The organism is Thioalkalivibrio sp. ALR17-21, from assembly GCF_000420185.1.
Taxonomy (GTDB): Bacteria; Pseudomonadota; Gammaproteobacteria; order Ectothiorhodospirales; family Ectothiorhodospiraceae; genus Thioalkalivibrio; species Thioalkalivibrio halophilus.
In genome coordinates, this window is sequence record NZ_ATUL01000006.1 from 57,672 (window position 1) to 148,541 (window position 90,870).

The window sequence follows — 90,870 nt, forward strand, 5'->3', positions numbered from 1 at the left end:
GGCCGGCAGACCTTCGATATCGTCCGGATGAAACAGAGCAAGGTCTTCAACCGTACCGAGCACACCGGGGGTGCGCCCGGTAGCGCGGCGAAACGCCGGATTGGTCCAGAGCAACCGTGTACCCCGCACCACCAGCGTGGCATCTTCCAGGTTGCTGACCAGTGCGTGATATTGCGCCAGAAGGCGACGACGGTCGCGGACGTATCCCGTCACGCGCCAGCTGAGACCGCCCAGGGCCAGCGTACCGACGATCCCGAAGGCCCACCAGGCCGGTGGCCGGGCGGTGGGAATGGCATCCTCCGCCGGGCGCGCCAGCAGCACCCATTCGCCACCGGCAAAACTGACCGTCTGGCGCCATTCAATGGGACCGGCCGCGATCTCCTGCGGATCATGGAACACCTCACCACGCGCGCCAGTCCCGTCCCTGCCCTTTATGGCAAGCTGCACGAGACCGCTGCCCTGCCCGAAACCCGCCCGCTCCAGAATCGCCTCGAAATCGAGGGCAACGCTGGACATCGTGAACAAGGGGGCAGGCGGCGAACCGTTCGTCACCCCGTCAACGGAGCCCGGTACTCCAACCGGGCTGCGTACCAGCAGGCCGACCCCGCCCTGCTCCAGTTCCCAGGGCCCGGCCACCACCGTCTGTCCGGAATCCATGACCCGACGGAACGAGTCTCCCTGTTCGGGGTGCTCCGCAACGTCGAGGCCGAGGGCTTCACGATTGCCCTCCAGCGGATACACGAAATGGATGCGGGAACCTGCCAGCAGCGTCAATGAGCGGAAGACTTCCGGATCCCGGCGATACAGCCGTTCGGCCACGCGTTCGAATTCCTCGACATCCAGACCGGGCCGGGCCTCGGCATAGGCCGAAAGACCGATGGTGGCGTGAACCAGACTGTTGATCACGCTTTCCAGGCGCGTACGCTTGCTGGCTACCTCGCTGGCGAGGTTGGAGTGATGGCGCTCCGTGAGCTGCCGCTCCCAGGCGCGATCCGCCAACAGGAACATGCCGGCAAACAGCAGCATTGCCACGAAGCCGACGGCCAGTGGCAGGGAACGCGGACTCCCGTGAAGGACCATCCCGCCAACGTCGTGGGCCCCGGGGTTTCGACCAGAATCTTCTTCGGACGGCTGGCTCATTTCCCCTGTCCCCGCAAACGGGGTCCCTTGAATCCACAATGCATCGGGAGCGGCACGAAAACCATTGCCTGTTGTCCTTCCGCCGGAAGAGCGCAGATTCCCGGCAGAAAAGCTGGTGGGGACGGCCGGACTCGAACCGGCACGGCCTTGTGGCCGGCAGATTTTAAGTCTGCTGCGTCTACCTGTTTCGCCACGCCCCCGCAGACACGGCGGATGATACCGCGTCAATCGGCGGAGGACATTCCCTCCTCGCCGGCGTCGAATTCCGCCAGAGGCAGCGGGACGTGCATCGACGCCGCCATGGCCCGCAGCAGTTCCACTTCGGCGGTCCGTACCTGCCCCCCGTGCGTCACGGTCGTCAGCATGGCCCGCACCAGGCGTTCCTTGTCCGCCATGCGCAGCGCATCGAGGGTATCCAGCACCTGGTCGAGGACTCCCGCCCATGCCCGGCTCCCCTCGGATTCGGTCCAGGCTTCGGGGAAATCCACCGCCGCCGGCGCCTGTCCCTCGATGCGCTCGATCCCCGCCGTCAGTGCGGCGCGTCCGGCGTCCGGGTCCCCGGGGTGGCCATGACGCGCGAGCACGGCCAGCAGGAACCGGGCCTCTTCGTGGTGCCGATCGAGTCGCCCATGTCCACCGGCACCGTCGTCACCGGGCTTTCCGGCATCCATCAGATGCCGGTTGAGCAGACGGCCCAGGGCATATTCAAATGCCGAAACCCGGCCATCCGCATGGATCAGGCTTTCCACCAGCTCCTGCAACTGCTCGCGTTCCTCGCGCGGGTGGCGGCGCAACACGGGGAAGGCCATCTCCAGCAGCGGAATCCGCAGGTCGTCACGCAGTTGCGGCACCATGTCGAGCAGCTGTCCGACCCTGCGCTCGCTGTCCCCGCCGCGTTTCTCCGCGACCATCAGGCGTTGTTGCTCACGCACATCGGGGTCGGCATTCATCAGGAGATACAGCACCACTTCCGCTGCCCAGCCATCGCTGTGGGCGGCCTGTTCCAGCGGCCCCGGCATCGAGGCCATCAGGAGCCCGGCACCGAGTATCTGCGCCAGTCCCGGATCGGCAATGCCGTCCACCAGCCGGTCGGCATCCAGGGGCAGCCCCCCGGGGCCCCGCCGGTCTTCCTTTTCCTCCTGCTCGGCGGCCGCCTCGGCCGCGGCCTGCCCCGATTCGGCTTCTTCACGCATTCGCCGGGCGACCTGCTCGAACTCGGACGGATCGAAACCCGGCTCGATCGCCCGAATCCGTTCCTCCAGTGGGGGGTGCGTCGCGAACATGCGCCCGAGGCCTCCACTGGCGAACAGCATGTGCCCCACCTCTTCGGAGTCCGCATCGAGGCGGGCATGACGTGCGCCGATCTTCTTCAGGGCCCCGGCGATGCCATCGGGCTGACGGGTAAACTGCACGGCCGAGGCGTCCGCCAGATACTCGCGCTGGCGCGAAACCGAAGCCCGGATCCAGCGGCCGAAGAACAGGCCGATGTAGCCCACCACCAGCAGTGCCAGGCCCGCGGCCATCAGACCGGCGGCGTTGCGGCTGTCACGCGAGAAACGCATGGCGATCAGCACCCGCTGCCCCACCAGCGCAAGCACCAGGATCCCGTACAGGATTCCGATCAGACGAATGTTCAGGCGCATGTCGCCATTGAGGATATGCCCGAATTCGTGGGCGACGACGCCCTGCAGCTCGTTGCGGTTGAGGGTTTCCAGGGTCCCCCGGGTCACCGCGATGGCTGCGTCGCCCGGCGCATGCCCCGCAGCAAAGGCATTGATGCCGCTTTCCTCCTCCAGCACGTAGATCTCCGGTACCGGCACCCCGGAGGCGATCGCAATTTCCTCGACCACGTTGACCAGGCGTCGGCGCAGCGGGTCCCGGGTGTCCGGCTCGACCCGCGTGCCGCCCAGCTCCCGGGCGACCTGGCCACCCCCGCCTCGCAGTGACGACGCCCGGTAAAGGCTCGCGCCACCGATCAGGACGATCGTGAACAGGGTCACCCAGAACAGGAGATCGAGATTGTTCCGGACCAGCTTGTCCAGCTGCAGGGCCTCGCCCGGCTGTGCCGATGGATCATGGCCCAGGAACAGCAGGGCGATCGCGTTCATCGCCACCACGATGGCAAGGACGGCCAGGGAAAACAGGACCAGCAGGAACCGGGTGCGGCGATGCGCCCGGTCCTGGTGTTCGAAAAAGTTCATGGTCGGGCTCGCTTACTGGAAGTTGACCTCGACCGCCTCCCGGCGCTGCGGATCCTCGATTTCCAGCAGCTCGGCGCGACGGAAACCGAAGTTGTTCGCGATCAGGCTGTTGGGGAACATTTCGCGCAGGATGTTGTAACTCATCACCGCGTCGTTGAATGCCTGCCGCGCGTAGGCGATGCGGTTCTCGGTGCTGCTGAGCTCTTCGGAGAGCTGCATCATGTTTTCGTTCGCCTTGAGGTCAGGATAGGCCTCGGACAGCGCGAACAGACGCCCGAGCGCGCCGGACAGCCCCTGTTCGGACTGCGACAGCTCACGCATGGCCTCGGGGTTGGAAGGATCGGCCGCCGCCTTCTGCAAGCTGCTCTGAGCCTGGTTCCGGGCCTGGATGACCGCCTCCAGCGTATCTTTCTCGTGCGCCATGTAGCGATCCGCGACCTTCACCAGATTGGGGATCAGGTCATACCGGCGGTTGAGCTGAACATCGATCTGCGCGAACGCGTTCTGATAGCGATTGCGCGACGTCACCAGGCGGTTGTACGTCCAGACCCCCCAGATCACCAGAAGGATCACGATCCCGAGCAGGACCCATTCCATGTCTCTTCTCCCATGCTTGCAACGAGGTCTTGGCAGTGTACGCCTTCCACCGGCGGCTCGCGAGCGCGACGCGCGGGCGCGGGATGTTTATCCTTGGGACATATGTCCATCCAATCCCGGCCACTGCTCCCATGAATGTTTCATCCCTGCTGGGCATGATCGGCGGGCTGGCGCTGTTCATCAGCATCATCGCCTTCACCAGCCAGGACCTGCTGGTATTCCTCAACCTCCCCGGTCTGGGCATCGTGGTGGGCGGGACCCTCGCTGCCACCCTGCTCAGCTACCCCCTGCATGAGCTGGTGCGGGTGTTCCGTCTCGCGGCCACGGTCATCCGCGACGAGCGCTACGACGTCACCCAGGACATGGAGGAGATCGTCGAAGTCTCGCGGCTGTGGTTCGCCCAGAACCTGCCCCGAGTCCAGGAGCGCCTGGAGAGCCTGCGCAACCCGTTCCTCAAGACCGGGGTCCAGCTGGTCATCGACGACACGCCCATGGAGGACGTTTCGGATCTGCTGCACTGGCGTCTCGCGCGTCTGCGGGCCCGCGAACTCGCCGAGGCCCAGGTGTACCGCACCATGGCCACCTATGCGCCCGCCTTCGGCATGCTGGGGACGCTGCTCGGCCTGATCAACCTGCTGCTGACCACCGAGACGGACGATTTCGCGGTAATCGCCGTGAACCTGGGCATTGCCCTGATCACCACCTTCTACGGCATCCTGCTGGCCAACCTTGTGTTCCGCCCCATTGCCATCAAGCTGGAACGCCGTACCGAGGAACGCGTGGTCGTGATGACCATGGTGCTGGAAGGCATCATGCTGATGCGCAAGGGGCGTACCCCGGGCTACATCCGCGAGACCCTGCGTTCGTTCGCCGAGAACCACCACGATGAAATCCGTCAGGTTCCGCCGACCGAGGAAGACGAACCAGGAGCGGGCGGGCGCTGAACCATGGCCACGAACGGCGAACCGGAACCGGCCGCATCCGCTCGGGACCAGGCCCGGTCCCGCGACGGGGATCATGTCCTCGCGCGCGATGCGCTGGCGCCGGAAACCGGGCGCAGCCCCGACAGCCTGCGCGAGGACGAACACGCCTGGATCCTGACCTACCTCGACGTACTGACTCTGGTGATCGTGGTCTTCGTGATCATGCTGACCTTCGCCGAACCGCGGGACGAAAGCATCCGCGCCGCCGATGACGACCCGGTGGAGCTGGTCTATCGCGACCTCTCCAATCTGGTCGATCCGCGGCTGTTCCGGCTGTCACCCGAGGCCCCGGAAGTGCCCCCCGGGCCGGTCGAAGATCCGCCGCTGGCCGCCGATCCGCCCTCGCCCGTGGCGACCCCGGCCGACGACCCGCCGCCGGAGGCCGATCCCGAGGCAGTGCGCGACATGCGCGACCGCGCACCGGAGGGCGTCGAGGTCATCGAACAGCCCGGCAGCATCGAGCTGCGGATCCAGGACGACATCCTGTTCGCCACCGCGCAGGCCGATCTGGCCGCCGACGGGCAGGCGTTGCTGGACGACCTCCTTCCGCTGCTGGAAGAACACGAGGGTCGCGTGACCATCGAGGGCCATACGGACAACGTGCCCATCGCGACCCCGCGCTTCCCGTCGAACTGGGAACTCTCCTCGACGCGCGCCAGCGGTGTAGTGCGCTATCTCGTCGACCGCGGCATCAACCCCGGCATCCTGCAGGCGGTCGGCCACGCGGACACCCGTCCGGTGGCCGACAACGACACCCCCGAAGGGCGTGCGGAGAACCGCCGCGTATCCATCGTGCTCGAAACCCCCGCCGACTCCTGAGGCCGTGATCAGACGGCCTCGCCGGCGGCGTGACCGGAGGCCCAGGCCCACTGAAAATTGTGGCCCCCGAGATGCCCGGTGACATCCACCACCTCGCCGATGAAATAGAGCCCCGGGTATCCCTTTGCCTCGCAGGTGCGCGACGACAGCGCGCGGGTGTCCACGCCCCCGGCCATGACCTCCGCACGGGCATAGCCCTCGGTCCCCGACGGCGTGAACACCCAGGGCTGGAGACGACCGGCCAGCGCGGCCAGGTCGGCGTCGGAGAACCGCTCCAGCGGCCGCTCCGCCACCTCCGGATCCAGCCAGTGCCGGGCGACCCGCCGGGTGAGCCATTCGCCCAGCACCCGGAGCAGCTGGCGCTTCGGCGTGTCTTCGCGCGCTGCGCGAAGCCCCTGTTCCAGAGACTCACCGGGGAAGAAATCCACCGTCACCGATTGCCCCGGCTGCCAGTACGAGGAGACCTGCAGGATCGCCGGACCACTCACGCCCCGGTGGGTGAACAGCACATTCTCGCGAAAGCCCGCATCGCCCGCCTCGGCCACCGCGTCCAGCGCAATGCCGGACAGCCCCTCCACCGCCGTACGTGCGTCACCGTCCAGGGTCAGCGGAACCAGCGCGGGCCGCGTCGGCTCCAGCGGGATATCCAGGCGTTGTGCCAGATCCAGGCCGAAGCCCGTCGCGCCCATCCGCGGGATCGGGTAGCCGCCGGTCGCGATCACCAGGGATTCGGCCTCGATGACCGCGGACGGCGTGCGCAGGCGCCACGGCGCTTGATCGGTGACAACCTCCACGGGCGTGGACGTCCGCAGGGTCACCCCGGCCGTGGCGCATTCGTCCAGCAGCATGCGCACGATGTCCTTCGACGAACGATCGCAGAACAGCTGACCGAGCTTCTTTTCGTGATACGGGATCCCGTGCGCCGCCACCAGGGCCACAAAATCCCGGGGCGTGTAACGCGCCAGGGCCGATTTCACGAAATGCGGATTCGCGGACAGGAAGTTGTCCGGCCCGCATTCCATGTTGGTGAAGTTGCAGCGGCCGCCCCCGGACATCAGGATCTTCTTGCCGGCCCGGTCCGCGTGATCCAGAAGGACCACGCGGCGCCCGCGCGCTCCCGCCACCGCCGCGCACATCATGCCCGCGGCCCCGGCCCCGATCACCGCAACATCGAAGATTTCCGTCGATTCGTTCATTGGCGGGGATTCTACCCGAACAGGCCGCGCGGGCGGATCCATGCCGCCGGACAGGCACCAACTTGCCGGCATGGAACCCGTTCCCTGTACTATACTTGTATCCGGAAAGGCCTCGGGGGGCTTGCAAGCTGGTTTCGTGCGTCTCTCCCGCACCTTTCCGGGCATACCCCCTGCGTGGCCCTGCCGACAGCGAACCTGAACAGGAGCGACCCATGATCAACGGGATCGGACCCAATCCGGCCGCCATGGCCAGCCAGACCGCCGCCATGAACGCCAACCAGAATCCGGCCCAGAATCGTGCCGAGGGGGCTCAGCAGCCCGGATCGGCCCAGGCCCCGCAGGCCAGCTCCGGAGCACAACCGGCCCAGCCGGGTCAGGCCACGTCCGTCGGCGCCAGCCAGGGCGCCACCGCCCCGTCGCCCCAGGCGGCCGACACCCCCTCGGCCGCGCGCGGCATCGAGCAGGCCAGCGGCACCCAGGAAGCAAACGCCACGGGCGGGGCCACGGCCGCCGGTGCCATCAACGGGCCGGAGGGCGGTAACGCCGTCAGCGCCACCGACGAGGCGAGCAGCGTCGACGGGGCCGGCAACAACGGTGACGACCGATCCGTCCAGCTGGCCGCCCGCGAAGAGGAACAGGTGGCCGAAGACAATCTGGCCGCTACCCTGATGCCCGACGGCACCATGGACAACCGTGGCATCAACACCGCGGGCTCCACCCTCGACATCCAGGTCTGACACCGCGGCTGCCCGCCGACCGGCCCGGCGGGCAGCGCACGGTCTCGACCGACCGGACCTGCCGCGACCCCCACCTGCACCATTCCGGCGGACGGCCACCCTTACACGCGGAAGCGCTGGGTCATCTCCTGCAGTTCGCGCGCCAGGCGCATCAGTTCCGCTGCCGAATCACTGGCCTGGCTCGCCCCCTCGGCGTTCTGCTCGGCCTCTTCGGTCACCGTCGCCACATTGCGGTTGATGGTCTCCGCGACCTGGCTCTGCTCCTCGGCCGCGCTGGCGATCTGGTCAATCATCTCGGTGATCGACTGCACCGCCTCGCGGATATCATCCAGCGCCGAACCCGCCTCGCCGGCCTGATCCACGGTCGCGCGTGCCCGCTCCTCGCCGGCCTGCATCACCTCCACCGCGTTGCGCGTGCCCCCCTGCAGGGTCTCGACCGTGCGCCGGATCTCCTCGGTGGATTCATGCGTACGCGACGCGAGGGCCCGCACTTCGTCGGCCACCACCGCGAAGCCACGTCCCGCCTCTCCGGCACGTGCGGCCTCGATCGCGGCGTTCAGCGCCAGCAGATTGGTCTGTTCGGCAATCTCCTGGATCACCTGCAGGACCTTGCCGATGCTCTCCGAGTCCTGCTCGACCCGCTGGATTGCCTCCGCGGCACGATGCACTTCCGAGGCCAGCTGCTCGATCCCGGTTACGGTCCGCTGCACCACCTCCTGGCCACTGCGCGAAGATTCCAGAGAGCGGTGTGCCGCCTCGGTCGCCGATTGCGAGTTACGGGCCACATCCTGGGCCGTGGCGGTCATCTCGTTCATCGAGGTCGCCACCTGCTCGATCTCCCGACGCTGACGATCCCCGCCTTCGCGCGTGCGATCGGACACGTTCGAGACCTCTTCCGCGGCCGAAGTCAGCTGCCCGCTGGAACCGACCACCGCACCGATCAGGGAGCGGAACTGTTCCATCACGTCGTTGAACGCGCTGGCCGCGCGCCCGACCTCGTCATCGCCGTGCACGTCCAGCCGCCGGGTCAGATCGCCCCCGCCCCCGGCGATGTCACGCAGCCCTTCCGTCATCTCGGCGAGGGGGCGCGTAACGAAACGGCGGATGAACAGAAAGATCGCACCCAGCAGCGGCAGGCTGACCAGGATCGCGAAGCCGAACAGCTGGATCCCGAAATTCGTCGCCCCCTCGTGCACCTCGGTCATGTCGAGACGCATGGACGTGGCCCCGAGAACCTCGCCTTCCTCCGCGACCCCGTGACAGGTCATGCAGTTGCGCCCCAGGTAGTCGCGCTCATTGCGGATCGGCATGACCACGCGGAGCTCGTCCGTCTCGCGGTCCACGCTGACGAACGATTCGCCACCGGCGAGGACCTCGCGCTCGATTTCATCACGGGGGGCGCTTTCTTCCGTCCCCTCACCCCACTGTTCGATCACGCCGTCGCCGCGCACGGCACGGAGATCCCGCACATTGCCCATTTCCTGGATCTGTTCCATGAACTCGTGACGCTGGTCCATGGTGCCGGTGATCATCAGGGTCGTCAGTCCGGCCCAGGTCATCTCGTGCAGGCTGCCGGCAAAATGCCCGGCCTGCTCCTGTGCGGTGTCACGCTGCTCCAGCACCGCCCATCCGATCATGCCGGACCAGACGAAGACCAGGATCAGCCAGATGACGCCGAGCAGCCTCAGCCAGATGGGAAGATCGTACAGGCGACGCAGCATGCGGTTACCCCGAGGTCATGGATTGCGGGCGCCCGGACTCACCGGCGCCTCCATCCGGGTTTTCGGCCGTTCGGCCCCAACCTTGAATGGCCGAAGGGACCTGCGAAGACCCGGCAGGCACCCCGCAAACGAAAAGGCCCGCCGGCATAAAGCCGGCGGGCCTGCAATCGAAGATGGAGGCTGGGCCCGGAATCGAACCGAGGTACGCGGATTTGCAGTCCGCTGCATCACCACTCTGCCACCCAGCCGGGGCAAGGCTTGTTCGACGGTCATGGATGCCGCCGAAACAGAAAGCCCCGGCGGTGCCGGGGCTTCGGGAAATCGTTTGGAGCGGGAAACGAGATTCGAACTCGCGACCCCAACCTTGGCAAGGTTGTGCTCTACCAGCTGAGCTATTCCCGCCCGTCGACAGATGCGTATTCTACAGACAGCGCCGGCGTCGTCAACACCGGATACAAAAAATTCGTTCAGGCGTCCCGGGCCGCGGCCAGCATGTACTGCACCATGGACACCAGCGTCAGCACCGCCGCCAGGTACAGCAGCCATTCCCCGATCAGGAACAGCGACAACCCCGCCACCGGCTCGGCCCACAGCAGCAGGAAGATGGCCACCATCTGGGCGCTGGTCTTGAACTTGCCGATCCAGGACACGGCCACCTTCGCGCTCGTTCCGACCTCGGCCATCCATTCACGCAGCGCCGAGATCGCGATCTCGCGGCCGATGATCACGATCGCGGCCAGCGCCAGCCCCAGGCCGGGGTTGTGGTCCACCACCAGCACCAGCGCGGCGGCGACGATCAGCTTGTCCGCCACCGGGTCGAGAAAGGCACCGAAGCGGCTGGTCACCGACCAGCGCCGGGCCAGATAACCGTCCAGCCAGTCGGTCACCGCGGCCAGCGCAAAGATGATGGCCGCCACGATCCCCGCCACCGGCATCGGCAACGCATAGAAGGCCCCGATCATCAGCGGGATCATCACGATGCGCGACCAGGTCAGCCAGGTGGGGAGTCGTGGAAACATATCGGATCAGGCCTCGTGGAACTGGTCGTAGATCGCCTGCGCCAGGCGGCGATTGATGCCGGGCACCTTGGCCAGCTCGTCGACCCCCGCGCGGGAGACCCCGCGCAGCCCGCCAAAGTGCTTGAGCAATGCAGTGCGACGCTTGGGCCCCAGCCCGCGGACCGACTCCAGGGTGGACTCCTTGCGCGCCTTCGCCCGCCGCGCCCGATGACCGCTGATCGCGAAACGATGGGCCTCGTCACGGATCTGCTGAATCAGGTGCAGTGCACTCGAATGGGGCGGCAGTATAGAAGGCGCCTCCACCCCGCTCAACACCAGGGTTTCCATGCCGGGCCGGCGCTCTTCGCCCTTGGCCACCCCGACCACCCGGATGTGATCCAGCCCCAGATCGGCCAGCACGTTCAGCGCCTGGGTCACCTGTCCCTTGCCGCCGTCGATGAACAGGATGTCCGGTTCCCGGCCCTCGCCCTTTTTCAGCCGCGCGAAGCGACGGCTCAGCGCCTGGTGCATCGCGGCATAGTCATCGCCCGGCTCGATCCCTTCGATGTTGAAGCGCCGGTAATCGGATTTGATCGGCCCCTCCGGCCCGAACACCACACAGGACGCCACGGTGCCCTCGCCGCGGGTGTGCGAGATGTCGAAACATTCCATGCGCTGCGGCGGTGCCTCAAGTTCCAGCTCCGCGGTGAGCGCATCCAGGCGTGCGGTCTGCCCGGCCTGACTGGCCAGCCGGGTCTTCAGGGCCTGCTCGGCGTTGCGCTGCGCCATGTCGACCCAGCGGGCGCGTTCGCCCCGCAGCGACCAAGCAAGCCGCACGCGTGCCCCGCGGCGTTCGCCCAGCAGGGTCTCCAGGGCCTCGGCCCCTTCCGGCGCGTGCGACAGCAGCACCTGCGGCGGTGGCTCACGTTCGGCGTAGTACTGAGCGAGGACCGCAGCCATGATCTCGTCGTGGCCCGCCGCCTCGGGGACGTCCGGGAACAGTTCACTGTTGCCCAGATTCTGGCCATTGCGAACGAAGAACACCTCCACCGCAAAACTCCCGCCCGACTGCGCCAGGGCGATCACATCGGCATTGCCCTCGCCGCCGGCTACAAACTGCTGCTGCGAGATCTCGCGCAGCCGGCCGATCTGATCGCGCAGGCGCGCCGCCTTCTCGAACTCGAGTGCGGCCGAGGCGGACTCCATGCGTTCCATCAGATCACCGATCACCGCCTCGCTGTCACCCTCCAGGAAACGCACGCTGGCCTCGACGTCGCGGGCGTACTCCTCCGGTGAAATATAGTCCACGCAGGGGGCGGTACAGCGACCGATCTGGTACTGCAGACACGGCCGACTGCGATGCGCGAACACGCTGTCCTCGCACTGGCGCACCTGAAACAGCTTCTGCAGCAGTGCAAGGCTTTCGCGCACCGCCCCGGCCGACGGATAGGGCCCGAAATAGCGGACCCCCTTTTTCTTCGCCCCGCGATGAAACCCCAGACGCGGATATTCGTGTCCGGAAACAAAGATATAGGGGTAGCTCTTGTCATCGCGCAGCAGCACGTTGTAGCGCGGCCGGTGCTGCTTGATGAGATTGGCCTCCAGCAGCAGCGCTTCGGATTCGGTGTGCGTGACCGCGATGCGGATGTCCGCGATCTGCCGCACCATCGAACGGATGCGCGGACCGCGGTCATCCCCGCCGCGGAAATAACTGGTGACGCGGCTGCGGAGGTTGCGGGCCTTGCCCACATAGAGCACCTTCCCGTCCACGTCCAGCATCTGGTACACGCCGGGCGAACGGGTCAGGTTCTCGAGGAAGGGTTCGGGGTCGAATCCGGTCTCTGGCGCGCTCATGGCGCTTTCAGGATACCTGTTCACGGATGCGGGCGAACAGCCTCCGGAACATCGCCGGGGTCAGGCGCCCGGTCTGGGTGTTGTAGCGCGAGCAGTGATAGGAGTCCACCAGCACGGTGTCGTCATCCAGCCGGTGCTCCGCGGCGTGGGCAAACGGGTGTCGGGCGAGTGCCAGCCCGCGCGTGCGTAGCACCGCGTCGTGGGCGACCTTGCCCAGCGCCAGGATCACGCGCGGACGGACCCCGGCGATCTCCGCCGCCAGGTAGCCGTTGCATTCGCGGATCTCGGCGGTGGTCGGACGGTTCTGCGGCGGCAGACATTTCACCGCATTGGTGATGCGGCAGTCGTGCAGCATCAGACCGTCATCGGCCCGCTCGCTGTCGGGCGCGCTGGCAAAACCGTATTCGTGCAGGGTGGCGTACAGCAGGATGCCGGCATAATCGCCGGTGAACGGCCGCCCCGTCGCGTTGGCCCCGTGCATTCCGGGGGCGAGACCAACGATCAGCAGCCGTGCATCGACCGGTCCGAACGACGGTACCGGAGCCGCATGGTAGCGGGGGTGCTCCGCACGTACCTCGTCGAGGAACTGCGCGAGGCGGGAACAGCGCCGACAGTCGGGGGCAAACCCTCCGGACGGTTCCGGAGGCGGCGCCCCCTCCGCCGGGTTACTCACCCCGCTCCCACTCGCTGTAGGGGTGGCGCGCCAGTTCGGTGTTGTAATAGCGCGGATCGTGCGAGACCTCGTCGCCGAGCCATTCCGGACGCGGAAATTCGGCGTCCGCATCGTCGAGTTCCAGCTCGGCGACGATCAGCCCCGCATTCGCCCCGTGGAATTCGTCCACCTCGAACACCCAGCCGTGGTGATCGACCCAGTGCCGGGTCTTCTCCACCTGCGCTCCGGCAAGGGTATCCAGCATTGCGTGTGCTTCAGCTTCCGGAACCGGGTACTGGTATTCGTCGCGCTCCACGCCCAGGGTCGCGCTCTTGATGTTGAGGTTGGCGGCCCCCGACTCCACCCGCACCCGGATGGAGGCCCGCTCGTTGCCGCACAGGTAGCCCTGGCGCATGTAACAGGACCGGCGCGCCTGCTCGCGCCAGCCGTCCCCTGCCAGCAGGAACTTGCGTTCGATTTCGCGTCCCATGTCGGTGTTTCCCCTACATGCGGATCAGGGCCGAGCCCCAGGTGAAGCCGCCGCCGAAGGCCTCGGTCAGGATCAGGTCCCCGCGCTTGATGCGTCCGTCGCGTACCGCCGTGTCCAGCGCCAGCGGCACCGAGGCCGCCGAGGTGTTTCCGTGTCGATCCACGGTGACCACCACGTCATCCATGGACATGTTCAGCTTCTTCGCGGTGGCCTGGATGATGCGGATGTTGGCCTGATGCGGGACCAGCCAGTCCAGTTCCGACTTGTCGATCCCGTTGTGCTCCAGGGTTTCGTCGACGATCTGGTCCAGGGTATTGACCGCCACGCGGAACACCGCCCGGCCCTCCATGCGGATGAAGTCCAGATCGGGGTTGTCACCGGGCTGCGAGATGCCCCCCGGGACTTCCAGCAGGGACCGGTGCTGGCCGTCGGCATGCAGGTGGGTGGAGATGATGCCGGGATCAGTGGACCGCGAGAGCACCACCGCGCCGGCACCATCGCCCCACAGGATGCAGTTCGAGCGGTCGGTGTAATCGGTGATGCGCGACAGCGTCTCGGCCCCCACCACCAGCACGTGCCGTGGCCCACCATTGCGCATGAAACGGTCGGCGGTCGCCAGGGCGTACACGAAGCCGCTGCACACCGCCTGGATATCGAACGCCGGGCAGCCACCGATGCCCAGCTTGGCCTGCAGGATACAGGCGGTGCTGGGGAAGATCTGGTCGGGCGTCGTGGTCGCCACCAGGATCAGGTCCAGGTCGGAGGCCTTCAGGCCGGCTGCATCCAGAGCACGCTGCGACGCCTGCAGCGCCAGATCCGAGGTCAGCTCCTCTTCCGCGGCGATGTGCCGCTCGCGGATCCCCGTGCGCTCGCGGATCCAGGCGTCGGAGGTCTCGACCATGGATTCCAGTTCCTCGTTGGTGAGGATGCGCTCGGGGAGGTAGCTCCCGGTTCCGGCAATACGGGCGTGGTTCACTCCGGCGTCTCCTGCCGCAGCAGCCGCTCCAGCTGCTTGTCGATGCGGGTCGCGATATTGGCCTCGGCCTCGATCCGCGCGATGCGGATGGCATTGGCGAAGGCCAGCGAATCCGCGCTCCCATGACTCTTGATGACGATGCCCTGCAGCCCCAGCAGCGAGGCGCCGTTATAGCGCCGGTGATCGAACCGCTGGCGCAGTCGGCGCAGCACCGGCAGGGCCATCAACCCGGCCAGACGCGAGTACAGCGAGCTGCGGAACTCGGCCTTCATGTTGCTGGTGATCATCTTCGCCACGCCTTCGCTGGTCTTCAGCGCGACGTTGCCGACGAAGCCGTCGCACACCACCACGTCGACGTCACCGCAGTAGACATCGTTGCCCTCGACAAAACCGACGTAGTTCAGTGAGGACTCCTCGAGCATGCGCCCAGCTTCGCGCACGCGGTCGTTGCCCTTGATCGCCTCCGAGCCGATGTTCAGCAGACCGACCCGCGGGCTGTCCAGGCCGTCCACGGCCTTCGCCAGCACCGAGCCCATCACCGCGAACTGATACAGGTGCTCGGCCTCGACATCGACGTTGGCGCCCAGATCCAGCATGTGGGTATGGGTGTTCATCGACGGCAGGGCGGTGGCGATTGCCGGCCGGTCGATCCCGGGCAGGGTCTTGAGCACGTAACGCGCGGTGGCCATCAGTCCACCGGTGTTGCCGGCGCTCACGCAGGCCTGGGCCTCGCCCTTGCGCACCTGGTCGATGGCGACCCGCATGGAGGAGTCCCGCTTGGTACGCAGGGCGACCGCGGGCAGTTCCTCCATGCCCACTACCTGGGACGCATGGACGATCTCCACCCGCTCACGCTCCGCAGCGTTCCAGTCCTCCAGCTCCGGCTCGATCACCGCCTGATCGCCGACCAGCTGCAGCCGGAAGTCACCCTTGCCCTTCAGGGCCTGACGCGCCGCCGGAAGCACCACGGGCACGCCGTAATCGCCGCCCATCACGTCAAGGGCGATGGTGTAGCTGCTGCTCATGCCGAGTACCGTTGTGGCTGCCGGAACCGGGGCTCCCCGGAAACAACGGGGCCACGAGGCCCGTTACCCCATGGCCCCCGCATGTCCTGCAATTCAGTCTTCGTCGTCGTCGACTTCGACCGGCTGCTGCACGACCTGACGGCCGCGGTAGAAACCATCCGGCGTCACGTGATGCCGGCGATGGATCTCGCCCGTGGTCGGATCGGTGGACAGGGTCGCGCCCTTGAGCCCGTCGTGGGAACGGCGCATGTCGCGCTTGGAACGGGTCTTGCGGCGTTGCTGAACGGCCATGATGAATCTCCAGATTGAAGCCAGTTGGTACGGATAGCCCGTAAAACGGGCGGCAGTATAGCGTTTCACCGCGGCGAATGCCCGCCCCGGTACCTGCGGTCGGGTCAGGAGTCGTCCCCGCGGCCGGCGAGGTCGTCCTTCAGCCCGGCCAGCACCGCAAATGGATTCTCGCGTCCCTCGCCCTCGGCGAATTCGTCCGTCCGACCGGTGTTGCAGTCTTCGTGGCGCGGCACCAGCGGCCAGGCCAGCAGGACCTCTTCCTCCACCCAGTCGCGCGGGCGCAGCAGGCCCTCGACATCCAGCTCGACGAAGTCGTCACCGGCATCGAGGCCCTCGATGGATCCCTCCAGCGGCACCAGCACCGCATCCGGCGTCAGGCGGAAATGCCAGGCCATCGGCTGCAGACAGCGCTGGCACTCGTGCCACAGCTCGCCCTCGATGGTCCCGGAGAGCCTCAGCTCGCCCAGCGCCCCCCGCCGGATCTCGAACCGCGCCGCCACATGCAGCGGATGGCCCTCCAGCGACTCGGCACGCAGACGCGGCAGATCGCCGGCCACGAGCGCGTCCATGACGAACTCGCGCTGCTGGACGCGGGGCTGCTGCGGATCAAGTGAGGCGGGGACGCGGCTCATACAAACAGGACCGTGTACAAGGGCGCGGATTATGCGCGCGCGCGAACGGGGCGTCAAACCGAAACAGAAACTTGCGAGCACCCCCCGGGCGTGTCGATACTGCGGTTTCCAGGGTCGCCCGGAGAGCGATGTTGATCCGCAAACTCCTGATCGCCAACCGCGGCGAGATCGCCGTCCGGATCATCCGCGCCTGCCACGAGCTGGGCGTCACGCCGGTGGCCGTGCATACGGACGCCGACCGCCACGCCCTGCATGTCCATCGCGCGACGGAAGCGGTCGACCTCGGCCCCGACACCGAGTCCGGTTACCTCGATATCGCCCGACTGGTGGAAGCCGCCCGGACGCGGGGTTGCGACGCCGTGCATCCGGGCTACGGCTTCCTGTCGGAAAACGCCGATTTTGCCGAGGCCGTCACGCAGGCCGGCCTGATCTGGGTGGGTCCGCCGGCCGAGGTCATCCGCCGCATGGGCGACAAGGTCGCCGCGCGGGCGACCATGCAGGCGGCCGGTGTCCCGGTTACGCCCGGGTCCGAAGGCAACGTCGCCGACGCCGCCGATGCACGCGCGGTCGCCGACGCAATCGGTTATCCGGTAATGCTCAAGGCGACCAGCGGTGGTGGCGGCCGCGGGATCCGCCTGTGCGAGGACCCCGAGGCGGTGGAACAGCAGTTCGAGCGCGTGCGGTCGGAGGCAACCCGTGCCTTCGGTAACACCGAGATCTTCCTCGAAAAGGCGGTGGTCAATCCGCGCCACATCGAGGTCCAGATCCTCGCCGATACCGAGGGGCGCGCCGTCCACCTCTACGAGCGCGACTGCTCCATCCAGCGGCGTCACCAGAAGCTCCTGGAGATCGCCCCCTCGCCGGCCCTGACGAGCGACCAGCGGGAACACCTCGGCGCCCTGGCGGTGCGCGCCGCCGAGGCGGCGGGCTACCGCAATGCCGGGACGGTCGAGTTCCTCCTGGATCACGACGGATCCTTTCATTTCATGGAGATGAATACACGACTTCAGGTGGAACATCCGGTCACCGAGATGATTACCGGTGTCGATCTGGTGCAGGCACAGCTGCGCGTGGCGGCCGGTGAACCGCCGGGTTTCACCCAGGCCGACATCCGTCCACAGGGGATGGCGATCGAATTCCGCATCAACGCCGAAGACCCGGCGAACGATTTCCTCCCCGACATGGGCCGGATCACCCGTTTCGTTCCGCCCGGGGGCCCGGGCGTGCGTACCGACAGCGCCCTGTACGATGGCTACGTGATCCCGCCGAATTTCGACTCCATGTGCGCCAAGCTGATCGTTCACGCCAGCGGCTGGGCATCCCTTCTGCCACGCTGCGAACGTGCGCTGAACGATCTGGAACTGCGCGGCGTACGCAGTACCGTGCCCTACCATCTGGCCATCCTGAATGACACGGACTTTCGCCGGGGGGTGTTCGATACCGGGTTCATCGCCGCCCGACCGCACCTGGCACGGGCTCAACCGCCACCCGACCCGCGTCACCGCGCCGCGGTGGTGGCAGCCGCCATCGCTGCTCACCACGGACTTTAGCAGGCTCACATGTCCGGACCGTTCACTTGTTCCCAGCCAATGGATCGCCCATGGACCGCGTTCGCCTGACCGACGTGACCCTCCGCGACGGGCACCAGTGCCTGATCGCGACCCGCCTGAGGACCGAGGACATGCTGCCGGCCTGTGCGCAGCTGGATGCCATCGGCTTTCATTCCCTCGAGGTCTGGGGCGGTGCCACCTTCGATGCCTGCCTGCGCTACCTGGGCGAGGATCCGTGGGAGCGTCTGCATCGCCTGAAGGCGGCCCTGCCCCGCACCCCGCTACAAATGCTTCTGCGTGGCCAGAACCTGCTGGGCTATCGCCATTACGCCGACGACGTGGTGCGCGCCTTCGTGGAGCGCGCGGTGGCCGGCGGGATCGACATCATCCGCATCTTCGACGCGATGAACGATGCGCGAAACCTGAGGGTGGCGATCGAGGCGACCCGCGAGACCGGGGCGCACGCCCAGGGTACGCTCTGCTACACCACCGGGCCGGTGCATGACAGCGGCCAGTTCGTGGCGCTGGCGCGCGAACTCACGGCCATGGGGGCGCAGAGCATCGCGATCAAGGACATGGCCGGCCTGCTGACACCTTCGGCCACGCGCGAACTGGTCACCGAACTGGTCGACGCCCTGGACGTACCCGTGCATCTGCATGCCCACGCGACCTCGGGCCTGTCCGAGCTGTGCCACTGGGAGGCGATCCGTGCCGGCTGCCGGCACATCGAAACCGCACTGACACCGTTTGCGGGCGGCACCAGCCATCCGCCCACGGAAAGCATGGTGGCCGCGCTGGCCGGCACCGAACACGACACCGGCCTGGATCTGGAGGCCCTGCAGACCGTCGCCCGCCATTTCCACGACGTGCGGCCGAAATACCGCCGCTTCGAGAGCCGCTTCACCGGGGTGGACACCCGGGTTCAGGTCAACCAGGTGCCCGGCGGCATGGTCTCCAATCTCGCCAGCCAGCTGCGCGAACAGGGTGCCCTGGACCATTTCGACGCGGTGCTGGAGGAAGTGCCGCGGGTCCGCGAGGACCTAGGATACCCGCCGCTGGTCACCCCGACTTCGCAGATCGTGGGCACCCAGGCCGTGCTGAACGTGCTGAGCGGAGAACGCTACGCCCGCATCACCAACGAGGTGAAACGCTATCTCGGCGGCCACTACGGCCGGGCCCCGGGGCCGGTGAACGAAGCCGTCCGTCGTCAGGCCATCGCCGACGGGCCGGTCCTGGAAGAACGCCCCGCCGACCGGCTGGAGCCGGAAATGGAACGGCTGACCGCCGACGCCGGCGACCTCGCCGAATCCCCCGAGGACGTCCTGACCTGCGCGCTGTTCCCCGAGATCGGACAGCGCTTCCTCGAGGACCGACGCGCCGGGACCCTCGCCCCGGAACCCCTGGACCTGCCCGGCGATGACCGTCCCGGCTGCCCCGCCCCGCGGCGTTTCACGGTGCAGCTCGACGGCGAAGCGCACGAGGTGGAAATCCGCGGCAGCGGGCCGCGCGACGATGGGACCCGGAACCTGTTTCTGAGCGTGGACGGCGTTCCCGAAGAGATCGGCCTGGTCACCCACGACAGCATCGAGCTGGCCCCGTGGGGCAGCAGCGCGACGGCGCCGCCGGCGTCGTCGCCGGTCGCAAAAAGCAAGCCGGGCCCGAGCGCCGGTCCGGGCGATGTCACCACCACCATGCCCGGAACCGTGGTGGACATCCTGGTGGCCCCGGGAGATCCGGTGGAGGCCGGGCAGGCGGTGGTGGTGGTCGAGGCGATGAAGATGGAATCCGAACTCGTCGCCCCCGCCGGAGGCACCGTGACCGCAGTACATGTGGAACGCGGCGCCGCGGTGACCGCCGGGTGCGTGCTGGTGACGGTCGAAACCGCCGTCGCCACGGGAGACTGAGCCATGCCATCGCCGGAACGCAGCGTCATCCTCGCCTCGACCTCGCCCTATCGCGCACAGCTGCTGCAGCGTCTGGCGCTGCCGTTCGGCACCGATGCCCCCACCGTTGACGAAGGGCCGTACGCTGGCGAAGCACCGGCGGATCTGGTCCGCCGCCTGGCCGAAGCCAAGGCACGCGCGGTCAGCGGGCGCCACGGCGACGCGCTGATCATCGGTTCCGACCAGAACGCCGCCCATGCCGGGCGCATCCTGGGCAAACCCGGAGACGAAACAAGCGCCCGCGAGCAACTGGCGATGCTGTCGGGGGGCACGGTCACCTTCCACACCGGGCTTTGCCTGCTGGACACCGCAACCGGCGAGGCGCGAGTGGAAGAGGTCCCCTGCCGGGTGACCTTCCGCGATCTGGACGCCGCCGAGATCGCCGCGTACGTACGCCAGGACCAGCCGCTGGACTGCGCCGGCAGTTTCCGTTCGGAAGGCCTGGGCATCAGCCTGTTCGAGCGCATGGACACCGAGGACCCCACCGCACTGGTCGGCCTGCCCCTGATCCGCCTGGCCGCCCTGCTGCGCGCGGCGGGCGTGAGCGTTCCCCCGCGTACCTGAATCCGGGACATTGGTCCCGCAGCGGTTTGCGAGTATGATTCGCGCGACTGACTGCAGCCATTGCCCGGTGATCCCCTGATGAATTCGTCGCAGGAGCTGCTCGACCATCTGAGCCGCAACAGCGCGCCCTACGAGGATCCGCTCCTGCGAGTGGAATGGGAGACGTTATCCCTGGACGATTTCTGGATCCCGGAACAGGCCATCTCGCTCTACGGGACACCCGAATACGAGCAGCTGCCCGAGGCGCTCAAACGGCGCCTGTCGCAATACGAATTCATCTACTTCATCAGCGGGGCCCTGTGGCTGGAGGGGCTGTTCATGGAGCGCATCGCGCGCATCTCGATGCACTCCGCCGACCGCCTCGACCGGCTCAATTACCGTCTGCACGAACTGCGCGAAGAAGCCGGTCACAGCCTGATGTTCATCGAGTTCATGCGGCGCAGCGGTCTGGAACTGCCGATCCGGCGGTTCCCCAAGCCGCGCATGGCCACGCTGGTCGGACGCTTCGCCCCGTTCGAATCGGCGATTTTCTGGATCGCGGTGATGATCGGCGAGGAGGTCCCCGACCGCATGAACCGGCTGATCCGCCGCCACCGCGAGGACATCAGCCCCGCCGTGCATGACGTGGTCACCACGCACATGATCGACGAGGCCCGGCACATGGCCCACGCCCGGGATACGCTGGAACAGCACATGGAAACCCTGCCGAACTGGCAGAAGATGCTGTACCGCCCCCTGATGCGCCGGGTGTTCCGCCAGTTCGTGCACGCCTTCTATTACCCCACGCCGGACATCTACCACCTTGCGGGACTGCCCGAAGGCCCCGATTACCGCCGGATCGCGCGGAACAACCCGCAGCGGGCCGCGTTCATCGACGACTGCGTGGACCCCGCTCTGCAGATCCTGCGCCAGCAGGGTCTCGTACTCCACTGGCGCTGACCCGAACCGGCCGCTGATCCGAATCACGGATCCGGAGCGGCACGATGCGCTACCCTTCGGCCCATGCGCCCGACCCGCCGCCTCCGCCCCGCACTCTCCACGCGCCACCAGATCGAACTGGGCGTGTTCATCGTGGTGCTGGTCGCGCTCGCCCTGCGGGTGTGGCTGCAGCCCGCGCCGGTCACCGAGCAGATCCAGTTCCGCGAGGAACTGCGGGTGGCCTTCGTGGAACACGCCCTGGGCCGCTCCGACCTGGCGGACTACGGCGGGCGCGAACAACTGGAACTGGAGCTCCTCGACCGCCTCGCCGAACGTCTGGGCGTTTCCCTGGAGGTCCGGCGCGTGGAACGCCCCGCGGATGTCCACGCCCTGCTGCGGGCCGGTCGCGTCGATCTTGGAGCCGGTCTTCTGGTACCGCCGGGCGACGATTCCGGACTACGACGGGGCCCCGAGATTCTCGAGGTTCAGCGTATCCTGGCCTACTGGCGGGGTTCCGCGAACGGCGGCCCCCTGCTGTCGCCCATGGACATCCCCGCAGGCAGCCGGATCGGCGTCCCCGCGGGGGCATCGCTGCCGCCCATGCTGCATCGCCCGCACCGGGAGGATGGCCAGGATGACGTCGCCACCACGGACCCGCACGAGATCCTGCCCCTGCCCGGGCCGCAGCTCATGCGCGACGCCCTGGAGCGCGGCGAGATCGATTTTGCCCTGATGACATCGCTGGAATACCGGCGCCTGCAGCGGCTGCATCCCGAACTGCGCGCCGGGTACGAACTGTCCGGAAACACCCCGGTAGTCTGGCTGTTGCCCGACCGTGGCGACACCAGCCTGGAGCGCGAGGCACGGGCACTCCTGGATGAACTGCGGGGGCACGGTGCGCTGGAGCGGCTCATCGATCAGTATCTGGGTCACCTGGAAACCCACGACCTGGTCGATACCCTGACCTTCGAACGACGCGTCCATGACCGTCTGGAACGCTTTCGCGATCTGTTCGAGGCCGCCGGCGAGAAATACAACCTCGACTGGCGCTTCATTGCCGCCGTGGCCTACCAGGAATCGCACTGGAACCCCGACGCGGTCTCGCCCACGGGGGTGCGGGGCCTGATGATGCTGACCCGAGCCACCGCGCAGGATCTCGGGATCCCCGACCGCACCGATCCACAGGCTTCGGTGGACGGAGGCACGCGCTACCTCCTGCAGATGCGCGAACGCCTCCCCGAAAGCATCCCCGAACCGGATCGCACCTGGATGACCCTGGCCGCCTACAACGTGGGCCTGGGGCATGTGAACGACGCACGTGCGCTGGCCGCCAACAACGGCGACGATCCGGACCGCTGGGTCGACGTGAAGGAATGGCTGCCGCGACTGGCCGAATCCCGCTGGTACGAACAGACCCGGCACGGCTACGCCCGCGGCTGGGAGCCGGTCAGCTACACCCGCAATATCCGCAGTTACTACGACAAGCTGATGCAGCGCTTCCCCGAACCCGGCGATCGCGTGCAGCCCCCCGCCCCCGGTTACCGCAACACCCCCCTGGCACTGTAGCCGGGTTATTCGGCACGCCCGCCCGACGATCCGGCACAGTAGCGTGCCAGCAGGGACACGTCGGCGTCACCGCGCCCGTCCGCGCAGGCGGCGTCCACGGCAGCGCCGATCCGCCGGACCCCGTCCAGTTCCAGACCCGTGCGCCGGGCCAGCTCGGCCACAATCCCGGCGTCCTTCTGGTAGAGTCCCAGCTGGAACCCGGGCTCGAAGTCGCCGTCCAGCAGCCGCTGGCCGTGCACCTCGAGGATCCGCGATCCGGCAAAACCGCCCAGCAGCGCCTCGCGGATGCGTGCGGGATCCACGCCCTGCCCCTCGGCCAGCGCAAAGGCCTCGCCGATCGCCGCCAGGGTTTCGCCGACCACCAGCTGGTTGCAGGCCTTGGCGATCTGCCCGGCACCGCTGTCACCGACATGGGTGAGCGTGGAGCCCACGGCCTCCAGCAGGGGCCGGATCTGCTCGACCGCGTCCGCGGGCCCGCCGATCATCAGGCTCAGGGTACCGGCGCGGGCACCGGGCTCGCCCCCCGAAACCGGGGCGTCGATGAACACCATGTCACGCTCCGCCGCGGCGCGTGCGAGCTCGCGGGAACGTACCGGCTCGATGGTGCTGTGGTCGATGATGATCAGGCCCGGACGACCGTGTTCGAGCACCCCGCCGGGCCCCTCCATCAGGGCCGCGACGTCGGGCGTATCCGAAACGTTGAGCACCAGGACACGGACCTGCGCGAGCAGCCCGGCCAGATCCCCGTGCACCCGGGCACCCTCCGGTTCGAAGGCCCGCGCCTGTTCCGGACGTCGGGCCCAGACATGCACCTCGGCCCCCGCAGCAAGCAGGTTGCGGGTCATGGGCGCGCCCATGATGCCCAGGCCCACGCAGCCGACCGGCTGCAACGCGGCGGGGATCGTCGCTGACGACATGGGAAACTCCTCGGACTGGAAATCCGGCCAACGTAGCAGAAAAGGAGCCCGCATTGATTCGCAACCTCAGTCCGCACGCCACCGGTGCCCTGTTCGCGTTCATCGGAGTCATGGCGATCAGCTTCGACGGCCTGCTGGTACGCCTCGCCGATGCCAGCGCGCCGGACATCCTGTTCTGGCGCGGCCTGTTCATGGCGATCACCCTCACCGTCGTGCTGCGACTGATGAACGGGCGCTGGACCTGGGCCTGCATGCAGCGCGGCGGCATGGACGCATGGTGGACCGCGACCGGATTCGCTGCCACCAACTATCTGTTCGTCCTCGCGGTTTTGCATACTACCGTCGCGAACGCCGTGGTCATCCTCGCCGCCTCGCCGCTGTTCGCGGCCCTGTTTTCAGGCCTGATCCTGCACGAATGGATCCCGCTGCGGACCTGGGTCGCGATCCTGCTCAGCCTGGCCGGCATCGTCGGCGTGTTCGCCGGCTCGCTGGAAACCGGCGGCTGGCTGGGGGACCTGTTCGCGCTGGGCGCGGCCATGGTGGTCGGCCTCAAGCTGACCCTGCTGCGCCGTTCGCCGCAGATCGACCGGCTCGCGGTGATCGCCACCGGCGGCCTGCTGGGCGCGGTGATTGCGCTCTTCTTCGCCGCGCCGCTGGCGGTGTCGGCCACCAGCCTGGCCACACTGCTGCTGATGGGCGCGGTGCAGCTGCCACTGGCGCTGGTGATGATCGCCCTGGCCACCCGCCACCTCCCGGCCGGGGAAGTCGCCCTGTTCCTGGTCCTGGAAGCGGTGTTCGGTACCCTGTGGGTCTGGCTGTTCCTGGCCGAGGCGCCGCCGCTGATGACGCTCGTCGCGGGGACGGCCGTTCTGGTAACCCTGGCTCTGCACGCGCTGGCCAGCTGGCGCGACGACGAGGCACGCTGAAAGCCGGTTATACTCGGCGACAGGGAACAGTACGGGGAGCCCCATGCCGGGAAGGCACGATCCACCCGCGAAGAGTCACGGACATCCGGCACGGAGGTACGCGTTACTGGCCTGGATATTGATGGGCTTCCTGCTGCTGTCGCTCGCCGGCGGCACCGCCCAGGCCCAGACCCCGGGTGGCGAACCCGACGACGCCGACGGGGCCTCCCCTGCCATCACCCTGCATTTCTTCTGGACCCGCGAGTGCCCCCGCTGCCTCGACGCACTGCCCGTGGTCCATCAGCTGGCGCAGGACTACCCCTGGCTGGACGTGCGCAGCTACGACCTGACCGCACACCCGCAACTGGGCTCGCTCTACCGCCAGATGGCCGCCGAACGCGGCGAACAGGCCCGGGCGGTGCCCGGTTTCCTGTTCTGCGGCGCGATGCTCGAGGGGTTCGACACGCGCGGACGCCAGGAGGCCCGGCTGCGCGAACTGCTGGAGACCTGTCACCGGCGGGTTCAGGCCGGCGAACCACCCGAGCTGGAACGCGCGCTGTGGACCGAGGCCGAACCGCTGCGCCTGCCCCTGTTCGGCGAGCTGCACCCCGACCGGCTGTCCCTGCCGGCGCTGACGCTGATCCTCGCGGGCTTCGACGCGTTCAATCCCTGCGCCTTCTTCGTCCTGCTGTTCCTGTTGAGCGTGGTGGTGCACAGCCGCAGCCGGGGCCGCATCCTGCTGATCGGCGGGGTCTTCGTGGCCATCTCCGGGGTCATCTATTTCACCTTCATGACCGCCTGGCTGAACGCCTTCCTGGTGCTCGGCGAGATGCCCCTGATCACGCGCATCGCCGGGGCCGTGGCGCTGGCGATGGCGCTGATCAATATCAAGGACTACTTCCTGTTCAAGCGCGGGGTATCGCTGAGCATCCCGGACTCGGCCCGGCCCGGACTGTTCCGCCGCATGCGGGAGCTGACCCAGGCCGACAGTCTGCCCTGGGTGCTGGGCGCCACCGTGGTCCTGGCGGTGGTGGTCAACCTCTACGAGATCCTGTGCACCCTGGGCTTCCCGATGATCTACACCCGGATCCTGACCACCCACGACCCCGGCGCGGCAGGCTATTACGGCTATCTGTTCGCGTACAACCTGATCTACGTACTGCCGATGCTGGCGATCGTCGCACTGTTCGCCTTCACCCTGGGCAACCGCAAGCTGCAGGAACACGAGGGGCGCCTGCTCAAACTGCTGTCCGGGATGATGATGCTGGCGCTGGGCCTGTTACTGCTGCTGCGCCCGGACCTGCTCTCCAGCCCCGCGTTCGCGATCGGGGCGATCGGCGTGGCCGTCCTGCTGACGCTGATCATCCGCCGGTTCACCCGAGCGCGCGCCTCGAGCTGAGGAGGTTCCTGTCACACCCGGGCCGTCGGCTCGAACGGGACGACCAGAGCCTGCTCCTCCTCCTGCATCCGCTCGCGTTCTTCCTCGGCCGCATCCTGCAGCCCGAAGAACCACACCACGAACAGCAGCGTGAACACGATGAAGAACGTCATCCCCGCCCAGGACAGTACATGCATGACCGGACCCGGGCGGTCCTTCTCCGCCACCTCGGGGCGCTGGATGGCGCGGTAATTGAGCCAGGCGAACACCGGGGAAGTCAGGAACGACACCACCATCGCGAACTGCAGCATCGCCAGCAGATCGGTCAGCAGAAACTGAATAATCACGATGCAGACCACCACCGTGAACAGCAGCCATGCGACCAGCGCGCGCCGCAGCCCCGCCTCCGGGCGGTCGAACAGCAGCAGTGTGCTCATCGCCAGCGAGCGCGGCCAGCCGTCCATGCAGGTCAGGGTGGTACTGAACATCGCGGAAAACGCCGCCAGCACGATCAGCCAGTGCGCCCAGTCGCCGATGGTCGAGGTGTACATCTCGATGAACCGGCCGGAGAACTCGCCGGCGGTCATGTCGGCCAGCCCGATGCCGGTCCCGGAGTGGTACATCACCAGCGCCCCCAGGGCGAGGAAGAACACCGCCAGGACCACGGTCACGATGTAGCCGATGTGGAAATCGGTGGTCGACTCGCCCACCGTGGCGCGGTGGCCGGTCTCGATCTCGCGCGAAGTCCGCCACAGCGACGGCCACGCCGCGATGTCGATGGGCGCCGGCATCCAGCCCATGAACATGATGATGAAGCCGATGGAGGCAAGGTCCCAGGGGTCGCGTCCGACGAACCCCTCGGGGATCTCCGCGCTCTGCCAGATCGCCACGATCACCGCGGTCAGGGTGGACACCGCCAGCAGGAAAACCACGACCTTGGCGATCTTGTCCAGCAGCTGATAATGCCCGGCGATGATGATGGCGGCACACAGCAACAGGATGCCGATGGCGATCCCGGTTACATGCTCGGCCGCATCCACGAACGGGAACGCCAGAAACAGACTGGCGGAGATGAACGCGACCCCCGCGGTATTGAGGAAGGCATTGACCAGATTCAGGCCAAAGAAGGCCGCGAGGAAGCCCTTCCCCATGCGCCGGTAGCCATGCAGGATCGTGTCGCCGGTGGCCGCGCGGTACGTCACCGCGTACAGGAAGAACGGGTACTTGAACAGGTTGGCCAGCAGCAACAATCCCAGCAGGGACCAGCCGTAAAGTGCACCGGCCTGGGTCGAGGACACCAGATGGGAACCGCCGATCGCGGCGCCGGCCATCAGGATGCCTGGCCCGATGGCCTTGCCCAGATCCGTCCGGGGTTGCCAGAACAGCTGCATCGATCACCTCGCGTTGGCCGGAACAGTCTGCCGCAGAGCTGCTGCCTTTACAGGAGCGCGCTTGCGCGCGAACGCGGCGAAGGGTAGCGCATTGCCCCGGCGACGACCATGGGCACCGGAAATCCCCGTGCTGTCCTGCCCCCTTCGCGGCACCCGGCGGGAACACCTTACACTGTGCGGGATCCCGACTACTCGTTTTGCGAAAAGGACACCCCTTGACCGCCATCCGCATCCAGGACCTGCGCAAGTGGTACGACGGCACGCCGGTGGTGGACGGCGTGAATCTGGAGATCCCGGAGGGCGAGTTCTTCGGCCTGCTGGGTCCCAACGGCGCGGGCAAGACCACTACCCTGCGCATGCTGCTGGGCCTCACGCCCATTGATGCCGGTCACATCGAGGTTTTCGGCCGGAGCATGCCCGAGGGCGAGCGGGCGGTACGCCACCAGCTGGGCGTGGTGCCGCAGTTCGACACCCTGGATCCGGATTTCACCGTCAGCGAGAACATGACCACCTATGCCTCGTATTTCGGCCTCTCCGGCCCCTCGCTGCACACGCACATCGACCGGCTGCTGGAACGGGTGAACCTGAGCGACAAGCGCGACGCGCCGATCCAGTCACTGTCCGGGGGCATGAAGCGCCGCCTGACCCTCGCCCGCGCGCTGATCAACGACCCGGCCGCGGTCATCCTCGACGAACCCACCACCGGCCTCGATCCCCAGGCCCGCCATCACCTCTGGCGACAGCTGCGCGAACTGCGTGCCTCGGGTGTCACCCTGGTGCTGACCACGCATTACATGGAGGAGGCCGAGGAGCTGTGCGATCGCATCGCGATCATCGACCATGGCCGCATCATCGCCTGTGACTCCCCCGCCCGGCTGATCCGCGAACACGTCGAGCCCTGGGTGGCCACGGTCGCCGGCCGCGGCGCCGCCGCATCCATCGAAAACGAACTGGGGCCGCATGACCGCGCCCACCAGGTGGCCGACACCTGGCTGATCTACACCCCCGACCCGGAAGGCCTGCGCGGCCGGCTGGAGGCGCGCGGAGAACGCATGGGCCTGCGCGAGGCCAACCTCGAAGACGTCTTCCTCAAGCTCACCGGCCACGACCTGCGGGACTGAATGCCCATGCGCCAGCGCACCCACCCCCTGCTGCCCCGCCCCGGCCCGCGCCTGTTCACGGTGTGGCGCCGCAATCTGCGGGTGTGGCGCAAACTGATGCTGCCGGCGGTGGTCGGCAATTTCGGCGAACCGATCCTCTACCTGCTCGCGTTCGGGGTCGGCTTTGGCGCCATGGTGGGCGAGGTCGACGGCATGCGCTACATGGTGTTCATCGCCTCCGGCATCGTCGCCTCCAGCGCGATGATGACCGCCAGCTTCGAGGGCATGTACTCGGCCTATACGCGCATGGCGGAACAGAACACCTGGCTCGGCATGCTTGCGACCCCGCTGACCCTGGACGACATCGTCTTCGGCGAGGCGATCTGGGCGGCCACCAAGGGCCTGGTCAGCGCCATCACCGTGCTGATCGTCGCCAGCCTGCTGGGCCTGGTGACCGACGCGCGCGCCCTGCTCGCACTGCCGGTGATCTTCCTCGCCGCCTTCACCTTCGGCGCGCTGGCGCTGGTCATCACCTCGCTGGCACGCAGCTACGACTTCTTCCTCTACTACTTCACCCTGGCGGTCACCCCCATGCTGCTGCTGTCCGGGGTATTCTTCCCCCTGGAACAGCTCCCGGGCTGGGTGCAGACCCTCGCCTGGTTGCTGCCGCTGGCCCACGTGATCGAACTGGTACGGCCGTTGATGACCGGCGACTGGCCGGTCCGGTGGCTGCCCCATCTCGCGGTCATCATTGGCTACGGTGTACTGGCCATCAGCGTGGCCAGCTACCGCATCCGTCGCCGCCTTCTTCGCTGACCCCGAAAAATCAATTGACAGCGTTAACAAAAGGGATTTAGCTTCAGTTCCGCCCGCAGCCGCCGTAAGCCTGCAAGAGACCCGGCAACACGGCCTTTCCCGAGGGGGAAACATGAAGAAGAATCTTCCGGTCACCCAACGTGAGGTGGACTACCCCGAGAGCGCCAATATTCTTTCCACTACCAACCTCAAGGCCGCCATCACCTACGTGAACCCGGATTTCCTCCGGATCAGCGGTTTCGAGCACGAAGAGCTGATTGGCAAGAACCACAACGTCATCCGCCACCCGGACATGCCGCCGGCCGCCTTCGCCGATCTCTGGAACACCATCAAGAGCGGACGCTCGTGGATGGGCATGGTCAAGAACCGCTGCAAGAAGGGGACCACTACTGGGTCAGCGCCTATGTCACTCCGGTCATGCGGGATGGTCAAGTAGTTGAATACCAGTCCGTACGCACCAAACCCCGGCGCGAACACGTAGAAGCGGCCGAACGCGTCTATGCCGATCTGATGCAGGAGCGCACGCCACTGGCCCTGCGCCTGCCCCGGATGGGCATCAAGACCCGGGCCCTTGCTTCCATCGCCGGCGGGCTGGCGGCCGGGCTGGGCGTGGCCGCCGCCTTTACCGGCCTGACAGCCCCCAGTGCCGCAGTGATCGCCGCTTCGGGACTGGTGGTGGGTGGCGGACTGGCGTGGAACGGTCTTTCTCCGTTATGCAACGCGGTCGCCCGGGCGCGCCGACTCACCGGCAACCCGATCAGCCAGTACATCTATACCGGCCGCATGGACGAAGCCGGGGAACTGGAATTCGCCATGCGGATGCTGGAAGCCGAAGCCGGCGCGGTGGTCGGCCGCATGGGCGACGCGGCGGAACAGCTCGGCGAGACTGCCGAAGGCCTGACGGCCGCGGTCAATGAAAGCCGCTCCGCCTGCGACCGGCAGCAGCAGGAGACCGAGGAGGTCGCCAGTGCGACCAACCAGATGGTCAACAGTGTGCAGGACGTTGCCCGCAGCGCACAGAGCACCGCGGACGCCGCCGATCAGACCGATTCCGAGGCCCGCGAAGGCCAGGAAATCGTCCAGAAAAGTACCCGCTCGATCGAAACCCTGGGTGAAGAAGTTGCGCGCGGAGCCGCGGTCATGAGCGAACTGGGGGAAGAAAGCGAGAAAATCAGCAGCGTTCTGGACGTCATCCGGGGTATCGCGGAGCAGACCAACCTGCTCGCCCTGAATGCGGCCATCGAGGCCGCCCGCGCCGGCGAACAGGGTCGCGGGTTCGCCGTGGTCGCCGACGAGGTCCGCACCCTCGCCAGCCGGACCCAGAACTCCACCTCCGAAATCCAGGCGATGATCGAAAGGCTTCAGGACCGGGCCCGGGCCGCCTCGGAAGTCATGAACCAGAGCCATGAACAGGCCCGTGCGAGTGTCGACCAGGCCCGCCGAGCCGCCGAATCCCTGACTCATATCACCGAAGGGATCGCGCGCATACGCGACATGAGCAATCAGATCGCCGCCGCCGTGGAAGAACAAGGGACCGCCGGAGGCGAGATTAACCGCGGCGTGGAAACCATTCGCAGTGCGGCCGACACGACGGCCACGCGCGCCGGGGACAGCCATGGTGCCGCCCGTTCCGTCAGCGAACTGGCGGCCGGTCTGCAGAATCTCTCCCGACAATTCTGGGAGCAGCGGCGTCAGGGTTGAAGAGACACGGATTCATGCGCGCACTCACCGGGCCCGGTCTGGTAGGTTATTCCTCCTGCCAACTGGTTCCGGAGGGCTCATGAAGGCCTGGTTGTTTGCAATCTTCATCACTCTGATCCTGCCCGCCACCGCGCTGGCGGAAAACGTCCAGATCCGCGACCTCGAAAAAGGCGAAGGCCCCGAGGTCGTGCGTCATGACACCGTGACCGTACATTACACCGGCTGGGTGTACGAGGATGGCGAGGACCAGGGCGAACCTTTCGACTCCAGTCGCGACCGCGGCCAGCCGTTTACCCTGACCCTGGGCGCCGGCGAGGTCATTCCGGGCTGGGAGAAGGGCCTGGAAGGCATGCGCGAGGGCGGGAAGCGCGAGATCATCATCCCGCCGGAACTGGGCTACGGGTCACGCGGCGCCGGTGACGTGATCCCGCCGAACGCCACTCTGCGCTTCGAAGTGGAGATCCTGGAAGTGGAGCGGGCGCCCTTCGGCGGCCTGAACAATAACGAGCTGGCCGGGATGCTCGAACGCGACGACGTCACGATCATCGACATCCGCCGCCCCGACGAATGGGCCGAGACGGGGGTGGTGAAAGGAAGTCTGCGCATGACCGCCTTCGACGAACGCGGCCAGTTCATTCCGCAATTCGGTCAGGCGTTCACCGATGCGGTAGACCCGGATGACACCGTGGTCCTGATCTGCCGCACCGGCAGCCGCACCGGCGTACTGGCCCGCGCGCTGGCCGACGGTCTCGGGTACGAGGACGTCCATAACGTCACCGACGGCATCAAGCACTGGCTGGAAGAAGACCGCGTGGTGCAGCACGACTGCCCCGACACCGAGGAGACGGCGGTTTGCTGATGCGGCGACATGGCGGCCCCGGTGCCCTGGGTCTGGTCCTGCTGCTGCTCGCCGCCCCGGCACCGGGCGAAGAAGACAATCGCGAGGACCTTCCGGCGGTGCTCCCCGAGCCGGTGACCAGCACGCATTCGCTGGAAACGGTGGACGGCGAACGGCTGGAGTACCGCGCGACGGTCGGCTACACCCCGCTGGGCGAGGATCGCGAACACCCCGAGGCGCGGGTCTTCAGCGTAGCCTATACGATGGGCGACGAAGAAGCCGACCGCCCGGTGACCTTCCTGTTCAACGGCGGACCGGGGGCGGCCTCGGCCTATCTCAACGTCGGCGGACTCGGACCGCGGGTGCTGGAGACCGACGAGCGTGGCCTGTCGGCCACCACCCCGCCGCGCCTGGTGGACAACCCGAAGACCTGGCTGGCATTTACCGACCTGGTCTTCGTGGATCCACCGGGCACCGGCTTCAGCCGGGTCATGGAGGCCGGCGATCCCGAAGATTTCTTCGAGCCGGAGGGCGACCTGGCCGCGCTGGAAGAAACCCTGGAACGCTGGCTGGACGACCACGGACGGCGCGGCGACCCGGTGTACCTCGGCGGGGAAAGCTATGGCGGCTATCGCGCCGGTGCCCTGCCGGCGCGGCTGATGCGCAACTCCGGCATCAGCGTCTCGGGCACGGTGCTGGTCTCCCCCGCGCTGGATTTCGGCATGCTCGAGGGCGGCACCGGCCGCCCGCTCCCGCACGCACTGATGCTGCCGGCGCTGACCGCCTCGGCCCGCGCGCATGACCGCCTGGGCGATGACCCGCCGAGCCTCGAGCAGGCGGAGGCATTCGCGCTGGGGGACTATCTCGAAGGCCTGCTGCATCCGGAGCGGATCGACGCGGACTGGATCGATGAAGTGGCCCGATTCACCGGGATCGACCGCGACCACCTGCGCGCGACCGGCGGCCGCGTCACCCTGAACATGGCGCAGCGTGGCCTGCTGCGGGACGAGGGCCGGCTGGTCAGCCTGTACGACGGCGGGATCGATTCGCCCGATCCGGTCCCGACCCGCACGCGGCCGCGGGCCGATGCCATCCTCGACGGTCTGGTGGCCCCGCTGTCCACCGCCATGCTGGACCACCTGCGCAACACCCTGGACTGGTCACACGGGCATCAGTATCGCCTGCTCAGCCGCGAAGTCTTCGGTGCCTGGGACTGGGACAGCTCGCAGCGGACCGGCCCGGCCTCGGCGATGGACGACCTGGCCACCGCGCTGGCACTGGATCCCCGCTTTCGCATCTTCAGCGTGCACGGCGAGGCCGACCTGATCACCCCCTACTTCGCCACCGAATGGCTGCTGGGGCAGATCGCGCATGCCGCGGACCCGGGCGACGACGAGCGCATCGTCACCGGCCGCTATCCCGGCGGGCACATGCTGTACATGCGTGCCGACACCAACGCCGAGCTGTTCGACGACGCCCGGCGCTTCTACACCGGACACGCAGCAGACGAAGACGGGACCGCAGCGGACCCCGACTGACGGCTTGCCGACCCGGGCGCCCTCCGGTTACTGTAATTATGAACAGTATCCGGAGCTGCCCTCGTGTCGTCCGACCCCTCGCTTACCCCGCGCCAGCAGGCCATCCTCGACTACATCACCGAGGTGGTCACCACCCAGGGCACCGCGCCCACGCGCAACGAGATCGCCACGGCCTTCGGCTTTCGCTCGCCCCATGCGGCGGAATGCCACCTCAAGGCCCTGGCGCGCAAGGGCGCGATCGAACTGGTCGGCGGAGCGGCCCGCGGGATCCGCCTGCCTCCCGACACGCGCCCCTCGCCCGCCACGCCCTCGGGAGCGGAGGGCATCCCCCTGATCGGCCGGGTTGCGGCCGGCTCGCCGCTGCTGGCCACCGAACACATCGAGGGGCACTACCAACTCGGCGACGCACTGTTCCGGGCCCGTCCCGACTACCTGCTGCGGGTGCACGGCGAAAGCATGCGTGATGCCGGCATCCTCGACGGCGACCTGCTGGCCGTGCGCCGCACCCCGGAGGCCCGGGAGGGCCAGATCGTGGTCGCGCGCATCGAGGACGAGGTCACGGTCAAGCGCTTCCGGCGCGATGGTTCGCGGATCCGTCTGCTGCCCGAAAACCCCGATTTCAGCCCCATCGAGGTCGATCCCGAACGCCGCGAACTCGCGATCGAGGGGATCGGCGTAGGGGTACTGCGAAATCTGGAAGGCGAATGACCCGCGCCCTGGACTCGCTGCTGGAACACCCGGCCCTGTGGCGCGGCCGCCAGGGCGCCCCCGTCAGTGGCGACGCGGTCTGGCCGGCGGGCACGCCCGAACTGGAAAAGGCCCTGGGCGGCGGCTGGCCGCGCGGCCAGCTGGTGGAACTGCTGGGCGCGCCCTTCGGCAGCGGCGAGACCCGCCTGCTGGTGCCCATGCTCGCCGCCTGCGGACGCGCCCGGCTGTGGACCGCCCTGATCGGCCCGCCCGCGACCCCCTGGCTGCCCGGCTGGCAGCAGCTGGGTATCCCTCCGGAGCGGGTCCTGCTGGTGCAGGCCGAACAGGACCCCGAACGCCTGTGGAGCGCGGAACAGTGCCTGCGTGACCCGGCCTTTGGCGCACTGCTGGTCTGGATCCACGGCCCTGCGGAAACCGCGCGCCTGCGCCGTCTGCGCCTGGCGGCCGGCGAAAGCCGCGCCTGTGCCGTGCTCTACCGTCCGCCGCAGGCGGCCGAACAGCCCTCGCCAGCGCATCAGCGCCTGCAGTGGCAACCACATGGCCGAGGCCTGCGCCTGCACTTTCTCAAGGGTAACGGCGCACAGTACCGACGCGGTCGGCCGCTGGATATCTCCGTTGCACACCCGCCCCCCGCGGAGGACGCCCCGTGATCCCGGACGCGCACCCGTCGCAACCGGCGCCCGCCCGCGACCGCGGCCCTTCGGGCCCCGCCCTGCAGCTGCTTCCGGGGCTCCCGGAGCTGCCCCGCGATTCTGCACCTGCCCCGTCCCCGAACGCCGCGCCGGGGGCCCCGGAGTGCTGGCTGGCCATCCAGCTCCCGCATCTGGCCCTGGACCTCCAGGCCCGCCGCCACGCGGATGCCGACCGTCTCGCGCAGCATCCCCTGCTGATCGTGGAACGCGGGGAACGACCCCGGGTGCATGCCGCCAACCGTGCCGCGCGCCGCGCCGGCGCCCGCCCGGGCATGCCCCTGGGCGATGCCCTGGCCCTGCTGGACACCCCGGAACTGATCGAGGACGATCCGGTGGCCCGCGCGCGCGAGATTCACCAGCTCGCCGCCGCCCTGCTGCAGTTCAGCGACCACGTGCATCCCGAACCCGGAGCACAGCGCATCCTGCTCGAGGTCGGGCGCAGCCGGCGCCTGTTCGGCGGGCTGCCGGCCCTGCGCGAACGGGCAGAGGCGGTGCTGCGCGAACTGGGTTTCCAGCCGCGCACCGGCATGGCCCGCAGCCCGGCCGCTGCGCGGCTGCTCGCCGCGCACCGGCACCCGGAGATTCCCGAGGACCGTGATGCCCTGCGTCGCAGCCTGGCTCGCTTCCCGCTGGGCACCCTGCCTCTGCCCGCAACCACCCGCGAGGCCCTGCAGGCCACCGGGCTGCGGGTGTTCGGCGAGCTGCTGCGCCTGCCCCGCGCGGAGCTGGCCCGGCGCCACGGGCCGGACCTGCTGCAGACCATCGACCGTCTGCTGGGCGATGCCTGCGAAACCCTGCCGCGTTTCGTCCCGCCGGCGACCCTGGAACTCACCCTGCGTCTGGATCACGAGATCCGTGCGAGTACGGCCCTGGTCTTCCCCTTGCGGCGCCTGCTGCAGCAGGCCGAGCAGCAACTGCGCGGCCGGGCCCTGAGCCTGCAGGGCATGCAGCTGGATCTGCAGCATCGGGAGGACACCACCCGCCTGAATCTGGAGCGCGGGCAGCCGGGCATCCGTGCGGCGGACTGGCTGAGCCTGTGGCAGACGCGGCTGGAGCGCGAGACCCTGCAGGCCCCGGTTATCGGCCTGCGCCTGCACTCGGCCGAACTGCTCGAGCCGCCCGCCACCGATGACGGGCTACTGACCGGAGACCCCGCCGGGGACCACGACGATGCCGGGCACGGCGCCGGCCACCCCAGGCACCTGCCCGCCGTGCTCGCACGCCTGCGCGCGCGTCTGGGGGCGCAACAGGTCGGACGCCTGGTCAACCGCGGCACCCCGGCCCCGGAAGATGCGCAGGAACCCGTGTTCGCCGCCATGCGGCCGGGGCCGGACACCGCCACACATCCCCCCAGCCCCGCGCAGCGGGCTTGCGGTACGGCCCTGTGGGTGCATGCCCCGGAGCCGGTGCCGGCACCCCGAAGCGGCGACACCCAGCCACTGGGGCGGTTGGAAAACGGCTGGTGGGACCGGGAGAACGACCGACGCCGCGACTATGCCCTGACCCGCGATGTCCGCGGCCGCTGGATCTGGCTGTTTCGCTGCCTGCGCAATGGGGGCTGGTTTCGCCAGGGGTACTGGGGATAAGGCCCGCTCCTTGTGTGCGGCACCGAACAGAACCCACACCGACACAAATGCATTCTCGTCCCGGCACGGGGAAGCGAGTCGTGATCATCGGCCCTGCCCCTGCCCAGGAAATATCCCGAACCCACCCCGCACAGGGACACACGACGAGGCATGCATTATGAAAAAAAAACCTTTCACGCTCATGCTCGGCTATGCCGGGACCATCCCGTTCGCCGCCCGCGTCCAGATGGTGCCGGCGGCCGGCCTGGCCCCCTCCTCGAAGGGCCTGGCTGGATATTCATGCCCGCCCCCCCGTCCGCAAACCCCGAATCAGCACGCTGAGGTAAACCCATGGATCTGATGATCAACGAACCCTTCCCCGGGTTTAACCGTCCTCTGGAGGTCCTGCGTACCTGTCACCGCCGCCTGCTGGCCTGTCTGGAGCGGCTGGAACACCTGCATGCTCACGTCCCGGAACACGGAGCGGATGCCACGGCCCAGGCCGCCGCCCAGCGCCTGCTGCATTATTTTTATTCGGCCGCTCCGCACCATCATGCCGACGAGTACGAGGACCTGTTCCCGAGGCTCAAGCGCCTGGGCGACCATCCGGCGTCTCACCCTCAGCTCCCCGCCTGGCTGGACAGCCTGACCGCGGATCACGAGGCCCTCGAAAGGGTCTGGGCCCGGCTGGAGCCGGACCTGCTGGACATCGCCGAAGGCCGCCCCGCTTCCCTCGCGGGAGCCCCGGAATGGGTCGCCCGCTATCGCCGGCACCTGAGCCTCAAGGAACAGGCCGTGCTGCCCCTGGCCGAGCACCTGCTGGACGCCGATCAGTGCCGCGCCATCGGCGAAGCCATGGCTCGCCGGCGTGACATCGAAATTGAATGCCGTGCCTGACCCCTCCGGAACGGGAGCGGGTTAAACCAACCTTTCTTTAACCCTTCCCCGACTCCGGCGGGTTCTGCGGCCCGCCGGAGTCGGCGGCATCTTCGGATTCGTCGCCGGGGACGACGAGCATGTGTCGGGCCTTGTCGAAGAGCTCGCGGGATACGTCGGGTTGTTCCTTCAGGCGCCTGCTCCAGTGCGGGAACAGGTTCTGTTCCTCGCGCCCTTCGTGCTTGGCCAGTCCGCCCGAGATCAGGGCGAAGAAGGGCGCGATGACCCAGGGTTCGTCGACCCCCTCGGAGAATTCGTGTTCCAGCATCGCGGTCTGATCCAGCAGTTCGTCATGTTCGCGCAGCATGATGGACGTCGGGTCGTCTCCGCCCGGATGGCGCGGCAGATCAAGCAGCGGAACGATCAGTTCATTCTCCACGTGAACATGGCGTCGCAGTCCGGCCACATAGGCGTGGAATGCCGGAGCGGCACCCTCGGCATCGCCGGCATTGACCCGGTGAAGGGCGCTGGCGAACAGGCGGTCGATGCGCAGGTGGTCACGAGTGAGGAGGTCGACCAGGTCGACGGGTTCGGTGTCGTCGCGCCGGCGCACGCGCAGGGTCCACAGCGGTGGCCCGGCTTTTACGGTTTCCCAGTGGATGGCGTGGCGCAGCTGCTGCGCGACGGCGGCCATCAGCAGTTCGGGCTCTTCCTCTACCAGTACGTCGAAGGTCTGGCCGGGGCCGAGTTCGCGCAGGGTGTAGTAGGCGCGGGTATGGGCATGGTCGCCCAGTCCGCGCAGGTCCAGGGTGAAATCAGTCATGGGGTTCGGGGTCCAGGTCGCGCCGGCGAGCCATGGCTTCGCCGATGGCGCGGCACTGATCGGCGTCCAGCAGGTGTTCGGCCAGGGGCAGCACGGCCTCGTCCTCGAGGGACAGATGGCGGCGATATTGTTCGATCCATTCCGCGGCCCCCTCCAGCGGGGCATCGCGTCCTTCGGCGATGTCGAGCAGGTCCGGCTCCAGGCGGGACCAGCCATTTTCCAGCGTTTCGTGCTCCGCGGTAAGACGGTCCAGCCAGTCGGGCAGCTGGGGATGGCAGTCGGGCTGATCGCCCAGGCTCCTGAGCCGCGGGAACAGGTCCTCGTCCTCGTCGGCGTGATGATGCGGCGCGGAGGCATGGAAATATTTCAGCAGCCGCTGGGCCGCGGCCTGGGCCTCGGCATCCGCGCCGTGTTCCGGGACGTGCGCATGCAAGCGTTCGAGCGTCTCCAGGCAGCCCCTGAGGCGTCGATGGCAGGCGCGCAGGACCTCGACGGGACGGTCGAAACCGGGTAATGGCTCGTTCATCTGGAGATTCATGCAAGGGCTCCCGGGTACAGAACGTCTTCCCCTGTGTAGCAGTTCGACGGCCGTGTGGCCTTGATACGGATCACATCGTGCTTCCGGGTTTGTCTTTTGCGTCATTCGACCCCAGAATCGGTCGTCAGAGGCACCGCATCCGCGTGTCCCGCCGGGCCGCCAGCGTCCCCGGTATGTGGTGTCCGTCGGCTTCCCGGCGGCCTTTTCCCTGCATGCTTTACCGGTCACCGCAGTGGCGTTGACCGGCCTCGAGAGGTGGAGTTGTGGACAAGCCCGAGATCGTTGTTTCGGCAACCGACATGGAGCGGCTGGACCAGTTGCTGGAATCCGTGTCCGCGGAGGAGTGGCCCGGCAGAACGGAGCTGGAAGCCGAACTGGATCGTGCGCGGGTGGTGGACTCGCACGAGATGCCGGCGTCGGTCGTAACCATGAACTCCAGCGTGCGCTTCCGGGTGGTGGAATCCGGGGAGGAATTCACCATGACCCTGGTCTACCCGCGTGACATGGATGACAGCGGGCAGACGCTGTCGATCATGGCGCCGGTGGGCAGTGCCCTGCTCGGACTCTCGGAAGGCGAGGAGATCGAGTGGCCGCGTCCGGGCGGGGGCGTGATGCACGTGCGCATCGACAAGGTGCTGTTTCAGCCGGAGCGGGCGGGCGAACACCATCGTTAGATTACCACGGACGCACTGCACCCACGACGCTCACCCCGAAGCGGCGGGCTCCTGACCGGACGCGTCAGGGCCCCCCGTGCCGGGCGTCAGGGTCTCCAGCCGGCCATCCGGATACAGGCCGACCACCCCGGCCCGCCCGACACCGCGCACCCGCACCCCGTCCGGGGTATATGCCTCGTAGTCCTGGTGATGGTGCCCGTGAACGATCAGTACGGCCCCCAGCAGCTCGGCCAGGCCATCAATGGTATCGAAGCCGCTCGCATGCGGCGACGGCGCCTCGTGGGTGATCAGGATATCGGCCCGCAGCCCGCGCAGGCGTTCGATGTCTTCGGGATAGATGGAGGTTCGATGGCGCCGGGGCAGACCCGGCTCGCGATCCCCGGCACCCTGCCAGCGATCGCGTTCGGGGAGCTGCGCCACATGTTCGTTTCGGGTGAAGAAGACCGGCGCCTTGCAGCGCGGGCCCCGCGGGTACCAGACGCGTCCACGGAACACCCCGCCGAGACCCGCTACCGGCCGGCCGGCCACTTCCGCGACACGCGCGTGCAAATTGCCCGCCACATAGGAACTGCCGAACACATGCGCCCAGGCCGCATCGGTATCACTCTCGTGATTGCCGGGGATCCAGTAGATCTCCGGCATCGTGGCGCCCGCCGCCACGGCTTCGCGCAACGGCGCCAGTACGGTATCCAGCGACTGTTCGCGCAGCTCCATGTCCCCCAGCAGAATCACCGCCCGTGGACGATGGCGGGCCACCGCCTCGATCAGGGGATCGAAGAGGCCATGGGGATCGCCATAGAACAGAATATCGGGTGCCACGCCGCTCCCGGGGGTTCGCGAATGCCCTACCCTAACGCATCCCCGCCCCCGGAGGCGCGCCGCCCGCGATCAGCGAAGGTAACGCCCGCGCAGCATGTTGTAGTACAGCGGCTTGATCATGTGCACCTTCAATCGCCACCACATCCAGCTCGGCTGCCCCTGGTCGATGAAGCCGAAGGTCGGGACCTCTTCCAGGGTGTAGTCAAACTCGACCAGCGACGCCTTGCCGACCTCGGTGATCAGCGGGCAGGAGGTGTAGCCGTCGAAACGCTGTTGCGGTTCGCGATCCTGCAGCACCGACACCAGGTTGTCCGGGGTCACCGACCCGTGGGCCCGGACCGTGGAGGCCGTCTTGCCGATCGCCGTGTCCACCACGTCGCCGGCGCCGAACACGTTCGGGTAGCGGGCATGCTGCAGCGTCTGGTCGTCCACGGCCAGCCAGCCGCCTTCCGCCAGACTGCCGTCTTCCACCGCCAGACCGGCCTCGCGCACCCAGTCGTGGGCGCGCATGGGCGGCACCACGTGCAGGTAGTCGTAGTCCACCGTCTCGCGATTGCCGTCGCCATCCACGAAGGTCGCACGGCGCAGCTCGGGCTCCACGCCCTGCAGCACGGATCCGGATTCGATCCCCACTCCGCGCTCGCCATAGATGTCGCGCACCATCCCGTCGAAACGTTCGACACTGAACAGCGCCCCTTCACGGACGTGATAGTGGAAATCCACCCGGTCCCGGTGACCGGCCGTGCGCAGCAGGTCTTCCGCGATCAGGGTCGCCTTGATCGGTGCACCCGCGCACTTGATCGGCGTATTCGGAATGGTGAAGCGTGCCACACCACCCTGCTCGCCCAGGCGCTGCGTCTGTTCGTACGCATGCCGCGCCTGCTCGGGGCCGGCATAGATACTGGTCAGGCCGTTCTGCCCGATATCCGCGCGCTCCAGGCCTTCGATCGCCTCGTAATCCAGATGGATCCCGGTGGCAACGACCAGGAAATCGTAATCCAGACGATCCCCGCCGGCGGTCTCGACCACCTGACTCTCCGGATCCACCGCGGCCACGTAGTCCTTCTTCCAGTCGACGCCGCGCGGGATGTAATGCTCGTTGCGCGCGGTCACGTCGCTGACCGAATAGGTCCCGGCCGCGACCAGGGTCCAGCCGGGCTGGTAGTGATGGGTCTCGCTCGGTTCCACCACGGTGATGCGCGCCCCGTCCAGCAGGTCGCGCAACCGCGCCGCCACGGTCAGCCCGGCGGCGCCGCCGCCCAGCACAACGATCCGCGCGCGGGTCTGCACACCGGCCTGCGCCGCCGCCGGCGCAGACCCAACGGCTGCCGCCGCAGTCAGCCCGCCGGTCAGTTTCAGGAAATCCCGCCGCGAAAGTCCGTCCCGCAATACCAGCGGTGCCTTTGACGAACCTGCCTTATTGCGATCTGTCATGTGTATGCCTCCTCGCGACCCCGTCATCCCGCGGGGCGTCTTTTTTCGGAGCGGTCGCCGGTGGCGCCGCGCTTCAGCCGTTCTGACATACAGATTTCGTGCCAGTGCCACAAAACCCGCAAAAACCGCATTCCGCGCCCCTCGCCCCCCCGACTCCGGAGGCTTTGTCTGCCGTGAGTGTCACTTCAATGTTCTAGACTGTCATGTGCGGCATGTACAACACCCCGGGGACTCCCTGTTCCCCGCGGGGTGCAGCCGCAAACCGCGTCGCAGCGCGAACACGCACCCCAAAGCGAGAACTGGCACGCAACTTGATTGTCATCCGGGCGGAACGCACAGCGCGTCCTCTCTCAATCGTTCACGGAGGCAATGCCATGGAGCTTGACCCCTTACTCCTGTCACGACTGCAGTTCGCATTCGTCGTGTCATTTCACGCACTGTTCCCGGTATTCACCATCGGGCTCGCCTCGTTCATCGCCTTCCTGGAATTCCGGGCCTGGCAGACCGGCGACGCCCTGTACACCCGGATCTCGAAGTTCTGGATCAAGATCTTCGCGGTCGTGTTCGGCATGGGGGTGGTCTCCGGGATCGTGATGTCCTTCCAGTTCGGCACAAACTGGAGCGTGTTCTCCTATGCCACGGCCAATTTCCTCGGGCCGGTGCTGTCCTACGAGGTGATCACCGCATTCTTCCTGGAGGCGGCATTCCTCGGCGTACTGCTGTTCGGGCGTGACCGTGTCCCGCAGGGCGTGCATGTGTTCGCCGCGCTGATGGTGGCGCTGGGTACCTTCATCTCCTCGTTCTGGATCCTGGTGGCCAACAGCTGGATGCAGACCCCGGCCGGCCTCGAACTGGTTGACGGCGTGTTCCAGGTCACCTCGTGGGCCGAGGCGATCTTCAACCCCAGCTTCTGGCCGCGTTTCTTCCACATGGGCCTGGCCTCGCTGCTGACCGCCGGCTTCGTGGTGGCGGGCGTCTCCGCCTACTACCTGCTGCGCAACAAGCACGTCGAGATGAACCGCAAGGCGCTGGGGACCACCATGTGGATCCTGCTGTTCGCCGCCCCGGCGCAGCTGGTGGTGGGTGACATCCACGGCCTCAACACCTTCGAGCACCAGCCGACCAAGGTGGCGGCAATGGAAGGGGTCTGGGAGACCGAACGCGGGGCACCGTTCCTGCTGTTCGCCATCCCGGATTCGGCCAACGAGACCAACCACTTCGAGATCGGCCTGCCCAACATGGCTTCGCTGGTGCTGACCCACGAGCTGGACGGCGAGGTGCCCGGGCTGAACGAAGTGCCCGCGGAGGAACGTCCCCCGGTCGGCATCACCTTCTGGTCGTTCCGCATCATGCTGGCCATCGGCTTCGTGATGATCGCGTTCGCCCTGTGGAGTGCCTGGCTGCGCTTCCGTGGTGACCTGTTCGGCTCGGAGCGTTTCCTCAAGGGCCTCACCTGGATGATCCCGACGCCGTTTGTCGCGGTGCTGGCCGGCTGGTTCGTGACCGAAACGGGCCGCGCGCCCTGGCTGGTGTACGAAATCATGGACCACGCGACCGGCCTCACGCCGTCGCTGACCGGTGGTATGGCGCTGTTCAGTCTGCTGGGTTACATCGCGGTGTATGCCGTGGTCTTCACCGCCGGCGTCTATTACATCGTGCGCATCGTGCGCAAGGGTCCGGAGCCGGACCACCCGGTGCAGGAGCCGCAGCACGCCAAGCGCCCGCTGTCGGCGGCCGATACGCCGTTCAACGACAACCCTGCCGCTGACGCAAGGAGCTGAAACCATGGTCGATATCACACTGGTATGGGTCGTGATCATCGCCGTCGGACTGGTCGGCTACGTCCTGATGGACGGGTTTGACCTGGGCGTGGGGATCCTCTTCCCCTTCGCCCCCGGCGAGCAGTCGCGCGACATCATGATGAACACGGTCGCCCCGGTCTGGGACGGCAACGAGACCTGGCTGATCCTCGGGGGGGCCGGCCTGCTGGCGGCCTTCCCGCTGGTCTACTCGGTGTTCCTGCCGGCGCTGTACATCGGGGTGTTCCTGATGCTGGCCGGGCTGATCTTCCGCGGCGTGGCCTTCGAGTTCCGCTTCAAGGCGAGTTCGGCGAAGTCGCGACGCGGCTGGAACGCCTCCTTCGCGATCGGCTCGATGGTCGCGGCCTTCGCGCAGGGCGCGGTGGTCGGGGCCTACATCCAGGGCTTCCAGATGGACGGGCTGAACTACGCCGGCACCGCGCTGGACTGGCTGACCCCGTTCACGGTGCTCACCGGCCTGGGACTGATGGCCGGCTACGCCCTGCTGGGCGCGACCTGGATGATCCTCAAGACCGAGGGTGAAACCCAGGCGTTCGCCTACCGCGTGACCCCGTGGCTGCTGGGTGCCGTGCTGGTGGTGTTCGCCCTGGTCAGTGCGATCACGCCGTTCATCGATGCCAAGGTCATGGAACGCTGGATGGGCACCTTCGAGATCCTGTGGGTCCTTCCGGCCCTGGCGCTGCTGGCGGCCTGGCAGATCCTGCGCTCGGTGCGCCGGCGCCACGAGGGGCTGCCCTTCGTGTCCACGATCGCCCTGTTCATCTTCACCTTCCTGGGACTGATCGTGAGCAAGTGGCCGTACGTGGTTCCGCCGGACTACACCTTCTGGGACGCCGCATCCTCCCCGGATGCGCAGCTGTTCATCCTGATCGGGGCGCTGTTCATCATCCCGATCATCCTCGGCTACACCGCGTGGACCTACTGGGTCTTCCGCGGCAAGGTCACGGCGGACGCGGGTTACCACTAGCGCCGTCGCCTGACCGTTCAGGGTTTGCGACCGGGTCTTTCTCTCTCTCTCCGGACCCGACTCGCAGGCAACCGCCCGCTGCGGGGCGGACACGAGGCGCCGCGAACCTTCGGGTTCGCGGCGTTTTTTGTTTGCGGAGCACCGGAACACGATGCGGGAACATGACTCCAACCGGGAACACGGGAGATACTGCCACACGCAGGGACCCATTCCCGGACACCGGAGCCGTCAGCATCGTGAACGAAAAGTTGCCCACAGAAGCCGTGCCTCAATGGACACGCGGCCTGGACCGCGACGAGGTGGTCAGCATCCTCGACGTGTTTCAGGAGCCCGCCATCCTGCTGTCGCCGGACTACGACATCCTGGGCGCCAATCAGGCCTATCGGCTTCTGTACGAGGTAGATGCCGGGGGCAACGGGCAACGCTGCTACGAAGCTTCGCACGACTTCCGGCGGCCCTGTGACGAAGCGGGCGAGACCTGCCCTCTGCGTGACACCCTGGCCACCGGCAAGCCCAACCGCACGCTGCACGTCCACCACACGGCTCGCGGCAAGGAACACGTGGACGTCGAGATGTTCCCGATCCACGGTTCCGACGGCAAGCTGCGCTACCTGATCGAGGTCCTGCACCATCTGCCGGTCTCGTCTCCGCAGGCCGGGGAACAGGGGCTGGTCGGACAGTCCGCCGCCTTCAACGAGATGCTGGGGCTGGTCAGCCGGGTCGCGCCCAGCGAGGCATCGGTGCTGCTGCAGGGCGAGTCGGGCACCGGCAAGGAGCTGGTGGCCCGTGCCGTGCACGACCAGAGCCGCCGCGCGGAAGGCCCGTTCGTGCCGGTGGAATGCTCCGGCCTGACCGAGACCCTGTTCGAAAGCGAGCTCTTCGGCCATGAACGCGGCGCCTTCACCGGGGCCACCCATGCCAAGGCCGGGCTGGTGGAGTCCGCCGCCGGTGGCACGCTGTTCCTCGACGAGATCGGCGACGTGCCCCACGGGCTGCAGGTCAAGCTGCTGCGCCTGCTGGAGACCCGGACCTTCCGGCGGGTGGGCAGCACCGAACCGCGGCGCGCCGATTTCCGCCTGGTCTGTGCCTCGCACCGTGATCTCCGCCAGCTGGTCCGCGAAGGGGAGTTTCGCGAGGACCTCTATTACCGGCTGAGCACCTTTCCCATTCGCGTACCGCCGCTGCGCGAACGCAAGGCCGACATCCCGATCCTTTCCCAGGCCCTGTTCGAGCGCCTCCAACTGCCGGCCAGCCCGTATCTCAGTCCGGGGGCACGCGAGGTGCTGGAACGCTATCCCTTCCCCGGCAACATCCGCGAGCTGCGCAATATCCTGGAACGCGCCGCGCTGCTCAGCGACGGCGAAGAGATCCGTGCGGAACACCTGGGCACCGAGGTGACCGAAGGCGTCGACGACCGCGATCTGCCGCCGCCGCGCGCGCTGGCCGACGGCGAGATCCGCCCGCTGGAGGAGGTGGAACGCGAATACCTGCGCTACGCGGCCACCGTGCATCGGGGCGACCGGCGCTCGCTGGCGGCGCGTCTGGGGCTCAGCGAGCGCAGCCTGTACCGGCACCTGCAGCGGCTGGATGACGCCCTCTGAGCCGCACCCGCCGGTGCCGCTCCGCGTGGCGCATCAGCCCGTGACAACCCCGTAACAGCGATCCCCCAGCGGACAGCCGTCGCACAGCGGGCGTGGCCGGCAGCGCTGTTTGCCGTGTTCCACGATCAGTGCATGCAGTTCGTTGAACGCCACGGTATCCGTACCCAGCTCGGCCTCCACCGAAGCCCGCAGCGTCTCGTAGCCGTCCCGCGCATGCGGTCGCCCGAGGCGTTCGAACAGGCGCCGGGTGTAGGCATCCACGACAAACACCGGACGGTGGAAGGCGTACAGCACGATGTCATCGGCCGTTTCCGGACCGATGCCCTTCACCTCCAGCAGGGCCTCGCGCAGTGGCCCGGTCTCCAGCGCAGACAGCGCCTCGATCCCGCCCGTCCGCTCGAGGAACGCCAGCAGGTGCCGCAGGCGCCCGGCCTTGACGTTGTAATACCCCGACGGGCGGATCCGCTCGGCCAGTTCCTCCGGCTCCAGGGCCGCCATCCCCGCCGGCGTCAGCGCATCCGCCTCGCGCAGGGCCGCAAGTGCGCGCTCCACGTTGCTCCAGGCCGTGTTCTGCGTCAGCACCGCCCCGACCATGACCTCGAACGCGGTCTCGGCCGGCCACCAGTGCAGCGGACCGTAATGCGCATGCAGCCGTTCCAGCACCGTGCCACAATCCGGCGCCGCGGTGTCAGCCCCGTCGGTCATGGCTCAGCGCCCCGGCCGGCCGCGTCCGCCGCGCGCTCCCCTGCCCTGGCGCGCGCCGGACTTGCCGGGCTTACCGGATTTGGCGGTCTTCGCCCCGGCACCCGGACGTGACGAACTCCAGCCCTCGCCCTTGTCGCGGCCCCTGGCTGCCCCGCCCTTCTTCTTTTTCGGCCGGGTGCCGCGACGTTTCTGCGGCGGCTGCAGGTTCTCCGGCACATTCAGCCCCGCCTCGCGATACAGCGCGGCCACTTCGCCCACCTCGAGGTCACGCGCAGCGCCCGATTTCAGCCCGCGCCCCAGGACCACCGGCCCGTAGCGCACCCGGATCAGGCGGCTGACCGTCACCCCGACCGCATCCCACAGCCGCCGCACCAGCCGATTGCGGCCCTCGGTCACGATCACGTGATACCACTGGTTGGCGCCATCGCCACCCCCGGCCTCCAGGGCATCAAATCGGGCCGGTCCGTCCTCCAGCTCCACGCCCTCCAGCAGCATGCGCTGCGTCTCCTCCGGCACCTGGCCCAGCACACGCACCGCGTATTCGCGCTCCATGGCGCCGCCCGGATGCATCAGCGCATTGGCCAGTTCGCCGTCGGTGGTGAACAGCAGCAGCCCGGAGGTATTGAGGTCCAGACGGCCCACCGCCACCCAGCGCTGGCCCTTGAGCTTCGGCAGGCTGGCGAACACCGGCCGCCGGCCCTCCGGATCGGAGCGCGAGCAGATCTCGCCGACCGGCTTGTGATAGGCGATCCAGCGGTGCGGATATTCCGGTCGCGTGACCACGCGGCCGCGCACCCGGATCACGTCATCCGGCCCCACGCGATCGCCCAGTCCGGCGGTGCTCTGGTTGATCTGCACCTCGCCGCGTTCGATCCAGCCCTCGATCTCGCGCCGCGATCCCAGACCGCGCGCCGCGAGGACCTTCTGTACCCGTTCCTGCATCGGCTCCTGCCACTGTTTATGATGGGCGCCCACGATACACCAACGGGAACCCGCCATGAGCCCCAATGCGCCCGAAACCGGTGACGCCGTCACCACACCGCTGAATATCGCCGTCCTCACGGTCTCCGACAGCCGTTCGGCGGCCGAGGATCGCTCCGGCGATGCCCTGGTCCAACGCCTGGAAGCCGCCGGCCATCAACTGGCCGAGCGCGACCTGCAGCCGGACGACATCTACGCCCTGCGCGCGGTGGTCTCGCGCTGGATCGCCGATCCGCGGATCGACGCCATCCTCACCACCGGTGGAACGGGTATCACCGGCCGCGACGGCACCCCCGAGGCGGTGTCGGTGCTGCTGGACAAGACCATTGAGGGCTTTGGCGAACTGTTCCGCGCGCTGTCGTACGAAGAGATCGGCACCTCCAGCCTGCAGTCGCGGGCCCTGTCAGGCGTGGCCAACGGCACTTACGTGTTCGTGCTGCCGGGCTCCACCGGGGCCTGCCGGACGGCCTGGGACCAGCTGATCCGCGCCCAGCTCGACGACCGCACCATGCCCTGCAACCTGACCATGCTGATGCCGCGCCTGAAGGAAATCTGAGACGCGCAGGAGGTCAGCCCCCTGACCGATCCCCTGACCGCTCCGGCACGGCATTCAGCCATCCACGTGGACCTGCAGCCAGTACTCCAGCAGTGCCGCGTGCCACAGCTTGGAGCCCTGGATGCGGGTAAAATACTGGTCCGGGGCGTCCAGCAGTTTGTCGATGTAGGCCGGCTGATACAGCCCGCGCTCGCGCGCCGCACGCGAATTGAGGATGTCGCGCATGAACTCGAGGAACTCGCCGCGCACGTATTTCAGCGCCGGCACCGGGAAGTAGCCCTTGGGCCGGTCCAGCACCGCGTCCGGCAGACGGCCGCGGGCGATGCGCCGCAGCACGTCCTTGCCGCCGTCGCCCAGCTTCAGATGCGGCGGCATCGCCGCGGCGGTCTCCACCAGTTCGTGGTCCAGAAACGGGACCCGCGCCTCCAGGCCGAAGGCCATGGTCATGTTGTCCACCCGCTTGACCGGGTCGTCGACGATCAGCGTGGTCACGTCCAGCGCCAGCACCGCATCAATGAACGAGTCCGCGCGGTCGGACTCCAGACGATGGAACTGTTCGCGCAGCCACTCCCCGGTCACGTCATTCGGCGGCGGATGGCGCAGCATCTCGGCCATCTCGGGGTGGTCGCGATCGAAATAGTGCCGGCGGAAGCGTTCCACCCAGTCGCCGTGACGATCCTCCGCCATCTGCGGGTACCAGAAATAGCCGCCGAAGACCTCGTCCGCCCCCTGGCCCGACTGCACCACCTTCACGTGCTGCGAGACCTGTTCGGAGAGCAGGTAGAATGCGACCGCGTCCTGCCCGAACATCGGTTCGGCCATGGCCTCCACGGCCTCCGGCAGCCGTGCGAGCACCTGGTCGTTGGGGATCAGCGTGGCCTGGTGATCGGTGGCGTAACGCTCCGCCACCGGATCGGAATACTCGAACTCGGAGCCCTTTTCTTCGGGCTGATCCTCGAACCCCACGGTAAAGGTGCGCAGATCCTGCGCACCTTCTTCCATGGCCAGCGCCACCAGCAGGCTGGAATCCAGGCCGCCCGACAGCAGCACCCCCACCGGTACATCCGCCACTTCCAGGCGCCGGCGCACCGCGCGGCGCAGGCCCGCCTCGATGCGTTCCTGCCATTCGGCGTCACTCACCGCCTCCGCAGGACGTCGGGCGTTCAGTTGCCAGTAGCACTGCTGGCGCTCCTGGCCGTGCGCATCGATGGTGATGTAATGACCGGGTTCCAGCTTGCGCACGCCCCGCAACACGGTGCGCGGCGCCGGCACCACCGCATGCAGCGAGAACAGCATGTGCAGGCCCTCGGGATCCAGCTCGGTATCCACACCGCCGCCGGCCAGCAGGGCCGCGGTATTGGAGGCAAACCGGACCCCGTCGCCGGTGCGCGCGAGATACAGGGGCTTGATGCCCATGCGATCGCGCGCCAGCAGCAGGCGCTGGTGTTCCCCGTCGAACAGTGCGAAGGCAAACATGCCGTGCAGCCGCGCCACCACGCCCTCGCCCCATTCGGCATACCCGCGCAGGATCACCTCCGTATCACCGCTGGAGAAGAACCGGTGACCGCGCCCCTCCAGTTCGCTGCGCAGCGAGCGGAAGTTATAGATCGCCCCGTTGAACACCAGCGACAACCCGGTTTCGGGGTCGAACATCGGCTGGTGCGCCCGCTGCGACAGGTCCAGGATGGACAGCCGCCGGTGTCCCAGCGCCACCCGGCCCGAGGCCCACAAGCCATCGGCATCCGGGCCGCGGCGTTCCAGACAGGGCAGCATGCGCGCGACCGCATCCGCGTTCGCGCGTCGCTCGCCCCAGACGAATTCTCCGGCGATTCCGCACATGGGTTATGGATCCATCCCGGTCGAAGTTGGCAAAGATTGAAAGGCCGTGCGCAGCGCGTCGGCCAGCGTCCGCCCGGCCACCCCGGCCGCGTCACCGTCGGCCAGCGTGAGATAGAACGGCACCCGCATACGCCCGCCGGCCTCCAGCACCAGTTCCGCCAGGCGGCCGGAAGCCAGATCATCCGCCACACGGTCCAGCGGCACCCAGGCGAACCCGACTCCGGAACGCAGCACTTCCAGCACCGTGGACACATGCCCCACGGTCCAGCGCTGATCGGCATCCAGCCAGCCGCCCTCGCCGCTGCCCTGTTCCCCGGAATCGCGCAGCACGACCTGGCGATGAGGCCGCAGGTCACGCCGGGTGAGCACCGCACCCGACCTCGCCAGCGGGTGCCCCGGATGGGCGACACACACCATGGTCTGTTCCCCGATTTCCTGCGCCAGGAAATCCGAGGGCACCTGGGGCGCCAGCAGCATGTCCACTCGCCCCTGCTCCAGACGCTGGGGACCGTCCTCCAGCACCACCTCGTGCAGCTGGATGCGGGTCGCCGGCTGTTCGCGCGAAAACGCCTCCAGGGCATGGATGACCCGCGCGGCGGGGATGATCTGCTCCACCGCCAGGTGCAGTTCCGATTCCACGCCGGTGGCCAGCGCGCCGGCCAGGGCCTCGATGTCCGCGGCCTCCTCGAGCAGGTGTTCCGCGCGCCGCAGCAGCGCATGGCCCGCCGGCGTCAGTTCCGCCTTGCGGCCCTGCAGCTGGAAAACCTCGACCCCCAGCTGTTCCTCCAGCTTCTGCACCGCGTGGTTCACGCTGGAGGCGCTCTTGTGCACCCGCTCGGCGGCGCGGGCGAAACCACCCGCATCCACCACCGCCTTGAGCATGCGCCACTGCTCGAGGGTTACCCGGGACATCCGCAGTCCGGGCTGTGCGTGCGCGCATGCCATTCCGCACGCATGCGCTCCACCGCCCGCGTCCCCAGCAGGACCACGTGCACGGTCGACGGATAGATGGTGCCGCCCGCCCGCCATTGCTCGGCAAGCTCGGGCTCCTCGCCCCGTCGGATCAGGAAGAAGTCACGCCCCTCTTCCAGTTCACCCTCGCGGGCCCGAAACATGCGGAACGCCGTGCCCTTGGGCTGGCCGTTCCATTCGTCGACCTGACGCAGCGTCAGCACCGGAACATCGCGGTAGACCACCGGCTCGGGCTCCGCCCCCCCGGCATCCTCGCAACCATGAAAACGACCCGGAGCGCGCGGGTCCCAAGCGTCGGAAGCAATCATGGTGGCATTATGGCACGCACAGACGATGCGTCGACCACCCGCCGACCCCGAGGAATCGCATGGAACTGCTGCAGGATTTCGGATTGTTCTTCGCCAAGGTCGTCACCGCCGTCATGGCGGTGCTGATCCTGATGAGCGCCTTTATCGGGCTGATTGCCCGCAGCCGCGAGCGCCGCCCCGACCAGCTCAACGTCAAACGCCTGAACGACCGCTACGCCCGCATGGAAAAAACCGTGCGCCGCGCAGTGGAAGGGCCGCGCACCCGACTGCAGCGCCTGCGTGACCGCCTGCGCCGGCGCCGCCAGCCCGGACACCCCTTTGATGGCAACGGCCAGGGCAACGGGACCCCCGATGGATCGACGCAATCCGCCGGGGTAAGCGACGCCGACACCGCCGAATCGCCGGCCGACCCGTCCGGTTCTTCCGCGCCCGGGGGAAACCCGGTCAGCGAATCACCAACCGTGGTCGAACTCGAACAGGAAGAGGCCCCAGCGCCGCGGGTGTTCGTGCTGCGCTTTCAGGGCGACATTCGGGCGTCGGCGGTGGACAACCTTCGCGAAGAAATCACCGCCGTGCTCACCCAGGCCGAGCCCGGCCGCGATCAGGCCGTCGTGTGCCTCGAGAGCCCCGGGGGAATGGTCCCCTCCTACGGCCTCGCGGCCTCCCAGCTCGTCCGCCTGCGCGAGGCCGGGCTGGATCTCACCGTGGTGGTCGACCGCGTAGCCGCCAGTGGCGGCTACATGATGGCCGCGGTCGGTCATCGCATCGTCGCCGCCCCGTTCGCCATCCTCGGCTCCATCGGGGTGGTGGCGCAGATACCCAATCTGCATCGCTGGCTCGACCGCCACGACATCGACTTCGAACTGCTGACCGCCGGGGACTACAAGCGCACCCTGACCGTATTCGGCGAAAACACCGACGCCGCCCGGCGCAAGTTCCAGGATCACCTCGACGAAACCCACGAACTGTTCAAGCAGTTCCTGCAGCGATACCGCCCGCAGCTGGAACTGGACCGGGTCGCCACCGGCGAACACTGGTACGGGGAGCAGGCCCGCGCCCTGGGGCTGGCCGACGAGATCGGCACCAGCGACGACCTGTTGATGAAACTGGCGCGCGAGGCCGAGGTCTTCGAGGTCTCCTATACCCGCGCGCAACCGCTTGGTCGACGGGTCGGCATGGCCGCCGAACAACTGCTGGAACGCGTGCTGCACGCCCGCAGCCCCGAAGAACACGCCCGCGGGCCGGGCGAGCCGCCACGCTGACGGAATGGATCCGGCCCGTCCATGCGTCTTGTTGGTATCGCCAGCCCACATTGCAAGGGAGAACGTGATGTCCGCACATGCAAGCCGTATCGGTCCCCTCGCCAGCCTGGTCGCCGGGGCACTCTTGCTGGGCGCCCCGCTGACCGCCCCGGCACAGGACGACATGCCCTGGGGCTCCGCCGAGGTCAACCAGAAGGAGTACGAACCGGCCCGCGTGGTGTATGACGTGGCCGTGGATACCGCGGACGAGATGGATTTCGTCCTCGACCGCGTCAGCATGCTCAACAACGTGTACGAGGCCGATCCGTTCGACTCGCATATCGTGCTGGTGCTGCACGGCCGCGAAGTGCCCTTCTTCACCCGCGATCAGTTCGATGAACATCGTGACCTGATGCGCCGCGCCGAGTCCCTGACCCGTGCCGGCAACATCGACATCCGCATGTGCGAGGCCTCCGCCGCCCTGCGCGGCATCGAGCCCGAGGACGTGCACGGGTTCGTGGAGATCGTCCCCATGGCGGACTCCGAAATCATCCATCTGCAGCAGGAAGGCTATTCCTACATGCAGTAAACCGATCCCGGCCGACGCCGAACCCGTTCGGCGCGCACAAAAAAGGCCGCCGGGGACTCCCCCGGCGGCCTTTTTACTGTCCTGTTTGGTCGGGACGGCAGGATTTGAACCTGCGACCCTCTGCACCCCATGAATACGCGCAAACGCATCGGAAGTCTCTGAATTTCCTCTGTAAACAGGGCGTCAGGCGGGCTGCGTGTGGCGGCGTTTCGGTGCATTTGAAATCAAATAGATGCGTGACGGTTTTGCAATCGCCGCGGCCGGTGTTGGCAGGTCGACTGGCAGGATGCTCTCGCGCCGGGTAGCCTGAAACCCTCATTCTATTCAGGGCATGGACATGGCGGAAAAGCAGGAGGCGACGCCGGCGCAGACGGCGGTGGCGGCGGTGGTCGTGGTGATCGGTGCGGGCGTTCTGATGGCCTGGTGCTCAGGCGGTGGCGAGGATCGTCAGGCGCACCGGGGCGATGCGCGGGTGCTCTGCATGGATCACGTCCGTGATCAGCTGCGGGATCCGGGTTCGGCGGAATTCTCCGGCTGGGGGGACTCGGAGACGGCCGTGGATGAAGACAATGGGACGTTCGAGGTGCGGGGCTGGGTTGATGCAGACAACGCCCTGGGCGGGACCGAGCGGCACTACTACACCTGCGTGGCGGATCACCAAGACGATGGGGAATACACCCTGGAGATCACGCGTTTCGATTGATCAGGTGGAAACCACTGCCGCCTTGCATCTCATCCTTTCACCGGCCTCGAGAATTGCATCTCGGGGCCGTCCACAGATCGGTGCAGTAAACCCCACCCTCGGAGCATTGGATGAATTCTATCTCACCTGAGGATACATACGCCTCTCTTATTTTCTCTCTCCCTGAATCCGAGCGAGCACTCGATATACTGGAGATAAAAAATTTTCGTGAAATGCCCAAGAGGTTATATCGATTTCGTTCCGAATCGTGTCCCCGACAAAATCCATCCACACCTTATGCTGTGGACGAAATAAGACGAGGGTATGTTTATGCTAGCCCGGCGAACCAACAAAACGATGTTTTTGATTCCTGCTTAAGAGTTAACGCTGACGACCTCGCAGAAAAGGCGATGGGATCACCGAACGATTGGATTGAGTACCTCAGGGGGCAAGGGAAAACAATTAGCAAGCAGCAAGAACGTGACGTCTTGCAATTTAATTCGGTCTATGAGGCTGCGGCATATTTTATTGAAAACGAAGGGTGGTCAAAAGAGAAGTCCAAGGAGGCTGCATTAGCCTTGAAGAAGGCAATTAAAGACGTAAGCTTCAAGCCATTGAGCCAACAATTCTCGAAACTAATTCAAGATTCGAATCCATTGTGCTCGTTTACCGACACTCCGCTCGCTGAACAAATGTGGGGATATTACAATGATAAGCCGTTCCAGGGTGCCTGCATTGAGTATAACCCGAGGAGCCAAATTGCGCCGCGAGCTTTTCAAAGGCTTACCTTGCCGGTTCAGTATCTCGAAGGCGGCATGGACGCAACAAACCACATGCTGGAATCTTTAAAACCTGATGGAAACATTCAACGGTTATCTCTGGTGGCCGCCCTAGTAAAGGATAAGAAGTGGGAGCATGAGCGTGAATGGCGTTACTGCGTGCCTTTCGGCATTGGCCCAAGAGAGTGCGGCGCCCCCGAAATAACAAAAGTTATACTTGGATACCAAGCCGGTGAAACTTTTTCAGAACAGATAAAAGAAGTATGCCAATCCAATGGAATTCCAGTCGAAGTCGCCACCCCAGACCATGGATCTAGGAAGGTTGTGCTTAGACCTATTGATGAGTAACTCATAGCTGCTCGACATTATAAAAGCGTAACCGACTATTAAACGGTGATGCTGTCCTGCGGCAGGTCGGGGGCTTCGTCTTCGATGCGGCCGGCGCGGACGTAGACGCTGGTGCCGGCGGGCTGGTCGCCGCGGACGCGCTGTTCGCCGCCGCCGACCAGTTCGACGGTCACTACGACAGCTTCCACAGCGTGTCCCCGTCGTAGTAGAACCATCCGGCAGTTTCCGGCGAAACGTCGAAACTGTCATCACCGGCGACGACAGTAATGGAGTAGGTATCGCTGGGGTTGAGGATCACGAACGGGCGCCGCACATCGGGGACGCCGAATGTCGCGTCCTCCGTCAGTTCCTCGTCAGGCTTCCATGCGAAGTGCATACGGAACGAATCCTCGTCGGGGCCGCCTTCGCCGACGTCCCATTCACCGAGACCCGTCAGCGCGCGATCCAGCGCATCGAACGCTTCGTTCGCGGTCACTTCCTTCTGGTCCTGGTTCGCGGCGATGTGGCTGATGTTCAAGTTCGGGCTGCTCATTGCGGGGCCTCCGCGACGATGTTGTTGGATTCTGCTTCGGCTTCGCCTTGGCCGTAGGGGTTCTTTGCGATCACACGGACTGAGACCTCATGGCCGGCGTCTGCCGAAGTCAAGGTATACTCCGCGTCGGTCGCGCCCTCGATCGTCTCGCCGTCGCGCAGCCACTGATAACCGAACTCCTGCGGGTCGCGCGTCCATTCTCCGTGGTCCGTCACGGTCAGCACATCGCCGACGTCATAAACGTCCCGCGAAAGCAATGCGTAGCCGACCGCGCGATGGGATCCGACCACGCCGGGCGGCGAAAGCAGGGCATAGCCGACGGCCCTTTTCGATGCCATGACCTCTGGAAAAGCCAGCAAGGCATAGCCGACGGCCCTGTGACTCTGGATCTCAGACATCGCGCGTCACCAGCCCCAGCTCTGCGTTGTCGATCTCGTCGTTGGTCCAAGCCTGCCCGGTTTCCGGGTTTGTCTCCCATACGAACTGATGGTTGTCCCAGGTCGATTCAGGGGCCGCCTGCCCGGTCTCGTAGTTCTCGCCGTCTACACGGACCACGCCGGCCACCTCATCCGGTCCGCCTTCGCGCTGGATCGAGGCTTTCAGGATCAAGGCCTGCACATCAAGGTCCTCGAAGTCGGCCTCCGCGATTCGTTTCAGGGTAAACGTGGACACTTCGCCCGCGGTGTCGCTTGAGATTATATCGCTTTCGGGGGTGTCGCATGCGTTAATATCTTCGACGGAGCCGTCCCAGTCCTGCTTTTCCCCGTTGCCGTCGAGCTCTACGGTACGCAGGCGGTGGCCCCGCAAGCTGAAGTCAGCGGCAATAACCTCAGACACATACACTTGATTGAAGGAAAGCCCCGACGTCGTAACAAAGATCCGAACCTCGTCAATATCCCCATAGTCGCTAGTGTCCAGCTCTTCGCTGGCTACAAGGCCTTCGTTGAGATACCACTCGATGCCACCGTCTTTGACATGGACCATCGGGAAATTGGCCCCCGCCTCATTGAACGCGACCCCCTCCACTTCCTCCACAAACACCCAGTTTTCGCCGTCGTGGTATGCGGCCTTGAACTTCTCGTCGTCCCCAATGATCCCAGCAACCGGAGAACCGTCAGCCCGCAGCTCTATGAGGGCATATCCGTCGGCGATGTCGCCCTCAGCATGATCCATGACAACCCGGGCTCGCGCGCAAACCTCAGCGGATGCGCTGAACTTCGCCGACACAAACTCGTCGCTCCCGCCTCGAATCTCCACCGCACACCGAGAAAGGTCCCCGGACTCCACCGATCCGGTGTCTGTGCCAGAAAAGTCGAGCTCGTCGAAATCGCCGGGTTCAGACCCTACAAACAGAATCGTCATTGCACTTTCTCCATTACCGGGAGCTCAATGTTGGTCGGCGGGCTCCCATCGGCCAACAGTGTTGCTTTTGCGGCCCGGCCGCGGCCGACGGTTTCGCTGATCTGGTACACGCGGACATCGACCGAATCCGGCACCGACTCGAAGTCCTCGATGGCATGCGACCTCGGATAGAGCGCGCTGGGTTCGTCGGACTCCAACGTGCGCAGCACTTCGCCGTCCCCGTCGAGGATGTCGACCTCATACCGCTCCGACCGCTCCGCCAGCGGGACAGTGCCTGTGCCGTCGCGCCAGGCGCCGCCTGTGCGGGTGCGCCGGACCCACGTTATGTTGATGCCGTCCATCGTCCAATCGCCGGCGATATGGACCGGGGCGTAGGGCTTCTTGTCCGCCCCGGTAATCGTCCGGGCGCGGGTGTCCACGTCCTCGAGCGACTGACCTCTCCCCACTCCTCGATAACGGATCTGGCGGCCCACCATGTCGACAGGCTCGTGCCACATCGTCCCGGCATCGGGCATCAGCACGACCTTCGCGCCTGCGCGATGCTTGAGGTTGTGCTCAGTTCCGCGGCGACCTCGCAGCAGGTGGCTCAGCCGCACGATGCCCGCCCCAATCTCCTCCGCATCGCGGTACTGGATGACCTCGCAATCCCCGTCCGCGTCGACGATCAGGGCGGCGTTCCTGCCATCGAGGACCTGTCGTTCCGTGCGAGACTGGACCTGACCGTCCGGGTCGTAGGCTCTCACCTCGATAACGGTCTCGCGATCCCACACCCACGGACTCGGCGGAGCCCCGATACCCGACCGCAGCGACCCCATCACCGCCGGGCTCGACGTATGGGCGGCCCGGTCCCAGTCGACCCCGTCCCGCGCTCGCATCAGCGCCAGCGACCGCCACTTTCCGTCCGATGCCGGACTGGCAAACAGGTAGCGGGTGGTCAGGGCCTCTCCCGCCTCATCCTCGTCCCGCAGAAGCGGGGCCTCCGGGATCGCGTAACGACCGGGGACATCCGCCTCGACCCGACCAACGCGTGCGCCCCCGAGATCAGCCGTCACCTCCGAGCTGTAGGCCTCCGGCACATGACGGGACGCGGTGCAGCGGATCTCCCAGTTCGCACCGACCTCCGCCTCCGTGATGCGTGCCAGAGCGTATTCGCCGCCCGGCATCGGCAGGCGCACGAGATCGGTCGGATCGTAGGCGAGGAATCGCGCTGGGAGTCGGAACTCGAAGCCCTCGCGCTCCGTCCATGCCGCTGTCAGCGCACGGTCCGCCGCTTGCCGCCCCTGATCGGGATGCAGCGCAAGCGGCAGGTTGTGCGTCACGCTGGACCGGGCCTCCATCGACGGGTTCGGCTGCGCTACACGGCGCACTTGCTGTGCCGCCTCTTGGTAGTCGGACTCCTGGTCCTGGAACTTCATCGTTACCGAAGCGGGTAGATCCACCTCCTGAACGCGCTCGATTTTCACGGCATCGCCGGAGTCGGACAGCGGCACCAGGTCTTTGTCGGTCAGCACCGTGGCCTCGTCGCCGCCGCGGGCGCGCGGGCGGAATACCAGCGTGCCGTCGGACTCCACCGCGTCGAAGTTGAACGCTTCCATCACGGGCTCGATGCCGTTCCGCAAAGGCGTCTGCCGCGTGATCGCGTAGCCTCGCACCTCCGGATCATGGATCTCGGACACGTCGACATCGGTGATCCCCGCGCGCTCGCACAGACCCTCCACGATCTCCGCCGGGGTCGTGCCTTTGCCAGAAGCTCGATCCAGCAGGAAACGGCTGGCGAAGCCGTAGTCTGGCCCCCCCCATCCCGCAATGCTGTCGCTGGCGGGGTCATAGGACATGGCGTGGTACGAGTACACAGCGCCCCCCGACGGCCAGCAGTCCGTCTTCGTGACGACCCTACCGGAGCGCAAGTCGATCTTGACCACCCAGTCGCCGTGCTTCCACGCCATAAATCGCCCTTCGGTTCGGGTGGTAGCTACGGCGTGGTTCACATCGTAACGACGCAGCCCTCCGGAGCTGCTGAAGAGACGTTCGGACACCCACAGGACGCCGCTGTCGCCGCCGAACTTCACCGCATACAACCCCTCGGGGTTTTTCTCCGGGTCACCGAACTCCAGACCGACCAGGAACACAATGGCGTCATCAATCGGGTCGTACACCCCGCGGTTCGGCTCCCGAGTGAACTTGACCGCCCCCACGTCATCCGGGGACAGCGCCCACTTTCCAGTGAACTCCAGGCGGTAGGATATTCCGAGGGGCCCCATCTCCATGTGAGCCGTCATGCGCTCGATCGGGAGGCGGGTCTCATGCGTGTTGTTTGCCCCGCCCGAACGCAGGATCCAGGCGTCTCCGCTTTGATCGCGCTTGCCCTGGATGATCTGCCGGCACTGCGTCGCCTCGGTTTCTCCCGAGTCGAAGCGGCCAATCCACTGCATGGAGTCGGCGTCGATCGCACCAATGACCGGGGTGTCCCACCGGCCGGACCCAAGCAATATCGTGCTCCACCCCTGATCTTCGGCCGAAAATGCCTGAATGAACCCGAACGCCGTGGAAATAGTGAATCCGCCGGAGTTTATAGAAAGGCTAATCGCCCTGGATCCGAACCGATCGACGGCAGTCAACGAATCCGGGTCGATTTTCATCAGCGGGTTGGTGTTGCCGGCCCCGAACAGCGAGTACAGGTAGCCATCTGGCCCAAAGATCGGGTGGTTAGGCGATGTGTCCTCGTCAATACCTGACCCATCCAGTACGGCGGGATCGCTGAGGATTTCCTCGTTTGTCGCCTGGAACTCCTCTTTCAGTGTGCGCAAGTTGAACCTACGCAGCCCGTCCCTGGACCGAAGAATGAGCATGTTATTGCGCCAGTCCACGTTCGCCTGGCTGTGCGTCGAGGATGTGAACTCCGCGTCCGGCAGGGACTCCCCCTTGAGGGCCGGGCATGCGGAGTCTGACTTGAACACCACCTCGCATGTAATCATCGGAACGCGGCGCCCGAAGCTGTTGAGGGGCAGGTCCTCGAATACGATGTACCCGAGGCCGCGGAACGCGGGGACGTTGCCCTCGCCCTCGTGCGCCTCGATCAACGGGTCCGGCATCTGCTCTTCATCGCCCGGGTAGACCCGAAACTGCAGTCGGCCGTCGAAGGACTGGTCAACAGAACCCCCGGTGCGATCATGGATCAGCTTGCCGTCGGCCCAGATGCGGGTGACGCCTTCGATGGGTCCGGCCGCGAGCCCGATGGCGAACGAGGCGTAGTAGCTGTACTCCGTCACCTCGACCTCGTCGCCGCCGCCCTTTCCGCCCTGGGTGGTCGTGTCCGACTCCTCGCGCAGCTCGGTGGCCCAGATGCGGTTCCCCGCGGTGCGGAATGACCCGAAGCCCACAGGTATGGGCTCCCCGTAGGCCGCGGTCGACACGGACAGGTCTTCGAGCCTCGGCCCCTCCTGCTCGTGCGTGTCGGTGAAAAGGTAGCTGCCAGCCGCCGACCCCAACGCCCAGCCGACTTTCGCCCCTGTGGGGCCGCCAACAAACCACCCGACCGCCGCGCCGACACCGCCCAGAACGAGGTCAGCCATGCTTCACCTCCAGGCGAAACACGCCGACCACGCGCTCGGCCCAAGGGGAGACCAGCGGTTCCTCGATCACCTTCCGGCGGTGGGCATGGGCGTGGATGATGTGAGGCGCGCCGCGCTTCTCGGACTGTATGCCGACGTGCAGGGTCTGCGCACGCTCAGCGATCACGAGGACATCCCCCGGAGACGCGTCTTGGAGGTGGACCCGGGGCAGCAGCCGGTCTAGCTCGCGCATCAGGCGCGTGCCCTCCGGCCGACGGCCGTAGTCCGTGCGGTCGTGGTGCGGCAATCCGAGGGCATCGGCCACCATCACGACCAGACCGAGGCAGTCCACGCCGGCCGGGCCGCGCCCCTGGTGCCGCCAGCGGGTTCCGAGCCACTTCCGCGCTTCTGCAACCGGTTCAGCCATCGGGGTACTCCATCAGGGAGTCGTTGCCCGGGATGAACGGCTCGCCGCGGAAGTTCAGCACGTTGTCGAACCGATCGCGGCAGGTCTCCAGACGCTTGTCGCAGCCGGCGTAGATCTCGAACTCGTCCCCGGCTGCCGGCGTGTACGATGGCGGGAACGCCAGGGTAATGGTGTCCTTCTCGAGATCCACGGCCGTGACTTCGATCACCTTGCCCTCGTTCTGGCCGCTCGTCCATGTCAGCACGCCGTGCTCGAAGATGCTGGCGTCCACCCCGTCGGTATCGCTGATCGAGGCCTCCAGCGTCAGATCGGTCCCGGGGCCGAGGATCACGCCGGTGTGCGTCCACTCGGACAGGTCCACCTTGCAGCGGTTGTCTCCGAGGTCGGCGCGGCAGTTCGGGGTGTAGCTCTCGATGATGTTCTGCGCGAGGGCTTGCGTCATGCCCCGCAGGCTGGTGTGCCAGTGCCCCTCCCGGGACAGGGTCACGTCGCCGATCCAACCCCGCCGGAGGTTGATGCGTCCGGCATCCGGATCCTGCCAGTCGACAGCGAACACGCGCAGCTCGGCGTGATCGTAGAGCCCGGCGCGGATATCCTCGGCGGTGATCGTGTCCGTGCTCAGCACGCCGTCGAGGTCGGCGTTGTCCACGGACAGGGCGCCGGTGGTCGCCAGGGCGCTCCGCGTGTACCCAGTGCGGGCGGCGTAGGTCTCGCCATCGACGGTCAGGTCGTGGTCGTGGTCCGTTGCCCGGATCACGAATCCGTCCCGGCGTTCGAGCCGCCAGCAGGTTGCCAGGGTCGTGACCTCCTGCTCCAGCAGGTCGGCCAGTCCGCCGATGTCCTTCATTCGCGCACCCCCAGCAGCCGGATAGACGGAATCGTCTGCAGATGCTGGAGATCCACCATCGCCTCCATCGCATCCTCGGCGAACCGCACCGGCACGTCGAACTCGAACGTCGCCGTCAGCTCCTTTTCCTCCGGCGGCTCACCTTCCTCTGGCTCCGGCGGCACCGAGTCCCCGCTGATCGTGACCTCGCCGGTGCTATGGTCGACGGACACGTCCCCATCAGGGAGCGCCTGCCCGTCGGCGTACACCGTCACAGTGCCCTCCACGGGCCGGGTGATCCTGCGGGTGTACGCGGGGTCGCCGTAACGCTTCACGAGCTGGAACTCGGTGCTGTCGTAGCGCAGCGTTCCCAGATGCTGATCCTTGGCCTGGAAGTCCCCCCAGTCCTTGAACCTGAACCCATACGCGCGGCCCATGCGCGCGCGGAAGAACGCCAGCACCGACTGGATGTCCTCGGCGTCCTGTAGCCCGTATGAGATGTCGTACTCGGGGCGCTCCTGCGACCACTCGACGTTGCGCTGTTCGTGCCCGCTGGCCATGGTCACGACGTTGGTCAAGAATTTCGGCCCACCCACAGCACCGCGCTCAATTCGCTCGGGTAGCCGGATGTCGTGGAAACTGGTCATAGGTTCTTCCTCGAAGCCCTGGCCATCGCAGCCTGCGTGCGCGCCATGACCTGCGACTCGCTGCGCCGGAAGCTGTCGGCGTCCTGTGCCTGGATGTTCATGTTCACGGTAATACCGCCACCCTGCCCGCCACGGCGTTCGCGGGTGTGATCGGTAACGGTCTCATTCGGGTGCAAAATCGCTGGGAATCCGCCTTTCCCGTCCACACCGCCAGACCGCGGCCCGGGGCCGGTGTACCCGCCGCCGTCGAACGATTCCATCGCACCGCCAATAGCCCCGATGAATCCGCCCTGCTCGGACATCGCCCCGCCAATCGTCTCCAGAAGCTGACTGGCGAGCAGGTCGGCCACCATCCGATCAATCGTGGCCTTGAAGTTGCCGACAAGGTCGTCCATCTCGCCCTGCATCGCGTCAAAGAAGAAGTCCGACATGGACCGCTGCATGTTGCGCGCAGCCTCCGTCCAGAACTCCTCTGCCGCGCTGGAAGCTTCCTCGTTGCGGTCCGCGAAGTCATCCATGCTTTCCTGCGCGTCCAGGGTGGCGCGGGCGTAGGTGTCCCAGCTGATGACCCCGGCGTCCAGCATGTGGTCCAGACGCGCCATCTCCTGGTTGAGCTCTTCCAGGGGCGTGCGGGTCTCCTCGTATACCCGGGAACCCTCCTGTTCGAGCTCGCGGTAGGCCTCCGTCTGTTCGCGGATCAGTGCGACCTGCCGCTCCATCTCCCGACTGAGCCATCCGGGTCCGCTCTCGCCGGAGGGGGCGGATCCGGCGTCATCGCTCTCCGGTTCGGGGATCGGCTGAGGCTCCGGAGCGGAACGTCCGGTGGGGATATCCAGCGGCTCGATACGCGGGCCCTGGTCGCGCGTGCCCCTCTGTTCCTGCCGCTCGTAATGGCGCTGGATGGCGCGGTCGATTTCCTCGAGCTCCTGCTCGAGCTCGTCGCGCGAGTAGTACTGCACCAGACCGTCGCGCCCGAAGAACCGCAGACGCTGCCCCATCCCCGCGATGCCCTCGAGGTTGAGCATCGTCTCGATGCGGTCGCTCTCCTGTTCGAGACGGGCGATGTCATCTTCCGCGATGCCCCCGGTCCGGGCGGCGGCGCCCTCTGCAGCCCACTTCGTGAGATCCGAAGTGACGGACAGGAAGTCGAGAACTTTTTCCGCCGCGGTGGCCAGCGCATCCGCCAGCTGCATGTACGAGTCGGCGTTGTCGAGGATCTGCTGGTTGAACCGGCTGCTGATGATGTCCCGCATCTGCGAGAGCTGATCGTTCGCCGCGCGGGCATTGGCCACGGTCTCGTTGTCCAGAACCCGGCCCTGTTCGCGCAGGGCGTCGATCTGTTCGTCCAGCGCGTCGGAACCCTGCCCCAGCACCGCGGCCAGCCGGGGGCCGGCGTCCTCGCCAAACATCTGCGAGGCGCGCGCGGCGCGCTCGGACCCGCTCTCGATGTCGGCCAGGGTGCGCAGGGATTCGCGCAGCACGTCGTCCGTGCTGCGCATCTGCCCATCGACGTCGCGGATCGCGATCTCCAGGTCCTCGAACGTGCCGGCGGCGGCGCCCGTGCCCTGGTCGGCCAGACCAAGGCGCCGGTTAAAGCGGCGCAGCGCACCGCTGGTGACGCCCTCGGCAATCCCGCCAAGATCCTCGAACGCCTTGGTCAGCTCCTGATAGGTCTCCGCGGTCACGCCGCCTACGTCGGCGGCCTCGCTGATGGCGGCGGTCTGTTCGATGACGTTGGATGCGGTGCGGCGCAGAAGGCTCACGCCGCCGATGCCTGCGAGCGGGCCCAGGATACGGCGCACGCCACCCATGCTCTGAGCCCACACGTCCCACTCGCGGCGCGACCGGCGAATGGTCCGGTCCTTGCGCTCGATCTGGCGACCCAGACGCCGCAGCTCGCGGTCCGTCATGTGCATGGCGTTGACGGCGCCCTGCGAGTCCCCCGTCAGGCGGACGCCGAAGCGAACCTCACGCGCCATGGGCTACACTCCCCGCATTATCCCGTTCGAATCGTGAGGCATCGACATGACCAAACCCGCCGGCGTATTCCTCCAGATCATTGGCGTGCTGATGATCCTGTACGGATTCACGGAGGCCGCAGAGGGCGGCAGCCAGTGGCCGATATGGGCCGGTCTCGGGCTCCTGGTGTGGGGCGGCATCGGCATCCGCAAGCGGATTGACCAGGAGACCGGTGTCACGAAGACTGACGACGATCGGAAATGATCCGGAGCGTGGCTGTTTCCAGGTGCTGAACGCGCTCGAAACAGTCATCCGGGTCATCCGGGCCGTACCGCCGCAGGGCCACATCGACGCCGGCATAGTCGAGGCCGGTGGCGCCGGCCATGCCCACTCTCCACTGGGTCTGGCAGCGCAGGAACACCTCCACTGCATCCCAGTTCTCCGGCCATACGTCGATCGGTTCATCCCGCTCCTCTCGCTGCCTGAGTGCCGCTTTCAGTTCCGGGGATAGGTTCTGGTCGTCCGCCGCGCGCCCCCGGTCGATCAACCTGCGCGCGACGTCTTCGAGTTTTTTGCCGCACCACCCCCGGTCGATACCTCCTGCAGCGCCCGCTCCAGGGCGTGAAGCAACGGGATGGACTGTCCCAGGTACTGCTCCAGGGTCTCGCGCGAGAACGGGATCGCCGCGCCGGTGTCCGGGTCGTGTGGGCCGCTCCAGTCGACCACGTGTTCCAGCAGCAGCCCGACCGGGTCGGGCCGGCTCCCGGCGGAAAGCTGGTTCACCTGATCGGTGGAGAGCGGCCGGATCCGTGCCTCGAACTCATACGTCTCGGTCTCGCCATGGTCCGCGGCCTCCACCACCTGCACCGGCCACCACACCGGGGCCCGTTCTTTCCGGAAGGCGCGCATCAGGAGTACACCAGCATCAGCTCGTCATCCTCGCCGGTGGCGCGGAATCCGAGGTCATATGTGGCGATGCCGTTGCGGCTGTCGTACGGCAGCTGGGTGTACTGCGTGCGCGGCATCACCAAGCGGACACGTCGGCCCGCTCCGGTTCCGATACCCGCGGCGATGGCCACGTAGTTGCCCTGCGACCAATCCTTGTACGGGTTGAAGTCCCCGAGGCCGGTCACCTCCGGGTCCACCGATCCTGTGGGGTCGCGCTCGGTGATCAGGAAGCCCCGGAACCCGTCTTCGGCCTGCATGTCGTTACGCGGCTGCACTTCATTCGCCATGTCGGCCTGCACGGAGTTGACGGCCACCTGCTGCATGTCGAGGTTGCCGATGGTCATCCGGGCACCCAGGGCGGGCGTGGGCACCTGGTCAAGGTATTCCCCGGAAATGGGGCCGCCCGGCGCGGGCTCCAGGTACTTGCCCGACAGGGTGAACGTGATCTGCGGGATCTCCGCGCGGGTGATATTGAGGGAGAACGTGGCACGGGCCCCGGCCACCTTGTGCAGGTTGCCGTCGAGGTCGTAGCGCAGGTAGACCGAATCCTGGTCGTTCGGGCGCGGGGAAGCGGGCCGATATACCCAGGCGTCCGCAGCGGCATCCACCGTGCCCGCCGCCTCGCTGTCCTCGCCCTCCAGTTCGTCGCTGGCGTCGGGCATCGCCTGCAGGTCGCGCAGGTACAGGGTCTTCTCTTCCGGATCCCAGTCCGCGACGGTGCCCGCGGTTTCTTCGGCGGTGGTGTTCTGCACGGTCTCGCCGCGCTTGAAGTCGCCGGACACGCTCGTCAGCACCAGACGCGCGCCGTCCTCGCGCTCGAACGCGGATGCGCGCAGCAGCACGTCGGTCTCCGGGACCTTGAGTTCGTCGTTTTCGTCCAGGCCGGCGCCGCGCAGCTCGAGCGGCAGGCTCACCTCCTGCCGGCGGTCCACCACCACATGGCCCTGCGGGGACAGGGTGTCCCGCACGGTGTCACGGGTGACGGTGTTGCCCTCGACCGTCAGCGAGAGGTCGCTGTTCGGCAGCAGGGCGACGCGGTCGGCGCCCGGGTCCTTGCCGTATTCGGTCTCCAGCGCGACGTCGACGAATCGTTTGCGGATCAGCTTCGCCATTGCGGTGTCCTCGGTTACTGCGCGCCACCGCGCAGGTGATCGGTGTATCGGAAGGTGTCCTGCCAGCGGTCGATACCGGCCTGCGGGGCCTGGGCTTCACCGCCGGCGTATTCGAGCTGGATGGCCGGGTCGGGCTGCCAGCCCAGCAGCGCCTCCAGAACCTCGGTGCGCAGGGCCTCCATGGGCTCGCCGGCTTCCTGCGGCGGATCGGCCATCAGCAGCACGGCCACGGTGCGGGTGCGTGCCTGCCGGACCATGCCGGCCACGCCGTCTGCCTGCGCCGCGGTGTCGTTCGAGCGCAGCACGAACGCCGCGGGCAGCTCGCCGTCGACGTTCTCCACTTCGCTCAGGTCGCGCAGCAGGCGGGCACGCCCGGCCAGCGCGGGGCATTCGGCGTTCAGTCGGTCGACCAGGGCCTGCAGCTTCACGACTCTTTCCTCCCCAGCACCACGGTGGTGATGTAGCCGTCGTCCGATTCCTGCCGGTCGACGTACCAGGTGCCGGTGGACAGGGTGATACGGTCGCCGCTGCGCGGCTTCACCTGGCCGCTGCGGAAGTCGACGGTGGTGCGGCGCACGTACACGCCCCCCTCTTCCTCCGCGGGGGCGTCGAAGTGAGGCACCGCCTTCATCGACACCGGGTCACCGTCCGCCGGCAGGTACGTGGCGTCCTCGCCGAAGGCGTTGGCCATGGCGTCGTGCATGGGTCCGAATTCGATCATCGGTTGGCCCTCGCGACAGCGCGGTCGATCCGCCGGCGCAGTTCGTGTTCCAGGGTCGAGAGGTAGACCTCTTCGGCGCGCTGCAGAACCTGCCGCTCGACACCGGACTCCTGCAGCATCTGCGGTACAGCGGGGCCGAACAGCTGTTCCACGGGCAGCCGCGCGGACCCCTCCCGCCGGAACAGGCGGCTCGAAGGCATGGAGCCCTGGCCGAAGAACCCGCCGGACAGCAGGCGGCGGCCGGTGGACCGGCGGACGTTCAGCGTGACCCCGCGCCGGGTCTGGCGCGCGCCGAAGCGCGACAGGGGCAGCCGGACACCGCGGGACTCGATCAGCGCCTCGGGACGCGTCCGGCTCGCGCGCGTGATACGGAATGTGCCGCGCACCTCGGCAGCGGGCACGTTGTAGACCTGTCGGATGGCGGAGCTCGCGCGGGTTCGGGTTGCCGTGGTCGCACGGTTGAGCGCCCGGGAGATCGAATCCGGAACGATCCCGATCGACACCTCGCGCGCGATGCGCTCGAGCTGCCGGATAGAGGCGCCCTGCGTGTCGAGCTCGATCACGCGGCACCCCCGATTCTGCCGATCAGCTCGAGGCCGCCGAACGCGCCCAGCAGGCCCCCCAGCGCTGAGGCAAGGACCATTGCGCCGGCGGCCTTCCAGCGGAGCTTCTCCAGCTCCTGCACGCGCTCGCGGAGATCCTTGATCTCCCGGGCATGACCGTTCATACGGTCGGCTCCGTTGCTCATGCGCTCTTCCACCCGCGCGAGGTTGGTGATCGCCTCGGCCATCTGATCGACCTTCGCGTCGAGCTTGTTCATGCGATCCAGGACCACATCGACCACTCGATCATCTGACATCCAAGCCTCCATCGGTTGTCTTGGGTGCAGCGGCCCGGCGCGTGTGCCGAGGACCCCGACGCCAGGCCGCCCAGCCGCCGATGCGCACGCCGGCGTAGATCGCCCAGCGGTGACGGCGCGAGACGCCCTCTGCCACCATCGCGTCCAGGAAGATGCGATCCGCGGTGCGGCGGGTGATGGGCAGGTTGTCGACGGCCTGCGCGTGGTACAGCCAGTCGTGCAGCGCGGCGCTCTGCTCTGCCCGGCCCTTCAGCCAGGCGTGCAGGAACGGGATGCGCGGGACCGAATCCCAGTCGAATTCGAAGCCGGCCGGGATGCGGATCGTGCGGTCGATGCGTTCCGAGACGAACCGCGCGGGCCGCACGGTGCGGGACCAGCCCGGCCGCACGGCCTGGGTCACCAGGCGGTCGAGCCAAGCATCGCCGATCAGGGGATATCCGGACGGCATGATCATCCCCGAGACTCCACCCGAGCGGCGGCGTCATCGATCCAGTCGATCACGCGCTCCACGCGTTCGACGTCGTCCGGATCCAGCAGGCCGTCGCCGATGCGGGATTCCAGCTCGGCACGCAGGGCGCCCAGCAGTTCTGCCAGCAGGGTGGCGTCGGCGAGGTCGAGGTCATCCCAGGGGATTGCATCCTCGACTGCCTGCGCCAGGGCCTCCAGCGTGGTCTCCCCGGTGGCGACCGGGCGGATTTCCACCAGCACGTGGCGGGCGCGTTCCGCGCGGAGGCTGTCGTCCCCCAGGTAGCGCAGGGTCGCGTACTGCACGGCGGCGCGGGCACCGCCGCCCATGCGCTCGAGCGTGGCGCAGGCGCTCAGGCCCGCGGCCGCAGCCGAGGCCACAGCGGTGGCGAGAAAGCTTCGGCGGTTCATGCGTGGGCCTCCAGCATGTCGGCGATCAGCCGGTGATAGCGGGCGGGCTCATTGGCCTGCAGCACGTACTCGATCGGCTCGCGGCCGTGCCCGACCCAGGGCACACGCTGCGGCCGGGTGTCGATGTGGAACATGCAGTAATCGCCGGGCGTGCCCCGTAGCATCAGCGAGTCATAGATGCCCAGGCCGCCCACGGCCGGGTGGCGGCGGGCGATCTCCAGCACCTTGGCGGCGTGGTCCCAGTGCACGTAGAAGTCGGTCGCACGCGACAGGCGCTCGCCGCCCTGCGTGCTGTGCTGGCTGGTGCCCTCCGACCGCACATGCGCCCCGGGCTCCGGCGACGGATAGAACGGCACCCCGGCGCTGGTGCGCAGCTGGGACAGGACCAGGATCACGGATGCCTCGAGCTCGGAGAGCACGCCCTCGGGCCACTCTTCCGGCTGGAGGGCGTCGGTGACATCGTCCTGCCAGTCGAGTTCCGAGGCCGGGATCATCCGCCCGGACTCGATCTCCGGCAGGCGCTTGTGCAGGCTGGTCAGACTCACGGGTCAGCCCTCGCCTTCGGCCCGGCCGGAGATCTCCGCCTTGATGGCGTCGACCAGCGTGGTGCGGCCCTTGCCGCCCTCTTCCCGCTCCCGGAGCTCGACCAGCTTGCCGTCGCCAAGATCCGGCAGGATCTCGACGATCTGGTCGACGTTGTGGGCCAGGATTGCATCAGCGGCCGCGTCCAGTGCCGGCTTCGCCGATTTGGACCGGGACGCCGCGGGGTCCTTGTACTCCCGCGCAAAGCCGCGCTCGATCAGGCTGCGGGCTTCGGCCTCGTTCAATTCGGTGACCTCGCCGGGGGCAACATCACCCCCGGCGACCACCAGCGTCACAGTGGCGGTGATCTCCATGGTGGTCACCGCACCGTGACGCACATGGAGTGATTGACGCGGGTCGGCACCACCAGGGGCGCGGACTGCGACATCACGTACCGGACGGCCGGATCCTGTTCGACCCAGGATTTCGGGAAGATCGGCACGGCCTGGTAGCCGGCCGCTTCATCCCGGATGGCGCCGAACGCCTGCGCGCCCTCGAGCGCCTGACCGGACAGGATCACGGTGTGGCTCGGCAGGATCGGCTTTTCTTCGCCATCGGCCGGGTCGATGTACCAGTCGGCGTACAGGAAGAAGTTGAAACCGTCGACGGTGCCCATGTAGGTGCCGCCCTGGGCATCCGGGCCGCCCATCGACATGAGCGAGTTGTCGACCCAGCGCAGGTCGAGGCGCTTCTTGAAGTCCTCGTCCTGATTGAGCTGCTTCCAGGCTTCAACATCCAGGGTGACGTCGACCGGCTTCGCGCCGGAGGCCTGCAGGGCTTCGAGGGCCCACTTGTTCAGGTCAGCCAGCGGAGACACGCCACTCTCACCCCACCGGTCCTCGCCGGTCAGGGTCTTGGTCAGGCTGCTCTTGCGGCCGAAGTCGACCACCTGCGTCGGGTAGTCCGCTCCCTGAACAGTGACCTGACCCTTGCGCAACGCCTCAGACGCCATGACCTCCATGCGGCGCCAGACCATTTCGTCGTGCTCCATCATGGTCTGCACCATCAGCATCTCGAGACGCTCCATCGGGCTCATGGCCCCGCCAATGGACTCACCGGCCGCGCGCTTCAGAGGACGGTTGGGATCCCACGGCGTCTTGGCCTTGATATAGGCGGGCTTGAAGGTCTTGGTGGTATGGCCGCTCGCCTCCACCACCTTGCCGGCCACGACCGGGGACACGAACGGCGCAAGCCGACGCGTGCGATCGATCACGTCGAAGTGGATTTCCTCGCTGGTTTCGGTCTGCTCGAACGGGAAGAACCGATCCAGGAGGAAAGTCGACGGGCGCTTCAGGCTTTCCCGAATGCCCATCATGTAGTTTGTGGAAAAGAGCATGTTATCCATTGGTCAGTCTCCTGATCAGGCGGCCTGGACCGGCATGAGGATGATTCCCTTCTCGCGCAGGCCCTCCCGGATGCTCTCCAGGTCGTGACCGTCGCCAAGGGTGAGAGCGGGCTCGGCAAAGTCGCCGCGGCTGTAGGCGATCGCGGCGGTGTCGCCGCCGGTGGCGTCGACGTCCTGCGCGAGGATCAGGTCCGGCGTCTCGCTGCCGTCGTCAGCCGCAGACTTCGAAAGCAGGTGTTTGCCGTCTCCGTCCTTGCCGATGACGGCACCGCGCTTGAGTTCCTGCCCGTCCTTCACGGTGATGGAGCGCGCCACCAGAAGGTGGGCATTGCCGGCGACGAGAATGTCGTTCTCGAAGTCGGAGCTATCGAACATTGCGTGGCTCATTGGTCGTTCCTCCGGTTAGTGGGCCGAGCCCTGGAAACGGGCGACGGCGGCCTTGGCCGCGGCGCGTTCGTCCCAGTCGCCGGATTCGGTGTCGGCGCCGATGTCATGGCCGTTGGTGTGGGCCAGGCTCGGCAGACGGCTGGTTTCGAGCGTGGCCGGCACCGGCGCCGCATCCATCACGCTCTTGGCCACATCGAGGGACAGGCCCTGTTCGATGCAGGTCTTGGCCATGCCGATGTCGCGGCCTTCGTCCTGGGCATGCGCCAGAATCCCGGCGACGCGGGCCTTCTCTTCCTCGCGGCCCTGTTCCAGGCCGGCGGCCAGACCTTCGGCGTGCGCTTCGGCGCGGGCGGCTTCGAGGGCTTCGTTCGAGTTGGCGGCATCGGGCTGCTGGGTATCGCCCGCCGCCTTGGTCTTGTCAGTCATGGTCATGTCCTCTGCGCTGACGTTGGCCCGGGCGGCTTGCCCGGCAGGGAGTGCCACAGACCGCGTGGCCTGCAGCTCGGAAAGCAGCTGGTCGAAAGTGGCGACCCGATCCGCGAGACCGGCCTCGACCGCGGCCGGGGCGCGGTAGGTGCGCGCCTGGGTGCCGCGCACGTGTTCGGCGGTGAGGCCCCGCCCATCCACCACGGCCTGGACGAAGTCGCCATAGAGCGAATCGATTTCGGCCTGGAAGTCCGCGCGCACGGCGGCCGGAAGGGGCTCATACGGGTTGCCGTCGACCTTGTGGTCGCCGGCGAAGATCTGCGTCACCTCGATCCCGTCGCTGTCGAGGGCGCGGGAGAAATCGACGTGGCGCATCACCACGCCGATGGAGCCGACCAGACCGGTCGGCGTCACCACGATTTCGTCCGCCTGCGAGGCGATCAGGTAGCCGGCGCTGAGCGCGAGCGTGTCGACCATCGCGATGACGCGCTTGCCGCCGGCCAGGTCCCGCAGCGAGGCGGCCAGCTCGAATGCACCAGAGACCTCGCCGCCGGGTGTGTCCAGGTTCAGGGCGATGGTCTCCACCTGCGGGTCGTCCGCGGCGGCCTCGATGGCCCGGGCCACTTCCTGGTAGCCGCGGATGAGCATGGAATCGGCAGTCATGCGGGTGCGGTGCGCGAGGCCGCCGAACACGTCGATCCGGGCCAGGCCGGCGCCGTGGGCGTAATAGACCTGGCCGGTCCGGTCATCGGCGCGCCGCACCCCCGGTTGCGTGGTGAAAAGCGAGTCATCGCGGCCGTGATCATTCAGCTCGGGTTCGGCCCCCAGCAGACGGCCGCCAAGGCCGGCGATGATCGCGTCCAGTTTCTCCGGGTGCATCAGCAACGGGGTGTTGAAGATGCGGCTGGCGAGATGGGGGTACTTCATTCGGAGGCCTCCGGGGTCGGGTTGGCGGCCGCGCCGGAGGCCGGCGGATCGTCTTCGCGCTCCGGGGCCACGGGCTCGTGCATGACCGGCCGCTCGGTCAGATCCGTCAGGCCCAGTTCCTGCGCCTTGCGGCGCTCGCGCGCACGCTGTTCCAGCACCTCTTCCCAGTCCTGGCCCTGTTCCGCGGCTTCGTCCTCGAGGGTGGAGAGACCGGCCTCCATGCGGATCTTGGCGGCGTTGGCCTCTTTCACCGGGTCGACCCAGCCACGGCCGGAGAAGACCCAGCGGCAGCGGGAGTAGGCGTAGCGGTTGGCGAGGTAGTCGGCGTGGGATACGCCCGGCAGGCGGCCAGCCCATGCGGCCTCTTCCATCCACAGTTCATAGATGGGGCGCAGCCAGTGGTCCTTGATCCAGCGCCGGCGGCCCTGGAAGTAGCGCCAGGCTTCCAGCAGGGCCGCGCGGGCGCTGCTGTAGTTGGTCTTGCTGAAGTCCTTGAGCAGCAGCTCATACGGGATGTTCAGACCCGTGGCGATCTGCCGCATGGTCGACTCCATGAACTGCTCAAACGCCGGGTTCGGGCTGGACGGGTTGAACGCGCTCATGCGGGCGCCAGCCGGAAGCGGGATCACCGACGCGCCCTGCAGGCGACCGTGGTATCCGGACAGCTGGTCCTTCCAGGCCTGGCTCGGGTTCGAACCGAACAATTCGGCGGCGGCGTCCGGCGAGAGGTCGGACTCCAGGAACGCGGCGATCATCGATTGCGCGACGGCCGTTTCCAGGTGAGCTTCGGAGTATTTCCCGGCCAGCCGGAATTCCTTCATCACGCTGGTGACGATCGGCTTGCCACGGCTCTGCCCCGTGCGTTCCTTGTCGTGCAGGTGGATGACGCGCTGTAGGCCATCCGGCGTAAACCACGGGACGCGGTCATAGGCATAGGGCTCGCTGAGCCGGTGCCATCCGAGGCGATCGCCGGGATGCGTGCGCTGGATGTAGGCCGCGACCGGCGCGCCATGACGGTCGAGCTCGATCCCGCCGCGAATATCGACGCGGTGATAGAGTTGCGGCGGCGTGGCCAGACGGTCGGATTCGATCAGCTGGATGCGGGTGTTCCAGCGGTGGCCGGGCCGCGGGACCCAGACCGGGAGCGCCACCGCGTCCCCGTTGAGGAACGCGGCCCCCAGGGCCTGCAGGGTCAGGCCCAGGAGATTCATCTGCCGACCGGCATCGGCCTCCACCGTGTTGGCCCAGGACTCGAACTCGGTTTCGTTGGCCTTGGACCATTCCTCGGCTTCGTCCCGCCCCCAGCCGAGCATGCGATAGTGCGGCTTGCTCGACAGCTTCAGGGTGTTGCCGACGATGTTGTCCTTGAGCGTCTGGATACCGCTCGAGGCAACGCCATTGTTCCGGGACAGATCGCGGGAGCGCGGGATCAGCGTGGACAGATCCGGGATCAGGTCCGAATCCGCCGATCCGCCGAACGGCATCCACTCACGCATAGTGCGCTCGGTCGGGTCCGCCGCGGTGTGGGCCGCGGCTTCCGCCTCGGGGCGCTCCGGCGCGGCGTGCTCGGCCAGGTTGCGGCGACGGCCGGCCATCAGCCGACCCCCAGGGTAATGGGGCCACGACCGGGGCGGCCGTTTTTCTTCGCGCGGATGGCGCCGCTCAGGGCCTGGATGTAGGCCTCGAGGCGCGCGGGCTCGGAATACTGCACCTGCCGGTCGCCATAGCGCAGGGTGACCGACCGCTTGCCGGTGTTCAGCGCATGGAGCCCGTCCAGCGCTTCATCGCGCCGCTTGCGCAGCTCCGAGAGGGGGAGGTGTTGAAACAGTCCAGCGTCCATGCGTGGACCGTAACCCCGCCCGTTCGGACAATTTTAGGTGACAATTGTCTTAGGAAATGACGCCCGCACCGACTGAAACACGCATAATGGAGTCTCGCTTCCACATGGTAACTATAACGTAATCGGTCGCAACAGAACGAGCGCGTTGCGCAGCCGACCGTCACCCATACTCTTTCTCTAACTCATAGCATTATGCTTGGAACGGTCAACCCTGAGGCCTCTTCCAGCGGCGCCGCTTGCTTCGCCTTCAAAGTTAAGTCGTTTCACCTATTCTGTTAACCTAGGGGGGGGGGGGCAACCCCGACCATAAAAAACCGTAGTACACGTCAATTGAACAGAGACCTCAAAAAGGACCCCGAAAATGAGTTCAGATCTATTTAAGGCCAAACTCGGTCGATCGCTCATAGAGATTCAGCAAAGGTTTCACCAAAAGTCGATTGCTATAGCCGACTCTGCCATGATTCTTGTTAGCAGCCATCTATTATCTCTTGACGAGGACGACCTGAGCGATCCAGAGCTGGCAAAGTCGTTTCGCAGCCTAGAAAGCAATTTAACAAATGCCGGTATGAACATAGAAAACCACTTCGCCGGAATGCTCTTGACGAGTGTTGTTACAGAAGTGGAGACCTATCTCATAGATGTTACCAAGATATTACTCCTATACTATCCACACAAAATTGGCAACAAGCCATTCAAACTCAAAGACGCACTTAATAAGACACGGGACGAGCTGGTTCTAGAGGCGGCTGAGAAACATCTCCAAAGCTTGATGCATAAAAGCCCAAAGGAGTATCTAAAAGACCTTGCCGAACTAATGTCTATCAACCCAAGATTGGTCGAGGAAAGCTGGCCATACTTCGTCGAGGCAAAGGCGCGACGAGACTTAGGTGTTCACAACAACTGGAAAGTCAATCCAACTTACAGAAGAAAGGTTGAACAAGTAGGTTTTTCACTGAGTGAGACGGACGGTATGTTTCTTTTTGCCGATAATGAATATCTGCTCGATACGATGAACCATTGCAACCGCTTGGTAGCATCAATCGGGGACCAGCTCCAATCCCAGTATTCGTTACATATACAAGTGGACTCTGGAGATGATTCTTGATCCATTCTAACTTCAGAATACTTGTCTTTCTTCGCGAACTGATGGCAAATCAAACTGAGGTAAAGCAGCACGCGAGCGGCTCGAGTGAAAAGCGCAGCACGGACAGCAATGCCCTACGGATGAACCGGAAACGACGTTTCCATTTATTAGATTGCACCATCGAAACAGGGGCCCTGTGGTGGTACAAATGGCACAAAGCACGTTTCCAGCCATAACCGGGCGTTACGAAGGAGTTTTAGCAGAGAGTGAGGCGTTACGCACCCAGCGCTGAACGGTTCGCCTGGACACACGAAACGTTCGAGATACCTCCTGGATGGATCGACCCTCTTTCAGCATATCGATAGCCCGTTCGCGCGCGGGTCGACCGCCCTGCGGGATGTAATGCGTGTCTCCTCCAGCGCGCATCTGGACCCGCTCCGAAATGCTGCGCGCCAGGTCCCGAGCCATGCGCTGGTCGAGCGGCGAGAACCGCTGGATACAGGTCTGGGCTTCGTGTTCGATGATTTCCAGGAAGTCGTTCTTCTGTTCCATGGTCATGTCTCGCTGAAGGGGATCGGGGAGAACGGGTCGGCACGCCTCGGAGATTCAGGCTCATTCTGGGAGTCACGCTCGGCGTTTCTGGAGCGGCGGCTCTCCGCAGCTTCGCGCAGGGCGTTGGAGTGCAGTTCTCTGGCCCAGGCCGGCGGCCTGTCCCAGTCCAGCCGGTTGCGCTTTCGCGTCAGCATGTGGTCGAGCAGAGCCCTGGTCATGGCGCACAAGTCCAGTGCCTCGTTCCGCTTTCGCACCTTCTGGTACTTGCCGTTGGCCTGCTTAACCTCGGCCCGCATCTCGTCCCAGAAATCCGCACGCAACCAGCTCCCCAGGTGGATCTTTCCCGGTCCCGAATCCTCACGATAGGCGCCGTTCAGAACCGCATCCTTCAGAGGGTTGGGGTTGCAGAGCAGGAACCAGACCGTCCGCGATCTGCCGGCCGACTTGTCCGAAGCCTTGGACTCCTTGACCGGCGCCGAACTGGACGAAGATGCACCTTTGTACAGCCAGGCTCTGCTGCGCAGCGCGTTGGGGAGAGACAGCCACCACGCGTAGGCATTGGCGGTCACCCCATCTTCTCCCCCGGTGTCCACGATGATCTCCGCCACGCGCAGCTCTTCTCCATCGACCGGTGTGCGGTATGTGGATGAAAGCAGATCCGTCAGAACCTCCCAGTCCTCCGGATACCTCGCGGGGTCGATCTGGGCGCAGCCGGATGACCTGGAACCCGGGCGCTTGCTGTCCCGGATGTCTCTGCGGTCGATCACCCACTGCTCATGCTCCGGGGCATGCGCGTGCGCCTGAATGACGAACCGGGAATCCTGACCGCCCTGGACGTCGACTGCGACGGTCACGAACCGGGCACCCTGGTCGGTTGGGACGATGAACTGCGGGAAATCCTCGGACAGCTCCGCCAGCTCGGCTTGGCCAGCCTCGCCTCGCAATGACCTCGGAAGATAGGGCTCCGCCTGATCGGTGTTGGTGGTGGTTCGCAGCGTCAGGTCCGAGCCGGACAACGCGTACTCGCGCAGCCCCTGGAGATATCGCAGGATGATCGACTCCCAGTTCTGGTAGGCCGCTGCCACGCCACCCAGCCAGTAGCTCGCAATGCTCGACTCCACCGCTTCACCCACCATCTCGCCATCCCGGGTCACGCTCATGCCATCCATCACCCAGCGGGCAGTGCGAATATCGTTGAGATGGTGTTTCCACTTCGCCTCGATCTGGCTGCCGCAGTGCGGACAGCACACGAATGCGTGCTGGCGCGCCATTCGCTTCAGATCGAGGCTGCGCACGGACTCCAGGAGTTCTTCCTCCGGGGGCAGCGTGGCGAACAGACTCAAGCCCGGGGCGGCCTCGAAATACTCGGAACAGTCCGGGCACTGCCAGTACCAGCGGCGACGGTCCCCCCGGTTGTAGATGCCGATGATGCCCGACGCCGGCGGACCTTCGTGGGGCGTCCCCGGCTGCCAATGTGGGTCGACGTACTCACGCCCCGGGCTGGACTCCACCATGCACATACCACGCGACAGGTAGGTCTGCGTGCGCTTCACCCCCAGTCCAAAAGGGGCCCCCTCCCCGTCTACGTTGTCGGGCATGCGGTCGTAGTCGGTCAGCGCGACGTAGCGGTAATCCGAGGACGCCAGCTGAGTCGCGCTCGGCCAGCCGATCTTGATCCACATGCCGTGGCGGGTCAGCTTGTCGTGAGTGTTGTCGTCGTGCCCGCGGGTGCTGATCAGGCGGTGAATCTCCGGGCTGTGACGGATCGCCCGGTCTACGCGAATCTTGCTGTACTCGCGCGCCTTCTCCTGGGTCATCTGCGTGATCAGCATGTCACCCGGGTCGTTCACGACGGCATGCGCCAGCCATCCGTCCAGCAGACCGAGGGTCTTCCCGGAGCGCGCCGGCCCGACAAAGCAGACCGCCTCATGCTGCCGGCTGGCGAGCATGTTCATCGGCTCGACCATGTACGGCGTCTCGCTCGCCGACCAAGGTCCGGAATACCCACCCGGCTGCCTCAGCACCAGCGTGCGCTCCACACCCTCGGCCACGGACACCTTGCGCGGCGGCACGAACGCATGGCTCGCGCCGCGGATCACCGGCCACGGCGAGGCGTAATCACCCATCAGTCACCTCCGGTGCCTCGACCGGCGCCAGCGCGCCAAGCCGCTCTACCAGGTCATTCATCGTCTCGTGGATGACCGCTTCCGCGGCCTCGGCCGAAGCCGGATCCAAACCGACCCGGCGCTCCAGGTTGTCCGGCATGGCCAGAAGCGACTGCGCGATGGCGGAGAATGCCGTCGCCACGGACGCCTCCACCTCGGATGCGGGGATCAATTCCCGATCACGCACCTGCAGTTCGCGGCGCATCTTCTCGCCGTCGTACCACTGCTTGCGCTCTCCTGGAGGGAGGGTTTCCGGGTCGATATCGCCTTCCGCCGTTTTGGCGGAGTATCGCCATTCGGCCACCTGACGCAGATCGAGAACCCAAGCCACTCCGCGCGACCCACGCTGAACCACCGGGCAGCCCTCACGGATCCACTTCTCCAGGGTGGGCAGCGTGATATCGAAGAACCACGCCGTCTCCGCCTTGTTGGCCCTCCGGCACTCCGGAATTGTCTCCGCTACATCCGCCATAGACCCTCAACGAAACAAAGCACAGGGCATGCCAAAAACTGTCGAAATTCGCGCCTCTCCGCACCCGCACGCGCCACATCCGCCAGAAGGACCCTCATGTCCGCCCATCCCAGTAAGTACGGATAGCCATCGGCTCCAGCAGGCCACCATCCCCCGCGCGACCTTGTTGCGGCGCTCGTCCTCAGACACACCGCTCGACTCCATACCGGCCGATCAGCAGCGCGTCCGCCAGGGCCTGCCCCTTCGCCTTCTGGTCCAGATCCCGGACGCCGGGGTACAGCTGGACCGCTCGCGACCGGGCCGAGTCCTTGTTGCTGCCGGTCAGGCCGGCATGCCGCTTCCATACCTGCGGCGTCACGAGCGTTACCGGCAGACCAGCGGCGGCGATCACACCCTCGACCAGACCCGCGGAGTGCCCGAAGCTGAACGCGGCATGCGGCGACTCGCCCGGCCGGGCCCCAACGCGCTCGACGAACACATGCGCGATCCGGCCGCTGTACTCCGCCAGCCATGCGCCCACCGCCGCGCCGCTCACCCGGCTGCGTTTTCCGGTCTTGGTGGTCGGCATCAGCAGGTGCTCGACGTACTCGCTTTGCGTGTCCAGCAGCGCCAGGCACCCGGTCGCGCCGGGGTCGATACCGAGGTACAGCTTGTCCGTCATCGCTTCATCACCCTCTCGATCGTCAGCGCCAGCAGGTCCAGTTCCTCGAGCTTCGCCATGCGCAGCAGCGCCCGGTCGCCATGCACGCCCATCGGGCCGCGGTGGCACTCAGGGCACAGGGCCGCGGTCAGGTAGTCGCTGGCCCGCTGGCTTGCGCCCTGCCCCTCGCGGAGGTGGTGGACCTCGGCCGGCACCCCGGGCATACCCAGGCACTCGCACAGCACGCACGGCACCTCGGACACGCGGCCCATGTATTCGCGGCTCGGCTTGCTCACCACCCTTCCTCCGGCACCGTGATCTCGATCTCCATCTGGTAGCACCAGGCCATGTACCGCTCCATCGCCTCCGTGATCTCCGGCTTCGTGGCCTCGCTGGTGCGCTTGTTTCGGCTCAGGATCTCGCCGGTTTCCGGGTCCACCAGCTCGGTGCCCTGCGGCGGCATGAACCGCGGGATGAAGATCACCTCGTGAACGTCCTCCTTGGCCCATCGGCGGCTGGTGCGGATGCTCAGTTCAGCGGCGACCTCTCCGTGCCACATCCACAGCGTCTTGCGCTGCGGGTCGGTGCGCGGCGGCTGCCACTCGCGGATGATCACCTCCTGGGGCCGGCCGTCCGCCTTCGTGCGCTTGGCCGCCTCGCGCAGGGCATCCACCGCCATCTGCGCCCGCGGGTATCCGCGTTCGGCATCCCCGGCGGGCAAGAGAAAACGGCCGCTCACTCCACCTCCTTTGGCCACCAGGTCACGCCGGTCCGATGGGTCATCACGTCGCGGCGGGATGGACCGCGCTCCACGAGGCCGGCTGTCTCTGCGTCCGGCAGTCGGCGTGCGATCATGTAGCGGTCGAGGCCCATGCTCTCCGCGGTGCGCGTGCGGGACAGCTCCGAGCTGGTGAGCCCGGGGTGGCAGCGCAGGAGATCCACGGTCGCGAGCATCTGCTGGTGACGCTTGCCGCTGGCCGTGATCTCGCGCTCGGCCACCGCGCTGGTGCCGGGGTCGGTCGGCCGGCTTGCCGGGGTTTCGATTCGCATCACGCTCCCTCCGCTCTTCTCGCTGCCGCACGGGCCGCCTCACGGCGCCTGCGCACTTCCTGGGTTTCCTCGATCTTTCCGCTGTGGTCGCTTTCCCCCAAGAGCTCCTTGATACCTCGCAAACGTTTCTGGGCGTCTTCCACGCTCGTCGGCTCCCCAACGCCACCAGTCAGAAGACCGGCCACTTCATCGGCCATGCCCTCTTCGGGTGGCGGCAGCAGGTTCTTCGCCTGGTCGTGCGTAATCAGGCCTCGCTCTTCGGCATGCGTAATGGCGTCCCGCCGGAGATCCGGGTCATGTCCGGCCGACACCCGGACCCGGGGGCTGCGCCCCTCCTCAAGGGCCGCGCGCACCTCACGCCGGTAGGCTTCGCGGAAAGCCATGCGAGCCCCCACCTCGTCGCCTGCCTCAGCAATCGGCCGTGCAATGCCCCAAGCCGCGGCGATCTCGTCGTTCCAGATCACAGTGTCGTTCTCGTCCATCGCCCGCAGCGCCGTGGACCAGGCCTCGTCGGACTCAGGCCACTGGCTGGCCTGGCGGGATTCGATGTGCGCGATCACGTCGGCAGGCTTCGGCGCCCAGCGGCCACGGTCGGGGTCTTGAAGGTGCGCTTGCAGACCAGCCCGCACCTCCTCAATAGGGTGCTTCTCGAGGGTGGCCCACCACATGCGTAGCGCCCCGTCCGATACCGTCTTGTCGTAGAACTCCATGGTGTGGCGAACGATGTCGCCGAACAGCTTGGCGTCGGTATTCGGGTTCATTCCGCCCTTCCTTTCGCCCACTGGACGAACGAATCAACAGCCTCCTGGTTGCTGGCGACTTTCGGTTGACCCTGCGGCCCATCGCGCTGGATCTCGTCCTGCCATCGCTCCTGGTTGAGGTAGGTCAGCGGGTTCGGAATGAATCCCTGGCGCCACCCGGAATCTGTTCCGGCTCGAAGCTGGACGTCGGCAATGATCTCGTCGGCTCGTCCATCCAGCCGCTTGCGCGTCCATGCTTCCTTGGCTGGCTTCTTGCCCTTCTTCTTCGGGTACTGCTGCCAGAATTCCTCGAAGCGATCCGAGGTCGAATGAACAAGCCGCGGTTCGCCAGAACCGCTCGCGCCTTGCGCGCCTGTTCCCTGTTCCTTTTCCCCTGTTCCCTTTCCCTTTCCCCTTCCCTTTCCTGTATCACCCCGGGAATCACCGCCGTATTCGCCGGGAATACTTGGCTTTTCCTCATGCGTATCTGCTTGATCTGGGGCCGGATATTGACCATCCGCTGTGGCTTCTTTTCCCTGTATCCGCTGGTGCTTGGTGAAACCGGGGATATGGCCGTAGCTTTTCCCGTCGACGCGGTACAAAATCACGTACCCACACCCCTCCAGTTCCTCGAGAAGCGACGGGATATTCACCTCTGATTCCCAGGGGAACGCATGGGCATGGATCTGCATCGGGATTGCTCTGAACACGCCGTTCTTGTCGCACAGCTGAAGAAGAGCGATTGCCAGCAGGCGGGCATGCGGTGAACATGCGGCCAAATCTTCGTCCTGCCAGAACTCAGGCTTGATTGTTCGAATTCGAGCCATCTGATATCCTTATGTCCGTGTAGTTGATGAGCCCCGGCACTTGGCCCGCCAGCCAGCCGGGGCTTTTTTGTGGTCTCCACCCGGAGAAAGGCCGGAGGTTGGACCCCGGCAACCGGCGGAGGAAGTCAGCAGGCTGTTGACCCGGCCTGCCAGCGGGGATTCGGGTCCGGATGCGCTGCGCCATGTCGGCGCGCATCACAGGGTGCTGCTCTTCCAGCCATCGCCGGATCTCGACCTCCGACCAGGTGGCCGCAGTGTCCGCCAGCCGATCCCGCGCACGGTCCTCGGCCTCTGCCGCGCGCTGGATCGGCGTGCAAATCATCAGTGGGATGCCCTCGGCGGGCAGGTGATCTTCCAGGGGAATCTCGGGGTTCCAGCTCATGCATCACCTCCTTGCAGGCGCTCCATCCGTTTGACGACCTGCTCCATGGCCTTGGCCGCGGCGATGTATTCGCGCTGCAATTCGCTCTGCTGTTCTTCCGGCGTTACCGGCTTCGGCTCCGCGTACCCCGCGGATTCGGCCAGGTGAGCCATTGCGGTATGCACGCCAGCGCGCGAGCCCGCCTGCAGCAGCCACACCAGCTCGCCGAGCGAAAGTTTCTCGGCGCGCTCCGTATCCAGGCAGTGGTTTAGGTGCCGAGCGCCATCCGTGATGGACTTGCCCGGCCACAGATCGGACGCCACCCTCTTCGGGCCGCCGAGCGCCATCACTACAGTGCGCAGTGCCTCTTCCAGGCTGTCGTGCCACAGGTCCTCTTGTTTCATGGTTTCCCCCTCGGTCCGTCTTGGTGGTATGGCGTGGGAAAGCCCTCCGGTGCCACAAAAAAAGCGCACCCAAGCAGGAGCGCTTCGTCATGCGCCATTCAGGCCGACTCCTTCGCACGAACGCCGCCATCGCGCTCTACGGGGGAGAAGATGTCGGGCCGCAACTCCTCGGCCCGAACCCCCGTAAGAGCCTCCAGTTCACGACAGCGCTTCGCCGGTACACGTCCGGTTTGGATCCACTCCCACACGGACGGCTGAGACACGCCCATCCGTTTGGCGAGATGGACCTGCGTCGGAGGATCGAGTGACTTCAACGCCCGACGCAGCGCCGCTCGAGTATCGGTATTTCCACTCATACGGCGAATAATATCGTCTAAACCTATATCTCGCAACACCGGAAGACCGGCGTGGCCTATGTGACCTGATTAGGGTCTACCTATACACTTGCCGTGATGAGTACAGAAATCGGACATCGGATACGTAACGCGCGGGCGCGCGCGGGGCTGAGCCAGGTTGAGCTGGCCCGGAAGATGGGCGTCAGCCAAGCTACGGTTGCCGGCTGGGAAACCGGCAAACACACCCCGCGCTGGCCAAAGGTCGACGGTATATCTCGCATCCTTGGCGTCACCCCCAGCGATCTGATAGGGGGCGGTGGAGGTAGCAAGAGAGTCCCGAACCGAGACATCGACGGTGTAACGAGTCGGGAGAAGGAGGCATTGCGGGCATTTCTGGAGCAGTTCAACCCAAATGAGGATGCCTACCTGCAGATCGTCCAACTTGTCGACCAGATAGGGGTATCTTCAAGCCAGCAAACAGCGCTGGACCATCCAGATCATGTTGAAGACATCCTGGACGAGTACTACCCAGGATGGCGGGACGGGGAATACAGCCAATGCACCCTAGGTGCGGCCGAATCCCAGGCCGCACTGTCGGCGATCCCGACGGTGCAAAACGCGCGGTGTATCCCTGTGATCGACTACGTAGAAGCTGGCTCCCCGCGCGAGATCGTAGACGCCTACGAGTGCGGCGACGGCCACCGGCACGAGTGGCTCGATCCGGCATCGGCCGAGGCCCTAGGCCCGCACACCTTCGCCCTGGAGATCCGCGGCCGGTCCATGGAACCCGACTTCCGCGAGAGCGAGATCATCATCGTGGACCCGGATGCACCGGTGCGCCCCGGCGACATTGTGGTGGCGAGGGTCAATGGCGACGCTGAGGCCACCGTCAAGAAATACCGAGACCGCGGCCGGGACAGCCAGGGGCACCCGGTCTATGAATTGGTGCCCCTGAATCCGGACTACGCGACCATCACCATCGACTCCGGCAACCCGGGCTCGCTGATTGGCCCGGTCGTCCAGCACAAGAGGAACCTCCGATGACCAGCTGTCAGGGTTCCCCCTTCCACAGCTGGACCTTCCGAAGAATGCCTCCCTTATGAAGCTCGCCTATGGAACTGTGTAGGGAGTTATTCCGGCTCTGGTACTTGCCGTCGTTTGCGCTAAAACGGCTCGTCGTCTTCAGGCCATATCCGCCGGGAAATGAACAGGCCAACGATACGAGCCTGAGGGAAATGCTCTTGCAGGACATGCTGCATCGCTTTGAAGTGAGTGCCCGCAGTCAGCACGTCATCGACGACAGCAATACGGGTTGGCGGAGGGTCGGCCTGGTCGTGGTCGATGCGGTAAGCACTCACCAACTCGTCGACTGTAGGCCTTTGGGCGGGGCCCCGTAAATGGGCGGGGGCGAACGAGCGGTCCTGAACCACTAGCTTGCGGCGGTCAATATCGCCGACGGACTCCAGAACCCACCACATGCGGTCGTCATAGTCTGGGTCCGATGGGTTTTTGGATGGCGGGACCGGGACGAACGTACCGTCCTGAAGCCACTTTTTCGGCATGCTCTCGCGAAGCATCCTTCCGGCTTTCTGGATAGCTCTGCGTTTGTACTTCCACTCAGCGGTCCCCCGCTTCTCCGGTCCTTTTTTTAGGTTGAAGATCAGTTGGTTAGTGTCGCTGTAGCTGTAACTTTCTCCTGACGCGTACTCGCGGAGGTAGTAGCACTCATCGTCATCGCTCAACCGGGCGTGTTCACCCCGTGTAAGCTGATCGATCCGGCTGAAACGTTGGTTACCCAAGGTGGTCCAAAATGTCTTCGAACGTTCTGACCCGGACCGCTCCCTTTCTCTCGAACCGGGACGGCCAGCTTATCTGGCTGTTTTGAAAGCAACTGTCGAGGATAAAGAGCTTGCGACCTTGCGCTAGGGCCGCACGGGCCTGGGTTAGCGTTCCTGACGTGTCGCTTGCTTCCACGATGACGGTCGCCTCGGTCAGGGCGGACATCGTCACATTGCGCTCCGGGAAGAAAAAGCGATTCTGCTTCGGTCCCTGACGCTCATAACGCAGCACAGGAACTTGGCTAATCACTAGAAAATCCCTAGCCAGTTGACTCTGTAACTCCTTGTTTTCTTTCGGATAGTTGTGGCTCAACGGCGTCCCGATGACAGCGACGGTGTTCCCGCCAGCATCGATCGCCGCCTTGTGCGCCTCGGAATCGATGCCCGCCGCAAGCCCGGATACGACCGTGTAACGGCTCTCGACCAGCTTCTTGGCTAACTTGCGCGCGCGCGCACGGCCTTCATCACTGGGTTTGCGAGCACCAACCACTGCTACCGACGGAAGCTCTGTCAGGTCCCACCGGCCCTGGTAGTAGAGAAGTTCGACGGGATGGCTCGCATCGCGCAACTTCTGTGGGTACTCCCCAGCTTGGTGCACACGAACCCCGAACGACCGCACGCCGGCACGCCAAAGAACTTGCTGAACCTCGTTTGCCCGACGCTCAGCTTCCTCCCTGGAAACCAATTCAGAGGGAAGCGCACCAGGGTTAGACCGAAACAGATCAGCAACTTTCTTGAAGGTGTTCACGCCATCTTTCAGCCACAGAGCCTCGTACGCCCCCATCTCCAACCATGGGGAGACGGCGGGGAAGTCAGCTGTCTCGGCTTCCAAGGGTAGCTGCATGAATTGCGGTCCACCAACGTGAATCGTTCGGGATAGTTTACCACGCCTATGCAGGCAACCATGCCCGGCCATCACTGGGGACGGAGATATCGGAATGGCCAGGCTGGCACTGCCTCTTACTCCCCCATCGTGGCCTCGCACCGTCGCTCCAGGGCCATCATCTCAAGCTCATTCCCGCCCGCGTAGTGCTCCAGCACGCACTCATCGACCGTGCTGTAGCTGCCGGCGCGGTCCTCCCAAACCGCGCCAGCCGCCATCCCCGCCAGAAACGCCCCGCTAACCGCAATCAGCATCGCCCCAAGCGTGACCGTCGTGGGTCGCCGTTCTTCACTCATGCCGGTTCCTCTCTGAAGTTGCCCTGAATCGTAGCCGCCGAGTTACCTGAGGACTAACCTCGTTTCCGCAATATCAGGGAGTATCGGCACAACCATTTTCTCCTGTTGACGTAGGGTATCGGTTTTTCCTATTATCGCCTTTACCGATACGAAAGGGGACGGTCATGTACGACAAGCCCACGCAGACCAACATCCAGCGCGTCGCAGACGAGGTCGACGCCGACCCCGAGGTGGTCGCGGCGGTGGCTGAAGGCTGCGGTCGCGCCCTGACACGCAGTTTCGGCAGCCAGGAAGTCGCGGCGGAATTCCTGAACTCCGGTGCCGAGTGGGCGGTGACGATCGCCCTGCGCGATCACATGGACACCGTTCAACGCATGGCCAACCGGGCACAGCGCGATCCGCTGCAGTTCTCGTGTCTCGTGCTGGACGTGCTGCGGGACGAGGCTCCGGCATGAGCTCGCTGGAGACAGCCTTCGTCGCCCTCGCCTACGTGGCACCGGTGTTCGGCATGTTTGCCGTCCTCGCAGGCCTGGCGGATGTCTTCGAAGCAATCACCAACCGGAGGTCCTGACGTGACCAGCCACCATGCAGCAGCCGACGTTGCCACCATCGAACAGGATCAGCCACCGGTGTCCTCGCCGATGCTGGCCTTGGCCGAAAAGGCCGTCCAGTCCGGCCAGGCCGACCAGCTGGAACGCCTGATGGACATGCACGAACGTTGGGAGACCAACGAAGCCCGCAAGGCGTTCGACCGCGCCATGGCAGCGTTCAAGGCCGACCCGCCTCGGATCGAGAAGAATGCCGAGGTGGACTTCACCAGCAACAAGGGCCGCACCCACTACCGGCACGCCACCCTGGACCACGTTTCCAACGTGATCAGCCAGGCCATGGCCCCGCACGGGCTCTCCTTCCGCTGGACCACGGAACAGGAAGGCAACCAGGTCAAGGTGACCTGCATCGTAGCGCACGAGAAAGGTCACCAGGAGCGCGTGACGCTGGCGGGCCAGCCGGACAACAGCGGGAACAAGAACGGCCTCCAGCAGGTGGGCAGCACGATCACCTACCTGCAGCGGTACACCCTGCTCGCGGCCACCGGCCTCGCCGCCAGTGACCAGGACGACGACGGCGGCGACGCAGGAACTCCGGTCGAGAAGATCAGCGACGAACAGCTGAGCCAGATCGAGGACATGCTGGAGGCCACGGGATCGGACATCGACCGGTTCAAGGACTGGGCCTTCGCCGGCATTCCGAACGGCCGGAGTATCCCCCTCTCCGATCTGCGCGCCGATCAGTTTCCGCGCGCGATGGAAATGCTGAAGCACAAGCAGAGCCAGAAGAACGGGGCCTCGCAATGATCGAGATCCACCGCGACATCGAACAGGGCACTGAGGAGTGGCTGCGCGTGCGCGCTGGGATCCCCACAGCCTCGCAGTTCGGCGAGCTGATCGACCGCGGGCAAGGGAAAACCCGGCGCACCTACATGCTCAAGCTCGCCGGCGAGATCCTGACCGGCGAGCCCATGCCCGGGTTCAGCAACCAGCACACACGGCGCGGCCACGAACAGGAAGACGAGGCGCGCGAGACCTACGGGTTCATTCGCGAGGTAGACGTGGAGCAGGTCGGGTTCATCCGTAACGGAGACAAGGGAGGCTCGCCGGATGGCCTGGTGGGCATTGATGGCGGATGCGAGGTCAAGACCAAGCTCCCTCACCTTCACCTGGAGGTGCTGCTGGCGGAGGAAGTGCCTGCCGAGCACATGCCCCAGATCGACGGCCTGATCTGGGTCGCGGAGCGGGAGTGGTGGGACTTCATCAGTTACTGCCGCGGCCTGCCGCCGTTCATCAAGCGCGTGTACCGGGACGAGAAGCGCATCCGGAAGATCTCGCGCGCCATTGACCAGTTCAACCAGGAGCTGGCGGACATCGTCGAGAAGGTCCGGCGCGGCAGCGAACCGATGCACGCCCCAGACACCATCCCGGCCCAAGAACCCGATCTCGACACGATCTTCTGATCGCACGGAGTAACCCATGGAAATGCAGAACCTGATCCGCATCGAAACCCAGCCGGCCGTGCTCGACCTGAACTTCGAGCAGCTGGAGAAGGCGCTGGACGAACGCCTGGCGCAGTACGAAACCGTCGTCACCGAGGACGGCGTGAAGGACGCCAAGGCCGCCGCCACGGAGATCAACAAGCTCAAGGGCGAGCTGGCGAGCCGTCGCAAGGCCGCGGCCGACGAAGCCAAAGCCCCAATCGCCGCCTTCGAGAAGCAGATCAAGACCCTCGAATCGAAGTGCGAGGACGCGCGCCAGGGGATCCTGGGACAGGTGCAGAAGTACGAGGACCAGGTGAGAGAAGAAGCCCGCGAAATGCTGAGCGCGTTGCGGGCCGATGGCTGGGACGAGCTGGAGGTCGAGGATCACCACCAGCGCGCCGAGATCGAGGACCTGGTGAAGGTCACTGCCGTCACTGCCAAGGGGAACCTGGCCAAAGGCCCGCGCGAGACCCTGGAGGCCCGGGTGCGCGAGGACAAGGCCCGGCAGGACAAGGTGCGCATGCGCCTTCTCGAGCTGGAGAACGCCAGCTACCGAGCCGGGCTGTCCGCGCCCCTCACGCAGGGCCACGTTCACCGGGTGCTGGAATCCGACGACGCGACCTACTCGGCCGAGCTGCAGCGCATCCTCGAGGCCGAGCTGCAGCGTGAGCAGGTGGCCCGCCAGCGCGAACAGGAACGCCAGGAGCGCCAGGCGGCCGCCGCCGAAGCGACCCGGGCGAACCGGCCGGATGCGAGCCCCATCAACTCCGAGCCGCAGCAGCACACTGCTCCGATGGACACGACGGAACAGCACACCCCGGACCCGCCCCCGCGGGAATCCTCCCCCGGAAAGCACGCGGTGACCGTGGTCGGCACCTTCGAGACCGAAGTCCCGCCCGGGGTCAGCGACGAACAACTCGAGTCGGCCCTGCGCAAGAAGATGGAGTCCGCGGGGATTACCAGCCTGACGCGGATCGAGATCCATCGACACCAGGCCGCCGCCTGATTCCATCACCGGCCGGAGGCCATGCCCTGCCCCTGCCAGGGTCCGGCCGGTAACGCAGGGCGCCCGCGGGCGGTGCGCAACACCCGCAGCGGAGACGAGGCCTCTTGCCTCGGGCGAAGCCGTAGGGCCCACGAGACGGGCCGTTTCCCGCGGCATGCGGGGTGTGGTCTCACGCTGATCTTCTAACCAAGGTCGTCTGGGAAAGTCGAGACCGCACCACCGGATGGCGCGAAGAGCCACAAGACGAGGAGCCAGGCATGGCGAAGTGGACAGAAGACGAAGACAAGGTGCTGCGGGGCCTGTACCCGGGCCGATCTAACCAGCACATCGCGTGGGTGCTGGGGCGGTCCGAATCGTCAGTGAGCAACCGCGCCGTAACTCTGGGGCTGAGCAAGTCGCCGGAATACCTGGCGTCCGGCCCCGGGCAGTTCCGCCCTGGGCAGACGAGCTGGAACAAGGGCAAGCGTCACAAAGCCGGCGGCCGCTCGGCAGAGACGCGGTTCAAGCCCGGACGCGCACCCAGCGAGTCCCCGAACTACAAGCCCATCGGCAGCACCCGCGTCACCCGAGACGGGATACTCGAGCGCAAGGTGACCGACTCACGCGACATCGTGCCGGCGCGCCGCTGGGTCCCGGTCGCACGGCTGGTCTGGGAAGAAGCGCATGGCCCGGTGCCCGAGGGTCACGCGGTCGTGTTCCGCCAGGGCATGCACACCACCGTCGAGTCCGATATCACCCCGGACCGCCTGGAATGCATCCCCCGCTCCGAGCTGATGCGCCGCAACAGCTTCCTGACCCGCTACCCGAAGGAGATCGCGGACGTGATCCGCCTCCGCGGTGCCCTGAAACGCCAGATCAACCGGAGGGAATCCGCATGAGCACCGACAAGATCGACGACCTGCGCACGCACCTGTTCGACACCCTGCGCGACCTGCGCGCCGGGAACATGGACATCGACAAGGCGAAGACCATCTGCGAGGTCAGCAAGCAGATCACCGAGACGGCCAAGGTCGAGGTCGACTACCTGCGCGCGACCGAGCAGACCCAGGGCACGGGGTTCATCCCGGACGACCGTCGGATGCCGGGTGGCGGCGGGAAGATGCGCATGATCAACGGAGGCAGCGATGAATAACCCGTTCGCCCGATACGACGAGACCCTGGGCCGCGAGATCCAGACGGTGGACACCGACAGCCGCCGGCAGATGGTGGACCGCTTCACCTTGGAGGAATGCCGGGATGCGCTGGAGGTGCCGGGGCTGCAAAAGACGGTCCGGGCTCGCGTGGAATCGCGGGTCCGGAAGCTGGAGAAGCAACTGAGGGAGACGAGCTGATGTTGGTATTAACCAGGAAGGTAGGTGAGCGGCTGATGGTTGGCGAGGACATCGCCGTGGAGGTGCTGGACGTGAACGGGTCGCAGGCCCGGATCGGCGTCACGGCCCCGGAGGACATGCGGATCGACCGCGAGGAAGTGCGTCGCCAACGCGACCAGGAACAGAAGCAGGAGACGGACTGATGGCTCGCGGAGTCAACAAGGCGGTCATTCTCGGCAACCTCGGTGCCGACCCCGAAAAGCGCGAAACGCCCGGCGGGGCGACCGTCACCAACTTCCGCGTGGCCACCACGGAGCAGTGGACCGACAAGCAGAGCGGGGAGCGGCGCGAAAACACCGAATGGCACCGGGTCGTGATGTTCGGTCGTCTGGCCGACATCGCCGCGCAGTCTCTGTCCAAGGGCTCCCAGGTGTACATCGAGGGCCGGATCCAGACCCGCAAGTGGCAGGGGCAGGACGGTCAGGATCGCTATACCACCGAGATCGTCGCCAGTGACATGCAGCTGGTCGGTGGACGCGGCGGCGGTGGCGCCGGCGGTGCCGCTGCTGCCGGTGGTGGCTACGGCGGCGGTTA

103 protein-coding genes, 3 tRNA genes and 2 pseudogenes (1 of these 108 cut by a window edge) are annotated in these 90,870 nt (G+C 66.4%); 41 read left to right on the plus strand and 67 right to left on the minus strand.

The genetic code is table 11. From position 1 onward, the window contains the following. From G020_RS0104620 to G020_RS0104635, 4 genes are all read right to left on the minus strand, one after another. A protein-coding gene (locus tag G020_RS0104620) for a diguanylate cyclase (RefSeq protein ID WP_029681203.1) crosses the window boundary here: on the minus strand, positions 1–1,026 show its start. Its footprint begins 1,149 nt before the window's first position; only the first 1,026 of its 2,175 coding nucleotides appear in the window; its start codon is at positions 1,024–1,026; its stop codon lies beyond the left edge, outside the window. A 227-nt stretch (positions 1,027–1,253) separates the two neighbouring features. Beyond that, positions 1,254–1,340: transfer RNA gene (locus tag G020_RS0104625), tRNA-Leu, on the minus strand. 24 nt (positions 1,341–1,364) lie between these two features. Then, positions 1,365–3,341 (minus strand): M48 family metallopeptidase, encoded by a 1,977-nt coding sequence (locus G020_RS0104630; protein WP_024328823.1) that lies wholly within the window; start codon positions 3,339–3,341, stop codon positions 1,365–1,367. Positions 3,342–3,353: 12 nt separating this feature from the next. After that, positions 3,354–3,938 carry a LemA family protein gene (locus tag G020_RS0104635; protein ID WP_018946043.1) on the minus strand — a complete coding sequence of 195 codons (585 nt, stop codon included), beginning with the start codon at positions 3,936–3,938 and terminating at the stop codon, positions 3,354–3,356. Between the two features lie 131 nt (positions 3,939–4,069). On the opposite strand from G020_RS0104635, the gene G020_RS0104640 reads away from it, so the two are divergent. Together G020_RS0104640 and G020_RS0104645 are read left to right on the plus strand one after the other, a co-directional pair. After that, entirely contained in the window at positions 4,070–4,882 is an 813-nt protein-coding gene (locus G020_RS0104640) for a motility protein A (protein ID WP_024328824.1), read from the plus strand. Positions 4,883–4,885: 3 nt separating this feature from the next. Next, positions 4,886–5,740, plus strand: coding sequence for an OmpA family protein (locus tag G020_RS0104645; protein WP_024328825.1), 855 nt, complete (start codon positions 4,886–4,888; stop codon positions 5,738–5,740). 8 nt (positions 5,741–5,748) lie between these two features. Here G020_RS0104645 and G020_RS0104650 read toward each other — a convergent pair whose 3' ends face one another. Next, positions 5,749–6,936: an NAD(P)/FAD-dependent oxidoreductase gene (locus G020_RS0104650; RefSeq protein ID WP_024328826.1), complete on the minus strand. Its 1,188-nt coding sequence runs from the start codon at positions 6,934–6,936 to the stop codon at positions 5,749–5,751. Positions 6,937–7,148: 212 nt separating this feature from the next. On the opposite strand from G020_RS0104650, the gene G020_RS0104655 reads away from it, so the two are divergent. Beyond that, entirely contained in the window at positions 7,149–7,673 is a 525-nt protein-coding gene (locus tag G020_RS0104655) for a hypothetical protein (RefSeq protein ID WP_024328827.1), read from the plus strand. Positions 7,674–7,774: 101 nt separating this feature from the next. Here the strand turns inward: G020_RS0104655 and G020_RS0104660 are convergent, their stop codons facing one another. The 11 genes from G020_RS0104660 to G020_RS0104710 form a co-directional block, all read right to left on the minus strand. Further along, positions 7,775–9,394 (minus strand): methyl-accepting chemotaxis protein, encoded by a 1,620-nt coding sequence (locus G020_RS0104660; RefSeq protein WP_024328828.1) that lies wholly within the window; start codon positions 9,392–9,394, stop codon positions 7,775–7,777. 174 nt (positions 9,395–9,568) lie between these two features. Further along, positions 9,569–9,642: transfer RNA gene (locus G020_RS0104665), tRNA-Cys, on the minus strand. A gap of 78 nt (positions 9,643–9,720) precedes the next feature. After that, positions 9,721–9,796 (minus strand) — tRNA-Gly (locus G020_RS0104670). 65 nt (positions 9,797–9,861) lie between these two features. Continuing rightward, the gene (pgsA, locus tag G020_RS0104675) at positions 9,862–10,413 is read right to left on the minus strand and encodes a CDP-diacylglycerol--glycerol-3-phosphate 3-phosphatidyltransferase (protein ID WP_018946049.1); all 552 of its coding nucleotides are present in this window, start codon (positions 10,411–10,413) and stop codon (positions 9,862–9,864) included. 6 nt (positions 10,414–10,419) lie between these two features. After that, complete coding sequence (uvrC, locus tag G020_RS0104680; RefSeq protein ID WP_024328829.1) at positions 10,420–12,246, minus strand: excinuclease ABC subunit UvrC; 1,827 nt, start codon at positions 12,244–12,246, stop codon at positions 10,420–10,422. A gap of 7 nt (positions 12,247–12,253) precedes the next feature. After that, positions 12,254–12,919 (minus strand): uracil-DNA glycosylase, encoded by a 666-nt coding sequence (locus G020_RS0104685; RefSeq protein ID WP_024328830.1) that lies wholly within the window; start codon positions 12,917–12,919, stop codon positions 12,254–12,256. Further along, positions 12,912–13,388 carry a CYTH domain-containing protein gene (locus G020_RS0104690; protein WP_024328831.1) on the minus strand — a complete coding sequence of 159 codons (477 nt, stop codon included), beginning with the start codon at positions 13,386–13,388 and terminating at the stop codon, positions 12,912–12,914. Before G020_RS0104690 ends, G020_RS0104685 begins: the two co-directional genes overlap by 8 nt. A 13-nt stretch (positions 13,389–13,401) precedes the next feature. Beyond that, the gene (locus tag G020_RS0104695; protein WP_018869360.1) at positions 13,402–14,364 is read right to left on the minus strand and encodes a beta-ketoacyl-ACP synthase III; all 963 of its coding nucleotides are present in this window, start codon (positions 14,362–14,364) and stop codon (positions 13,402–13,404) included. Beyond that, a complete protein-coding gene (gene plsX / locus G020_RS0104700) occupies positions 14,361–15,389 on the minus strand; it encodes a phosphate acyltransferase PlsX (RefSeq protein ID WP_018946053.1) in 1,029 nt (342 codons plus the stop codon). Before plsX ends, G020_RS0104695 begins: the two co-directional genes overlap by 4 nt. Before the next feature lie 93 nt (positions 15,390–15,482). Beyond that, positions 15,483–15,680, minus strand: a complete 198-nt coding sequence (rpmF, locus tag G020_RS0104705) for a 50S ribosomal protein L32 (protein WP_018869358.1) — start codon at positions 15,678–15,680, stop codon at positions 15,483–15,485. A 104-nt stretch (positions 15,681–15,784) separates the two neighbouring features. Further along, positions 15,785–16,312 carry a DUF177 domain-containing protein gene (locus tag G020_RS0104710; protein WP_024328832.1) on the minus strand — a complete coding sequence of 176 codons (528 nt, stop codon included), beginning with the start codon at positions 16,310–16,312 and terminating at the stop codon, positions 15,785–15,787. A 131-nt stretch (positions 16,313–16,443) separates the two neighbouring features. On the opposite strand from G020_RS0104710, the gene G020_RS0104715 reads away from it, so the two are divergent. The 5 genes from G020_RS0104715 to mltF all read left to right on the plus strand — a co-directional run bounded on the left by G020_RS0104715 (position 16,444) and on the right by mltF (position 22,853). Then, positions 16,444–17,862: an acetyl/propionyl/methylcrotonyl-CoA carboxylase subunit alpha gene (locus G020_RS0104715; protein ID WP_024328833.1), complete on the plus strand. Its 1,419-nt coding sequence runs from the start codon at positions 16,444–16,446 to the stop codon at positions 17,860–17,862. A gap of 50 nt (positions 17,863–17,912) precedes the next feature. After that, positions 17,913–19,766 (plus strand): sodium-extruding oxaloacetate decarboxylase subunit alpha, encoded by a 1,854-nt coding sequence (gene oadA / locus G020_RS0104720; RefSeq protein ID WP_024328834.1) that lies wholly within the window; start codon positions 17,913–17,915, stop codon positions 19,764–19,766. A 3-nt stretch (positions 19,767–19,769) separates the two neighbouring features. Beyond that, positions 19,770–20,369 carry a nucleoside triphosphate pyrophosphatase gene (locus G020_RS0104725; protein WP_024328835.1) on the plus strand — a complete coding sequence of 200 codons (600 nt, stop codon included), beginning with the start codon at positions 19,770–19,772 and terminating at the stop codon, positions 20,367–20,369. Between the two features lie 78 nt (positions 20,370–20,447). Next, positions 20,448–21,308, plus strand: a complete 861-nt coding sequence (locus tag G020_RS0104730) for a diiron oxygenase (protein WP_018946058.1) — start codon at positions 20,448–20,450, stop codon at positions 21,306–21,308. 63 nt (positions 21,309–21,371) lie between these two features. Then, on the plus strand, positions 21,372–22,853 hold the full coding sequence (gene mltF / locus G020_RS0104735; RefSeq protein ID WP_018946059.1) for a membrane-bound lytic murein transglycosylase MltF: 1,482 nt from the start codon (positions 21,372–21,374) through the stop codon (positions 22,851–22,853). Between the two features lie 5 nt (positions 22,854–22,858). Here the strand turns inward: mltF and G020_RS0104740 are convergent, their stop codons facing one another. Then, on the minus strand, positions 22,859–23,770 hold the full coding sequence (locus G020_RS0104740; protein WP_024328836.1) for an NAD(P)-dependent oxidoreductase: 912 nt from the start codon (positions 23,768–23,770) through the stop codon (positions 22,859–22,861). 53 nt (positions 23,771–23,823) lie between these two features. Here G020_RS0104740 and G020_RS0104745 point away from each other — a divergent pair, with 53 nt between their 5' ends. Both G020_RS0104745 and G020_RS0104750 read left to right on the plus strand, forming a co-directional pair. Further along, on the plus strand, positions 23,824–24,696 hold the full coding sequence (locus G020_RS0104745; protein WP_018946061.1) for a DMT family transporter: 873 nt from the start codon (positions 23,824–23,826) through the stop codon (positions 24,694–24,696). A 121-nt stretch (positions 24,697–24,817) separates the two neighbouring features. Then, entirely contained in the window at positions 24,818–26,074 is a 1,257-nt protein-coding gene (locus G020_RS0104750) for a thioredoxin family protein (RefSeq protein ID WP_029681205.1), read from the plus strand. Between the two features lie 11 nt (positions 26,075–26,085). Here G020_RS0104750 and G020_RS0104755 read toward each other — a convergent pair whose 3' ends face one another. Next, complete coding sequence (locus G020_RS0104755) at positions 26,086–27,444, minus strand: NRAMP family divalent metal transporter (protein ID WP_024328838.1); 1,359 nt, start codon at positions 27,442–27,444, stop codon at positions 26,086–26,088. Positions 27,445–27,659: 215 nt separating this feature from the next. On the opposite strand from G020_RS0104755, the gene G020_RS0104760 reads away from it, so the two are divergent. The 9 genes and pseudogenes from G020_RS0104760 to G020_RS0104800 all read left to right on the plus strand — a co-directional run bounded on the left by G020_RS0104760 (position 27,660) and on the right by G020_RS0104800 (position 37,299). Beyond that, positions 27,660–28,565: an ABC transporter ATP-binding protein gene (locus tag G020_RS0104760; protein ID WP_024328839.1), complete on the plus strand. Its 906-nt coding sequence runs from the start codon at positions 27,660–27,662 to the stop codon at positions 28,563–28,565. 6 nt (positions 28,566–28,571) lie between these two features. Beyond that, complete coding sequence (locus tag G020_RS0104765; RefSeq protein ID WP_024328840.1) at positions 28,572–29,360, plus strand: ABC transporter permease; 789 nt, start codon at positions 28,572–28,574, stop codon at positions 29,358–29,360. Between the two features lie 112 nt (positions 29,361–29,472). Beyond that, positions 29,473–31,061 (plus strand): annotated as a pseudogene (locus tag G020_RS14625) (PAS domain-containing methyl-accepting chemotaxis protein). 79 nt (positions 31,062–31,140) lie between these two features. Next, positions 31,141–31,920, plus strand: a complete 780-nt coding sequence (locus G020_RS0104775; protein WP_024328841.1) for an FKBP-type peptidyl-prolyl cis-trans isomerase — start codon at positions 31,141–31,143, stop codon at positions 31,918–31,920. After that, positions 31,920–33,437 carry a S10 family peptidase gene (locus tag G020_RS0104780; protein WP_043688928.1) on the plus strand — a complete coding sequence of 506 codons (1,518 nt, stop codon included), beginning with the start codon at positions 31,920–31,922 and terminating at the stop codon, positions 33,435–33,437. Before G020_RS0104775 ends, G020_RS0104780 begins: the two co-directional genes overlap by 1 nt. A gap of 63 nt (positions 33,438–33,500) precedes the next feature. Then, positions 33,501–34,145: a transcriptional repressor LexA gene (gene lexA, locus G020_RS0104785; RefSeq protein ID WP_024328843.1), complete on the plus strand. Its 645-nt coding sequence runs from the start codon at positions 33,501–33,503 to the stop codon at positions 34,143–34,145. Then, positions 34,142–34,795: a translesion DNA synthesis-associated protein ImuA gene (gene imuA / locus G020_RS0104790; protein ID WP_024328844.1), complete on the plus strand. Its 654-nt coding sequence runs from the start codon at positions 34,142–34,144 to the stop codon at positions 34,793–34,795. Before lexA ends, imuA begins: the two co-directional genes overlap by 4 nt. Positions 34,796–34,947: 152 nt before the next feature. Continuing rightward, entirely contained in the window at positions 34,948–36,423 is a 1,476-nt protein-coding gene (locus G020_RS0104795; RefSeq protein ID WP_024328845.1) for a DNA polymerase Y family protein, read from the plus strand. A gap of 330 nt (positions 36,424–36,753) precedes the next feature. Next, entirely contained in the window at positions 36,754–37,299 is a 546-nt protein-coding gene (locus tag G020_RS0104800; RefSeq protein ID WP_024328846.1) for a hemerythrin domain-containing protein, read from the plus strand. 37 nt (positions 37,300–37,336) lie between these two features. On the opposite strand, the gene G020_RS0104805 is transcribed toward G020_RS0104800, so the two are convergent. Continuing rightward, entirely contained in the window at positions 37,337–38,101 is a 765-nt protein-coding gene (locus G020_RS0104805; RefSeq protein WP_024328847.1) for a hemerythrin domain-containing protein, read from the minus strand. Next, a complete protein-coding gene (locus G020_RS0104810) occupies positions 38,094–38,639 on the minus strand; it encodes a hemerythrin domain-containing protein (RefSeq protein ID WP_024328848.1) in 546 nt (181 codons plus the stop codon). The genes G020_RS0104805 and G020_RS0104810 overlap by 8 nt, the downstream gene beginning before the upstream one ends. Before the next feature lie 263 nt (positions 38,640–38,902). On the opposite strand from G020_RS0104810, the gene rnk reads away from it, so the two are divergent. Further along, positions 38,903–39,313, plus strand: a complete 411-nt coding sequence (gene rnk, locus G020_RS0104815) for a nucleoside diphosphate kinase regulator (RefSeq protein ID WP_018946075.1) — start codon at positions 38,903–38,905, stop codon at positions 39,311–39,313. A 30-nt stretch (positions 39,314–39,343) separates the two neighbouring features. On the opposite strand, the gene G020_RS0104820 is transcribed toward rnk, so the two are convergent. Next, positions 39,344–40,132 (minus strand): metallophosphoesterase, encoded by a 789-nt coding sequence (locus G020_RS0104820; RefSeq protein WP_024328849.1) that lies wholly within the window; start codon positions 40,130–40,132, stop codon positions 39,344–39,346. A gap of 69 nt (positions 40,133–40,201) precedes the next feature. Beyond that, a complete protein-coding gene (locus tag G020_RS0104825; protein ID WP_029681207.1) occupies positions 40,202–41,566 on the minus strand; it encodes an NAD(P)/FAD-dependent oxidoreductase in 1,365 nt (454 codons plus the stop codon). A gap of 374 nt (positions 41,567–41,940) precedes the next feature. On the opposite strand from G020_RS0104825, the gene G020_RS0104830 reads away from it, so the two are divergent. The 3 genes from G020_RS0104830 to G020_RS0104840 all read left to right on the plus strand — a co-directional run bounded on the left by G020_RS0104830 (position 41,941) and on the right by G020_RS0104840 (position 45,954). Further along, positions 41,941–43,347 carry a cytochrome ubiquinol oxidase subunit I gene (locus tag G020_RS0104830; protein ID WP_024328851.1) on the plus strand — a complete coding sequence of 469 codons (1,407 nt, stop codon included), beginning with the start codon at positions 41,941–41,943 and terminating at the stop codon, positions 43,345–43,347. A gap of 4 nt (positions 43,348–43,351) precedes the next feature. Further along, a complete protein-coding gene (cydB, locus tag G020_RS0104835; RefSeq protein ID WP_024328852.1) occupies positions 43,352–44,353 on the plus strand; it encodes a cytochrome d ubiquinol oxidase subunit II in 1,002 nt (333 codons plus the stop codon). 236 nt (positions 44,354–44,589) lie between these two features. Continuing rightward, entirely contained in the window at positions 44,590–45,954 is a 1,365-nt protein-coding gene (locus G020_RS0104840) for a sigma-54-dependent Fis family transcriptional regulator (RefSeq protein WP_024328853.1), read from the plus strand. Positions 45,955–45,987: 33 nt separating this feature from the next. Here the strand turns inward: G020_RS0104840 and G020_RS0104845 are convergent, their stop codons facing one another. Then, positions 45,988–46,659 carry an endonuclease III domain-containing protein gene (locus G020_RS0104845; RefSeq protein ID WP_024328854.1) on the minus strand — a complete coding sequence of 224 codons (672 nt, stop codon included), beginning with the start codon at positions 46,657–46,659 and terminating at the stop codon, positions 45,988–45,990. A 3-nt stretch (positions 46,660–46,662) separates the two neighbouring features. Then, the gene (gene rluB / locus G020_RS0104850; protein ID WP_024328855.1) at positions 46,663–47,601 is read right to left on the minus strand and encodes a 23S rRNA pseudouridine(2605) synthase RluB; all 939 of its coding nucleotides are present in this window, start codon (positions 47,599–47,601) and stop codon (positions 46,663–46,665) included. 55 nt (positions 47,602–47,656) lie between these two features. Here rluB and moaB point away from each other — a divergent pair, with 55 nt between their 5' ends. Next, positions 47,657–48,196 (plus strand): molybdenum cofactor biosynthesis protein B, encoded by a 540-nt coding sequence (gene moaB / locus G020_RS0104855; RefSeq protein WP_024328856.1) that lies wholly within the window; start codon positions 47,657–47,659, stop codon positions 48,194–48,196. Between the two features lie 54 nt (positions 48,197–48,250). On the opposite strand, the gene G020_RS0104860 is transcribed toward moaB, so the two are convergent. From G020_RS0104860 to G020_RS0104870, 3 genes are read right to left on the minus strand one after another with little or no spacing between them, the layout of a single operon-like run. Next, the gene (locus tag G020_RS0104860; protein WP_024328857.1) at positions 48,251–50,035 is read right to left on the minus strand and encodes an N-acetylglutaminylglutamine amidotransferase; all 1,785 of its coding nucleotides are present in this window, start codon (positions 50,033–50,035) and stop codon (positions 48,251–48,253) included. Positions 50,036–50,038: 3 nt separating this feature from the next. Further along, positions 50,039–50,947 (minus strand): LysR family transcriptional regulator, encoded by a 909-nt coding sequence (locus G020_RS0104865; protein ID WP_024328858.1) that lies wholly within the window; start codon positions 50,945–50,947, stop codon positions 50,039–50,041. Beyond that, positions 50,935–51,315 (minus strand): hypothetical protein, encoded by a 381-nt coding sequence (locus G020_RS0104870; protein ID WP_024328859.1) that lies wholly within the window; start codon positions 51,313–51,315, stop codon positions 50,935–50,937. The genes G020_RS0104865 and G020_RS0104870 overlap by 13 nt, the downstream gene beginning before the upstream one ends. Before the next feature lie 59 nt (positions 51,316–51,374). Here G020_RS0104870 and sohB point away from each other — a divergent pair, with 59 nt between their 5' ends. From sohB to G020_RS15230, 4 genes are all read left to right on the plus strand, one after another. Further along, positions 51,375–52,577 carry a protease SohB gene (sohB, locus tag G020_RS0104875; protein ID WP_024328860.1) on the plus strand — a complete coding sequence of 401 codons (1,203 nt, stop codon included), beginning with the start codon at positions 51,375–51,377 and terminating at the stop codon, positions 52,575–52,577. 67 nt (positions 52,578–52,644) lie between these two features. Beyond that, the gene (locus G020_RS0104880; protein WP_018869325.1) at positions 52,645–53,145 is read left to right on the plus strand and encodes a DsrE family protein; all 501 of its coding nucleotides are present in this window, start codon (positions 52,645–52,647) and stop codon (positions 53,143–53,145) included. A gap of 337 nt (positions 53,146–53,482) precedes the next feature. Further along, entirely contained in the window at positions 53,483–53,848 is a 366-nt protein-coding gene (locus G020_RS0104885) for a hypothetical protein (protein WP_156002686.1), read from the plus strand. Positions 53,849–53,958: 110 nt separating this feature from the next. Beyond that, a complete protein-coding gene (locus G020_RS15230) occupies positions 53,959–54,954 on the plus strand; it encodes a DUF2971 domain-containing protein (protein ID WP_156002689.1) in 996 nt (331 codons plus the stop codon). 38 nt (positions 54,955–54,992) lie between these two features. On the opposite strand, the gene G020_RS15235 is transcribed toward G020_RS15230, so the two are convergent. From G020_RS15235 to G020_RS0104930, 9 genes are read right to left on the minus strand one after another with little or no spacing between them, the layout of a single operon-like run. Then, positions 54,993–55,142, minus strand: a complete 150-nt coding sequence (locus G020_RS15235) for a hypothetical protein (RefSeq protein ID WP_156002692.1) — start codon at positions 55,140–55,142, stop codon at positions 54,993–54,995. After that, positions 55,127–55,486, minus strand: a complete 360-nt coding sequence (locus tag G020_RS0104895) for a hypothetical protein (RefSeq protein ID WP_018935642.1) — start codon at positions 55,484–55,486, stop codon at positions 55,127–55,129. The genes G020_RS15235 and G020_RS0104895 overlap by 16 nt, the downstream gene beginning before the upstream one ends. Continuing rightward, positions 55,483–55,884 (minus strand): hypothetical protein, encoded by a 402-nt coding sequence (locus tag G020_RS0104900; protein ID WP_018935643.1) that lies wholly within the window; start codon positions 55,882–55,884, stop codon positions 55,483–55,485. The genes G020_RS0104895 and G020_RS0104900 overlap by 4 nt, the downstream gene beginning before the upstream one ends. Then, entirely contained in the window at positions 55,877–56,848 is a 972-nt protein-coding gene (locus G020_RS0104905; RefSeq protein WP_018935644.1) for a hypothetical protein, read from the minus strand. The genes G020_RS0104900 and G020_RS0104905 overlap by 8 nt, the downstream gene beginning before the upstream one ends. Further along, positions 56,845–60,420: a phage tail protein gene (locus G020_RS0104910; protein WP_018935645.1), complete on the minus strand. Its 3,576-nt coding sequence runs from the start codon at positions 60,418–60,420 to the stop codon at positions 56,845–56,847. The genes G020_RS0104905 and G020_RS0104910 overlap by 4 nt, the downstream gene beginning before the upstream one ends. Beyond that, the gene (locus G020_RS0104915) at positions 60,413–60,826 is read right to left on the minus strand and encodes a C40 family peptidase (protein ID WP_018935646.1); all 414 of its coding nucleotides are present in this window, start codon (positions 60,824–60,826) and stop codon (positions 60,413–60,415) included. The genes G020_RS0104910 and G020_RS0104915 overlap by 8 nt, the downstream gene beginning before the upstream one ends. After that, positions 60,819–61,673, minus strand: a complete 855-nt coding sequence (locus tag G020_RS0104920; protein WP_018935647.1) for a DUF2163 domain-containing protein — start codon at positions 61,671–61,673, stop codon at positions 60,819–60,821. The genes G020_RS0104915 and G020_RS0104920 overlap by 8 nt, the downstream gene beginning before the upstream one ends. Next, entirely contained in the window at positions 61,670–62,299 is a 630-nt protein-coding gene (locus tag G020_RS0104925; protein WP_018935648.1) for a DUF2460 domain-containing protein, read from the minus strand. Before G020_RS0104925 ends, G020_RS0104920 begins: the two co-directional genes overlap by 4 nt. Beyond that, a complete protein-coding gene (locus G020_RS0104930) occupies positions 62,296–64,278 on the minus strand; it encodes a hypothetical protein (RefSeq protein WP_024328861.1) in 1,983 nt (660 codons plus the stop codon). The genes G020_RS0104925 and G020_RS0104930 overlap by 4 nt, the downstream gene beginning before the upstream one ends. A 46-nt stretch (positions 64,279–64,324) precedes the next feature. Between G020_RS0104930 and G020_RS0104935 the strand changes: the two genes are divergently transcribed. Further along, complete coding sequence (locus G020_RS0104935) at positions 64,325–64,522, plus strand: hypothetical protein (protein ID WP_018935650.1); 198 nt, start codon at positions 64,325–64,327, stop codon at positions 64,520–64,522. Here the strand turns inward: G020_RS0104935 and G020_RS15240 are convergent. Genes G020_RS15240 through gpW form a run of 16 tightly spaced genes read right to left on the minus strand, consistent with a single transcriptional unit; the run spans position 64,494 to position 74,281 of the window. After that, entirely contained in the window at positions 64,494–64,805 is a 312-nt protein-coding gene (locus G020_RS15240) for a DUF1799 domain-containing protein (RefSeq protein ID WP_024328862.1), read from the minus strand. The genes G020_RS0104935 and G020_RS15240 overlap by 29 nt on opposite strands. Beyond that, on the minus strand, positions 64,802–65,167 hold the full coding sequence (locus G020_RS15245; RefSeq protein WP_018935652.1) for a hypothetical protein: 366 nt from the start codon (positions 65,165–65,167) through the stop codon (positions 64,802–64,804). Before G020_RS15245 ends, G020_RS15240 begins: the two co-directional genes overlap by 4 nt. Continuing rightward, positions 65,167–66,318, minus strand: coding sequence for a phage tail tube protein (locus G020_RS0104950; RefSeq protein WP_018935653.1), 1,152 nt, complete (start codon positions 66,316–66,318; stop codon positions 65,167–65,169). Before G020_RS0104950 ends, G020_RS15245 begins: the two co-directional genes overlap by 1 nt. A gap of 14 nt (positions 66,319–66,332) precedes the next feature. After that, the gene (locus G020_RS0104955; RefSeq protein WP_018935654.1) at positions 66,333–66,746 is read right to left on the minus strand and encodes a hypothetical protein; all 414 of its coding nucleotides are present in this window, start codon (positions 66,744–66,746) and stop codon (positions 66,333–66,335) included. Further along, positions 66,743–67,039: a hypothetical protein gene (locus G020_RS0104960; RefSeq protein WP_018935655.1), complete on the minus strand. Its 297-nt coding sequence runs from the start codon at positions 67,037–67,039 to the stop codon at positions 66,743–66,745. The genes G020_RS0104955 and G020_RS0104960 overlap by 4 nt, the downstream gene beginning before the upstream one ends. Next, positions 67,036–67,602, minus strand: coding sequence for a phage tail protein (locus tag G020_RS0104965; RefSeq protein ID WP_018935656.1), 567 nt, complete (start codon positions 67,600–67,602; stop codon positions 67,036–67,038). Before G020_RS0104965 ends, G020_RS0104960 begins: the two co-directional genes overlap by 4 nt. After that, the gene (locus tag G020_RS0104970) at positions 67,599–67,898 is read right to left on the minus strand and encodes a hypothetical protein (RefSeq protein ID WP_029681210.1); all 300 of its coding nucleotides are present in this window, start codon (positions 67,896–67,898) and stop codon (positions 67,599–67,601) included. Before G020_RS0104970 ends, G020_RS0104965 begins: the two co-directional genes overlap by 4 nt. Then, positions 67,888–68,346: a DUF1353 domain-containing protein gene (locus G020_RS14760; RefSeq protein ID WP_231363042.1), complete on the minus strand. Its 459-nt coding sequence runs from the start codon at positions 68,344–68,346 to the stop codon at positions 67,888–67,890. The genes G020_RS0104970 and G020_RS14760 overlap by 11 nt, the downstream gene beginning before the upstream one ends. A gap of 2 nt (positions 68,347–68,348) precedes the next feature. Continuing rightward, positions 68,349–68,774: a hypothetical protein gene (locus G020_RS0104980; RefSeq protein WP_018935659.1), complete on the minus strand. Its 426-nt coding sequence runs from the start codon at positions 68,772–68,774 to the stop codon at positions 68,349–68,351. Further along, positions 68,771–69,319, minus strand: a complete 549-nt coding sequence (locus G020_RS0104985; RefSeq protein WP_018935660.1) for a hypothetical protein — start codon at positions 69,317–69,319, stop codon at positions 68,771–68,773. Before G020_RS0104985 ends, G020_RS0104980 begins: the two co-directional genes overlap by 4 nt. 3 nt (positions 69,320–69,322) lie before the next feature. Continuing rightward, the gene (locus G020_RS0104990; RefSeq protein WP_231363043.1) at positions 69,323–69,670 is read right to left on the minus strand and encodes a hypothetical protein; all 348 of its coding nucleotides are present in this window, start codon (positions 69,668–69,670) and stop codon (positions 69,323–69,325) included. Positions 69,671–69,675: 5 nt separating this feature from the next. Continuing rightward, entirely contained in the window at positions 69,676–70,701 is a 1,026-nt protein-coding gene (locus G020_RS0104995) for a major capsid protein (RefSeq protein ID WP_018935662.1), read from the minus strand. Between the two features lie 15 nt (positions 70,702–70,716). Then, complete coding sequence (locus tag G020_RS0105000; protein ID WP_026287607.1) at positions 70,717–71,088, minus strand: head decoration protein; 372 nt, start codon at positions 71,086–71,088, stop codon at positions 70,717–70,719. A gap of 15 nt (positions 71,089–71,103) precedes the next feature. Next, positions 71,104–72,441: a S49 family peptidase gene (locus G020_RS0105005; RefSeq protein WP_018935664.1), complete on the minus strand. Its 1,338-nt coding sequence runs from the start codon at positions 72,439–72,441 to the stop codon at positions 71,104–71,106. Next, the gene (locus G020_RS0105010) at positions 72,438–74,036 is read right to left on the minus strand and encodes a phage portal protein (protein ID WP_018935665.1); all 1,599 of its coding nucleotides are present in this window, start codon (positions 74,034–74,036) and stop codon (positions 72,438–72,440) included. The genes G020_RS0105005 and G020_RS0105010 overlap by 4 nt, the downstream gene beginning before the upstream one ends. After that, positions 74,036–74,281 (minus strand): gpW family head-tail joining protein, encoded by a 246-nt coding sequence (gpW, locus tag G020_RS0105015; RefSeq protein ID WP_018935666.1) that lies wholly within the window; start codon positions 74,279–74,281, stop codon positions 74,036–74,038. Before gpW ends, G020_RS0105010 begins: the two co-directional genes overlap by 1 nt. Positions 74,282–74,642: 361 nt before the next feature. On the opposite strand from gpW, the gene G020_RS15250 reads away from it, so the two are divergent. Further along, positions 74,643–75,386, plus strand: a complete 744-nt coding sequence (locus G020_RS15250) for a hypothetical protein (RefSeq protein ID WP_156002695.1) — start codon at positions 74,643–74,645, stop codon at positions 75,384–75,386. Positions 75,387–75,608: 222 nt separating this feature from the next. Here the strand turns inward: G020_RS15250 and G020_RS0105020 are convergent, their stop codons facing one another. The 12 genes from G020_RS0105020 to G020_RS15615 form a co-directional block, all read right to left on the minus strand. Then, positions 75,609–75,917: a helix-turn-helix domain-containing protein gene (locus tag G020_RS0105020; protein ID WP_156002698.1), complete on the minus strand. Its 309-nt coding sequence runs from the start codon at positions 75,915–75,917 to the stop codon at positions 75,609–75,611. 2 nt (positions 75,918–75,919) lie between these two features. Continuing rightward, the gene (locus G020_RS0105025; RefSeq protein WP_018935668.1) at positions 75,920–78,043 is read right to left on the minus strand and encodes a terminase gpA endonuclease subunit; all 2,124 of its coding nucleotides are present in this window, start codon (positions 78,041–78,043) and stop codon (positions 75,920–75,922) included. Further along, on the minus strand, positions 78,036–78,554 hold the full coding sequence (locus G020_RS14890; RefSeq protein WP_018935669.1) for a DUF1441 family protein: 519 nt from the start codon (positions 78,552–78,554) through the stop codon (positions 78,036–78,038). The genes G020_RS0105025 and G020_RS14890 overlap by 8 nt, the downstream gene beginning before the upstream one ends. A 181-nt stretch (positions 78,555–78,735) precedes the next feature. Beyond that, positions 78,736–79,215 carry a hypothetical protein gene (locus tag G020_RS0105035; protein ID WP_018935670.1) on the minus strand — a complete coding sequence of 160 codons (480 nt, stop codon included), beginning with the start codon at positions 79,213–79,215 and terminating at the stop codon, positions 78,736–78,738. Further along, on the minus strand, positions 79,212–79,490 hold the full coding sequence (locus G020_RS0105040; protein ID WP_024328863.1) for a hypothetical protein: 279 nt from the start codon (positions 79,488–79,490) through the stop codon (positions 79,212–79,214). The genes G020_RS0105035 and G020_RS0105040 overlap by 4 nt, the downstream gene beginning before the upstream one ends. After that, entirely contained in the window at positions 79,487–79,933 is a 447-nt protein-coding gene (locus tag G020_RS0105045) for a hypothetical protein (protein ID WP_018935672.1), read from the minus strand. The genes G020_RS0105040 and G020_RS0105045 overlap by 4 nt, the downstream gene beginning before the upstream one ends. After that, on the minus strand, positions 79,930–80,244 hold the full coding sequence (locus G020_RS0105050) for a MarR family transcriptional regulator (protein WP_018935673.1): 315 nt from the start codon (positions 80,242–80,244) through the stop codon (positions 79,930–79,932). Before G020_RS0105050 ends, G020_RS0105045 begins: the two co-directional genes overlap by 4 nt. Beyond that, positions 80,244–81,005 carry a hypothetical protein gene (locus tag G020_RS0105055; protein WP_018935674.1) on the minus strand — a complete coding sequence of 254 codons (762 nt, stop codon included), beginning with the start codon at positions 81,003–81,005 and terminating at the stop codon, positions 80,244–80,246. Before G020_RS0105055 ends, G020_RS0105050 begins: the two co-directional genes overlap by 1 nt. After that, a complete protein-coding gene (locus tag G020_RS14765) occupies positions 81,002–81,811 on the minus strand; it encodes a hypothetical protein (RefSeq protein WP_024328864.1) in 810 nt (269 codons plus the stop codon). Before G020_RS14765 ends, G020_RS0105055 begins: the two co-directional genes overlap by 4 nt. Further along, on the minus strand, positions 81,783–82,193 hold the full coding sequence (locus G020_RS0105065) for a hypothetical protein (protein ID WP_018935676.1): 411 nt from the start codon (positions 82,191–82,193) through the stop codon (positions 81,783–81,785). The genes G020_RS14765 and G020_RS0105065 overlap by 29 nt, the downstream gene beginning before the upstream one ends. Next, positions 82,190–82,576, minus strand: coding sequence for a hypothetical protein (locus G020_RS0105070; RefSeq protein WP_018935677.1), 387 nt, complete (start codon positions 82,574–82,576; stop codon positions 82,190–82,192). Before G020_RS0105070 ends, G020_RS0105065 begins: the two co-directional genes overlap by 4 nt. A gap of 98 nt (positions 82,577–82,674) precedes the next feature. Next, positions 82,675–82,932 (minus strand): YdaS family helix-turn-helix protein, encoded by a 258-nt coding sequence (locus tag G020_RS15615; RefSeq protein WP_018935678.1) that lies wholly within the window; start codon positions 82,930–82,932, stop codon positions 82,675–82,677. A 96-nt stretch (positions 82,933–83,028) separates the two neighbouring features. Here G020_RS15615 and G020_RS15495 point away from each other — a divergent pair. Then, a pseudogene (locus G020_RS15495) lies at positions 83,029–83,208 on the plus strand (helix-turn-helix transcriptional regulator); the annotation flags it as partial. Between the two features lie 84 nt (positions 83,209–83,292). Next, a complete protein-coding gene (locus G020_RS0105085) occupies positions 83,293–83,955 on the plus strand; it encodes a LexA family transcriptional regulator (RefSeq protein WP_231363045.1) in 663 nt (220 codons plus the stop codon). A gap of 119 nt (positions 83,956–84,074) precedes the next feature. On the opposite strand, the gene G020_RS0105090 is transcribed toward G020_RS0105085, so the two are convergent. The 3 genes from G020_RS0105090 to G020_RS0105100 form a co-directional block, all read right to left on the minus strand. After that, on the minus strand, positions 84,075–84,653 hold the full coding sequence (locus G020_RS0105090) for a hypothetical protein (protein ID WP_018935680.1): 579 nt from the start codon (positions 84,651–84,653) through the stop codon (positions 84,075–84,077). Positions 84,654–84,702: 49 nt separating this feature from the next. Beyond that, complete coding sequence (locus G020_RS0105095) at positions 84,703–85,581, minus strand: DNA-processing protein DprA (RefSeq protein ID WP_026287609.1); 879 nt, start codon at positions 85,579–85,581, stop codon at positions 84,703–84,705. A gap of 128 nt (positions 85,582–85,709) precedes the next feature. After that, a complete protein-coding gene (locus tag G020_RS0105100) occupies positions 85,710–85,928 on the minus strand; it encodes a hypothetical protein (protein ID WP_018935682.1) in 219 nt (72 codons plus the stop codon). A 164-nt stretch (positions 85,929–86,092) separates the two neighbouring features. Between G020_RS0105100 and G020_RS0105105 the strand changes: the two genes are divergently transcribed. From G020_RS0105105 to ssb, 9 genes are all read left to right on the plus strand, one after another. Further along, positions 86,093–86,383, plus strand: a complete 291-nt coding sequence (locus G020_RS0105105) for a hypothetical protein (RefSeq protein WP_018935683.1) — start codon at positions 86,093–86,095, stop codon at positions 86,381–86,383. Positions 86,384–86,500: 117 nt separating this feature from the next. Then, the gene (locus G020_RS14650; RefSeq protein WP_018935685.1) at positions 86,501–87,283 is read left to right on the plus strand and encodes an ERF family protein; all 783 of its coding nucleotides are present in this window, start codon (positions 86,501–86,503) and stop codon (positions 87,281–87,283) included. After that, entirely contained in the window at positions 87,280–87,939 is a 660-nt protein-coding gene (locus tag G020_RS0105120) for a lambda exonuclease family protein (protein WP_018935686.1), read from the plus strand. Before G020_RS14650 ends, G020_RS0105120 begins: the two co-directional genes overlap by 4 nt. Before the next feature lie 16 nt (positions 87,940–87,955). After that, positions 87,956–88,966 carry a DUF1351 domain-containing protein gene (locus G020_RS0105125; RefSeq protein ID WP_018935687.1) on the plus strand — a complete coding sequence of 337 codons (1,011 nt, stop codon included), beginning with the start codon at positions 87,956–87,958 and terminating at the stop codon, positions 88,964–88,966. 257 nt (positions 88,967–89,223) lie between these two features. Beyond that, the gene (locus G020_RS0105130; protein ID WP_018935688.1) at positions 89,224–89,844 is read left to right on the plus strand and encodes an HNH endonuclease signature motif containing protein; all 621 of its coding nucleotides are present in this window, start codon (positions 89,224–89,226) and stop codon (positions 89,842–89,844) included. Beyond that, a complete protein-coding gene (locus tag G020_RS0105135; protein ID WP_018935689.1) occupies positions 89,841–90,098 on the plus strand; it encodes a hypothetical protein in 258 nt (85 codons plus the stop codon). Before G020_RS0105130 ends, G020_RS0105135 begins: the two co-directional genes overlap by 4 nt. Continuing rightward, positions 90,091–90,297 (plus strand): hypothetical protein, encoded by a 207-nt coding sequence (locus G020_RS0105140; protein ID WP_018935690.1) that lies wholly within the window; start codon positions 90,091–90,093, stop codon positions 90,295–90,297. Before G020_RS0105135 ends, G020_RS0105140 begins: the two co-directional genes overlap by 8 nt. Then, entirely contained in the window at positions 90,297–90,479 is a 183-nt protein-coding gene (locus tag G020_RS0105145) for a carbon storage regulator (protein ID WP_024328866.1), read from the plus strand. The genes G020_RS0105140 and G020_RS0105145 overlap by 1 nt, the downstream gene beginning before the upstream one ends. Beyond that, the coding region (gene ssb, locus G020_RS0105150; protein ID WP_024328867.1) for a single-stranded DNA-binding protein at positions 90,479–90,870 on the plus strand (392 nt) is incomplete at its 3' end. The genes G020_RS0105145 and ssb, both read left to right, overlap by 1 nt.

Coding starts and splice junctions, on each gene's coding strand:
- G020_RS0104930 (WP_024328861.1), bottom strand. CDS start 64,278: ATGGCGCGTGAGGTTCGCTTCGGCGTCCGCCTGACGGGGGACTCGCAG.
- G020_RS0104640 (WP_024328824.1), top strand. CDS start 4,070: ATGAATGTTTCATCCCTGCTGGGCATGATCGGCGGGCTGGCGCTGTTC.
- G020_RS0104810 (WP_024328848.1), bottom strand. CDS start 38,639: ATGAATCTCCAGATGAACGAGCCATTACCCGGTTTCGACCGTCCCGTC.
- G020_RS0104920 (WP_018935647.1), bottom strand. CDS start 61,673: ATGAAGGACATCGGCGGACTGGCCGACCTGCTGGAGCAGGAGGTCACG.
- G020_RS15250 (WP_156002695.1), top strand. CDS start 74,643: ATGAGTTCAGATCTATTTAAGGCCAAACTCGGTCGATCGCTCATAGAG.
- uvrC (WP_024328829.1), bottom strand. CDS start 12,246: ATGAGCGCGCCAGAGACCGGATTCGACCCCGAACCCTTCCTCGAGAAC.
- G020_RS0104885 (WP_156002686.1), top strand. CDS start 53,483: ATGGCGGAAAAGCAGGAGGCGACGCCGGCGCAGACGGCGGTGGCGGCG.
- G020_RS0105055 (WP_018935674.1), bottom strand. CDS start 81,005: ATGAACCCGAATACCGACGCCAAGCTGTTCGGCGACATCGTTCGCCAC.
- G020_RS0105145 (WP_024328866.1), top strand. CDS start 90,297: ATGTTGGTATTAACCAGGAAGGTAGGTGAGCGGCTGATGGTTGGCGAG.
- G020_RS0104825 (WP_029681207.1), bottom strand. CDS start 41,566: ATGACAGATCGCAATAAGGCAGGTTCGTCAAAGGCACCGCTGGTATTG.
- G020_RS0104725 (WP_024328835.1), top strand. CDS start 19,770: ATGCCATCGCCGGAACGCAGCGTCATCCTCGCCTCGACCTCGCCCTAT.
- G020_RS0105070 (WP_018935677.1), bottom strand. CDS start 82,576: ATGAAACAAGAGGACCTGTGGCACGACAGCCTGGAAGAGGCACTGCGC.
- G020_RS0104950 (WP_018935653.1), bottom strand. CDS start 66,318: ATGGCGAAGCTGATCCGCAAACGATTCGTCGACGTCGCGCTGGAGACC.
- G020_RS0104925 (WP_018935648.1), bottom strand. CDS start 62,299: ATGACCAGTTTCCACGACATCCGGCTACCCGAGCGAATTGAGCGCGGT.
- G020_RS0105005 (WP_018935664.1), bottom strand. CDS start 72,441: ATGAAGTACCCCCATCTCGCCAGCCGCATCTTCAACACCCCGTTGCTG.
- G020_RS0104905 (WP_018935644.1), bottom strand. CDS start 56,848: ATGACGATTCTGTTTGTAGGGTCTGAACCCGGCGATTTCGACGAGCTC.
- oadA (WP_024328834.1), top strand. CDS start 17,913: ATGGACCGCGTTCGCCTGACCGACGTGACCCTCCGCGACGGGCACCAG.
- G020_RS0105125 (WP_018935687.1), top strand. CDS start 87,956: ATGGAAATGCAGAACCTGATCCGCATCGAAACCCAGCCGGCCGTGCTC.
- G020_RS14760 (WP_231363042.1), bottom strand. CDS start 68,346: ATGCCGTCCGGATATCCCCTGATCGGCGATGCTTGGCTCGACCGCCTG.
- plsX (WP_018946053.1), bottom strand. CDS start 15,389: ATGAGCAGCAGCTACACCATCGCCCTTGACGTGATGGGCGGCGATTAC.
- G020_RS0105100 (WP_018935682.1), bottom strand. CDS start 85,928: ATGAGTGAAGAACGGCGACCCACGACGGTCACGCTTGGGGCGATGCTG.
- G020_RS0105105 (WP_018935683.1), top strand. CDS start 86,093: ATGTACGACAAGCCCACGCAGACCAACATCCAGCGCGTCGCAGACGAG.
- G020_RS14765 (WP_024328864.1), bottom strand. CDS start 81,811: ATGGCTCGAATTCGAACAATCAAGCCTGAGTTCTGGCAGGACGAAGAT.
- G020_RS0104755 (WP_024328838.1), bottom strand. CDS start 27,444: ATGCAGCTGTTCTGGCAACCCCGGACGGATCTGGGCAAGGCCATCGGG.
- G020_RS0105025 (WP_018935668.1), bottom strand. CDS start 78,043: ATGGGTGATTACGCCTCGCCGTGGCCGGTGATCCGCGGCGCGAGCCAT.
- G020_RS0104765 (WP_024328840.1), top strand. CDS start 28,572: ATGCGCCAGCGCACCCACCCCCTGCTGCCCCGCCCCGGCCCGCGCCTG.
- rpmF (WP_018869358.1), bottom strand. CDS start 15,680: ATGGCCGTTCAGCAACGCCGCAAGACCCGTTCCAAGCGCGACATGCGC.
- G020_RS0104660 (WP_024328828.1), bottom strand. CDS start 9,394: ATGCTGCGTCGCCTGTACGATCTTCCCATCTGGCTGAGGCTGCTCGGC.
- G020_RS15615 (WP_018935678.1), bottom strand. CDS start 82,932: ATGAGTGGAAATACCGATACTCGAGCGGCGCTGCGTCGGGCGTTGAAG.
- rluB (WP_024328855.1), bottom strand. CDS start 47,601: ATGCAGGAACGGGTACAGAAGGTCCTCGCGGCGCGCGGTCTGGGATCG.
- G020_RS0105050 (WP_018935673.1), bottom strand. CDS start 80,244: ATGCGAATCGAAACCCCGGCAAGCCGGCCGACCGACCCCGGCACCAGC.
- G020_RS0104650 (WP_024328826.1), bottom strand. CDS start 6,936: ATGAACGAATCGACGGAAATCTTCGATGTTGCGGTGATCGGGGCCGGG.
- G020_RS0104860 (WP_024328857.1), bottom strand. CDS start 50,035: ATGTGCGGAATCGCCGGAGAATTCGTCTGGGGCGAGCGACGCGCGAAC.
- G020_RS0104895 (WP_018935642.1), bottom strand. CDS start 55,486: ATGAGCAGCCCGAACTTGAACATCAGCCACATCGCCGCGAACCAGGAC.
- G020_RS0104740 (WP_024328836.1), bottom strand. CDS start 23,770: ATGTCGTCAGCGACGATCCCCGCCGCGTTGCAGCCGGTCGGCTGCGTG.
- mltF (WP_018946059.1), top strand. CDS start 21,372: ATGCGCCCGACCCGCCGCCTCCGCCCCGCACTCTCCACGCGCCACCAG.
- G020_RS0104990 (WP_231363043.1), bottom strand. CDS start 69,670: ATGGAGATCACCGCCACTGTGACGCTGGTGGTCGCCGGGGGTGATGTT.
- G020_RS0105120 (WP_018935686.1), top strand. CDS start 87,280: ATGATCGAGATCCACCGCGACATCGAACAGGGCACTGAGGAGTGGCTG.
- G020_RS0104880 (WP_018869325.1), top strand. CDS start 52,645: ATGTCCGCACATGCAAGCCGTATCGGTCCCCTCGCCAGCCTGGTCGCC.
- G020_RS0104635 (WP_018946043.1), bottom strand. CDS start 3,938: ATGGAATGGGTCCTGCTCGGGATCGTGATCCTTCTGGTGATCTGGGGG.
- G020_RS0104970 (WP_029681210.1), bottom strand. CDS start 67,898: ATGTCAGATGATCGAGTGGTCGATGTGGTCCTGGATCGCATGAACAAG.
- G020_RS0105065 (WP_018935676.1), bottom strand. CDS start 82,193: ATGAGCTGGAACCCCGAGATTCCCCTGGAAGATCACCTGCCCGCCGAG.
- cydB (WP_024328852.1), top strand. CDS start 43,352: ATGGTCGATATCACACTGGTATGGGTCGTGATCATCGCCGTCGGACTG.
- G020_RS15230 (WP_156002689.1), top strand. CDS start 53,959: ATGAATTCTATCTCACCTGAGGATACATACGCCTCTCTTATTTTCTCT.
- G020_RS0105010 (WP_018935665.1), bottom strand. CDS start 74,036: ATGGCCGGCCGTCGCCGCAACCTGGCCGAGCACGCCGCGCCGGAGCGC.
- G020_RS0105135 (WP_018935689.1), top strand. CDS start 89,841: ATGAGCACCGACAAGATCGACGACCTGCGCACGCACCTGTTCGACACC.
- G020_RS0105020 (WP_156002698.1), bottom strand. CDS start 75,917: ATGGAACAGAAGAACGACTTCCTGGAAATCATCGAACACGAAGCCCAG.
- pgsA (WP_018946049.1), bottom strand. CDS start 10,413: ATGTTTCCACGACTCCCCACCTGGCTGACCTGGTCGCGCATCGTGATG.
- G020_RS0104910 (WP_018935645.1), bottom strand. CDS start 60,420: ATGGCTGACCTCGTTCTGGGCGGTGTCGGCGCGGCGGTCGGGTGGTTT.
- G020_RS0104980 (WP_018935659.1), bottom strand. CDS start 68,774: ATGAACCGCCGAAGCTTTCTCGCCACCGCTGTGGCCTCGGCTGCGGCC.
- G020_RS14890 (WP_018935669.1), bottom strand. CDS start 78,554: ATGGCGGATGTAGCGGAGACAATTCCGGAGTGCCGGAGGGCCAACAAG.
- G020_RS0104780 (WP_043688928.1), top strand. CDS start 31,920: ATGCGGCGACATGGCGGCCCCGGTGCCCTGGGTCTGGTCCTGCTGCTG.
- G020_RS0104900 (WP_018935643.1), bottom strand. CDS start 55,884: ATGTCTGAGATCCAGAGTCACAGGGCCGTCGGCTATGCCTTGCTGGCT.
- G020_RS15245 (WP_018935652.1), bottom strand. CDS start 65,167: ATGCGCGCCTTCCGGAAAGAACGGGCCCCGGTGTGGTGGCCGGTGCAG.
- G020_RS0104800 (WP_024328846.1), top strand. CDS start 36,754: ATGGATCTGATGATCAACGAACCCTTCCCCGGGTTTAACCGTCCTCTG.
- G020_RS0104995 (WP_018935662.1), bottom strand. CDS start 70,701: ATGGATAACATGCTCTTTTCCACAAACTACATGATGGGCATTCGGGAA.
- sohB (WP_024328860.1), top strand. CDS start 51,375: ATGGAACTGCTGCAGGATTTCGGATTGTTCTTCGCCAAGGTCGTCACC.
- G020_RS0104775 (WP_024328841.1), top strand. CDS start 31,141: ATGAAGGCCTGGTTGTTTGCAATCTTCATCACTCTGATCCTGCCCGCC.
- G020_RS0104960 (WP_018935655.1), bottom strand. CDS start 67,039: ATGATCGAATTCGGACCCATGCACGACGCCATGGCCAACGCCTTCGGC.
- G020_RS0104865 (WP_024328858.1), bottom strand. CDS start 50,947: ATGTCCCGGGTAACCCTCGAGCAGTGGCGCATGCTCAAGGCGGTGGTG.
- G020_RS0104915 (WP_018935646.1), bottom strand. CDS start 60,826: ATGGCTGAACCGGTTGCAGAAGCGCGGAAGTGGCTCGGAACCCGCTGG.
- G020_RS0104645 (WP_024328825.1), top strand. CDS start 4,886: ATGGCCACGAACGGCGAACCGGAACCGGCCGCATCCGCTCGGGACCAG.
- G020_RS0105130 (WP_018935688.1), top strand. CDS start 89,224: ATGGCGAAGTGGACAGAAGACGAAGACAAGGTGCTGCGGGGCCTGTAC.
- G020_RS0105140 (WP_018935690.1), top strand. CDS start 90,091: ATGAATAACCCGTTCGCCCGATACGACGAGACCCTGGGCCGCGAGATC.
- G020_RS0104830 (WP_024328851.1), top strand. CDS start 41,941: ATGGAGCTTGACCCCTTACTCCTGTCACGACTGCAGTTCGCATTCGTC.
- G020_RS0104845 (WP_024328854.1), bottom strand. CDS start 46,659: ATGACCGACGGGGCTGACACCGCGGCGCCGGATTGTGGCACGGTGCTG.
- G020_RS0104805 (WP_024328847.1), bottom strand. CDS start 38,101: ATGACTGATTTCACCCTGGACCTGCGCGGACTGGGCGACCATGCCCAT.
- G020_RS0104655 (WP_024328827.1), top strand. CDS start 7,149: ATGATCAACGGGATCGGACCCAATCCGGCCGCCATGGCCAGCCAGACC.
- G020_RS0105000 (WP_026287607.1), bottom strand. CDS start 71,088: ATGAGCCACGCAATGTTCGATAGCTCCGACTTCGAGAACGACATTCTC.
- G020_RS0105035 (WP_018935670.1), bottom strand. CDS start 79,215: ATGACGGACAAGCTGTACCTCGGTATCGACCCCGGCGCGACCGGGTGC.
- G020_RS0104710 (WP_024328832.1), bottom strand. CDS start 16,312: ATGAGCCGCGTCCCCGCCTCACTTGATCCGCAGCAGCCCCGCGTCCAG.
- G020_RS0104690 (WP_024328831.1), bottom strand. CDS start 13,388: ATGGGACGCGAAATCGAACGCAAGTTCCTGCTGGCAGGGGACGGCTGG.
- imuA (WP_024328844.1), top strand. CDS start 34,142: ATGACCCGCGCCCTGGACTCGCTGCTGGAACACCCGGCCCTGTGGCGC.
- gpW (WP_018935666.1), bottom strand. CDS start 74,281: ATGGACGCTGGACTGTTTCAACACCTCCCCCTCTCGGAGCTGCGCAAG.
- G020_RS0104935 (WP_018935650.1), top strand. CDS start 64,325: ATGACCAAACCCGCCGGCGTATTCCTCCAGATCATTGGCGTGCTGATG.
- G020_RS0104630 (WP_024328823.1), bottom strand. CDS start 3,341: ATGAACTTTTTCGAACACCAGGACCGGGCGCATCGCCGCACCCGGTTC.
- G020_RS0104750 (WP_029681205.1), top strand. CDS start 24,818: ATGGGCTTCCTGCTGCTGTCGCTCGCCGGCGGCACCGCCCAGGCCCAG.
- moaB (WP_024328856.1), top strand. CDS start 47,657: ATGAGCCCCAATGCGCCCGAAACCGGTGACGCCGTCACCACACCGCTG.
- G020_RS0104730 (WP_018946058.1), top strand. CDS start 20,448: ATGAATTCGTCGCAGGAGCTGCTCGACCATCTGAGCCGCAACAGCGCG.
- G020_RS0104870 (WP_024328859.1), bottom strand. CDS start 51,315: ATGATTGCTTCCGACGCTTGGGACCCGCGCGCTCCGGGTCGTTTTCAT.